General features: G+C 66.1%; 109 protein-coding genes, 2 tRNA genes and 1 pseudogene (1 of these 112 running past the window's edge). 58 read left to right on the top strand and 54 right to left on the bottom strand.

The window, feature by feature from the left end; genetic code table 11:
• A protein-coding gene (parE, locus tag R5H30_RS16245) for a DNA topoisomerase IV subunit B (protein WP_318329576.1) crosses the window boundary here: on the bottom strand, positions 1-1,273 show its 5' portion. It extends 686 nt beyond the left edge of the window; the window shows 1,273 of its 1,959 coding nt (coding positions 1-1,273); it begins with the start codon at positions 1,271-1,273; the stop codon falls past the left edge of the window.
• A 188-nt stretch (positions 1,274-1,461) separates the two neighbouring features.
• Here parE and R5H30_RS16240 point away from each other — a divergent pair, with 188 nt between their 5' ends.
• Complete coding sequence (locus R5H30_RS16240; protein WP_318329575.1) at positions 1,462-1,830, top strand: DUF4260 domain-containing protein; 369 nt, start codon at positions 1,462-1,464, stop codon at positions 1,828-1,830.
• Positions 1,831-1,932: 102 nt separating this feature from the next.
• Entirely contained in the window at positions 1,933-3,303 is a 1,371-nt protein-coding gene (locus R5H30_RS16235) for an MATE family efflux transporter (RefSeq protein ID WP_318329574.1), read from the top strand.
• Positions 3,304-3,342: 39 nt separating this feature from the next.
• On the opposite strand, the gene R5H30_RS16230 is transcribed toward R5H30_RS16235, so the two are convergent.
• From R5H30_RS16230 to R5H30_RS16205, 6 genes are all read right to left on the bottom strand, one after another.
• A complete protein-coding gene (locus R5H30_RS16230) occupies positions 3,343-4,182 on the bottom strand; it encodes an NAD-dependent epimerase/dehydratase family protein (protein ID WP_318329573.1) in 840 nt (279 codons plus the stop codon).
• Positions 4,183-4,248: 66 nt separating this feature from the next.
• Positions 4,249-5,439, bottom strand: a complete 1,191-nt coding sequence (locus tag R5H30_RS16225; RefSeq protein ID WP_318329572.1) for an NAD(P)/FAD-dependent oxidoreductase — start codon at positions 5,437-5,439, stop codon at positions 4,249-4,251.
• A 2-nt stretch (positions 5,440-5,441) separates the two neighbouring features.
• On the bottom strand, positions 5,442-7,139 hold the full coding sequence (locus tag R5H30_RS16220; RefSeq protein WP_318329571.1) for a hydantoinase B/oxoprolinase family protein: 1,698 nt from the start codon (positions 7,137-7,139) through the stop codon (positions 5,442-5,444).
• Complete coding sequence (locus R5H30_RS16215; protein ID WP_318329570.1) at positions 7,136-9,223, bottom strand: hydantoinase/oxoprolinase family protein; 2,088 nt, start codon at positions 9,221-9,223, stop codon at positions 7,136-7,138. Before R5H30_RS16215 ends, R5H30_RS16220 begins: the two co-directional genes overlap by 4 nt.
• A gap of 78 nt (positions 9,224-9,301) precedes the next feature.
• Positions 9,302-10,201, bottom strand: coding sequence for a LysR family transcriptional regulator (locus R5H30_RS16210; RefSeq protein WP_318329569.1), 900 nt, complete (start codon positions 10,199-10,201; stop codon positions 9,302-9,304).
• A gap of 7 nt (positions 10,202-10,208) precedes the next feature.
• Positions 10,209-11,225: a phosphotransferase family protein gene (locus R5H30_RS16205; RefSeq protein ID WP_318329568.1), complete on the bottom strand. Its 1,017-nt coding sequence runs from the start codon at positions 11,223-11,225 to the stop codon at positions 10,209-10,211.
• An 84-nt stretch (positions 11,226-11,309) separates the two neighbouring features.
• Here R5H30_RS16205 and R5H30_RS16200 point away from each other — a divergent pair, with 84 nt between their 5' ends.
• From R5H30_RS16200 to R5H30_RS16190, 3 genes are all read left to right on the top strand, one after another.
• Positions 11,310-12,545, top strand: a complete 1,236-nt coding sequence (locus R5H30_RS16200) for an acyl-CoA dehydrogenase family protein (RefSeq protein WP_318329567.1) — start codon at positions 11,310-11,312, stop codon at positions 12,543-12,545.
• A 121-nt stretch (positions 12,546-12,666) separates the two neighbouring features.
• Positions 12,667-13,209 (top strand): sigma-70 family RNA polymerase sigma factor, encoded by a 543-nt coding sequence (locus R5H30_RS16195; protein WP_318329787.1) that lies wholly within the window; start codon positions 12,667-12,669, stop codon positions 13,207-13,209.
• Entirely contained in the window at positions 13,206-13,880 is a 675-nt protein-coding gene (locus R5H30_RS16190; RefSeq protein WP_318329566.1) for an anti-sigma factor, read from the top strand. Before R5H30_RS16195 ends, R5H30_RS16190 begins: the two co-directional genes overlap by 4 nt.
• A 528-nt stretch (positions 13,881-14,408) precedes the next feature.
• On the opposite strand, the gene truA is transcribed toward R5H30_RS16190, so the two are convergent.
• Positions 14,409-15,185, bottom strand: coding sequence for a tRNA pseudouridine(38-40) synthase TruA (gene truA / locus R5H30_RS16185; protein WP_318329564.1), 777 nt, complete (start codon positions 15,183-15,185; stop codon positions 14,409-14,411).
• A 120-nt stretch (positions 15,186-15,305) separates the two neighbouring features.
• Here truA and R5H30_RS16180 point away from each other — a divergent pair, with 120 nt between their 5' ends.
• From R5H30_RS16180 to R5H30_RS16150, 7 genes are all read left to right on the top strand, one after another.
• Positions 15,306-16,718 (top strand): YcjX family GTP-binding protein, encoded by a 1,413-nt coding sequence (locus R5H30_RS16180; RefSeq protein ID WP_318329563.1) that lies wholly within the window; start codon positions 15,306-15,308, stop codon positions 16,716-16,718.
• The gene (locus tag R5H30_RS16175) at positions 16,715-17,170 is read left to right on the top strand and encodes a GNAT family N-acetyltransferase (protein ID WP_318329562.1); all 456 of its coding nucleotides are present in this window, start codon (positions 16,715-16,717) and stop codon (positions 17,168-17,170) included. Before R5H30_RS16180 ends, R5H30_RS16175 begins: the two co-directional genes overlap by 4 nt.
• Complete coding sequence (locus tag R5H30_RS16170; protein WP_318329561.1) at positions 17,163-18,161, top strand: YcjF family protein; 999 nt, start codon at positions 17,163-17,165, stop codon at positions 18,159-18,161. The genes R5H30_RS16175 and R5H30_RS16170 overlap by 8 nt, the downstream gene beginning before the upstream one ends.
• A gap of 11 nt (positions 18,162-18,172) precedes the next feature.
• Positions 18,173-19,789 carry an FAD-dependent oxidoreductase gene (locus R5H30_RS16165; RefSeq protein WP_318329560.1) on the top strand — a complete coding sequence of 539 codons (1,617 nt, stop codon included), beginning with the start codon at positions 18,173-18,175 and terminating at the stop codon, positions 19,787-19,789.
• Between the two features lie 189 nt (positions 19,790-19,978).
• Positions 19,979-22,894, top strand: coding sequence for an isoleucine--tRNA ligase (gene ileS, locus R5H30_RS16160; protein ID WP_318329559.1), 2,916 nt, complete (start codon positions 19,979-19,981; stop codon positions 22,892-22,894).
• 80 nt (positions 22,895-22,974) lie between these two features.
• Positions 22,975-23,430, top strand: a complete 456-nt coding sequence (locus R5H30_RS16155; RefSeq protein ID WP_318329558.1) for a methylated-DNA--[protein]-cysteine S-methyltransferase — start codon at positions 22,975-22,977, stop codon at positions 23,428-23,430.
• Between the two features lie 108 nt (positions 23,431-23,538).
• Positions 23,539-23,937 (top strand): hypothetical protein, encoded by a 399-nt coding sequence (locus R5H30_RS16150; protein ID WP_318329557.1) that lies wholly within the window; start codon positions 23,539-23,541, stop codon positions 23,935-23,937.
• Between the two features lie 9 nt (positions 23,938-23,946).
• On the opposite strand, the gene R5H30_RS16145 is transcribed toward R5H30_RS16150, so the two are convergent.
• From R5H30_RS16145 to fsa, 5 genes are all read right to left on the bottom strand, one after another.
• The gene (locus R5H30_RS16145) at positions 23,947-24,996 is read right to left on the bottom strand and encodes a YeeE/YedE family protein (protein WP_318329556.1); all 1,050 of its coding nucleotides are present in this window, start codon (positions 24,994-24,996) and stop codon (positions 23,947-23,949) included.
• A 195-nt stretch (positions 24,997-25,191) separates the two neighbouring features.
• Positions 25,192-25,887 carry a CDP-alcohol phosphatidyltransferase family protein gene (locus R5H30_RS16140; RefSeq protein WP_318329554.1) on the bottom strand — a complete coding sequence of 232 codons (696 nt, stop codon included), beginning with the start codon at positions 25,885-25,887 and terminating at the stop codon, positions 25,192-25,194.
• Between the two features lie 85 nt (positions 25,888-25,972).
• Positions 25,973-26,920, bottom strand: coding sequence for a tyrosine recombinase XerC (locus R5H30_RS16135; RefSeq protein ID WP_318329553.1), 948 nt, complete (start codon positions 26,918-26,920; stop codon positions 25,973-25,975).
• The gene (locus R5H30_RS16130; protein ID WP_318329552.1) at positions 26,917-27,624 is read right to left on the bottom strand and encodes a DUF484 family protein; all 708 of its coding nucleotides are present in this window, start codon (positions 27,622-27,624) and stop codon (positions 26,917-26,919) included. Before R5H30_RS16130 ends, R5H30_RS16135 begins: the two co-directional genes overlap by 4 nt.
• A 130-nt stretch (positions 27,625-27,754) precedes the next feature.
• A complete protein-coding gene (fsa, locus tag R5H30_RS16125; RefSeq protein WP_318329551.1) occupies positions 27,755-28,408 on the bottom strand; it encodes a fructose-6-phosphate aldolase in 654 nt (217 codons plus the stop codon).
• Between the two features lie 130 nt (positions 28,409-28,538).
• On the opposite strand from fsa, the gene R5H30_RS16120 reads away from it, so the two are divergent.
• The 5 genes from R5H30_RS16120 (at position 28,539) to R5H30_RS16100 (ending at position 34,820) form a co-directional block, all read left to right on the top strand.
• Positions 28,539-30,734, top strand: a complete 2,196-nt coding sequence (locus tag R5H30_RS16120) for a primosomal protein N' (protein ID WP_318329550.1) — start codon at positions 28,539-28,541, stop codon at positions 30,732-30,734.
• A gap of 146 nt (positions 30,735-30,880) precedes the next feature.
• A complete protein-coding gene (locus tag R5H30_RS16115; protein ID WP_318329785.1) occupies positions 30,881-32,113 on the top strand; it encodes an MFS transporter in 1,233 nt (410 codons plus the stop codon).
• A 3-nt stretch (positions 32,114-32,116) separates the two neighbouring features.
• On the top strand, positions 32,117-33,508 hold the full coding sequence (locus R5H30_RS16110) for an MATE family efflux transporter (RefSeq protein WP_318329549.1): 1,392 nt from the start codon (positions 32,117-32,119) through the stop codon (positions 33,506-33,508).
• On the top strand, positions 33,508-34,383 hold the full coding sequence (locus tag R5H30_RS16105) for a 50S ribosomal protein L11 methyltransferase (RefSeq protein ID WP_318329548.1): 876 nt from the start codon (positions 33,508-33,510) through the stop codon (positions 34,381-34,383). The genes R5H30_RS16110 and R5H30_RS16105 overlap by 1 nt, the downstream gene beginning before the upstream one ends.
• 104 nt (positions 34,384-34,487) lie before the next feature.
• Positions 34,488-34,820, top strand: a complete 333-nt coding sequence (locus R5H30_RS16100; protein ID WP_318329547.1) for a hypothetical protein — start codon at positions 34,488-34,490, stop codon at positions 34,818-34,820.
• A gap of 121 nt (positions 34,821-34,941) precedes the next feature.
• Here the strand turns inward: R5H30_RS16100 and R5H30_RS16095 are convergent, their stop codons facing one another.
• Positions 34,942-35,160 carry a DUF1127 domain-containing protein gene (locus R5H30_RS16095; protein ID WP_318329546.1) on the bottom strand — a complete coding sequence of 73 codons (219 nt, stop codon included), beginning with the start codon at positions 35,158-35,160 and terminating at the stop codon, positions 34,942-34,944.
• Positions 35,161-35,490: 330 nt separating this feature from the next.
• Between R5H30_RS16095 and ruvC the strand changes: the two genes are divergently transcribed.
• From ruvC to folD, 17 genes are all read left to right on the top strand, one after another.
• Positions 35,491-35,997, top strand: a complete 507-nt coding sequence (ruvC, locus tag R5H30_RS16090) for a crossover junction endodeoxyribonuclease RuvC (protein WP_318329545.1) — start codon at positions 35,491-35,493, stop codon at positions 35,995-35,997.
• Complete coding sequence (gene ruvA / locus R5H30_RS16085; RefSeq protein ID WP_318329544.1) at positions 35,994-36,656, top strand: Holliday junction branch migration protein RuvA; 663 nt, start codon at positions 35,994-35,996, stop codon at positions 36,654-36,656. Before ruvC ends, ruvA begins: the two co-directional genes overlap by 4 nt.
• 40 nt (positions 36,657-36,696) lie before the next feature.
• A complete protein-coding gene (gene ruvB / locus R5H30_RS16080) occupies positions 36,697-37,716 on the top strand; it encodes a Holliday junction branch migration DNA helicase RuvB (RefSeq protein WP_318329543.1) in 1,020 nt (339 codons plus the stop codon).
• A 23-nt stretch (positions 37,717-37,739) separates the two neighbouring features.
• Positions 37,740-38,366, top strand: a complete 627-nt coding sequence (locus tag R5H30_RS16075) for a hypothetical protein (protein WP_318329784.1) — start codon at positions 37,740-37,742, stop codon at positions 38,364-38,366.
• Positions 38,363-38,713, top strand: coding sequence for a nuclear transport factor 2 family protein (locus tag R5H30_RS16070; RefSeq protein WP_318329542.1), 351 nt, complete (start codon positions 38,363-38,365; stop codon positions 38,711-38,713). The genes R5H30_RS16075 and R5H30_RS16070 overlap by 4 nt, the downstream gene beginning before the upstream one ends.
• Before the next feature lie 3 nt (positions 38,714-38,716).
• The gene (gene ybgC, locus R5H30_RS16065; protein WP_318329541.1) at positions 38,717-39,112 is read left to right on the top strand and encodes a tol-pal system-associated acyl-CoA thioesterase; all 396 of its coding nucleotides are present in this window, start codon (positions 38,717-38,719) and stop codon (positions 39,110-39,112) included.
• Positions 39,113-39,231: 119 nt separating this feature from the next.
• Positions 39,232-39,927: a protein TolQ gene (gene tolQ, locus R5H30_RS16060; RefSeq protein ID WP_318329539.1), complete on the top strand. Its 696-nt coding sequence runs from the start codon at positions 39,232-39,234 to the stop codon at positions 39,925-39,927.
• A 1-nt stretch (position 39,928) separates the two neighbouring features.
• Positions 39,929-40,402 (top strand): protein TolR, encoded by a 474-nt coding sequence (tolR, locus tag R5H30_RS16055; protein ID WP_318329538.1) that lies wholly within the window; start codon positions 39,929-39,931, stop codon positions 40,400-40,402.
• A gap of 6 nt (positions 40,403-40,408) precedes the next feature.
• Positions 40,409-41,554: a cell envelope integrity protein TolA gene (tolA, locus tag R5H30_RS16050; protein WP_318329537.1), complete on the top strand. Its 1,146-nt coding sequence runs from the start codon at positions 40,409-40,411 to the stop codon at positions 41,552-41,554.
• Positions 41,551-42,879, top strand: coding sequence for a Tol-Pal system beta propeller repeat protein TolB (gene tolB, locus R5H30_RS16045; RefSeq protein WP_412105146.1), 1,329 nt, complete (start codon positions 41,551-41,553; stop codon positions 42,877-42,879). Before tolA ends, tolB begins: the two co-directional genes overlap by 4 nt.
• A 79-nt stretch (positions 42,880-42,958) precedes the next feature.
• Positions 42,959-43,486, top strand: coding sequence for a peptidoglycan-associated lipoprotein Pal (gene pal, locus R5H30_RS16040; protein ID WP_318329536.1), 528 nt, complete (start codon positions 42,959-42,961; stop codon positions 43,484-43,486).
• A gap of 4 nt (positions 43,487-43,490) precedes the next feature.
• Entirely contained in the window at positions 43,491-44,339 is an 849-nt protein-coding gene (gene ybgF / locus R5H30_RS16035; protein ID WP_318329535.1) for a tol-pal system protein YbgF, read from the top strand.
• Between the two features lie 3 nt (positions 44,340-44,342).
• A complete protein-coding gene (gene tilS, locus R5H30_RS16030; RefSeq protein WP_318329533.1) occupies positions 44,343-45,590 on the top strand; it encodes a tRNA lysidine(34) synthetase TilS in 1,248 nt (415 codons plus the stop codon).
• Positions 45,591-45,669: 79 nt separating this feature from the next.
• Complete coding sequence (gene ftsH, locus R5H30_RS16025) at positions 45,670-47,592, top strand: ATP-dependent zinc metalloprotease FtsH (protein WP_318329532.1); 1,923 nt, start codon at positions 45,670-45,672, stop codon at positions 47,590-47,592.
• A gap of 121 nt (positions 47,593-47,713) precedes the next feature.
• Entirely contained in the window at positions 47,714-48,310 is a 597-nt protein-coding gene (locus tag R5H30_RS16020; protein ID WP_318329531.1) for an MOSC domain-containing protein, read from the top strand.
• 146 nt (positions 48,311-48,456) lie between these two features.
• The gene (locus tag R5H30_RS16015) at positions 48,457-50,133 is read left to right on the top strand and encodes a formate--tetrahydrofolate ligase (protein WP_318329530.1); all 1,677 of its coding nucleotides are present in this window, start codon (positions 48,457-48,459) and stop codon (positions 50,131-50,133) included.
• A 98-nt stretch (positions 50,134-50,231) separates the two neighbouring features.
• Positions 50,232-51,125, top strand: a complete 894-nt coding sequence (folD, locus tag R5H30_RS16010; RefSeq protein ID WP_318329529.1) for a bifunctional methylenetetrahydrofolate dehydrogenase/methenyltetrahydrofolate cyclohydrolase FolD — start codon at positions 50,232-50,234, stop codon at positions 51,123-51,125.
• Positions 51,126-51,128: 3 nt separating this feature from the next.
• Here folD and R5H30_RS16005 read toward each other — a convergent pair whose 3' ends face one another.
• The 16 genes from R5H30_RS16005 to R5H30_RS15930 form a co-directional block, all read right to left on the bottom strand.
• Positions 51,129-51,548, bottom strand: a complete 420-nt coding sequence (locus R5H30_RS16005; RefSeq protein WP_318329528.1) for a PaaI family thioesterase — start codon at positions 51,546-51,548, stop codon at positions 51,129-51,131.
• Between the two features lie 11 nt (positions 51,549-51,559).
• The gene (pdeM, locus tag R5H30_RS16000) at positions 51,560-52,222 is read right to left on the bottom strand and encodes a ligase-associated DNA damage response endonuclease PdeM (protein WP_318329527.1); all 663 of its coding nucleotides are present in this window, start codon (positions 52,220-52,222) and stop codon (positions 51,560-51,562) included.
• A 57-nt stretch (positions 52,223-52,279) separates the two neighbouring features.
• Positions 52,280-54,733 (bottom strand): ligase-associated DNA damage response DEXH box helicase, encoded by a 2,454-nt coding sequence (locus R5H30_RS15995; RefSeq protein ID WP_318329526.1) that lies wholly within the window; start codon positions 54,731-54,733, stop codon positions 52,280-52,282.
• A gap of 96 nt (positions 54,734-54,829) precedes the next feature.
• Positions 54,830-56,137 carry a DUF8689 domain-containing protein gene (locus R5H30_RS15990; protein ID WP_318329524.1) on the bottom strand — a complete coding sequence of 436 codons (1,308 nt, stop codon included), beginning with the start codon at positions 56,135-56,137 and terminating at the stop codon, positions 54,830-54,832.
• 83 nt (positions 56,138-56,220) lie between these two features.
• On the bottom strand, positions 56,221-56,718 hold the full coding sequence (locus tag R5H30_RS15985) for a prepilin peptidase (protein WP_318329522.1): 498 nt from the start codon (positions 56,716-56,718) through the stop codon (positions 56,221-56,223).
• Positions 56,719-56,730: 12 nt separating this feature from the next.
• The gene (locus tag R5H30_RS15980; protein ID WP_318329521.1) at positions 56,731-57,594 is read right to left on the bottom strand and encodes a tetratricopeptide repeat protein; all 864 of its coding nucleotides are present in this window, start codon (positions 57,592-57,594) and stop codon (positions 56,731-56,733) included.
• 31 nt (positions 57,595-57,625) lie between these two features.
• Positions 57,626-58,210 (bottom strand): tetratricopeptide repeat protein, encoded by a 585-nt coding sequence (locus tag R5H30_RS15975; protein ID WP_318329520.1) that lies wholly within the window; start codon positions 58,208-58,210, stop codon positions 57,626-57,628.
• 4 nt (positions 58,211-58,214) lie between these two features.
• Entirely contained in the window at positions 58,215-59,192 is a 978-nt protein-coding gene (locus tag R5H30_RS15970; protein ID WP_318329519.1) for a type II secretion system F family protein, read from the bottom strand.
• 11 nt (positions 59,193-59,203) lie between these two features.
• The gene (locus tag R5H30_RS15965; RefSeq protein ID WP_318329517.1) at positions 59,204-60,166 is read right to left on the bottom strand and encodes a type II secretion system F family protein; all 963 of its coding nucleotides are present in this window, start codon (positions 60,164-60,166) and stop codon (positions 59,204-59,206) included.
• A gap of 12 nt (positions 60,167-60,178) precedes the next feature.
• Positions 60,179-61,621: a TadA family conjugal transfer-associated ATPase gene (locus tag R5H30_RS15960; protein ID WP_318329516.1), complete on the bottom strand. Its 1,443-nt coding sequence runs from the start codon at positions 61,619-61,621 to the stop codon at positions 60,179-60,181.
• Positions 61,622-61,640: 19 nt separating this feature from the next.
• Positions 61,641-62,876, bottom strand: a complete 1,236-nt coding sequence (locus tag R5H30_RS15955) for a CpaE/TadZ family protein (protein ID WP_318329515.1) — start codon at positions 62,874-62,876, stop codon at positions 61,641-61,643.
• Positions 62,877-63,092: 216 nt separating this feature from the next.
• Positions 63,093-63,773: an OmpA family protein gene (locus R5H30_RS15950; protein ID WP_318329514.1), complete on the bottom strand. Its 681-nt coding sequence runs from the start codon at positions 63,771-63,773 to the stop codon at positions 63,093-63,095.
• A gap of 4 nt (positions 63,774-63,777) precedes the next feature.
• Complete coding sequence (locus tag R5H30_RS15945) at positions 63,778-65,223, bottom strand: type II and III secretion system protein family protein (protein ID WP_318329513.1); 1,446 nt, start codon at positions 65,221-65,223, stop codon at positions 63,778-63,780.
• Positions 65,224-65,415: 192 nt separating this feature from the next.
• On the bottom strand, positions 65,416-66,264 hold the full coding sequence (cpaB, locus tag R5H30_RS15940) for a Flp pilus assembly protein CpaB (RefSeq protein WP_318329512.1): 849 nt from the start codon (positions 66,262-66,264) through the stop codon (positions 65,416-65,418).
• A gap of 224 nt (positions 66,265-66,488) precedes the next feature.
• Positions 66,489-66,680, bottom strand: coding sequence for a hypothetical protein (locus R5H30_RS15935; RefSeq protein WP_318329511.1), 192 nt, complete (start codon positions 66,678-66,680; stop codon positions 66,489-66,491).
• Positions 66,681-66,762: 82 nt separating this feature from the next.
• A complete protein-coding gene (locus R5H30_RS15930; RefSeq protein ID WP_318329510.1) occupies positions 66,763-66,963 on the bottom strand; it encodes a Flp family type IVb pilin in 201 nt (66 codons plus the stop codon).
• A gap of 364 nt (positions 66,964-67,327) precedes the next feature.
• On the opposite strand from R5H30_RS15930, the gene R5H30_RS15925 reads away from it, so the two are divergent.
• A complete protein-coding gene (locus R5H30_RS15925) occupies positions 67,328-68,176 on the top strand; it encodes a lytic transglycosylase domain-containing protein (RefSeq protein WP_318329509.1) in 849 nt (282 codons plus the stop codon).
• A gap of 57 nt (positions 68,177-68,233) precedes the next feature.
• On the opposite strand, the gene R5H30_RS15920 is transcribed toward R5H30_RS15925, so the two are convergent.
• The 7 genes from R5H30_RS15920 to tldD all read right to left on the bottom strand — a co-directional run bounded on the left by R5H30_RS15920 (position 68,234) and on the right by tldD (position 76,859).
• Positions 68,234-68,524, bottom strand: a complete 291-nt coding sequence (locus R5H30_RS15920) for a GNAT family N-acetyltransferase (RefSeq protein WP_318329508.1) — start codon at positions 68,522-68,524, stop codon at positions 68,234-68,236.
• Positions 68,517-69,140, bottom strand: a complete 624-nt coding sequence (locus tag R5H30_RS15915; protein ID WP_318329507.1) for a 3-oxoacid CoA-transferase subunit B — start codon at positions 69,138-69,140, stop codon at positions 68,517-68,519. The genes R5H30_RS15920 and R5H30_RS15915 overlap by 8 nt, the downstream gene beginning before the upstream one ends.
• 21 nt (positions 69,141-69,161) lie before the next feature.
• Positions 69,162-70,181 carry a PAS domain-containing protein gene (locus R5H30_RS15910; protein ID WP_318329506.1) on the bottom strand — a complete coding sequence of 340 codons (1,020 nt, stop codon included), beginning with the start codon at positions 70,179-70,181 and terminating at the stop codon, positions 69,162-69,164.
• Positions 70,182-70,187: 6 nt separating this feature from the next.
• Positions 70,188-70,886, bottom strand: a complete 699-nt coding sequence (locus R5H30_RS15905; protein WP_318329505.1) for a CoA transferase subunit A — start codon at positions 70,884-70,886, stop codon at positions 70,188-70,190.
• Between the two features lie 171 nt (positions 70,887-71,057).
• Positions 71,058-73,682: a type I DNA topoisomerase gene (topA, locus tag R5H30_RS15900; protein WP_318329504.1), complete on the bottom strand. Its 2,625-nt coding sequence runs from the start codon at positions 73,680-73,682 to the stop codon at positions 71,058-71,060.
• A 479-nt stretch (positions 73,683-74,161) separates the two neighbouring features.
• Positions 74,162-75,331 carry a DNA-processing protein DprA gene (gene dprA, locus R5H30_RS15895; RefSeq protein WP_318329502.1) on the bottom strand — a complete coding sequence of 390 codons (1,170 nt, stop codon included), beginning with the start codon at positions 75,329-75,331 and terminating at the stop codon, positions 74,162-74,164.
• A gap of 106 nt (positions 75,332-75,437) precedes the next feature.
• Complete coding sequence (gene tldD / locus R5H30_RS15890) at positions 75,438-76,859, bottom strand: metalloprotease TldD (RefSeq protein ID WP_318329501.1); 1,422 nt, start codon at positions 76,857-76,859, stop codon at positions 75,438-75,440.
• 176 nt (positions 76,860-77,035) lie between these two features.
• On the opposite strand from tldD, the gene coxB reads away from it, so the two are divergent.
• The 12 genes from coxB to R5H30_RS15830 all read left to right on the top strand — a co-directional run bounded on the left by coxB (position 77,036) and on the right by R5H30_RS15830 (position 87,606).
• Positions 77,036-77,917: a cytochrome c oxidase subunit II gene (gene coxB / locus R5H30_RS15885; RefSeq protein WP_318329500.1), complete on the top strand. Its 882-nt coding sequence runs from the start codon at positions 77,036-77,038 to the stop codon at positions 77,915-77,917.
• Positions 77,918-77,972: 55 nt separating this feature from the next.
• Positions 77,973-78,911: a heme o synthase gene (gene cyoE / locus R5H30_RS15880; RefSeq protein ID WP_318329499.1), complete on the top strand. Its 939-nt coding sequence runs from the start codon at positions 77,973-77,975 to the stop codon at positions 78,909-78,911.
• Positions 78,911-79,075 (top strand): cytochrome c oxidase system small membrane protein, encoded by a 165-nt coding sequence (locus R5H30_RS15875; RefSeq protein WP_318329498.1) that lies wholly within the window; start codon positions 78,911-78,913, stop codon positions 79,073-79,075. Before cyoE ends, R5H30_RS15875 begins: the two co-directional genes overlap by 1 nt.
• A complete protein-coding gene (locus tag R5H30_RS15870; protein WP_318329497.1) occupies positions 79,075-79,659 on the top strand; it encodes a cytochrome c oxidase assembly protein in 585 nt (194 codons plus the stop codon). Before R5H30_RS15875 ends, R5H30_RS15870 begins: the two co-directional genes overlap by 1 nt.
• A gap of 26 nt (positions 79,660-79,685) precedes the next feature.
• The gene (locus R5H30_RS15865; protein ID WP_318329496.1) at positions 79,686-80,492 is read left to right on the top strand and encodes a cytochrome c oxidase subunit 3; all 807 of its coding nucleotides are present in this window, start codon (positions 79,686-79,688) and stop codon (positions 80,490-80,492) included.
• An 87-nt stretch (positions 80,493-80,579) separates the two neighbouring features.
• On the top strand, positions 80,580-81,257 hold the full coding sequence (locus R5H30_RS15860; RefSeq protein WP_318329495.1) for an SURF1 family protein: 678 nt from the start codon (positions 80,580-80,582) through the stop codon (positions 81,255-81,257).
• 5 nt (positions 81,258-81,262) lie between these two features.
• Positions 81,263-82,651, top strand: a complete 1,389-nt coding sequence (thrC, locus tag R5H30_RS15855; RefSeq protein ID WP_318329494.1) for a threonine synthase — start codon at positions 81,263-81,265, stop codon at positions 82,649-82,651.
• Positions 82,648-83,910 (top strand): M16 family metallopeptidase, encoded by a 1,263-nt coding sequence (locus tag R5H30_RS15850; RefSeq protein WP_318329493.1) that lies wholly within the window; start codon positions 82,648-82,650, stop codon positions 83,908-83,910. The genes thrC and R5H30_RS15850 overlap by 4 nt, the downstream gene beginning before the upstream one ends.
• On the top strand, positions 83,910-84,494 hold the full coding sequence (locus tag R5H30_RS15845; RefSeq protein ID WP_318329491.1) for a GNAT family N-acetyltransferase: 585 nt from the start codon (positions 83,910-83,912) through the stop codon (positions 84,492-84,494). The genes R5H30_RS15850 and R5H30_RS15845 overlap by 1 nt, the downstream gene beginning before the upstream one ends.
• Positions 84,495-84,637: 143 nt before the next feature.
• Positions 84,638-85,453 (top strand): MBL fold metallo-hydrolase, encoded by an 816-nt coding sequence (locus R5H30_RS15840; protein ID WP_318329490.1) that lies wholly within the window; start codon positions 84,638-84,640, stop codon positions 85,451-85,453.
• Positions 85,454-85,490: 37 nt separating this feature from the next.
• Positions 85,491-86,912, top strand: a complete 1,422-nt coding sequence (locus R5H30_RS15835) for an FAD-binding oxidoreductase (RefSeq protein WP_318329488.1) — start codon at positions 85,491-85,493, stop codon at positions 86,910-86,912.
• 91 nt (positions 86,913-87,003) lie between these two features.
• Positions 87,004-87,606, top strand: a complete 603-nt coding sequence (locus R5H30_RS15830; protein WP_318329487.1) for an NYN domain-containing protein — start codon at positions 87,004-87,006, stop codon at positions 87,604-87,606.
• Positions 87,607-87,609: 3 nt separating this feature from the next.
• Here R5H30_RS15830 and R5H30_RS15825 read toward each other — a convergent pair whose 3' ends face one another.
• Positions 87,610-88,140 carry an adenine phosphoribosyltransferase gene (locus R5H30_RS15825; protein ID WP_318329486.1) on the bottom strand — a complete coding sequence of 177 codons (531 nt, stop codon included), beginning with the start codon at positions 88,138-88,140 and terminating at the stop codon, positions 87,610-87,612.
• A gap of 14 nt (positions 88,141-88,154) precedes the next feature.
• The gene (locus R5H30_RS15820) at positions 88,155-88,781 is read right to left on the bottom strand and encodes a LysE family translocator (RefSeq protein ID WP_318329485.1); all 627 of its coding nucleotides are present in this window, start codon (positions 88,779-88,781) and stop codon (positions 88,155-88,157) included.
• A 279-nt stretch (positions 88,782-89,060) separates the two neighbouring features.
• Here R5H30_RS15820 and R5H30_RS15815 point away from each other — a divergent pair, with 279 nt between their 5' ends.
• Both R5H30_RS15815 and R5H30_RS15810 read left to right on the top strand, forming a co-directional pair.
• Positions 89,061-89,822, top strand: coding sequence for a hypothetical protein (locus tag R5H30_RS15815; protein ID WP_318329484.1), 762 nt, complete (start codon positions 89,061-89,063; stop codon positions 89,820-89,822).
• 306 nt (positions 89,823-90,128) lie between these two features.
• Positions 90,129-90,827, top strand: coding sequence for a hypothetical protein (locus R5H30_RS15810; RefSeq protein ID WP_318329483.1), 699 nt, complete (start codon positions 90,129-90,131; stop codon positions 90,825-90,827).
• 55 nt (positions 90,828-90,882) lie between these two features.
• Here the strand turns inward: R5H30_RS15810 and R5H30_RS15805 are convergent, their stop codons facing one another.
• On the bottom strand, positions 90,883-91,758 hold the full coding sequence (locus R5H30_RS15805; protein ID WP_318329482.1) for an S-methyl-5'-thioadenosine phosphorylase: 876 nt from the start codon (positions 91,756-91,758) through the stop codon (positions 90,883-90,885).
• 244 nt (positions 91,759-92,002) lie between these two features.
• Between R5H30_RS15805 and R5H30_RS15800 the strand changes: the two genes are divergently transcribed.
• Complete coding sequence (locus tag R5H30_RS15800) at positions 92,003-93,631, top strand: SulP family inorganic anion transporter (RefSeq protein WP_318329481.1); 1,629 nt, start codon at positions 92,003-92,005, stop codon at positions 93,629-93,631.
• A gap of 24 nt (positions 93,632-93,655) precedes the next feature.
• Here R5H30_RS15800 and R5H30_RS15795 read toward each other — a convergent pair whose 3' ends face one another.
• The 6 genes from R5H30_RS15795 to R5H30_RS15770 all read right to left on the bottom strand — a co-directional run bounded on the left by R5H30_RS15795 (position 93,656) and on the right by R5H30_RS15770 (position 98,378).
• Positions 93,656-94,138, bottom strand: a complete 483-nt coding sequence (locus R5H30_RS15795; protein WP_318329480.1) for a DUF2244 domain-containing protein — start codon at positions 94,136-94,138, stop codon at positions 93,656-93,658.
• A 77-nt stretch (positions 94,139-94,215) separates the two neighbouring features.
• A complete protein-coding gene (locus R5H30_RS15790) occupies positions 94,216-94,578 on the bottom strand; it encodes an antibiotic biosynthesis monooxygenase family protein (protein ID WP_318329478.1) in 363 nt (120 codons plus the stop codon).
• Positions 94,579-94,608: 30 nt separating this feature from the next.
• The gene (locus R5H30_RS15785) at positions 94,609-94,953 is read right to left on the bottom strand and encodes a DUF6693 family protein (RefSeq protein ID WP_318329477.1); all 345 of its coding nucleotides are present in this window, start codon (positions 94,951-94,953) and stop codon (positions 94,609-94,611) included.
• 165 nt (positions 94,954-95,118) lie between these two features.
• The gene (ctaD, locus tag R5H30_RS15780; RefSeq protein ID WP_318329476.1) at positions 95,119-96,792 is read right to left on the bottom strand and encodes a cytochrome c oxidase subunit I; all 1,674 of its coding nucleotides are present in this window, start codon (positions 96,790-96,792) and stop codon (positions 95,119-95,121) included.
• A 206-nt stretch (positions 96,793-96,998) separates the two neighbouring features.
• Positions 96,999-97,670 (bottom strand): lipoyl(octanoyl) transferase LipB, encoded by a 672-nt coding sequence (lipB, locus tag R5H30_RS15775; RefSeq protein ID WP_318329475.1) that lies wholly within the window; start codon positions 97,668-97,670, stop codon positions 96,999-97,001.
• Positions 97,671-97,709: 39 nt separating this feature from the next.
• Positions 97,710-98,378 (bottom strand): DsbA family oxidoreductase, encoded by a 669-nt coding sequence (locus tag R5H30_RS15770; RefSeq protein ID WP_318329782.1) that lies wholly within the window; start codon positions 98,376-98,378, stop codon positions 97,710-97,712.
• A 173-nt stretch (positions 98,379-98,551) separates the two neighbouring features.
• Here R5H30_RS15770 and R5H30_RS15765 point away from each other — a divergent pair, with 173 nt between their 5' ends.
• From R5H30_RS15765 to R5H30_RS15755, 3 genes are all read left to right on the top strand, one after another.
• Positions 98,552-99,946: a peptidoglycan-binding domain-containing protein gene (locus R5H30_RS15765; protein ID WP_318329474.1), complete on the top strand. Its 1,395-nt coding sequence runs from the start codon at positions 98,552-98,554 to the stop codon at positions 99,944-99,946.
• Between the two features lie 233 nt (positions 99,947-100,179).
• Positions 100,180-100,266, top strand: a tRNA-Leu gene (locus tag R5H30_RS15760).
• A gap of 351 nt (positions 100,267-100,617) precedes the next feature.
• A complete protein-coding gene (locus R5H30_RS15755) occupies positions 100,618-101,319 on the top strand; it encodes a hypothetical protein (protein WP_318329473.1) in 702 nt (233 codons plus the stop codon).
• A 19-nt stretch (positions 101,320-101,338) separates the two neighbouring features.
• Here the strand turns inward: R5H30_RS15755 and R5H30_RS15750 are convergent, their stop codons facing one another.
• Positions 101,339-102,460, bottom strand: coding sequence for a THUMP domain-containing class I SAM-dependent RNA methyltransferase (locus tag R5H30_RS15750; protein WP_318329472.1), 1,122 nt, complete (start codon positions 102,458-102,460; stop codon positions 101,339-101,341).
• 113 nt (positions 102,461-102,573) lie between these two features.
• Here R5H30_RS15750 and R5H30_RS15745 point away from each other — a divergent pair, with 113 nt between their 5' ends.
• From R5H30_RS15745 to R5H30_RS15735, 3 genes are all read left to right on the top strand, one after another.
• The gene (locus tag R5H30_RS15745; protein WP_318329471.1) at positions 102,574-103,017 is read left to right on the top strand and encodes a globin family protein; all 444 of its coding nucleotides are present in this window, start codon (positions 102,574-102,576) and stop codon (positions 103,015-103,017) included.
• Between the two features lie 264 nt (positions 103,018-103,281).
• Positions 103,282-104,637: a phospholipase D-like domain-containing protein gene (locus R5H30_RS15740; protein ID WP_318329470.1), complete on the top strand. Its 1,356-nt coding sequence runs from the start codon at positions 103,282-103,284 to the stop codon at positions 104,635-104,637.
• Positions 104,634-105,407 carry an endonuclease/exonuclease/phosphatase family protein gene (locus R5H30_RS15735; protein ID WP_318329469.1) on the top strand — a complete coding sequence of 258 codons (774 nt, stop codon included), beginning with the start codon at positions 104,634-104,636 and terminating at the stop codon, positions 105,405-105,407. The genes R5H30_RS15740 and R5H30_RS15735 overlap by 4 nt, the downstream gene beginning before the upstream one ends.
• On the opposite strand, the gene R5H30_RS15730 is transcribed toward R5H30_RS15735, so the two are convergent.
• From R5H30_RS15730 to R5H30_RS15700, 7 genes are read right to left on the bottom strand one after another with little or no spacing between them, the layout of a single operon-like run.
• Positions 105,339-106,268, bottom strand: a complete 930-nt coding sequence (locus tag R5H30_RS15730; protein WP_318329467.1) for an AEC family transporter — start codon at positions 106,266-106,268, stop codon at positions 105,339-105,341. The two genes, R5H30_RS15735 and R5H30_RS15730, sit on opposite strands and share 69 nt — an antisense overlap.
• Positions 106,269-106,316: 48 nt before the next feature.
• Positions 106,317-107,117 carry an MBL fold metallo-hydrolase gene (locus R5H30_RS15725; protein WP_318329466.1) on the bottom strand — a complete coding sequence of 267 codons (801 nt, stop codon included), beginning with the start codon at positions 107,115-107,117 and terminating at the stop codon, positions 106,317-106,319.
• Positions 107,117-107,923 carry a TatD family hydrolase gene (locus R5H30_RS15720; RefSeq protein WP_318329465.1) on the bottom strand — a complete coding sequence of 269 codons (807 nt, stop codon included), beginning with the start codon at positions 107,921-107,923 and terminating at the stop codon, positions 107,117-107,119. The genes R5H30_RS15725 and R5H30_RS15720 overlap by 1 nt, the downstream gene beginning before the upstream one ends.
• 33 nt (positions 107,924-107,956) lie before the next feature.
• A complete protein-coding gene (locus R5H30_RS15715) occupies positions 107,957-109,063 on the bottom strand; it encodes a DNA polymerase III subunit delta' (RefSeq protein ID WP_318329781.1) in 1,107 nt (368 codons plus the stop codon).
• Between the two features lie 5 nt (positions 109,064-109,068).
• Positions 109,069-109,695: a dTMP kinase gene (tmk, locus tag R5H30_RS15710; protein ID WP_318329464.1), complete on the bottom strand. Its 627-nt coding sequence runs from the start codon at positions 109,693-109,695 to the stop codon at positions 109,069-109,071.
• The gene (locus R5H30_RS15705) at positions 109,692-110,849 is read right to left on the bottom strand and encodes a D-alanyl-D-alanine carboxypeptidase family protein (protein WP_318329463.1); all 1,158 of its coding nucleotides are present in this window, start codon (positions 110,847-110,849) and stop codon (positions 109,692-109,694) included. The genes tmk and R5H30_RS15705 overlap by 4 nt, the downstream gene beginning before the upstream one ends.
• 24 nt (positions 110,850-110,873) lie before the next feature.
• Positions 110,874-111,773: an SPOR domain-containing protein gene (locus tag R5H30_RS15700; protein ID WP_318329462.1), complete on the bottom strand. Its 900-nt coding sequence runs from the start codon at positions 111,771-111,773 to the stop codon at positions 110,874-110,876.
• A gap of 186 nt (positions 111,774-111,959) precedes the next feature.
• On the opposite strand from R5H30_RS15700, the gene R5H30_RS15695 reads away from it, so the two are divergent.
• Both R5H30_RS15695 and R5H30_RS15690 read left to right on the top strand, forming a co-directional pair.
• A tRNA-Ser gene (locus R5H30_RS15695) sits at positions 111,960-112,049 on the top strand.
• Between the two features lie 390 nt (positions 112,050-112,439).
• Positions 112,440-112,715, top strand: a pseudogene (locus tag R5H30_RS15690) (protein NO VEIN domain-containing protein); the annotation flags it as partial.
• Positions 112,716-112,754: the final 39 nt, after the last annotated feature.

Genomic DNA, 112,754 nt, shown 5'->3' with positions numbered 1-112,754 from the left:
AGTCGGTCAGCTTGCCGGGCAGGCGCAGCTTCTTGGTGGCCGACTTGCGCGCGGTCTCCTTTTCCTGCCTGCGGCGCATGCGCTCTTCGGCGCGCAGCACGAGAAAGTCGAGGATCGCGCCCGCCGACTTGGTATCGGAGGTGAGCCAGTGGTCGAAATGGTCGCGCACCGCGTTCTCGACCAGCCGGCTGGCCTCGTTGGTGGCGAGCCGGTCCTTGGTCTGGCCGACGAATTCCGGCTCGCGGATGAAACACGAGACCAGCGCGCAGCCGCCGGTCAACAAATCCTCGCGGGTGATGTCCTTGGCCTTGCGGTTGTTCGACAGCTCGCCGTAGGCGCGGATGCCCTTGAGGATCGCGGCCCAGAATCCGCTTTCATGGGTCCCGCCCTCGGGTGTCGGCACGGTGTTGCAGTAGGACTGGATGAACCCGTCGCGCGAGGGCGTCCAGTTGATCGCCCATTCGACCTTGCCCGGAACCCCGAACTTTTCGCGGAAATCCACGAGCCCGGCGAAGGGCTGCTCGGCGTAGGTCGTGGCCGCGCCCATCGTCTCCTTGAGGTAGTCGGCAAGACCGCCGGGGAAGTGGAAGGTCGCCTCCTGCGGGGTCTCGCCGTCTGAGATGGCGGATTTCCAGCGGATTTCGACGCCGGAGAAAAGGTAGGCCTTGGAACGCACCATCTTGAACAGCCGCGCGGGCTTGAAGCGGTGATGTCCGAAGATTTCCTCGTCGGCGTGAAAGGTCGTGGTTGTGCCGCGCCGGTTCGGGGCGGCCCCGATCTCCTGCACCGGTCCCAGCGGCTTGCCGCGAGAGAAGCGTTGCTCGACCAGTTTCCGGTCGCGCGCCACCTGCACGACCATCGAATCCGACAGCGCGTTGACCACCGAGGCGCCCACGCCGTGCAGACCGCCAGAGGTTTCGTAGGCCTTGCCCGAGAACTTGCCGCCGGCATGCAGGGTACAAAGAATGACCTCGAGCGCGGACTTGCCGGGGAACTTCGGGTGCGGATCGAAGGGCATGCCGCGCCCGTTATCGCGGATGGTGACGGCATGGTCCTCGTGCAGCTCGACCTCGATGCGCGAAGCATGGCCCGCAACAGCCTCGTCCATCGAGTTGTCGAGGATCTCGGCTACGAGGTGATGCAGCGCGCGCTCGTCCGTGCCGCCGATGTACATGCCGGGGCGCTTTCGGACCGGTTCGAGCCCTTCGAGCACCTCGATGGAAGAAGCGTCGTAGTCGCCGGGATCGCTGTGCGGGGTGAGAAGATCGTTCATGCCGCTGCTCGTTCTTGTTGGTTTGGCGCCGAGTATGTCAGAGCGGGGCAGACGGGGAAAGTCCACGCCGGGCGATTGACGGTGGATAACCCGGGCGACTTGCGCAACGATCGTCAGGTGCAGACTGCTTTGGCCGCGAGGCTTGAAGGCGTTTGCAGACTGTGGACGCGCGACGCGGAGGGTGGGACATGACGCAGACGGGCACGCGCGGACGGGTCACGGCGATCCTGCGCCTCGAAGGGCTGGTGGTCGCCGCGCTGGCGCTCTGGGCCTACACGCAGACCGGCGCGGGCTGGCTGCTGTTCGGACTGCTAGTGCTCGCGCCGGACCTCTTCATGCTGGGCTACCTGCGCGGCCCGCGTATGGGGGCGGTGCTTTACAACATCGGTCACACTTACGTCGTCCCCGTCAGCCTGACTGTCGCCGGTGTCCTCGTCGGGATCGACCTGGCGCCGGCATTGGGATTGATCTGGGTCTTCCACATCGGGGCCGACCGGGCGCTGGGTTACGGGCTGAAATACGACAGCGGGTTCAAGGACACTCACCTCGGCCGGTGACCGGACAGCGCGGCTCGCTTCGCCTTCGCTCGCTCTGGCGAACATGAGGGACCGGTTCATTCCACCTCTTCCCCAGGCGTTCGCGCCGGTCTAAGGGAGGGCATGAGCCAGTCGATGACATACCCGGGTCACGTCCGCGCGATCCTGACGCTGGGGCTGCCGCTGATCGGTGGCCACCTGGGGCAGATGGCGATCGGTGTGACCGACACGGTCATGCTTGGCTGGTACGGGGTCGAATCGCTCGCCGCCGTCACGCTCGGGTCGACCTATTTCTTCGTGCTCTTCATCTTCGGATCGGGCTTTGCATGGGCGGTGATGCCGCTGGTCGCCGCCTTCAACGCCGAGGGCGACGAGACCGGCCTGCGCCGCGCCACCCGAATGGGCATGTGGCTTTCGCTGGGTTTCGCGTTGCTGGTGCTACCACCGATGATCTGGTCCGAGCCGCTTTTGCGGATGATGGGGCAGGGCGATGGGCTGGCGGCGGACGCCGCGGCCTATCTCTCCATCGCCGGTTTCGGCATCGTGCCCGCGCTGCTGGTCATGGTGCTGAAGTCCTACCTCTCGGCGCTCGAGCGGACGCAGATGGTGCTCTGGATTACGCTGGTGGCCGCGGTCGTGAATGGCCTGGCGAACTACGCGTTCATCTTCGGAAACTGGGGCGCGCCCGAACTTGGGCTGCGCGGGGCAGCCATCGCGTCGGTCTCCACCCAGACCGTCTCGCTCGTCGGGCTCGTGATCTACGTCATGGCTGTTCTGCCCCAGCACAACCTTTTCCAGCGTCTCTGGCGCGCCGATCCGGGCATGCTGACCCGGGTCTTCCGGCTGGGCCTGCCCATCGGGCTGACCTCGCTGTCCGAGGTGGGGCTGTTCGCGGCCTCCGCGGTCATGATGGGCTGGCTGGGTACCGTGCCGCTCGCGGCGCACGGGATCGCCGTACAACTCGCTTCGATCACCTTCATGGTCCATCTCGGGCTCAGTAACGTGGCCACGATCCGTGCCGGCAATGCGCTGGGACGTGCCGACCCGGGCCACATGGCGCGCGGGGCGGTGGTCGTCACCACGCTGTCGGTGCTGATGGCGCTGGCGACCATCGGGCTGTTTCTTGGCTGGCCCGAGCCGCTGATCTCGCTGTTCATCCTCGACGGCGACCCGGATCGCGCCGCGATCCTGAGCATCGGCATCTGGCTGCTGGCGATGGCGGCGCTGTTCCAGCTTGTCGACGGGTTGCAGGCCGTGGCGCTGGGGCTTCTGCGCGGCGTGCAGGACACGCGCGTTCCGATGATCTATGCAGCGTTCAGCTATTGGGTGGTGGGAATCCCCGCCTCCTACCTTCTGGGCTTCACCTGGGGTCTGGAAGGGATCGGCGTCTGGCTCGGGCTTGTCTTCGGACTAGGCGCCGCGTCGATCCTGCTCAACGCGCGGTTCTGGTCCGTTGTCCTGCCCCGCTTCGGACGTGCGGTTCAGGCCGCCTGACGCCTGCGAAGCCGGTGCCGCAGGCGTCAGGCCTGGTGCTCAGGTTTTCTTGCGGTCGTCGACGATGGTCATCTGCGCAAGACCGGATTCGCCGAGATCGACAGCGGCGAAGGGGCCGCCATGGCACATCTCGCCGGGATCGGTCACGTCGGCCTTGGGCGCCTCGGCGAGGATCGTGTCGGCGAACTGTTCGGCATTGTCCTTGGGACGGTACCCGAGGAAAGCGGCCTTGGAATTGTCCACCGGTGCGCGGTCGTTGTTGGACACGCCGTAGACGATCGAGAACCCGACCGAGGGCGTGTCGACGGCCCGGGTCACCAACTGGATCAGGTCGTCGTAGGAGAGCCAGGATCCCAGTGCGCGGGCCGAGGTCACCTGCGCGCAGCTCAGGATGCGCAGATGCACGGACTCGAGCTGCCGCTTGTCCCAGTACATCGAGCCGAGATCCTCGGTGAAGCACTTTGCGAGACCGTAGAACGTGTCGGGCCGGTGGGCTGCGTCGATGCCGATGCAGTCACGCTTGGGGTGCATGCCCACCGCGTGGATCGACGAGGCATAAACCACCCGGCGCGCCCCGGTCCGGTAGGCCGCCTCCCAGACGTTGTAAGAACCGACGAAGTTCGGGCCGAGAAGTTCCTCGAACGGCTTCTCGTCGACGATGGCGCCGAAATGCACCACCATCTCGGCGCCCTCGATGACCGGAGCGATCTCGTCCATTTTCGCAAGATCGGCCCGGAAGTAGCTTTCGGTGTCATAAAGGCTGCCGATGTCCTCTGCGATATCGGTGCTGACCAGTTCCTCGCACATGGCGCTCAGCGGTTCGCGCAGGTACGAGCCGAGCCGGCCGGCGGCTCCGGTGAGAACGAGTTTCTTCAGCATGAGGAGGTCCTTTTCAGATATTTACGGCATGATGGCCCGGCGCGCGACCGGCGCAAGCCGAAGTGTTCAGATCACGGCCTTTTCGACGAACGGGCGTCCGGTGTTTAGGCGCTCGAAACCGAAATCGGCAAGATCGAGGCTGCGGTATTCGCCGTAGGCGATCCATTCGGCCAGCCCGCGTCCGATCGCCGGGGATTGCTGAAGCCCGTGTCCCGAAAAGCCGTTGACGAAGAGGAAGTTCGGGATTTCGGGGTGCGGCCCGACGATCGCGTTCTGGTCGAGCGTGTTGTAGGCATAATGCCCGACCCACATGTTCACGAGCTTGATCTTCTCGAACTGCGGAACCCGTGCCGCGATCACCGGCCAGAACTTCTCTTCCCAGAGCGCATGGTCGGCACCGAAATCGGTGTAGTCGACGGCGGGATCATGGTCGGTATGGCCCCCGGCCATGTAGTAACGTCCGTCGCTGCGCATGTGCACGCCAGAGGGGTCGATGGTCAGCGGCAGGTCGCGGTCGAGCGGCTCGGCGGCGTCGAAGATGTAGGTGTAGCGCTTGCGTGGCTCGACGGGCATCTCGATGCCCAGCATTCGCGACGTCAGAACCGCGCGCGGGCCAGCGGCGTTGACGACGACACCGGCGGCGACCGTCGCGCCCGATTTCAGCGTCACGCTTTCGACGCGCGCGCCATTGCGCGTCATCGCGACCACCTCGTCGTGCAGGTATTCGACGCCGTTCGCACGCCCCTTGTGGCGGAACCAGTCGAACATCGTGCCGCCGTCGAAATAACCTTCGTCGCGCAGGTTGTGATTGCCGCCAAGGATGCCATCGAGGTCGTAGAACGGGTAGGCCGCGGCGATCTCGTCGCGCGTCAGATGCCGCGTCCCGGCGCCGTGCGCGGCTTGGATTTCTTGCGCGTCCTTCAGCGCTGCCAGCGTTTCGGGCCGATCCGCGAGGTAGAGATAGCCGAAGGATTGCAGCGCGAGCCGCGGGGCTTCCGCATCGTCCATGAACGCGGAGAAGTTCCGGATGAACTCCGCGCCGAACTGCGAGATGCGGATGTTGAGCGGGTTGGTGAACTGCTGCCGGATGCAACTGTTGGTGTGGCTGGTCGAGGCGAACTCGTAGCTCGGGTCGCGCTCGACGACGAGGATGCGTCCGTGGAATCCCGGAGTGCGGGTCAGCCACCAGGACACTGCCGCCCCGTATATGCCGCCGCCTACGATGACGACGTCGTAACTTGCATGTTTCGGCGCCATGCTCAGGCCTCTCCCTTGTTCACGGCCTCGCGGATCTCGGCGATCTCGGCGTCGCCCAGTCCGTATTCGCTGCGGGCCGCGCCCTCGCTGATGTAGCCCCGCGCGAGGTCGCGCGCCACCTCTGCCCGGTCGCGGGCCTTCGGATCGCCGTAACCGCCGCCCCCGGGAAAGGCCATCTCGACCCGCGCCCCGTGCGGCACGAACTGCCGGCCCTTGCCGCGCATCCCAGCGCCGTCGCTGCGCGCGATGCGGGTCGGCGCTCCCGCGCCTCCGCCTGCACGCCCGCGCGCCGGATGAGACACCCGGTCGAACATGGCCGAAAGGTCGAATTCGTGGCCCTCGGTCGCGCCCACGTCCATGAACTGACCGAGCCCGCCGCGACGCTGGCCCGCGCCGCCGGAATCGGGCCGCAATTCCTTGCGCCAGATGATGACGGGTCCGGTGTGCTCGGTCGCCTCCACCGGCATGGTCATCACGCCCGAGGGAAAGGCCGTCGCACTCATGCCGTCGAGCCCGGGGCGCGCACCCGAGCCGCCGGAATTGAACGTCAGCACCTCGGCGCGTCGTGCCTGCGCCGGCGCCGTGGCATCCGTCCGCGGGCGCAGGGAAAGCTGGAAGTTGCAGAGGCAGCCCGCGCCTTCGGCCGGCACGGTGTCCGGCAAAAGCTTGTCGAGCGCGTCAAAGACCGTGTCCGGGATCATGTGACCGATCACGTGGCGCAGGGCCACGGGCGCTGGGTGCGGGGCGTTCACGATCGAGCCTTCGGGTGCCGTGATCCGGAACGGTTCCAGCGAGGCCGCGTTGTTGGGAATCTCGGGCGCGATGGCGCATTTGAGCGCGTAGCAGGCATAGGCCTTGGTATAGACCATCGGCACGTTGATGCCCTTGGGGTCGAGCCCCGAGGTACCCGCGAAATCGCAGGAGATGTGATCCGCGTGGATCTCCACCCGAACCTTCAGGTCCACCGGCTTCGAATAGCCGTCGATCCGCATCGCCCCGTCTGCACCACCGGGCTTCAGGGCCGCGATGCGCTCGAGTGTGGCCCGGCGCGAGTTGTCGAGAATGTATCCGGCAATGCCTTCCAGAGTGTCGAGGCCGAATTCCGACATCATGTCCGACAGGCGGCGCTGGCCGATCTCGTTGCAGGTCGCAAGCGCGTGGATATCTCCAATCAACTGGTCCGGTTCGCGCACGTTGCCGCGGATGATACTGACCAAGGTCCGGTCCACTGCACCGCGCTCGGCGAACTTCATGATCGGGATGTAAAGGCCTTCCTCGTAGATCGAATTCGCGTCCGCACCGAACCCACGCCCGCCGATATCGACGATGTGGGCGGTGCAGGCAAAAAAACCGACGAAGTTCGAATCGTGAAAGGCCGGAGTGACCACGGTGATGTCGTGCAGGTGCCCTGTGCCTTCCCACGGATCGTTGGTGATGTAGACATCACCCTCGAAGATGTTGTCGCGTCCGATCCGGCGGATGAAATGTCCCACAGCGTCGGCCATCGCGTTGACATGGCCCGGCGTACCGGTGACCGCCTGAGCCAGCATCCGGCCCGCGCCGTCGTAGACCCCGGCCGAGAGATCCCCGGCCTCTCGGACCGAGGTCGAGAAGGCCGTACGGACAAGCGCCTGGGCCTGTTCCTCGACCACCGAGATCAGGCGGTTCCACATCACCTGGTGTGCGACGTCCGAGGTCATGCCACGCTCTCCTTCTCGAAAAGGTCGACGGTTCCGTCTGGTTGCGCAAGCGCGATGCGGCTCGACGGTACGATGATGGTCGTCTCGGCCTCCGTGATGACGGCGGGTCCGCTGACGGATTGTCCCGGAGCAAGCGTTTCGCGGTCGATCACCGCGGCGGTGACGGTGCTCGCAAGCGCCGGGTCGAAGAGGTTGCGGCTTCCGGACGTCTGTGCCGGGCCCGCCGGCTTCGCACTGGTCAACGCCTCGGCGGTTGCCTGCGGCGTGGTGGCGTTGACCGCCCAGACAGTGATTTCCACATCCATCCCCTCGACGGTGCGACCGAAAAGCTTTTCATAGGCGGTCTCGAAAAGCTGCAGGTAGCGTCCGCCATCAGGTTGGCGTGCATCCTGCACGTCGAGAACCACGGGGATTTCCCAGCCTTGCCCGGTGTAGCGCATGTATAGCTTGAATTCGGATGCGATTTCGGCCGCCGCGTCGCAAGAGCGGACGAAGCGCACCGCCTCGGCCTCGAGGTCCTCGAACAACGCAAGCACCGCATCGGCATCGAATTGCGACAGGCGCATGTAAACGGACCGGTTGGCCTCGAAACTGAAGGGCGCGCGCAGGAACCCGATCGCCGAGCCGACGCCTGCGCCTTCGGGCACGAGACAGCGCGACACGCCGAGCTTTTCGCAAAGCCGGGCGGCGTGCAGGGGGGCCGCGCCGCCGAAGGCGATCATGGTGTATTCCGACAGGTCCTCGCCGTTCTCGACCGCGTGGACGCGTGCCGCGTTGGCCATGTTCTCGTCCACCACTTCGGCCAGCCCGAAGGCGGCCTCGCCGGCGTTCATGCCAAGCGTCTCGCCGATTTCCGCGGTCAGCGCCGCCTCGGACCGGTCCGGGTGCAGCCGGATCGAGCCTCCGGCAAAGCCATCCGGGTCGAGCCGGCCCAGCACGAGGTCGGCGTCGGTCACCGCCGGCCGCGCACCGCCACGCCCATAGCAGGCCGGCCCGGGCTCGGAGCCCGCGCTTTCCGGACCGACACGGATCTGGCGCAGCGCGTCCACGGATCCCAGCGACCCGCCGCCCGCCCCGATTTCGACCATGTCGATCACAGGGATCGAGATCGGCATGCCCGAGCCTTTCTTGAACCGGTAGCTGCGCGCGACCTCGAAGACGCGCGAGGTCTTGGGCGTGCGGTTCTTGATCAGGCAGATCTTGGCCGTGGTGCCGCCCATGTCGAAGCTGAGCACCTTGTCGAGCCCGTGCCGCGCGGCGATGTGGCTGGCAAAGACGGCGCCGCCCGCCGGGCCGGACTCGACCAGGCGCACGGGAAACTCGGCGGCACTTTCGAGACTGATGATCCCGCCGCCCGAATGCATCAGGAACACCGGGCAGTCGACCCCCGCATCGCGCAACCGATCTTCCAGCCGGCCAAGGTAGGACTTGATCAGCGGCTTGATGTAGGCATTCGCGACGGTGGTGTTGAAGCGCTCGTACTCGCGCATCTGCGGGCTCACTTCGCAAGAAAGCGAGACCATCGCATCCGGAAGACGCTTGGCCAGCACGTCGCGCACCATGCGTTCGTGCGTGTCGTTGAGATAGCTGTGCAGGAATCCGACCGCGACGCTCTGGTATCCGGCATTTGCAAGCGTATCAGCCAGATTTTCGACCTCCGCCCGGTCGAGCGGGATCAGCACACCGCCGTCCGCGCCGACGCGTTCTTCGAGGACATAGCGCCGCTGACGCGGCAGCAACGGTTCGGGCAGGCAGAGGTTCAGGTCGTACTGCTCGAACCGGCTTTCGGTGCGCATCTCGATCACGTCGCGGAAACCCTTGGTGGTCACCAGCGCTGTCTTCGCCCCGCGCCGTTCGATCAGCGCGTTGGTGGCCAGCGTCGTGCCGTGGATTATCTGCCCGATGTCCCCGGCCGCGATCCCGGCCTTTTCGCAGACCTGCGCGATGCCGTCGAGAATCGCGTCCTCCGGCGCGGCGTAGGTGGTCAGGACCTTGGCCGAGAACGGGTGCGCGCCGACCTCGAGAACCACGTCGGTGAACGTGCCACCGATGTCCACGCCGAGCCGGATGTCCGCCTTGCCCATATCGCCTCCGAATCCATTCCGCGCGACGCTATCGCGGCGCACAGGATCGCGTCCAATTCTTCGATTCTATGGATTGGATCAGGAATTTCGATCTTCAAGCGCGATGTCCCGGGCCAATTCCGCGGCGTCGGCCACGTAGCCGCTTGCGCGCCCGGCATCGAACCGCGCGGCAAAACCGAGCGGGTCCGGGGTCCACCCGTAGTCGAGTTCGCGCAGGCGTTCGGTTGCCAGTGCGTCCCAAACCATGGCACGCGGCAGACAGGCCAGCCCGTAGCCGTCGAGCGCCATCTGAAGGCAGGCCGCGAGGTTCGAGGAGGGCACGAGCCGCGGGCGCACGCCGGTTCCGGCGAAATGCGCGGAAATCTGATCGAAAGCCAGGGTGCCGCGGGAATGGGTGAGAATCGGATGCGCAAGAAGATCGGTCGCTGCCAGCCGGCGGCCCTGCCCGAGATCGGGCACCGCGCCGGCGACCCAGACGTAGGGATGCAGGCCAAGTTCGACCGTTCCGCTGATCTGCCGGCCGAAAGGTCCGTTCTGGAAGGTCATGTCCAGTGATCTGTCGAACAGCGCCTTCGACAGGTCTGCGGACAAATCGACCGTCAACTCCACGAGCAGGTTCGGAAAGCGCTCCCTGAGCGCGCCGAGATAGGTCGAAAGCCAGGTGTGTACGACAAGCTCCGTCACCCCGAGCCGCATGACCCCCTGCACGAGGCCCGCGTCCCCGACCGCGCCCAGCATCGCCTCGACCGAGCGAAGCACGTCGCGGGCATGGTCCAGCAGCGTCCGACCGCGCGAGGTCAGGCGGACCGACCCGGCATCGCGGTCCATCAGGGTCACGCCCAGCGTGGCCTCGAGCCCGGCAATGCGGGCCGAGATGTTGGGCTGCGTGGTGTTGAGCCGTTCCGCCGCGCGCCGGAAACTGCCGAGATCGGCCACCTGCACGAAGGCGTCGAGCTGTTTGAGGGTGACGCTGTTCATGCCGGGTTCACGCCGCGGCGAGCGCCCGGGCGTCGCGGGCCATGAGCTCGACCACCGCGCGGGTCTGGCTGACGTCGCGCGGGTTCGAGGCATTGCCGTCGAGCGCGCGCTTCAGCACGCCCTGCAGGATCGCCAGCAGGCGAAAATACGAGAAAACCACGTAGAACCGCCAGTTCTCCGGCGCCGCGATGCCGCGCCGCTCGCAGTAGCGCGCCACGTAATCCTCTTCCGAGGGCAGGCCGAGGTCCGCGCGGTCGACGCCGCCCAGTCCGCGAAAGCCGCCCTTGTGCGGCAGGCGCCAGTGCATGCACTGGTAGGCGAGATCGGCAAAAGGGTGGCCCAGGGTCGACAGTTCCCAGTCGAGCAGGGCCCGCACCTCTTCGCGGTCCGGCGCGAAGATCATGTTGTCGATCCGGTAGTCGCCATGCACGACCGAAATGGTGCCGTCGTCCTCAACCATGTGATCGTCGAGCCAGCCCATCAACCAGTCCACGTCGGCAAGCGGCTCGGTCTCGCTGTCGCGGTACTGGCCCGACCAGCGCGCGGTCTGGCGCGCGAAGTAATTGCCGGGCTTGCCGAAATCCGAAAGACCCGCCGCCGCCACATCAACCGAATGCAGGGCCGCGAGCACCCGGTTCATGTCGTCGTAAATCCGTGCGCGGACCGACGCATCAAGCTCCGGCAGGGCAGGGTCCCAGAAGATGCGGCCGTCGATCATGTCCATGACGTAGAACTGCGTGCCAAATGGACTCTCCGCCTCGCTCAGATGCAACACGCGCGGAACCGGCACATCGGTCTCCGCCAGCGCCCGCATGACCCGGAATTCGCGGTCGACGGCATGGGCGGATTTCAAAAGCTTGCCCGGCGGCTTGGCGCGCAGCACGAAGCGCCTGTCGCCGCTGGTCACCTTGTAGGTCGGGTTCGACTGGCCGTCCGAAAATTTCTCGATAGCGTCGAGCCGGTCGAAACCCTCGACATAAGCGCGCAGGTAGTCCTGAAGGTCGGTCTGGTCGTACTGGTGCATCGCGATCCCGGCGGCATGGACAGGTTGGGCGATCTAAGCAAGTCTGGCGCCGCGGGGAAAGACCCGGCGGGCAGGGAGGCGGACATGGAAATGAGTTTCGCGGTCAGACCACAGGTGCGTGAGATGCTGGAACGGGTCAAGGCGATGATCCGCGACGAGGTGATCCCGCTCGAGGCCGCATACCATGCCGAGATCGACACCGGCGATCGCTGGCAGTTCACCGCGCGCCAGACCGAAATTCTCGAAGGGCTCAAGGAAAAGGCGAGGGCCGCGGAGCTCTGGAACTTCTGGCTGACCGACAGCGCGCGGGGACTGGGGCTTTCCACGGTGGAATACGCGCATTTCGCCGAAGAAATGGGCCGCACGCCGCTCGGGGCCGAGGTCTTCAACTGTTCGGCGCCGGATACCGGCAACATGGAGGTGTTCGAACGCTACGGCTCGGACGCGATGAAGGACCGCTGGCTGACGCCGCTTCTGGCCGGAGAGATCCGCTCGGCCTACCTGATGACCGAGCCCGACGTCGCCTCGTCGGATCCGACGAATCTCGAGATGATCTGCAAGCGGGACGGCGACGCATATGTGCTGGATGGCGAGAAATGGTGGGCGAGCGGCGCCGGCGACCCGCGCTGCAAGGTCTATATCGTCATGGTGCGCACCGGCGGGGAGGACCTGCCCAGACACAAGCGCCACGCGATGATCGTGGTGCCCGCCGACACGCCTGGCATCGAGGTGCTGCGCCCGATGATGGTCTACGGACAGGACGACGCGCCGCACGGGCACATGCATATCCGTTTCACGAAAGTCCGGGTGCCGGTCGAGAACATGCTGCTGGGCGAGGGGCGTGGCTTCGAGATCGCGCAGGGCCGGCTGGGGCCGGGGCGCATCCACCATTGCATGCGCGCCATCGGGCAGGCCGAGGCGGCGCTGGAACTGCTGTGCCGACGCAGCCTCGACCGCGAGGCCTTTGGCAAACCCCTGGCGCAGCTTGGCGCGAATTACGACATCATCGCTGAGGCGCGCATGGAGATCGAAATGGCGCGTCTGCTCTGCCTCAAGGCGGCCTGGATGATGGACCAGGGCGACGCACGCGCCGCGGCGCCCTGGATCAGCCAGATCAAGGTCATCGCGCCACGCGTGGCGCTCAAGGTGATCGACGAGGCGGTGCAGATGCACGGCGGTCAGGGCATCTCTCAGGACACGCCGCTGGCGCGCGCCTGGACGCACCAGCGCACGCTGCGGCTGGCCGACGGACCTGATGCCGTGCACCGCCGGCAGGTCGCGCGCGCGGAACTTGCAAGGTACACCCAGCGCGCGGTCTGACGGGCCGTGGCGCCGCGGGCACGCGTTCGGCGCAACGGAAAGTGTTGTTTGACAAACGCATTTGTTCTGTCACGTACTGGCCCGAGTGACCTGGAAAGGTTTCGGAGGGCGACCGGGCTTGTTGGACCGAACGCAGATCGAGCAGCTGATTGCGCGGGTCGCGCTGCGTGACCGCAGGGCTTTCGACGATCTCTATGACGCCACCTCGTCGAAACTATTCGGCATTTGCCTGCGTGTCTTGAACAACCGGGCCGCGGCCGAGGACGCCATGCAGGATACCTATGTCAAAATTTGGAACAACGCCGATCGCTATGCCGCGAACGGCCTGTCCCCGATGACATGGCTGATCACTATTGCCCGCAACACCGCCATCGACCGCGTGCGCGCGCGCAAGGCAGGGCGCACGGACATGGATTCGGTGCCCGGCGAACTTGTGGCCTATGGACCTACGCCCGAGCAGTCGGCCGTGGCCGCCTCGGAGGCCCGCAAACTGACCGATTGCCTCGATGCGCTGCCGACGGACCGCGGCGCGGCCATCCGCGGCGCCTATCTCGACGGTGACAGTTACGCCGAACTTGCCGAACGCTTCCGGGTGCCGCTCAACACCATGCGCACCTGGCTGCGGCGCGGCCTGATCGCGCTGCGGGAGTGCATGTCGTCATGACCGACACACCCGATACCCCCGAGGATTTCGACGGTCTGGCTGCCGAATACGCGCTGGGTCTCACGCCGCCGAACGAACTGGCGGAGGTGCGCGACCGGACCTTCTATCAGCCCGACTTCGCCGACGCGGTCGCGGCCTGGCACGAGCGGCTCGCCGCGATGACCGACGACATCGGGCCGGTGAAACCGCCGCGGCGGGTCAAGAGGGCCATCGCCACGCGACTTTTCGGCGGCGGGCGCGTGCCCGTCTTCAGCCGCGCCGGTCTTTGGCAGGGTGTCAGCCTCGCCGCGCTCGCGCTCGCGGCCTTTCTTGGTTGGCAGACGCTCCAGCCGCCGGGATCGGTACCGCTGTTCGCCACGCAGATCGCTGGTGACGAGGTCACCGTGCTAGCCGTCTACGACCCCGTGCGCGACGGGCTCGCGCTGAACAGAATCGCGGGCGACGCGCGCCCGGGTCGTGTGCTCGAGGTCTGGGCCATCGCGCCCGACGCCGCGCCGGTCTCGCTTGGCCTTCTGCCCGAAGACGGCATGATCCACGTGCCGTTTCCCGACGATCTCAAACCGATTGCTTCGCAGCTGACCCTCGCCGTCAGTGACGAACCGCCCGGCGGATCGCCCACCGGGGCGCCGACGGGCGATGTGCTCGCCGCCGGCGAGGTCTCCGAACTCTGACGCGCGGCGCCCACCCGAAAAAAGTTTAGACGCGCTGAAACTCGGTCCTCCGATCAAACGTGATTGCGGGTGTACCGGACGGAGGACCCGCGGGTGCGACGCAGAGGCGGCAGGGCGCGCCGCCGCCGCGTCGTATATCCGGACGCACCGGCGCTGCTCGTGGTCATTCGCGACGGAGACGGTGCATGTGTCGGGTAACGAGTTTGGGAAATTCCGTGTATCGAGTATGGGCGGGCCGGGGGCAATGTATTCCCCGGCCCGCCGGTTTTTATCGGATCGCACTGTGGACAAGTGACCTGTCAAATCGGATCCGGTCAAACTCGGCATCGCGACACCTGCATCATTGCGAAAAACTGGCGCCTCACGGCAAAATGGTAAATGCCGCGGCCGCGTGGCGCAGCTTGGCTCGGTCACGGCGCGGTGAGCTTACACAGGCAAAAATTTCTTTACACTCTTGGACGTTGGGGATGAATTCCCATGCGCGACGTGAACCTATGAGCCGAATTCGCGCTGTCGCCCTCGAACGCCTTATCCCCAGGCTGCGAAGGGATCGTCCGCGTAGCTCACACCTGCGAGGTATAGGCCTTCGGGCGGGCAGACCGGGCCGCAGGCCGCACGGTCGCGCGCCGTGAGCGCGGTGCGCACGTCTTCCGGCGACCAGGCCCCGGCGCCGACGCGCTCCAGCGTCCCGACGAAGCTGCGCACCTGGTTGTGCAGGAAAGAGCGCGCCCGCACGTCGCATTCGATCTCGGTGCCGGCCCGGGTCTCGACGCGCGTGACGGTCAGGTGATCGAGAGTTTTGACCGGGCTTTGCGCCTGGCACATGGTCGAGCGGAAGGTCGTGAAGTCGTGCCGGCCCAGAAGATATTGCGCGCCTGCCTGCATGGCCGCGACGTCGAGGTCGTTCTTGACCTGCCAGACCAGTCCGGCCTGGTGCGTCGCCGGGGCGCGCCGCACGAGAATGCGGAAAAGGTAACGTCGCTCCTGCGCCGAGAACCGTGCGTGCCAGTCCGGCGCGACCTCGGCGCAGGCGGTGATCGCCACCGGGGCGGGCTTGAGATGATAGTTCAGGGCTTCAGACAGGCGGAACGGGTCCCAGGTCCTCTCCATGTCGCAATGCGCGACCTGTGCCAAAGCGTGCACCCCTGCATCGGTGCGCCCTGCAGCGGCGATCGTGTGGGCGCGCGGTTCGAGCTTGGTGAGGGCCGCCTCGATCGCCCCTTGCACCGACGGTTGCGCATCCTGCCGCTGCCAGCCCGAGAACGGGCCGCCGTGATATTCGATCTGCAGCGCGTACCGGGGCATGAGATGCCCCTAGCGCGCGGCGCGGCGCGGGTCAAACCGCGGGCCGGCGCGGGCCTCTGGCAAGCCGGCGAACCGGGGCCTATGTAGAGAGAACACGGGTTTCGCAAGGGCGCACTGGTCTTGGTCATTTCCACGATTGCCGATTCGATGCTGCGGCAGGTCGAGACGCTGCAGGATTCGGTGAACGAGACATTGTTCGAACCGGTGATCCGTCTCGGGGTGACCGGGCTGGCGCGCTCGGGCAAGACGGTGTTCATCACCTCGCTTGTCGCCAACTTGCTCGACCGCGGACGCATGCCGCAGCTCGTCGCCGCCGCCGAGGGCCGGATCGAGGCGGCCTACCTGCAGCCGCAGCCCGACGACACCCTGCCGCGTTTCGATTTCGAGAGCCATCTCGCGGATCTGACGGCACGTGCGCCACGCTGGCCAGACAGCACGCGCTCGATCTCGGAACTGCGCCTGTCGTTGCGGGTGCGGCGGGCCGGGTTGCTGGCCGGGCTCAAGGGCCCGAGGACCGTGCATATCGACATCGTCGACTATCCCGGCGAGTGGCTGCTCGACCTCGGATTGCTTGAGAAAACCTACGACGCCTGGTCCGCCGAGGTTCTGACCCGGCTGGCGGACCGGCCCGAGGCCGCGGCGTTCCGCGCGCTGGCGGGCGAGACCGATGCGGCTGCCAAACTCGACGAACCGCAGGCGCGGGCACTCGCCGACCGCTTCACGGACTACCTCACGGCGGCACGTACCGCCGGTTACTCCGACTGCACACCGGGTCGCTTCCTGCTGCCGGGCGATCTTGCCGGGTCGCCGGTTCTGACCTTTGCGCCGCTGCCCGAGGGCGCATCCCCGCGCGGCTCGCTCCGGCGCGAGATGGCACGGCGCTTCGAGGCCTACAAGCGGCAGGTGGTCAAACCCTTCTTCCGCGACCATTTCGCCCGCATCGACCGGCAGGTCGTGCTGGTGGACGCGCTGGGCGCGATCCACAAGGGACCGCGCGCCGTCGAGGACATGCGCGGCGCAATGACCGATATTCTCGGGGCGTTCCGGCCAGGTCGCAACGCTTTCCTAACCCAGATCTTCACGGGCAAGCGTGTCGAGAAGATCCTTTTTGCCGCAACCAAGGCGGATCATCTACACCACGCCCAGCATCCGCGGCTCACCGCCTTCATGGAGGCGCTGGTGCGCGGCGCGGTGGACCGCGCCCAGTTCGCCGGGGCCGAAACCGCGGCGATGTCGATCGCGGCGCTCCGGGCGACGACCGAGGAGACGCGCGAACACGACGGGCGCACGCTCGACGTGGTTCGCGGCACGCTGCTTGAGACCGGAAAACAGGCCGCCTTCTATCCGGGCGAGTTGCCGCAGGATCCCGGTCACCTGCTGTCGCCGGCCAAGGCGGGCGCGGAGAAGTGGCTCGACCAGGACTACCGGATCATGAGCTTCGCGCCCGCCCCGCTGACCTTGCGGCCGGGTGACGGGCCGCCGCACATCCGGCTCGATCGGGCGGCGCAGTTCCTGCTGGGGGACCGGCTGTGACGGGTCTCGTGATCGAACCGGCCCGGGTGCTCGATGCAGGAGCGGTCGGTGCGGTACTGTCGGCGGCGAACGATGCGCTCGACTGGCTGCCGCGTGTTCACAGCCGCGCCGAGGAAGTGCGGTTCGCCGGCGACATGATCGACGCGGGCTGGGTCGACGTGGCGCGCCAGGGCGAAGGCGTCGTCGGCTTTCTGGCGCGCGACGGTGGCGAGATCCACGGCCTCTACCTCGTGCCTGCCGCGCAATCGCGGGGCATCGGGACGGCGCTGCTGGCCTGCGCCAAGGCGCAAGAAGCGCGGCTCGGGCTCTGGAGCTATCGGCGCAACGGCGGTGCGCGCCGGTTCTATCGGCGCCGCGGGTTCGTCGAGACCGCGTGCAGCGACGGGGCGCTCAACGACACCGGGCTGCCCGACGTGCGGCTGGAATGGACCGCGGGAGGCTACGATGGCTAAGGGACCGATCCTGTTCGACATCGAGGCCGACGCGGCGCCGGAGGTGTCGGTGGCCGACGCGCCGCCCGTCCCCGAGGCCGAACTCCCGCCGCCGCGCGGCGCGGCGATGCAGATGGCGGCGAAACTTTCGGCGCGCCCGCGCTCGCGCCTCGTGCGCTGGTTCTGGGGGCTGGCCGCGGCGCTGGTCGGCACCGTGGTGTCGATCGCGGCTTGGGAGTTCGTCACCGGTCTGATCGCATCGACCCCGCTGCTGGGCTACGCCGTGGCGGCGCTGGTGATGGCCTTTCTCGTTGTGGTGCTGGCGCTGGCCCTGCGCGAGATCGCGGGCTTCGGACGCCTCGCGCGCATCGACGCGATCCGGCGCGAGGCCGACGCCGCGCTGGCCTCGGGCACGCTCGCCGATGCCCGTGCGGTCACCGAACGGCTCGAAGGTCTCTACGCGCGGCGCGAAGAGCTGCGATGGGGCCGCGAGCGTTTCGCGGCGCTGCAGGGCGATCAGCTCGATCCGGCGGCGCTGATGGAACTGGCCGAGGCCGAGCTTCTGGGCCCGCTCGACGCGATGGCCACGCGCGAGGTCGAGGCGGCAGCGCGCCAGGTGGCCGCGGTCACGGCGCTGGTGCCACTGGCCTTCGCCGATGTGGCCGCGGCACTCAACGCCAACCTGCGCATGATCCGGCGCATCGCCGAGATCTATGGCGGACGCTCGGGCACGCTGGGCAACTGGCGGCTGGCGCGGGCGGTGATGACGCATCTCGTCGCGACCGGGGCGGTCGCCGCCGGCGACGACATGCTGGAGCCGATCCTGGGCGGCACGATCCTCGCCCGGCTTTCGCGCCGCTTCGGCGAGGGTCTGGTGAACGGCGCGCTGACGGCCCGCGTCGGCGTTGCCGCGATGGAAGTCTGCCGGCCGGTGGCCTTTGCACATCGTCCGAGGCCGCGGGTGCGGGATATCGTCAAACGCAGCCTCACCGGGCTGTTCGACCGCGGGTAGGGAAACGTCCGATGGAACGATTTGCAGCCGATCTCGCCACGATGGTGCGCACGCCGCTGGAGCCCGAGCATGTCGCGGCACTGAGGCGGGCCGGCGAGATCCGGCGCTTCGAGGCTGGAGATTTCGTCCAGGAACCGGGCGAAGCCATCGAACTTTTCCACTACGTGATGTCGGGGGAGGTCGAGGCCGTCGATGTCCGCACCGGCCAACGCTACGGCATTGCCACGCTCGGTCCCGGCCAGTTCGGGGGCGAACTGGCGTTTCTCTCGGGCGGGTTGTCGCTGTCCGGCCTGCGCGCCTGTGAGCAAAGCGAGGTGCTTTGTGTGCCCCGGCAGACCGTGCTCAAGCTCATGTCCGACATCCCCGAGATGGGCGACATCATCGTGACGGTCTTCGCGGCGCGCCGCCGACGCGCGCTGGAGGATTCCGACGGTGCGCTGACCCTGATCGGGGCGGAGGTGAGCCGGGACATTCGCCACGTCGCCGGTTTCGCCGCGCGCAACCGGATCCCGTTCCGCGAGATTGCTCTGGACAGCGACGAGGCCAAGGCGCTTGCCGCCGAATGCGGGCTGGCGGAAGCCGAACCGGGCGTGATCTTCGGGCGGGAGCGCAAGATCGAGCCGCCGACGCCGCGCGGTGTGGCCGAGACGCTGGGCTTTGACCTGTCCACGCAAGGTGACACATTCCACGACGTTCTGATTGTCGGAGGTGGTCCTGCCGGCGTGGCCGCCGGCGTCTATGCCGGGGCCGAGGGGCTTTCGGCGCTGGTGCTGGAAGACCTCGCCATCGGCGGACAGGCGGGCACGTCGAGTCGGATCGAGAACTACATGGGCTTTCCCACCGGCATCTCCGGCGGCGATCTCGTAGGTCGCGGCGAGGTTCAGGCGATGAAGTTCGGCACCCGTTTCGCCGTGCCGCGTCGCGTCGAGGCCTTGCGGCAATGCGGCGACAAGTACTTTCACGCCAAGCTCGAGGACGGCGGCGAGATCAGCGCCAAGGCGCTGGTGGTGGCGACCGGGGTGCAATACCGGCGACTGCCGCTCGAGGGGCTCGAACGGTTCGAGGGGGCCGGGGTCTACTACGCCGCGACCGAGCTCGAACAGCGCTGGTGCCGCGATCAGGAAGTCGCCGTGATCGGGGGCGGCAACTCGGCCGGTCAGGCGGCGATGTTCCTCGCCCGGGGATGCGCCCATGTGCATGTCCTCGTGCGCGGCGCGGCGCTCGCCTCCTCGATGTCCGACTACCTCGTGCAGCGCTTGACGAGCCACCCGCATATCACGGTGCACACCCGCACCGAAGTCCTCGAATTGCACGGCGATGCGGTTCTGGAAGGCGTCACGATCTGTGACAAGGCCTCCGGGCAGGACTGGCGGCTCAAAACCTCGGCGCTTTTCGTCATGGCAGGTGCCGCGCCGAACACGGGATGGCTTTCGGGCCTTGTCGATCTCGACGACAAGGGGTTCGTGGTGACTGGCCAGCAGGCGGGCGGGCGCACCACCTATGAGACTTCCTGCCCGGGGGTCTTCGCGGTGGGCGACGTGCGCGCGGGATCGGTCAAGCGCGTGGCCTCGGCGGTGGGCGAGGGGTCGGTGGTGATGTCCGCGGTCTGGGACCACGTGCACGCCTGAGCCGCCCCCGTTTTGGCTTGTTCCCATGGGGTGCGGCGCCTATAAGCGCGGGCATGAAACGCCACGTTGCGCTCATCATTCGAATTATATCCCCGGCGCTCTGACACTTGAGACGCCGGGACAAGGTGTTCGAGCCTCTCGCACCGACCGAATCCGCGACATCGACAGACGACACGAAGGACGCAGACCATGTGCGCCGAGACGACCGACAAGCCTGAATACAAGGATACCCTCAACCTGCCCAAGACGGATTTTCCGATGCGGGCGGGCCTGCCCCAGCGCGAGCCGGAGTGGCTGGCGCGCTGGGAGCGCATCGGCATCTACGACCGCCTGCGCGAGAAGGCGGGGCGCAAGCCCTTCACGCTGCATGACGGGCCGCCGTACGCCAACGGGCACCTGCACATCGGACATGCGCTGAACAAGACGATCAAGGACATGATCGTGCGCTCGCACCAGATGATGGGATTCGATTCCCGCTACGTGCCGGGCTGGGACTGCCACGGCCTGCCGATCGAGTGGAAGATCGAAGAGCAGTACCGCGCGAAGGGTCAGGACAAGGACAAGGTCGACGTGGTCGATTTCCGTCAGGAATGCCGGAAGTTCGCCGAAGGCTGGGTCGACATCCAGCGCGAGGAGTTCAAGCGGCTTGGCATCACCGGCAACTGGGAAGACCCGTACCTCACGATGGATTTCCACGCCGAGCGCGTGATCGCCGAGGAATTCCAGACCTTCCTGATGAACGGCACGCTCTACCAGGGTTCCAAGCCGGTGATGTGGTCGCCGGTGGAAAAGACCGCGCTGGCCGAGGCCGAGGTCGAGTATCACGACCGCCAGACCGAGGCGATCTGGGTGAAGTTCCCGGTCGTCGCGGGCGATGCGCTTTACACAAAGACCCGGACCGACGTGGTGATCTGGACGACCACGCCCTGGACGATCCCGCAGAACCGCGCGATCTGCTTCGGGCCCGAGATCTCCTACGGGCTCTACGAGGTCACCGGACGGCCCGAGGAGTGCTGGGCCTCGATCGGCGACCGCTACATCGTGGCCGACGACCTCGCGGAAGGGATCTTTGCGGCCGGACGGCTCGACGCTGGCATGTATCGACGCCTGAGCGACGTGACGGTGGAAGACCTTACGAATCTGGTCTGCGCGCACCCGCTGCGCGGCATCGATGGCGCCGAGAGTGAATGGGGCTTCGACGTGCCGCTCTTGCCGGGCGATCACGTCACCGACGACGCGGGCACGGGCTTCGTGCACACCGCGCCGAGCCACGGTGACGACGACTACCAGATCGGACTGAAGAACGGTCTGCCGATGACCTTCAACATCCTTGACGACAGCTCCTTCCGCGCCGACCTGCCGTTCTTCGGCGGCGAACAGGTCGTGCGCCCGAACGGCAAGCCGGGCGGCGCGAACAAGGCCGTCATCGAGAAGCTGAAGGAACCCGGCGCGCTGCTGGCGCTGAAGCGCATCACCATCTCGGATGCGCACTCCTGGCGCTCGAAGGCCCCGGTGATCCGCCTCAACCGTCCGCAATGGTTCGCCGCCATCGACCGCGCCGTGGGCGACGGGCAGGACAGCTACGGCACCACGATCCGCGAGCGTGCGCTGCGCTCGATCGACGAGTTGGTGGCCTGGACGCCGCGCACGGGTCGCAACCGCCTGCATTCGATGATGGAGGTCCGTCCCGACTGGGTGCTGTCGCGCCAGCGCGCCTGGGGCGTGCCGCTGACCTGTTTCACCAAGGTCGGCGCGAAACCCGACGACGCCGACTTCCTGCTGCGCAACGAAGAGGTCAACGCACGCATCCTCGACGCCTTCGAAGCGGAAGGCGCCGATGCGTGGTACAAGCCCGGTGCCAAGGATCGGTTCCTCGGCAACACGGTCGATCCTGCGGAATACGAACAGGTGACCGACATCCTCGACGTCTGGTTCGACAGTGGTTCGACCCATGCCTTCGTGCTGCGCGATCGCGCGGACGGCACCGAGGACGGCATCGCCGACGTCTACATGGAAGGCACCGACCAGCACCGCGGATGGTTTCATTCCTCGCTGCTGCAGGCCTGCGGCACGATGGGCCGCGCGCCCTACCGCAACGTGGTGACCCACGGCTTCACGCTCGACGAGAAGGGCATGAAGATGTCGAAGTCGCTGGGCAACATCATCGCGCCGGAGAAGGTCGTGCAGCAGTACGGGGCCGACATCCTGCGGCTCTGGGTCGCGCAGACCGACTACACCGCCGACCAGCGCATCGGGCCGGAGATCCTGAAGGGGGTCGCCGACAGCTACCGTCGCCTGCGCAACACCTTGCGCTTCATGCTGGGCTCGCTGGGCGACTTCAGCGAGGCCGACCGGGTCGCGCCTGCCGACATGCCCGAGCTCGAACGCTGGGTGCTGCACCGGCTGGCCGAACTCGATGCCAAGGTTCGCGACGGGTACGCGCGCTTTGATTTCCAGGAAGTGTTCCAGGCGGTCTTCACCTTCGCCACGGTCGACCTGTCGGCGTTCTACTTCGACATCCGGAAGGATGCGCTCTACTGCGACGGCGATACGCTTCAGCGCCGCGCCGCACGGACCGTGCTCGACCTGCTGTTCCACCGGCTGACGACATGGCTGGCGCCGATCCTGGTGTTCACGATGGAGGACGTCTGGCTGACGCGCTACCCGGGCGAGGGCAGCTCGGTGCATCTGGTCGACATCCCCGAGACGCCGGCCAAATGGCGCGACGAGGCGCTGGCCAGACGCTGGGCGGGCATCCGTGCCGCGCGTCGCGTGGTCACGGCGGCGCTGGAAGTGGCGCGGACCGAGAAGGTGATCGGGGCGTCTCTCGAAGCCGCGCCGGTCGTGCATGTGTCCGACGATACTCTGCGGGCCGATCTCGCGGTGCTGCCCTTCGAGGACATCTGCATCACCTCGCAGATCACCGTCACCGACGCACCCGCCGAGACGGGCGCCTTCACCCTGCCGGAAGTGCCGGGCGTGGCGGTCGTCTTCGCAAAGGCTGACGGTCAGAAATGTGCCCGCTGCTGGAAGGTGTTGCCGGACGTCGGCACGCACGCGCATGACGGCGTCTGCGGACGCTGCGAAGGGGCGCTGAGCGCCTGAGACCGGGCGGCCTTAGGGCCGCCCGACAAAAGCGCAGGATCCGGGTTGCGGCGATGGCACGCCACGCGCACTCTGACGCCATGGCCCGCGCAAGTGTCGATACACCCTTCGGAACGCTTCGCCTCTTCGAGGCGGATGGCGCGATCGTGCGCGTGACCTGGGGAGCGGCATTCGAGGACGAGCCCACGCCCCTGCTGCACGAGGCGTCGCGCCAGCTGCGCGAATACGCCGACGGTGATCGCCAGGTTTTCGACCTGCCGCTGCGTGTCGATGCCTCGGAGTTCCAGCGCGATGTCTGCGCCGCCATCGCGGCGATCCGCTTTGGCGAGACCCGCACCTACGGCGATATCGCGAAGGATCTCGGCGTGACCGCGCAGGCCGTCGGTCAGGCCTGTGGGGCCAACCCGATCCCGGTCATCATCCCCTGCCACCGGGTCATGGGGGCAAAGGGGCTGACCGGCTTCTCGGGCGGGCAGGGGATCGAGACCAAGGTCGCGCTCCTGCGCCACGAGAAGGCGGCAGGGTTGCTTATCTGAGAGCCGGGGGCCGCAGGCGCATCCCGCGCGGTTCCGTGCTATACTTTCTCCCGACTTCTGCCGGCGGCCGTGTCGGCCGGCCGGCGCGGGGCTTGCGAAGGGGCGCGCATGAAACATCTTCCGGTCATCCTGTCCGCCATTTGGGCGGCGACGGCGCAGGCCGACACATCCTGCAGCTTGCGGCAGCTTCCGGGAGAAGATTCGACCACGCTTCTGTTGCGCGAACTGGTGCCGGAGAATCAGGCAATCATCCTGGTGTCCGGTCGGACGCTGACCTTCGACTGTCCGGCGCATCCCGCGGGACACTCAATGGAATGCTACGGCAAAACCGCGGCGCCCATGGCGGCCCCGACGCAGCTCAACGTGTCAGCCGGCAAACCTGGCGCCGGGGCAGTGGCGGTGGTGACGACGCGCAATCTCTTCTACGGCAGGAACCCGCACATCGGCACGCATCGACGGCACGTCTCGGTGCACGTGTTTCGCATCGAGGGGTGCGAGCGTGGCTGAGCGCCGGGCTCAGGCGGCGGCGTGCAGCGCCCGTTCGTTCCGCTCCAGCGCCAGGCCGGTCGCCTTGGCGCCGATGACGATCGCCGCAAGCACGATCAACGCGGCAAGCGAGAGCGTCGCGGTGCCCGACAGACCGGCGCCGACCGAGCAACCGCCGGCTAGAACGCCGCCGATGCCCATCAGGACCGCCCCGGCAAGGTAGCGCAGTGTCTGGCGCGGGGTCTCGAAGCTTTCGAGTTTAGCCTCGCCGCGCGCCAGGGCCGACAGGAAGGCGCCGCCGATCACCCCCGCGACAAGGCCGACGCCAAAGCCGGGCTGGATCGAGGTCGAGGCGATGGTCCAGAACAGCGTGTCGCTCCACGGCAGGGTGAAGGCGAGGCTTTGCACCGGCTGCGGTTCGAACGCGTCCATCAACAGCACCGACGTCATGGCCCAGCCAACCGCCGCAAGCAGTCCGATCAATCCGCCCAGGGCGAGGTCACGGCGGCGCGCGGTTGAGCGCATGGCGAGAAACAGGGCCGGCAGCGCCAGAGCCACGGCCCAGAGAAGCGCCCCGCCCGGCAGCTCGGACGGCGCCGCATACGGGGCGTTGACGGTAACGGACGTCAGCGCCGTGCGCAGCGGCGCCAGAACGCCCTTGAGTGTCGCATGGGCGACAATGGTGAAAACCAAGATCACGCCCAACGCGCGCAGGTTGCCGCCAGAGGCGAGAACCGTCAGGCGCGAAACGCAGCCGCGCGTCAGGACCATGCCGATGCCAAAGGCCAGCCCGCCCACGACGAGCCCAACAAGCGGCAGATCGGCCGCGTACCAGCGATGATCGCCAAGGTCCGCAAGCCCTGCCGCGACAAACAGCTGCAGCGCCAGCATCGCCGTTGCGAAGGCCGCAAGCCAGACACCGGTGGCCGAGCCGCGTTCGCCTGGCGCTCCGGCCACTGCGCGGCGCAGGCAGAACCGCGAAATCTGTGCAGCAATACCGAAGATCGCGCCCAGCGCGAGGCCCAAAAGCAGATGCAACGCGCGCACCTCGACGCCGAAATCAAATGTCTCGATAAGCATGACAGCTCCGACGGAAAAACCCGCCGCTCACTTGCGTCTTCGATCACCGAAAATCAATGGTCGGCGACGGTCAGCCCGTTCCGCTTTTCGGCCATTTTGCGGAATTGTGTTCCGGCGGCGTGACCCGTCGGCCCGCCGATATGGGATTCTGGCAGCCTTGCGGAGCCCTTGTTCCTATTTGCGACTGCGCGGACGTCACGCGCGCTTTTGCGGGATGAGTTGTTGCGCGATGCCGGCGAACAGCAGGTAGAGGCTGGTGACGACCAGCCCCCAATGCGCCCAGCTTTCGGGGTGGAAGTCGACCCAGGCGGCCCAGCCCGCGAAGAACGTCCAGGCAATCGCCATCGGCAGCGTGATGCCGCGCCAGCGTTCGGTGCGCACGGGGTGGACGAACTTCAGCGGTGTGAACATGGCGATGGCAAGCAGCGTCACGATCACGAGGCAGATCTCCCAAGACGGCTTGAGCGCGAAAAGGACCAGTACAAGCATGTTCCAGCAACCCGGAAATCCGGCGAAGGAATTGTCCTTGGTCTTCATCCGGTTGTCGGCGAAATACATCGCCGAGGCGAAGGTGATGATGATGATCATCACCCAGCCGCTCCAGCCGTCCATCAGCCCGGACTGGAACAGCGCGAAAGCGGGGATGAAGACGTAAGTCAGGTAATCGATGATCAGGTCGAGCAGCACGCCGTCGAAGTTCGGCGAGTTGACCTTGACGTCGTATTTGCGCGCCAGCGGCCCGTCGATGCCGTCGACGAAGAAGGCGACCACGAGCCAGAGGAACATCAGGTCCCATTCGGCAGCGACCGCGGCCAGCATCGCGAGCATCGCAAAGACTGCGCCGGTGGCCGTGAAGAGGTGGACGAGAAGCGCTTTGAACTTGAGGGTCATGCGGGCTCTTGTGGTTCAAGCTTGCCGGGGATGCAAAAGAAAATGCGCCGGGCGCGCGTGCTGCCGGGCAGGCGGACGGAACGGGTCACGCCTTTGGATGGGCGTTGCGATAGACCTCCATCAGGCGCGCGGTATCGACGGCGGTATAGGCCTGCGTCGTCGACAGCGAGGCGTGGCCGAGCAATTCCTGGATCGCGCGCAGGTCGCCGCCGGCGTCGAGCAGGTGGGTGGCGAAGCTGTGGCGCATCGCGTGCGGCGTCGCCGAAGCGGGCAGGCCGCAGGCCATGCGGGCCTCGGCCATGACCTTCTGGATCGTCCGCGGGTTGAGCGCCCCGCCCCGGACCGCGCGGAACAGCGGATCACCGGTCCGGGCAGGATGCGGACAGAGTTGCAGGTATTCGTCGACGGCCTGCCGGGCCACCGGCAGAACGGGCACGACCCGTTCCTTGCCGCCTTTGCCGTGGATGCGCAGGCTGCTGGCCAGCGGCGCATCTTCCGCCTTGAGGCCGAGGGCCTCCGAAATGCGCAGGCCGCAGCCCCAGAGCAGGGTCAGTACGGCCACGTCGCGTGCCGCGATCCACGAGATGTCGGATTGGCTTTCGACGCGCTCGATGATGTCCCGCGCGGCCGTTTCCGACAGCGGGCGCGGCAGCTTTTTCTGGAATTTCGGACCGCGTGTCGCCAGCACGGCAGTGGGTTCGAACCCCTCGCGCTCGGCCAGCCAGCGATAGAAGGCCTTGACCGCCGAAAGCTTGCGCGCCAGCGAGCGTGACCCGAGGCCCGCTCCACGCATCCGCGCCATCCAGGCGCGCATGTCGCTGACGGTGATCCGCGCCAGCGCGCCAAGCCCCTGCGGTTCCGCCTTGTGCGCGGTCATGAAGGCGAGAAACTCGACGACGTCGCCGCGGTAGGCCGTCACGGTGTTTTCCGCCGCGCCCTTCAAGGCGCTCTGCGCGGCCAGCCAGGCCTGCAGGGCATCATGCGCCGCCGGGCTGATCAGCCCGTCCTGCGCTGCTGCCACGCGCGGGCTCATGACAGCCAGCGCCGCATCAGGCGTTCGAACACTCCGGCTAGAAAGACCAGCAGGTCGGTGCCCTGCTGTGCGCCGAACATGTCGTGATCGCGCGCGCCAAGCACCAGCAGGCCGGGCAGGCGGCCCTCGCCGAAGTCGAGCCGCAGGCACGCCTCGGAGTGGATAAGCGGCGCGCGGCTGGCGTAGACGCGTTCGCAGGCCTTGTCGACACGGCGCAGGCTCACCGGGCGCACGGCGGCACGGCTGGCCTCCCCGAGGTAGTCGTCGATGAAACCGGGTCCGGCGATGCGCAGCACGTTGCCGAGCCGCCGGATCGTCGCGTCGTCCTCGTCGAGCTTCGATTCCAGCACGAGCCGGACGCAATCTACCCGCAAGATTTCGGCGATGTCGCCGTCGAGGGTCTGCAGGAAGGCCTGGAAATCCGGCGGGTCGAGAAGTTTCAGGATGGCGCGGTGGATCTGGTTGGTTCCGGCAAGGTTCTCGTAAGCCGCCGCGATGACGGAGCGATGTGTATCCTCGAGCCGGTCGAGCCGGCGCTCGAGACGTTCCATCGCGATGCCGCGCAGGTCGACGATGTTTTCGCCCATCGCCTTTTCATTGGCCGCAATCAACGCCCGCATCAGGTCGGCGTCATCGAGGATGACGGCTGGTTGGGTAATGATGGCCTCGCGAAGGGCGTCCTCGATCTTCGGGCTGCTGCTCATCCTGCACTCTCGTTATTGGGGCTGCGATAGCACGGGCGGCCCGAGAAATCCGCGATTTTCCACGGCTTGCCACCGGTCCGTGACGCGTGTGTTGCCGATGCGCGTCATGGGCTCCGAAGCAGGCGGGGAGTCAGACGATGCTCTGGCCGGTCTTTTTCCAGTCCGCGAGGAACGCCTCGAGCCCCTTGTCGGTCAGCGGGTGGCTGGCGAGCTTCTTGATGACCTCGGGGGGTGCGGTCATCACGTCGGCGCCGATCAGCGCGGCCTCCTGGACATGGTTCACCGACCGGATCGAGGCGGCGAGGATCTGGGTCTCGAACCCGTAGTTGTCGTAGATCGTGCGGATGTCCTGGATCAGGTCCATGCCGGTCAGGTGGATGTCGTCAAGGCGTCCGATGAAGGGGCTTATGAAGGTGGCGCCGGCCTTGGCGGCCAGCAGCGCCTGGTTGGCCGAGAAGCACAAGGTCACGTTGACCATACGGCCATCGCCGGACAGCACCTTGCAGGCCTTGAGGCCATCCCAGGTCAGCGGCACCTTGATGGTGATGTTGGGCGCGATCTCGGCCAGCTTGCGGCCTTCGTTGATCATGCCTTCTGCGTCGAGCGCCACCGTCTCGGCGCTCACCGGGCCGTCGACCATCTCGCAGATCTCCTTGGTGACCTCGCGGATGTCGCGGCCGGATTTCATGATCAGCGACGGGTTGGTGGTCACCCCGTCGACCATTCCGAGGTCGTTGAGTTCGCGGATGGCATCGATCTCGGCGGTGTCGACGAAGAATTTCATGGCGGGGGTCCTTCAGGTGTGAGGGCGATTTCGAACACGGACGGTCCGGTCGGTCTTGCGCTTGGATTTAGCGCATGATCTGCGATGCTGGAACCCTGAAAACCCCTCCCCACACTCAGGAGAAGTCCGCTTGGGCGCGCCGCAATTCTTTGACGAGGGCGATCTGGTCAGTGTCCTGACCACGCAGCCCCTGGACCGTGCGCTCGATTACAAGGCCCCCGAGGGCGGCTGTCAACTCGGCGCCTTCGTCGAGGTCCCGCTGGGGCCGCGAAAGGTGCTGGGTGTGGTCTGGGGGGCGGGTCGCGGGGATTTCGACATCGCCCGGGTCCGCTCGGTCATCCGGGTGCTGGATGCCGCGCCGATGCGCGAGGAGATGCGCGATTTCCTGCGCCGGGCTGCGGATTACACGCTGACGCCGATGCCCGCGATGCTACGTCTGGCGACCCGGGTGCCGGGGCTGGGCGATCCGCCGTCGATGCGCAAGATCTACCGGCGCGGTGCCGCCGAGCCCGACCGGATGACCGACGCACGCCGGCGCGTTCTGGCCGCGTTGAGCGATTACGGCGACCTCGCGTTCACACAAAGGGAGCTTGCCGAGACTGCAGGGGTCTCGGCCTCGGTCATCAAGGGGCTTGCGGCGCAGGGCGCGGTCACCGAAGAGGACAGCCCGCGCGATACGCCCTATCCGCGGCTCGATGCCGAGGCCGCGGGCAAGGCGTTGACCGGCGACCAGACGGCGGCGGCGGCCGCACTTTCCGAGGCGGTCCGATCCGGGCGCTACGGAACCACCCTGCTGCGCGGGGTGACCGGCTCGGGCAAGACCGAGGTCTACCTCGAGGCGGTTGCGGCCTGCCTGCGCGCGGGGCGGCAGGCGCTGGTTCTGCTGCCCGAGATCGCGCTGACGGCCGAATTCCTGACCCGGGTCGAAGCGCGTTTCGGCGCGCGGCCCGCCGAGTGGCATTCCGGGGCCACGATGACCGAGCGGCGGCGGATCTGGAAGATGGCCGGGCAGGGCGCCGCGCCGCTGGTGATCGGGGCGCGCTCGGCGCTGTTCCTGCCGTTCCGCGACCTTGGCCTGATCGTCGTCGACGAGGAACACGACACCTCCTACAAGCAGGAGGAGGGGGTGCTTTACAACGCGCGCGACATGGCGGTGCTGCGCGCCTCGATCTGCGGCGCACAGGTGGTGCTGGCCTCGGCGACACCGTCGCTGGAAAGCTGGGTCAACGCGCAGGCGGGCAAGTATCGCAGGCTGGAGCTGACCTCGCGCTACGGACCCGCCGTGCTGCCCGAAATGCGCCCGATCGACATGCGCGGCGCGGACCTGCCGTCGGACCGCTGGATCTCGGACACGCTGCGCGAGGCGGTGACCCGGCGTCTTGAGGCGGGCGAGCAGTCGATGCTGTTCATAAACCGCCGCGGCTACGCGCCGGTCACCCTGTGCCGCGCCTGCGGGCACCAGATCGGCTGCGACCAGTGCGACGCGCGCATGGTCGAGCATCGGTTCCAGAAGCGCCTGGTCTGCCACCAGTGCGGTGAGACCAGACCGATGCCCGTGGCCTGCCCGTCCTGCGGCGCCGAGGGGCGCCTTGCGGCGATCGGACCGGGGGTCGAGCGGCTGGGCGAAGAGGCGGCGGCCCTGTTTCCGGACGCGCGGATCGCGACGCTGAGTTCGGACATGTACGGCTCTGCCCGGGCGCTCAAGGCCGAGATCGAGGGCATCGCGGCGGGCGGGGCCGATATCGTCATCGGTACGCAGCTTGTCGCCAAGGGGCACAACTTTCCGCTGCTGACGCTGGTCGGCGTGATCGACGCCGACCTCGGCCTGCAGGGTTCTGACCTGCGCGCCGCCGAGCGCACCTTCCAGCTGATGCGCCAGGTGGCGGGGCGCGCAGGCCGCGCCGAGCGCCCAGGGTTGGCGCTGCTGCAGACCTACCAGCCCGAGCACCCGGTGATCCGCGCCATCGTCGGCGGCGCTGAGGAGGCGTTCTGGGACGCCGAGGCCAGGGAGCGCGAAGCGGCAGGCGTGCCGCCCTACGGACGGCTTGCCGGCATCATCCTCAGCGCGCCCGAGGCGGCGCTGGCCTTCGATGTCGGCAATCGTCTGGCGCGCGAGGACGCCGCGTTGCGGGCCATCGGTGCGCAGGTCTTCGGACCGGCGCCGGCGCCGATCGCACGGGTCCGCGGCCGCCACCGCGTGCGGCTGCTGGTCAAGGCGCGCAAGGAGGCGCCGCTGCAGGAGGCGATCGCGGCCTGGATCGCACCGTTGCGCGTCAAGGGCGACCTGCGGCTCGCCGTCGACATCGACCCGCAGTCCTTTCTGTGAGGGCGGGAACGAGGGGGCTGTCTGCCCCCTCGCGCTCCCCCGAGGATATTTGAGAACCAGAGAAATCGGGGCGTGGGGTCGGGCCGCGCCGCAAGTGTGCGTTTTTGCGGCTTACCAAGGGGCGCGAAAAGGCCTATGGGCAGGGCATGCCCCGGATCGTTCCCCTGTCCGACGCCAAGCATCTGCCGGTCTGGCGCCGGCCTGTGGCGCTGTTGTTCCTGATGGCGCTGGCAATGCCGATCGCCTTCAATACCTGGTCGGCGCTCCTGAACAACTTCGTCATCGAGGTGGCGGATTTCGACGGGTCGGACATCGGGCTGCTGCACACCGTGCGCGAGATCCCGGGATTTCTCGCCGTGGGCGTGATCGCGATCATAATCTTCGTGCGCGAACAGGTGCTGGCGCTGACCTCGCTGATCCTGCTGGGTGTTGCGACGGCGGTGACGGCGTGGTTTCCGACACTGGGCGGCATCCTCGTCATCACCCTGCTGAGTTCGATCGGTTTTCACTATTACGAGACGGTCAACCAGTCGCTGCAGCTGCAATGGCTGGGCAAGGCCGAAGCGCCCCGGGTGCTGGGCTGGCTGCTGGCAGCGGGATCGGGCGCGACGCTGGTGGCCTATCTCGCCATCATGGCGCTGTGGGAGACGCTCGAGCTGAGCTACAACGCGGTCTACCTTATTGGTGGCGGGGCGACGATTGCAATCGCGGTCTTCGCGATGCTGGCCTATCCGCAGTTCGAGGCGCCGAACCCGCAGATCAAGCGCATGGTCTTGCGCCGGCGCTACTGGCTTTACTACGCGCTGCAGTTCATGTCGGGCGCGCGGCGGCAGATCTTCGTGGTCTTCGCCGGGTTCATGATGGTCGAGCGGTTCGGCTACGATGTACACGAGATCACGGCGCTCTACCTGATCAACCTGATCATCAACATCCTCGTGGCCCCGCTGCTCGGGCGCGCGGTGGGGCACTTCGGCGAGCGCAACGCGCTGTGCGTCGAGTACGCGGGACTCGTGCTGGTGTTCCTCGCCTATGGCGGGGTCTATTTCCTCGGATGGGGCGTTCTCGTTGCGGCGACGCTTTATGTGCTCGATCACATGTTCTTTGGCCTCGCGCTGGCGCTGAAGACCTATTTCCAGAAGATCGCCGATCCCGGCGATATCGCGCCCACCGCGGCGGTGGCCTTCACCATCAACCATATCGCCGCCGTGTTCCTGCCGGTTCTGCTCGGCCTGCTATGGCTGGTGTCGCCCGCGGCGGTGTTTTTCTTGGCCGCCGCGATGGCGGCGGTGTCGCTGTGCCTTGCGCTGCTGATCCCGCGTCACCCGGAAAAGGGCAACGAGACGATCTTTTCGCCCAACCTGCCGGCGCCGGCGGAATAATCCGTGGCACAGGGCCGTTTCCTCGAAGGCTCGACGATGGGCCACGTGGTGCGGATGACGGCGACCGGCGCCTTCGGCATCACCTTCGTCTTCGTCGTCGACGCGGCGAACCTCGTCTGGCTTGCACAACTCGGCGACCCGCGGCTGGTCGCGGCCATCGGGTTCGCCTTCGCGATCCAGTTCTTCTCGGTCTCTTCCGGAGTGGGCTTGATGATCGCGGCCACCGCACTTGTCTCGCGCAGCATCGGACGCGGCGACCGGGAGGCCGCGCGGCGGCAGGCCGGGGCAGCGGTGATCATCGCGATGAGCGTGCAGGCGCTGGTCGCGGCGCTGATCGTGATCTTTCGCCATTCCCTGGTGGAGCTCGCAGGCGCGAGCGGCGAAACTGCGCGGCTGGCGGCACGGTACCTCGCGATGACGATCCCCTCGCTGGTCTTCATGTCCGTGGGCCTGGTGTGCTCGGGCGCGCTGCGCGCCGAGGGGCTCGGCGCCAAGGCGATGTACGTGACGTTGCTGTCGGGGTTGGTGCTGCTGGTGCTCGACCCGGTGATGATCCTCTGGCTCGGCCTCGGGCTCGACGGGGCCGCGATCAACCTCGTGCTGTTCCGGATCGCGCTGATGGGTCTCGCGCTCTATTTCGCCTGGTGGCAGGAAAACCTCGTGGCCCGGCCGACCGGCCGGGAGGTGGCGCGCTTTCTCGCCCCCTACATGGCCGTCGCTATGCCGGCGATCGCGACGCAACTGTCGACGCCCGCGGGCAACTACCTTCTGACCATGGTCGTGGCCCCCTTCGGCGACGACGCCGTCGCAGCCTGGGCGGTCGTCGGGCGCCTGACGGTCGTCGTCTTCGGCGGGATCTTCGCCCTGTCCGGGGCAATCGGGGGGATTTTCGGCCAGAATTTCGGCGCCGGCCGCTGCGATCGGTTGCGCAGCACCTACCGCGACGCGCTGATCTTCTGCCTGGTCTACACGCTGGTGGCCTGGGCGCTCCTGGCGCTGGCCACGCCCCCGGTCATCGCGCTCTTCGGCCTTTCGGGTCAGGGCGCGGAGGTGCTTTGGGCTTTCACCAAAGTCGGGGTCGGCGGCTATGTCTTCGTCGGAGCCCTGTTCGTGGCCAACGCGGCGTTCAACAACCTCGGCAAGCCGACCCGCTCCACGGTGGTGAACTGGACCAAGGATGCGCTGATCGCCTGGCCCGCGGCGGTTGTGCTGGCCGTCAGCTTCGGAGCGCCGGGCGTGATCTACGGCCAGGCGCTGGGCGGGGTCGTCGCCGGCAGCCTGGCCGCGCTCTGGGGCTGGCGCTACGTGGCGTCGCTCGATCCCGGCGACCCCGCCGCGGTTGACGTCGGACCGATCCGGCCCTACCCGAACCCGGACAGATACCGGAGACGCTGATGCCGACCTTCACCGCCCTGACCACCGTCGCAGACCAGAGCTCGGCTGAAGGCCTCGGCGCTGCAATGGAGTCCCTTGTGCCGGAGCCGACCGGTGTCGGCGTCTTCGAACTCGAGGACGGTTCGGGCCTTTGGGAAGTCGGCGGCTATTTCGTCGATCCCCCTGACGACAGTGCGCTGATGCTTTTGGCCGCGGCCTTCGATGCCAAGCCGTTCTCGGTTTCGGAACTGCCGGAAAAGGACTGGGTGGCACATGTCCGGCGCGAGCTGTCTCCGGTCGCGGCGGGGCGTTTTTTCGTCTACGGCAGCCATGATGCGGACAAGGTGCCCGACGGGGTCGAGCCATTGCTGATCGAGGCGGCGATGGCCTTCGGCACCGGTCACCACGGCACCACGCTGGGCTGTCTGCGCGCGCTCGACCGGCTTGCGCAGGCAGGTTTCGCCGGGCGCCGCGTTGCCGACATCGGCTGCGGAACAGCGGTCCTGGCGATGGCGGCGGCCCGGATCTGGCCGGACACGGTGCTGGCCTCGGACATCGACGCGGTGGCGGTCGAGGTGGCGGCGACGAATGTCGCGGCCAACGGTCTCGAGGGGCGGGTTGTCTGTGTCGAGGCCGAAGGCTTCGATGCGCCGGAACTTGCGCGTGCGGCCCCGTTCGATCTGGTCTTCGCAAATATCCTGAAGGCGCCGTTGATCGCGCTTGCGCCCGACATGGCCGCGAATCTGCAACCGGGCGGTTACGCGATTCTCTCGGGCATCCTGAACGACCAGGCCGACGAGGTGATTGCCGTTTATGCCGCGCATGGCATCAATCTCGAGCACCGCGAGCAGATTGTCGACTGGACCACGCTCACCTTGCGTAAGACCCCGGCCTGAACCTCGCAATTTCGCCGCAATTCAACGCTTTGCCACGTTTTCGCCACATTCTGAGAACACGTTAACTTTAGGTCGGGTGGGGGCTCGATCGAGGGGAGATTGCCGTGGCAGACTCTTACACCAGATTTCAGCGGCGTGTCGCGGAGCTTACGCGGAAACACCGGGCCCTGGCCGAGGGGTACACCCCGCTGATCGGTCCCGACGGGTTGATCGAGTTGCGTCCTACCAGGGCGCGCCACGGTGTGCCGGTGCGCGCGATCCTGCTGACCGCGCTGTGCTTTGTCGCGTTCAAGAGCTTCATGCTCGCGTCACTGGGGCCGCTGACCTATCAGGAGCGTGTCGAGGCGCTGCAGCAGGGAACGGTTGTCGAACGCGCCGGTGCCTGGATTATGCAGGTCGACCCCGCGACCGAGAAGCTCGGAAGCCTGATGCGCTGAGGCCGGTACGCGCCGCGCACCCTGAAAACGCAAGTTCTGAAAACAGGAAAGCCGCGCCATCCTGTCCGGAGGGTGCGGCTTTGACGGTTGATGGCGTCCGCCCGGGTGGGCGGCGGTGCCATCAACGGATGTAGGTGCTGGTCGCGACGCTGTCGATGTCGCCGCGGGTCAGGCCAATGTCGTCGAGTTCGCGGTCGCTGAGAGCGGAAAGGACGTTGCGGGTCACGCGAGCGTCGTTCCATGCAATCACGGATGCGATGATGTCGCCAACATAGCGGGCGGCGCGGTTCGCGGCGCTCGCGGTGGCGTAGTTCGTGGTGTTGGTGTCAAAGGTAGCCATTGGTCTCGTCCTTGGGGAATGTGACGGCGGTCATTCCCGTCGTCCTGTGACCCGCAGATATGTGGCGCCCGATTTTTCAGCAAGATGAAAACCTGCAAGGTTGATATGCGTTTTTCGCATGGGTCCGGATTTGCGATAAACGACGGAAATCAGGGGGAAAATCTACGTCGCGCAAGTCGTTTTTGGACCATGTGAAGACGCTTTCGTGCTGCGGTCTGCGCGGCGAATGTTGCGGCGCAGCAAATGACGTGACGGCACGAAGGGCTTGGTTGATGTTCGCGCTTCGTGCTAGTGGCTCGGAAAACGCAAGAGGATCGTGGGGCAGTACAGATGACGAGGGTGATCGGGATCGACCCGGGTCTGCGGACCCTGGGGTGGGGAATCATCGACGTCTCCGGCTCGCGGCTGGTTCATGTCGCCAATGGGCTGTGCGACTCCAAGGGGTCCAATCTTGCCACCCGGCTGCTGTCTCTCCACTCCCAGCTCAGTGACGTGATGCGCCGCTACGCGCCGGATCTGGCGGCGGTCGAGCAGACCTTCGTCAACCGCGACGGCGCGTCGAGCCTCAAGCTCGGCCAGGCCCGGGGGATCGCGCTTCTGGTGCCGGCCCAGGCCGGGGTGCCGGTCGGCGAATACGCACCCAACAAGATCAAGAAGACCGTGGTCGGCGTGGGTCACGCCGACAAGGTACAGATCGCGCACATGGTCCGGATGCAGTTGCCGGGTGTAGAGATCGCCGGACCCGACGCCGCCGATGCGCTCGCGGTGGCGATCTGTCATGCCCATCACGGCAGCGCCGGTGCGCTGGCCACCGCCATACAGCGGGCCCGCGCATGATCGGCAAGCTGACCGGGCGCATCGACTATCGCGCGGCGGATCACGTCCTCGTCGATACCGGCGGCGTCGGCTACGTCGTCTACTGTTCGGACCGCACGCTCGCCGCGCTGCCCGGGACCGGAGAGATCGTTGCGCTTTACACCGACCTCGTCGTGCGCGAGGACCTGATGCAGCTGTTCGGCTTCACCACGTTGGCCGAGAAGGAGTGGCATCGCCTGCTGACCACGGTGCAGGGCGTGGGGGCCAAGGCGTCGCTGGCCATCCTCGGCGCGCTCGGCCCCGACGGGCTGGCCCGCGCAATCGCGCTTGGCGACTGGAACTCGGTGAAAGCCGCGAAGGGCATCGGGCCCAAGATCGCGCAGCGCGTCGTGCTCGACCTCAAGGACAAGGCGCCGGGCATGATGGCCATGGGCGGAACCGTCGCGCAGGCAAGCGGCGACACGCCCGCAGAGGTCATCGAAGCCCCCGCCGCCGCCCCGGCTCCGGCACCAAGGGCCGAAACGACCGCGCAATCCGATGCGCTCTCGGCGCTCGGCAATCTCGGCTACGCGCCGTCGGACGCGGCGCGCGCCGTGGCGCAGGCTTCGCAGGATGCACCGGAGGCCGAAACCTCGGCGCTGATCCGGGCGGCGTTGAAACTCCTGGCCCCGAAGGGCTAGGCTAAGGGGAAATCCGAGGCCGCAGGCGGCCCGAGAGGCTATGACCGAAATCGATCCCACAGTCCGTCCCGACCCGATGCCGGAGGATGCCGACCGCGCGCTGCGGCCCCAGGCACTTGACGAGTTCGTCGGGCAGGCTGAGGCACGGGCCAATCTCAGGGTTTTCATCCAGTCCGCGCGCCAGCGTGGCGAAGCGATGGATCACACGCTGTTCCACGGGCCGCCCGGCCTGGGAAAGACCACGCTTGCGCAGATCATGGCGCGCGAACTGGGTGTGAACTTCCGCATGACCTCGGGTCCTGTGCTCGCCAAGGCCGGAGACCTCGCGGCGATCCTGACCAACCTCGAGGCGCGCGACGTTCTGTTCATCGACGAGATCCACCGCCTGAACCCGGCGGTCGAAGAGGTCCTTTACCCTGCGCTCGAGGACTTCGAGCTGGATCTCGTCATCGGCGAAGGGCCGGCGGCGCGCACCGTGCGCATCGAATTGCAGCCCTTCACCCTGGTCGGCGCCACCACGCGCATGGGGCTTCTCACGACACCGTTGCGCGACCGGTTCGGCATTCCCACCCGCCTCAACTTCTACACCGAGGACGAGCTTTTCATCATCGTCGAGCGCAACGCCCGCAAGCTCGGGGCCCCGGCGGGCGAAGGCGGTGCGCGCGAGATTGCGAAGCGCTCGCGCGGGACGCCGCGGATCGCCGGGCGGCTGCTGCGGCGCGTGGTGGATTTCGCCGTGGTCGAGGGTGACGGGCGCGTGACACGGGCGTTGGCCGACATGGCGCTGACACGGCTCGGCGTCGATCACCTCGGTCTCGACGGGGCCGACCGGCGCTACCTGCGCCTGATCGCCGAGAACTACGGCGGCGGCCCGGTGGGCATCGAAACGCTGGGCGCGGCGCTGTCGGAAAGCCGGGATTCGCTGGAGGAGGTGATCGAGCCGTTCCTTTTGCAGCAAGGGCTGATCCAGCGCACGCCGCGCGGCCGGATGCTGGCGCAGAAGGGCTGGGCGCACCTCGGGATCGCACCGCCGCGCGGCCAGACGGACCTCTTCGAATGACGAACGACACCGCATCCGGCCCGATGTTGACGGCCGATGAGATCGAGGCGCTGTTCACGCGCTCGGACGGCAGCTTTGCCTGCGCGCGCTGGGGGCGTCCGATCGCCCCGGTGATCTTCGGGGTCGAAGACACCACGCTCTCGGTCGTCAAGGGCGCGCTCGAGGCGGTGATGCTGCTGTCAGGGCACAAGATGGCGGAGACCGATCCCGAACTTGGCAGCAACTTCATGACGTTCTTCTTCCGCGAATGGTCGGAACTTCCGGAGGTTTCCGGCCTCGACCGGTTGATCCCGGACCTCGGCCCGCTGGTGGTGCGGCTGGAACAGGAAGACGCCAACCAGTACCGCATCTTTCGCTTCGACGAGGCGGGCGCGATCCGGGCCTGTTTCGTGTTCCTGCGCATGGACGAACATCTCTCGGCGGTGCCGGCCGAGACCCTGGCCTTGTCGCAGGTGGTACAGTCGGCGCTTCTCTGGTCGGACCTCGCATTCCAGGACCGCTCGCCGCTAGCAATCGCTGGCGAACGGGTGATCCTGCGCCCCGAAATTGCGGCCTTGTTGCGCGCGGCCTACGACCCGGTGCTGCCGGCCGCTGCGTCGGATCCCTCGCACGCGCTGCGGCTCATGGCGCGGATGGGGCCGCTGCAATGACACCTGACGCGCGGGCTTTCGCCGCAGACTGGGCCGCCGGCTGGAACAGCCACGACCTCGACCGCATCCTGTCGCACTACCGCGAGGATGTTGTCTTTACCTCCCGCAAGGCCGAGGCGCTGGTTGGACGGGGGCGGCTCGAGGGCAGGGACGCGCTGCGCGACTACTGGTCTCAGGCACTCGAAGCCCAGCCCGACCTCGCCTTCGAGGTTCTGGACGTCTTCGAGGGCTTCGATACGCTGGTCATCACCTACCGGAACCACAAAGGTCGCCTTGCCGCCGAGACGCTGCAGTTCGACAGCGACGGCCGGGTGCTCGCGGCCTCGGCCTGCCACCGGGAGGGCTGAGCGATGCACCGTCTGTCGATCCGGGTCTATTACGAAGACACCGACATGGGCGGCATCGTCTATTATGCCAATTACCTGCGGTTCATCGAGCGTGCGCGCAGCGAATGGGTGCGTGAGATCGGGATCGACCAGTTAGCCATGAAGGCCGAGGGCGTGGTGTTCGCTGTGCGTCGCGTTGAGGCCGACTACATCGCCCCCGCCGTCTTCGACGACCTGCTTGAGGTGCGCACCGAAGTCGCCAGCCTGACGCCCGCCCGAATGGTCATGCGGCAGGAGGTCGTCCGCGGGGAACAGTTGCTGTTTCGCGCCGACGTCACGGTGGTGTGTATCGGGGCGGCCGGACGGCCTGCGCGGCTTCCGGCAGAACTCCGCCTGTTACGCCCACCTGACCGGTTCTGAGACCACCGGGTCGCCTGCTGACAGCATAGTGATAGCTTTCCCTGTTGCTCTGCTGTAGATTCGCGCCCAATCAGGCCGCCAAAGAACGGCCACAGGCAGTATTGAGCAAAGAGCAGGTCATGGAAGCTGAAACGCTGGCAATGGCGCAGGAGATCGATTTCTCCTTCTGGGGGCTTTTCGCCCGCGCCACCTTCACCGTCAAACTCGTCGTGATCATGCTGATCGCGGCTTCGTTCTGGTCGTGGTCGATCATCGTGATGAAGCTGATCCTCTATCGCCGCGCCCGGGCCGAGGCCGAGGAGTTCGACCAGGCCTTCTGGTCCGGGGAGCCGCTCGACGAGCTTTTCGAGAAGATCGGGCCGGCGCCTTCGGGCGCTTCGGAAAAGATATTCGCCGCCGGCATGATGGAATGGCGGCGGTCGCACCGTGACGACGGCGGGCTGATCCCCGGGGCCACGGCCCGTATCGACCGCTCGATGGACGTGGCGATCAACAAGGAGGCGGAGTACCTGCGCAACGGGTTGACGGTTCTTGCCACGGTCGGCTCCTCGACGCCGTTCATAGGCCTGTTCGGCACGGTGATCGGGATCATGAATGCCTTCGTCGAGATTGCCGCGCAGCAGAACACCAACCTCGCCGTCGTCGCCCCGGGCATCGCCGAGGCGCTGATGGCCACAGGCCTCGGCCTGCTGGCGGCGATACCGGCGGTGATCTTCTACAACAAGCTGATGGCGGACTGCGACAAGATCCTCGCCGGCTACGAAGCCTTCGCGGACGAATTCGCAACCATCCTCAGCCGACAACTGGACAGCTGACATGGGCGCGGGGGTCGTACAGAAAGCCGGTGGAGCGCTAAAGCGCCGGCGCCGCACCAGCCGGGCGGTGCCGATGTCCGAGATCAACGTCACACCGTTCGTCGACGTGATGCTGGTGCTGCTGATCATCTTCATGGTCGCCGCCCCGCTTCTGACGGTCGGCGTGCCGGTCGAGCTTCCCAAGACCGCGGCGCAGGCCTTGCCCGTTGATCAGGAGGAACCGCTGACGGTGACGATCACCGCCAATGGCGGCGTGCAGATCCAGACCACCGAAACGGCCCGCGACGAGTTGGTCCCCAAGCTGCGCGCGATCGCGGCCGAGCGGACCAGCGACCGGCTGTTCCTGCGCGCCGACGGCGCGGTGCCCTATGCCACCGTTATGGAGGTCATGGGCGCGCTCAACGCCGGCGGGTTCTCCAACATCGGGCTGGTCACGGATATTGGCGGGCCGACCATGGATGGCAGGGACGGGTAGCGCGCGGTGCATGTCGGGCACTACATATCGGGCGCGGGACATCTGGCCCTGCTCGGTTGGGCGCTGTTCGGGAACGTTTTCGCGGCAGAGCCGTTGCCGTTCGAGATGACGGACGTTTCGATCATTTCCGGCGAGGAGTACGCGGCCCTCGTGGCCGGTCAGCGCGCGCCGGACTCCACAACCGATGTCGAGCAACCCAGCGCACCCGAGCAGACCGAGGACGCGCCGGAGGTCGACTCGGCCCCCGATCCCGAAACCGTGCTGCGCCCGCCGCAGCGGACCGATGCGCCCGAACCGGCAGAGACACCGCCCGAGCAACTGCCCGAACCGCCGCCGCAGGCCGATGTGTCCGAGGCCGCGCCCGAACTGCCCGAGCCCCCTTCCGACCTTTCGGTGCCGGTCCCGGACGTGGCCGAAAGCCCGACTCCGCGCGCGGCGGATCGTGTCGCCCCGGAACCTGTGGCGCAGCCCGAACCCGATGCGGCCCCGGATCCGGTAGAGCAGGAGGCGGTGACGCCCGATGCAGGCGGCGAAACCGAGACACGCGAGGCGCAGGAGGCGACCGCGCCGGAAGAGGCGGCGACCGAGATCGTCACCGAGGCCGAAAAGCCGGCGCGGGCGCCGGACCAGTCGCCGCGTCCGCCGGCGCGCCGTCCCGAACCTGCGCCGCAGGTCGCCGAGACCCCCGAGCCGGAACCGGAGCCTGCGGAAACGCCCCAGGAAACCGTCGAGGCGCCGGCGGAAGACACCACGGAGGACGCCGTTGCCGACGCGCTGGCCGAGGCGCTGTCGCAGCAGCCGTCAAGTGCGCCGTCCGCCCCCAGCGGGCCGCCGATGACGGCAGGCGAGAAAGAATCGCTGCGCGTCGCCGTATCGAACTGCTGGAATGTCGGCTCGTTGTCCTCGGACGCGCTGAAAACGACGGTGGTGGTGTCTGTGGCCATGAACCAGGATGCCACACCAATCACCGGCTCGATCCGGATGCTGTCGCAATCGGGCGGAACGGACGCATCGGCGCGACAGGCCTTCGAGGCGGCGCGCCGGGCCATCATCCGCTGCGGCGCCAAGGGTTTTGCCCTGCCACCCGAGAAATACGGGCACTGGCAGGAAATCGAGATGACATTCAATCCCGAAAGGATGCGTGTGAAATGATTTTCAGAGCGTTGTTGCTGGTCGCGGCGGGATGTCTCGCGGCATGGATGCCGGTGCAGGGTCAGGCCCAGCAGGGGCCGCTCCGGATCGAGATCACCGAAGGCGTGATCGAACCGCTGCCCTTCGCCATCCCGGTCTTCGAGGCCGAGACCGCCGAAGCCGGACAGATGGCGGCACAGGTGACGCAGGTCGTCTCGGCCGATCTCACCGGCACCGGGCTTTTCCGCGAGATCCCGGCGTCGGCCTTCATCAGTAACGTCTCGAGCTTCGCGGCCCCGGTGCAATACGCCGATTGGAAGGCGATCAACGCGCAGGCGCTGATCACCGGCGCGGTCTCGGTGCAAGGCAACACGATGAACGTGAAGTTCCGGCTCTACGACGTTTTCTCGGGGGCCGAGATGGGCGGCGGATTGCAATTCTCGGGCACCACCGACGGCTGGCGGCGCATGGCGCACAAGGTCGCCGACGCGGTCTACAGCCGGATCACCGGAGAGGGCGGCTACTTCGACAGCCGCGTGGTCTACGTCTCCGAAACCGGTCCCAAGGACAATCGCGCCAAGCGGCTCGCCGTGATGGATTATGACGGGGCGAACGTGCAGTTTCTGACCGACAGCAGTTCGCTTGTGCTGGCGCCGCGCTTCTCGCCTCAGGGCGACCGCATCCTCTTTACCAGCTACGAAAGCGGCTTCCCGCGCATCTACATCATGGACGTAGGCTCGGTGCAGCGCCGCCAGTTGCAGACGCCGGACGGCACGATGAGTTTCGCGCCGCGTTTCGCGCCCTCGGGTCAGACCATCCTCTATTCGCTGGAGCAGGGCGGGAACACCGACATCTTCACGATGGACGTCAATTCCGGCCAGTCTGTGCGTCTGACGACCGCGCCCTCGATCGAGACCGCCCCGGGGTATTCGCCGGACGGCAGCCAGATCGTCTTCGAAAGCGACCGTTCGGGCACACAGCAGCTCTACATCATGAGCGCAACGGGCGGCGAGGCGCAGCGCATCTCGTTCGGCGAGGGACGCTACGGCACGCCCGTCTGGTCGCCGCGCGGCGATCTCATTGCATTTACCAAGCAGAACAACGGGCGCTTCCACATCGGCGTGATGCGCACAGACGGCTCCGAGGAACGCCTGCTGACTGCGTCTTTTCTCGACGAGGGGCCGACCTGGGCGCCGAACGGGCGCGTGATCATGTTCTCGCGCGAAACCCAGGGTGCGGACGGGCGCTCGTCGCTCTATTCGGTGGACATCACCGGGCGCAACCTGCGCCCCGTGCGCACGCCCGAGGGCGGGTCCGACCCGTCCTGGTCGCCGCTGCAGAAGTGACCGAGACGATTCACAAGCCTGCAGGGCTGTGCTACATCCCTGCACAACAAGACAAACCCGTGAAGGACAGGGCAGACAGATGAAACTCACGCGCACGGCACTTCTTCTCATGGCAGGTCTCGCGCTCGCGGCCTGCAACAATCCCAACCGGTTCGGTGCCGACGGCGCGGCCGGCGGTGCGGCGGGCGGGGCCGGCGCGGGTGCGGGTTCGGCACTGCCGGGCAGTGCGGGCGATCCAGCGTCGCCGGCTTATTTCCAGCAGGCCGTGGGCGACCGGGTGCTGTTCCTTGTCGACCAGTCGTCGCTGACGCCCGAAGGCATCAACGTGCTCAACGGGCAGGCCACCTGGCTGCAGACCAACAGCGATTACACCGCCGTCATCGAAGGCCACGCCGACGAGCAGGGCACGCGGGAATACAACCTCGCGCTCGGGGCGCGGCGCGCCAATGCGGTCAAGGAATACCTGGTCAGCCGAGGTGTCGCCGAAAGCCGCCTGCGCACCGTCACCTACGGCAAGGAACGCCCGATCGAGATCTGCTCGAACGAGGCCTGCTATGCCAAGAACCGCCGCGCCGTGACCGTACTTGCCGCCGGCCTGACGAGCTGATCCGATGATCCGCCGCGCCGCCTTTCTCGTCGCCTGTCTTGCGTTGCTGCCGTTTTCGGCGCTGGCGCAGGATGAAACGCTTGCCGATATCCGGCAGGAGCTGAACGTCCTCTACGTCGAGGTCCAGAAACTCAAGCGCGAGCTGTCGACGACCGGCGCGCCGGGGGTCAGCACGGCGGGCAATTCGGTGATCGAACGCGTCTCGGCGATGGAATCCGAGTTGCAGCGCCTGACCTCGAAAGCCGAGGAACTGGAGTTTCGGATCAACTCGATCGTCGAGGACGGAACGAACCGGATCGGCGATCTCGAGTTCCGGCTGGTCGAACTGGAAGGCGGGGACGTCTCGTCGCTGGGCGAGACCACGACGCTGGGCGGCGAGGCCGCGCAATCGGGTGCGGCTGCTGGCAATGCTCCGGCCGCGACACCGCCGCCCGCCACGCAGCCGGCGGCCCCGGGCGGCGCGCAGCTGGCGGTGGGCGAAGAGACCGACTTCAAGGCTGCGCAGGAGTCGCTGGCGGCTGGAAACTACCAGCAGGCGGCGAACCAGTTTGCCGATTTCACCCAGACCTACCCCGGCGGACCGCTCGGCCCTGCCGCCGAGCTTGGCCGCGGCACCGCGCTCGAGAACCTCGGGGATTCGCGCGAAGCCGCGCGGGCCTACCTGGCGAGCTTCAGCGCCGATCCAACCGGGCAGACCGCGCCCGAGGCGCTGTTCCGGCTGGGGCGCGCCCTTGGCGCGCTGGGCCAGACCCAGGAAGCCTGCGTGACGCTGGGCGAGGTGGGTGTACGCTTCCCGAACGCGCCGGAAGCGCAGCAGGCGGCCAGCCAGCGTGGGACGCTGGGCTGCAGCTAGGACATGGCCGGCTCGCTGGCCAGCAGGGTCTCGCGCAGCCTCGGGTATGACGCGGCGCGGTCGCTTGGCGTCGCCGTGTCGGGCGGAAGCGACTCCCTGGGCCTGCTTTACCTTCTGAACGATCTGTCGCAGGACGGCACGCTGTGTCTCGAAGCGGTGACCGTGGACCACGGCCTACGCCCGGAGAGCGCGGACGAAGCCGCGACGGTGGCCCGGATCTGCGACCAACTGGGCCTGCCGCACGAGGTGCTGCGCTGGACGGGCTGGGACGGCGTAGGCAACCTGCAGGATCGCGCCCGAACCGCACGGTACGCGCTCATTGCCGATTGGGCGAAGGGCAGAGGTCTGGATCGTGTCGCGCTCGGTCACACGCTCGACGATCAGGCCGAGACGGTGCTGATGCGACTGGCGCGCGGGGCGGGCGTCGATGGACTCTCCGGCATGACCGCGCGCACCGAGCGCGAGGGCATCGCCTGGCTGCGGCCTCTGCTCGATATCCGGCGCGAAGAACTGCGCCGCGACCTGCATGCCCGTGGCGTCGCGTGGATCGACGATCCGAGCAACGCGGACATCCGCTTCGAGCGGGTGCGGACACGCAAGGCGCTCGACACCTTGGAGGATCTGGGCATCGGCCCAGAGGCTCTGGCGCAGGTCGCCACGCGGATGCAGTCGGCGCGAGATGCCCTCGACCGTCACACCGACGCTGCCGCGGAGCGGATTGCGCACAGTGACGCCGGGGCCGTGGTTTTTGACTATGCGGCCTTTGTCGCCCTTCCTGACGAGATCGCCCGACGCTTGCTGCTGCGCGCGCTGCGGTGGATCAGCCGAGCGCCCTACGCCCCGAGACACCGGCCCGTCGCTTTGATGCTCGATGCGCTGCGCCGAGGGTCCGCCGCAACGGCCGATGGCTGCCATGCCATGCGCTCGGGCAGCGCAATCTGGGTTTTCCGGGAATGCGCAGCGGTGGATGGCGAAACCCGTGACGCGGGCGCGGTCTGGGACGGTCGTTGGCGCCTCGCAGACCCTCCGGCGGAGGAGGGGCTGACGCTGCGCGCCCTCGGCCGCGACGGTCTGGCGCAGGTGCCGGACTGGCGCGAAACCGGGCGCCCGCATGCCGCCCTGTTAGCGACGCCGTCGCTTTGGCGCGGCGAAACCCTTGTTTCCGCACCGTTTGCAGGCTTGGGCCAGGCAGCCGATTTCGTGCGCGAAGGTGACCCCGCGGCCTTCACCTTCCGCGGATTATCGCATTGAACATGGCCTTATAACCCTTATCTTAGTGGCGTGGCGCCGCCTGGATGGCCGTGCGCCCGCTGGTTATGGGAGAACGCCGTTGGGCAACGCACGCAACATCGCTTTCTGGGTGGTCCTGTTCCTGCTCATCCTGGCCCTGTTCAACCTGTTCAGCGGACCCGGGAACACGCTCCAGAGCCGCGAGATCAGCTACTCGGAATTCGTCTCGGCCGTCGAATCGGGGGACGTCAGCAACGTCACCCTCGACGGCGAGCAGGTGCGCTTCCGCCGCGCCGACGGCAACGACTACATCGCGATCAAGCCCGAGGATGCCGAGATCACCACGCTTTTGATCGACAACGACATCCCGGTGCGCGCCGAACAGCAGGAGCAGTCGGGCTTCCAGACCTTTCTGATGTCGCTGCTGCCGTTCCTTCTGCTGATCGGTGTCTGGATCTACTTCATGAACCGGATGCAGGGCGGCGGCAAAGGCGGCGCGATGGGTTTTGGCAAGTCCAAGGCGAAGATGCTGACCGAAAAGCATGGCCGCGTGACCTTCGACGACGTGGCCGGCATCGACGAGGCCAAGGAAGAGCTCGAGGAGATCGTCGAGTTCCTGCGCAACCCGCAGAAATTCTCGCGCCTCGGCGGCAAGATCCCGAAAGGCGCGTTGCTCGAAGGCCCTCCGGGTACCGGTAAGACGCTTCTGGCGCGCGCCATTGCGGGCGAGGCCGGGGTGCCGTTCTTCACCATCTCGGGTTCGGACTTCGTCGAGATGTTCGTCGGCGTCGGTGCGTCGCGCGTGCGCGACATGTTCGAGCAGGCCAAGAAGAATGCGCCTTGCATCGTCTTCATCGACGAAATCGACGCAGTGGGCCGGCATCGTGGCGCAGGCTACGGCGGTGGCAACGACGAACGCGAACAGACGCTGAACCAGCTTCTCGTCGAGATGGACGGCTTCGAGGCCAACGAGGGTGTGATCATCATCGCGGCCACCAACCGCAAGGACGTGCTCGACCCGGCACTGCTGCGTCCCGGCCGCTTCGACCGGCAGGTGACGGTGGGCAACCCGGACATCAAGGGCCGCGAGAAGATCCTCGGCGTGCATGCGCGCAAGACCCCGCTGGGACCGGACGTCGACTTGCGCATCATCGCGCGCGGCACGCCGGGCTTTTCCGGCGCGGACCTCGCCAACCTCGTGAACGAGGCCGCATTGGGTGCTGCACGTGTGGGACGGCGGTTCGTGGCGATGGTCGATTTCGAGAACGCCAAGGACAAGATCATGATGGGCGCCGAGCGCCGTTCGATGGTCATGACCGCCGAGCAGAAGGAAATGACCGCCTATCACGAGGCCGGGCATGCGCTGGTCGGCATGACGCTGCCGAAATGCGATCCGGTCTACAAGGCGACGATCATCCCGCGCGGCGGCGCGCTCGGCATGGTGATGAGCCTGCCCGAGATGGACCGGCTCAACATGTTCAAGGACGAGTGCCACCAGCGTCTCGCGATGATGATGGCCGGCAAGGCCGCCGAGATCCACAAGTATGGACCCGACGCGGTGTCCAACGGACCGGCGGGGGATATCCAGCAGGCGTCCGCGCTTGCGCGGGCGATGGTGCTTCGCTGGGGCATGTCGGACAAGGTCGGCAACATCGACTATTCCGAGGCCGCCGAGGGCTACCAGGGCAATACAGCCGGTTTCTCGGTCTCCGCCAACACCAAGGAGCTGGTCGAACAGGAGGTCCAGAAATTCATTCAGGACGGCTTTGACTGGGCCACGAAGATCATCAAGGAGCGCGAGACCGAGTTCGAGCGCCTCGCGCAGGGCCTGCTCGAATACGAAACGTTGACCGGCGAAGAGATCGGCCGCGTGATGAAGGGCGAGCCGCCGGTCCCGCCGGCCGACGAGGATGGCAGTGCCCCGGTGGAACAGCCGCCGGCCAGCGTGACCGGCATCCCCAAGGCCAAGAGCAAGAAGTCCTCTTCGGGCGGGGGAAGCCTCGAACCCGAACCCTCGACCTGAGGCACGACGGCACCATCTGTGCCATGAGGTGGAAAATGCGAAAGACCCCGCAGGACGGGGTCTTTTCTTTTTCCGTAAGGCGCTGCACTTTCGCGCGGCAGAACCGAGCCGAGGACACGCCATGCCCGCGTTGAAACCGACCGATTTCACCGCGACAGTGACCTGGCTGGGTCGCGTTGCCGACAGCGAGACGACCCTGCGGGCAGAGCCGCTCGAACAGGCCTTTCTGGGCTTTGCAGGGATCGAGGGCGAATGCCACGGCGGTCTGACGCGCAGATCCTGTTCGCGTGTGACCAGCCAATATCCGCGCGGCACCAAGATCCGCAACGTTCGCCAGCTTTCCGTGCTCTCCGACGAGGAGATGGCGCTCATCGCGCAGGGCATGAAGCTGGACCGGCTCGACCCCGCGCAGGTCGGAGCCTCGATGGTGATCCGGGGCATTCCGGATTTCAGCCATGTCCCGCCATCCTCGCGGCTGCAGTTCTCGAGCGGCGCGACGATCACCATCGACATGGAAAACCGGCCCTGCGTGCTGCCCGGACGCGAGATCGACAAGGACGCGCCCGGACACGGCCCGGCGTTCAAGACTTCGGCCCGGGGATTGCGCGGCGTCACCGCCTGGATCGAGCGCGAGGGATCGGTTGCAGTCGGCGACACGGCGCGCCTGCACGTGCCGGACCAGCCCGCCTGGACGCAGATGCAAGGCCTCGCCGGCTAGATTCGGTTTCGCAAAAGAAATCCGCGAGCGCCGATCGCCGCAACAGGCGGCACAAATGTCGGAATTGCGCACCTTTCCCCGGTTCCCAAGGCTGTAAGGAGGTGCCAGACACATCGGCGCGGTCCGACAACTTCAGGGGAACGTTCATGGCCTTCAAGACTGACATCGAAATCGCGCGCGAAGCGAAGAAGCAACCGATCCAGGACATCGGCGCCAAGCTCGGCATCTCCAGCGAAGACCTTCTCCCCTATGGACATGACAAGGCGAAGATCAGCCAGTCTTTCATCGACTCGGTGCAGGATCGCAAGGACGGCAAGCTGATCCTCGTGACCGCGATCAACCCAACGCCGGCGGGCGAGGGCAAGACCACGACCACCGTGGGTCTCGGCGACGGGCTCAACAAGATCGGTCGCAAGGCCGCGATCTGCATCCGCGAAGCCTCTCTGGGCCCGAACTTCGGGATGAAGGGCGGGGCCGCGGGCGGCGGCTATGCGCAGGTCGTCCCGATGGAAGAGATGAACCTGCATTTCACCGGCGACTTCCACGCCATCACCTCTGCGCACAACCTGCTCTCCGCGATGATCGACAACCACATCTACTGGGGCAACGAACTCGACATCGACATCCGCCGCGTCACCTGGCGCCGGGTGCTCGACATGAACGACCGCGCCCTGCGCCAGATCACCGCCTCGCTTGGCGGGGTCGCGAACGGTTTCCCGCGCGAGGCGGGCTTTGACATCACCGTGGCTTCCGAGGTCATGGCGATCCTCTGCCTCGCGCGCGATCTCGAGGATCTGCAGCGCCGCCTGGGCGACATGATCGTGGCCTACCGCCGCGACCGCACGCCGGTCTACTGCCGCGACATCAAGGCAGACGGCGCGATGACCGTGCTGCTCAAGGACGCGATGCAGCCCAACCTGGTGCAGACGCTCGAGAACAACCCGGCCTTCGTGCACGGCGGCCCCTTCGCCAATATCGCGCATGGCTGCAACTCGGTCATCGCCACGACGACGGCCCTGAAACTCGCCGACTACGTGGTGACCGAAGCCGGGTTCGGCGCCGATCTCGGGGCCGAGAAGTTCATGAACATCAAGTGCCGCAAGGCCGGGCTGAAGCCCTCGGTGGTCGTCGTGGTGGCGACGGTCCGGGCGATGAAGATGAACGGCGGGGTGGCCAAGGCCGATCTCGGGACCGAGAACGTCGAGGCGGTGGGCAAGGGCTGCGCCAACCTCGGACGCCACATCGAGAACGTGAAGAGCTTTGGCGTTCCGGTGGTCGTGGCGATCAACCATTTCGTTTCGGATACCGACGCCGAGGTCGAGGCGGTCAAGGACTACGTAAAATCCCAAGGCGCCGAGGCGATCCTGTGCAAGCACTGGGCGGAAGGCTCGGAAGGGATCACCGACCTCGCGACCCGCGTGGCCGAGATCGCCGATGCAGGGATCTCGGAATTCGCGCCGATCTATCCCGACGACATGAGCCTTTTCGAGAAGGTCGAGACCATCGCCAAGCGCATCTACCGCGCCGATGAGGTCCTGATGGACCAGAAGTTGCGCACACAGCTCAAGGACTGGGAAGAGCAAGGCTATGGCACGCTGCCGGTCTGCATGGCCAAGACCCAGTACAGCTTTACCACCGACCCGACCCGGCGCGGGGCACCGAAGAACTTTTCGGTTCCGGTGCGCGAGGTGCGCCTGAGCGCCGGCGCGGGGTTCGTCGTGGTGATCTGCGGCGAGATCATGACCATGCCGGGCCTGCCCAAGGTGCCGTCGGCCGAGAACATCAAGCTCAACGCCGACGGCGACGTCGAGGGCCTTTTCTGACAAGGAGTGGCTTCGGGCGGGGCATCGAACCCCGCCCGAAGCCCGTGTCTCCCTGACGGGGAGACACGGCAACGAATCGCAAGCGGGGTAATTGACCAGTGACGGCGGACATCATCGACGGCAAGGCCTTCGCGGCGAAGGTGCGAGGGCAGGTGGGCGAGCACGTCGCCAAGCTGAAGGCGGAACACGGGATCACCCCGGGGCTCGCCGTGGTGCTGGTGGGTGAGGATCCCGCCAGCCAGGTTTACGTGCGCTCGAAAGGCAAGATGACGGTCGAGGTCGGCATGACATCGGTCGAGCGCAAGCTGCCCGCTGACACCTCCGAAGAGGCGCTGCTCGCCGTCGTCAACGAACTGAACCAAGCCCCCGAGATTCACGGCATCCTCGTGCAACTGCCGCTGCCCGAGCACATCGACGCGGAACTGGTGATCAACGCGATCGACCCTGCCAAGGACGTCGACGGCTTTCACATCTCAAATGTCGGCCTGCTGGGCACGGGTCAGAAAAGCATGGTGCCCTGCACGCCGCTCGGCTGCCTGATGATGCTGCGCGACTACCACGGCAGCCTGTCCGGGATGGACGCGGTGGTGCTGGGGCGCTCGAACATCGTGGGCAAGCCGATGGCGCAGCTGCTGCTCGGCGACAGCTGCACGGTGACCATCGCGCATTCGCGCACCAAGAATCTGCCCGAGGTCGTGCGCCGCGCCGACATCGTGGTGGCCGCCGTGGGACGGCCCTGCATGGTGCCGGGCGACTGGATCAAGCCGGGTGCAACGGTGATCGACGTCGGCATCAATCGCGTCGAGAAGCCGGAGGGCGGGACGCGGCTCGTGGGCGACGTGGACTTCGACAGCTGCGCCGAAGTGGCAGGTGCGATCACGCCGGTGCCGGGCGGGGTGGGGCCGATGACCATCGCCTGCCTGCTGGCGAACACCCTGACCGCCTGTTGCCGCGCCAACGGCCTGCCTGAGCCCGAAGGTCTGACGGCCTGAGCCTCAGGCGCCCAGCGGCACCATCGTCCCCTGCAGAAGAGCGATCAGCGTCTCGTGCCCGGCCTCGAGCGCGTGAACCTCGGCGCTGACAACGATCAGACGCCGTCCGGGCTTGATCACCCGCCCGGTCGCGCGCAGGACATCGCCCTTTGCCGGGGCGAGGAGGTTGATCTTCATTTCCGCCGTCAGCACGTCGCATCCGGTGGACAGCACCGAAAGCGCGGAATAGCCGGCGGCGCTGTCGCCGATGGCGAAGGTCAGCCCAGCATGGCCGAAGCCCTGTTGCTGCCGGCTGCCGGGCAGGATCGGCGCGGTGATCTCGACCTGCCCCTTTTCGATCCGCGACAGCTCGGCACCCAGGGTCGCCATCATCGACTGTGCCGCGAAGCTTTCCGCGATGTGATCGCGCACGCGTTGATCCATCCCTTCCTCCCTCAGCGCGGCATCGGCACGCAGACCGGCTGCGGGCCGGTCAGGATCGCCCGCGCCTCGGCCCGCATCAGTTCGCAAAGCGTCGCCGAGCGGCTGCGCAGCCCGCCCGTATAGGTACCAAAGGCCGGCAGGATCATCCGGGCGCCGTCGACCAGGAATGCAGGCCGCGAGATGCTGCGCCCGCGCGCCGAGACCGTGGCCTTGGGATGGAAATGCCCCGAGACCTCTGCCCGCGCGCTGGGATCGGCAATATGCCGGAAGGTCAAGCCACCCAACTGCCAGTCGCGCAGATGCGTGCCGCCGAGATCGACCGGACCGGGATCGTGGTTGCCTTCGATCCAGATCCAGCGCCGGCCAGCCTGCAATCGCGCGATCCAGAGCCGCTCCTCCTCCGGCAACATTTGCGCCACTTCGGTATCGTCGAAACTGTCTCCGAGACAGATCACCGTTCGCGCCTCGGTCTGGTCGAGATCGGCGGCAAGGCGCGTCAGCGTGTCCCGGGTTTCGTAGGGCGGCAGCGCCGCGCCGCCGCGGCGCGCGATACGCTCGGATTTGCCCAGGTGCAGGTCCGACACACACAGGAGCCTCTGCTCGGGCCACCAGAGGGCACCCGAACCCAGCGCCTTGAGAGTGGCGCCGAAAAATTCGACATCACATGCGTTCATGATTTGTTCATTGCGCAAACCGCCCGACGTTTCAAGCCCCGGCGTGGCGGCGATGCCCTACCAGCCAACCCGCCATTTCGGCTTGTCCGCGGGCGGCGGCGTGATCGTGGCGAGGCCCGAACTCTGCATGAGTTTTGCCGATTCCTCGGCCAGCAGCCGTTCGTCGGCCTGGCCCTTGATCGGCACCCGCCCCATCTCGAGCAGCATGGGGGCTGCCAGCGGGCTCACGCGCTTGAGGCGGACAAGATCGATGCGGTCGCCGATCCGCGCGATCATTTCCTCGATCCGGCCGAAATCCACGAGGCCCCGCGTCGCCTCCTCGCGGGTGATCTGCAGCATCAGGTGGTGCGGGTCGTAGCGCTGCAAGGTGTCATAGAGAATGTCCGACGAGAACGTTGCCTGGCGTCCGGTCTTGCGCGCGGCGGGCGTGTTGCGTTCGATCAGCCCGGCGATCGTGGCGCTGGCCCGGAAGGTGCGCTTCATCACCGCGTTGCCCGCAAGCCAGGTCTCGAGCCCGTCCTCGAGGGCCACGAGATCGAAAAGCGGTGCGGGATCCTCGATCGCGTCCAGCCCCCAGATCAGCGTGCCGTAGTCGGTGGCGAGAAAGCCCAGGGGATGCAGGCCGATCTCTTCCATCCGCTTGGTCAGCAACAGCCCCAGCGTCTGCTGCCCGTTGCGTCCGGCAAAGCCGTAGATCGCGGTCTGTCGCAGCCCGTCGTGCGGAAAGCTCTCGATCAATAGCCGCCCCGGCTCCGGCAGACGGCTGACCTCGCGCTGCAGGGCGAGCCATTGCGCTGTGTGATCCGGCAGCTCGGGCCAGGAAGGCTGCTGGAACATCTCCACGATCCGGGCGGAGAGCTGCGTCGAGGTGGCGAACTTCGTACCCATGAAGGTTGCGATCTTGGGTTTCTTCGCCGCGTCGCGCGTGACCTCCACGGTCATCTCGCGCAGGCCCTCGTAACGCACGATGCGCCCGCCGATCAGGAAGGTGTCCCCGGCGCTGAGAGAGGCCGCGAAGCCTTCCTCGATCTCGCCCAGCGGCGTGCCGCCGCGGTTGCCGCGCAGCCGGACCTTCAACGTGTCGGTATCCTGGATGGTGCCGATGTTCATCCGGATGCGCTGGGCCGCGCGCGGGTCGCGCAATTGCCACATCCCGTCCACGCGCCGCATCAATCGCTGCCAGCGATCATAGGCCCGCAGCGCGTAGCCCCCGGTCGCGCAGAACTCCAGGCAGGCATCGAAATCCTCGCGCGGAAGATCCGCATAGGCTCCGACGGTCCTGACTTCGGCGTAGAGCGCGTCGGCATCGAAGGGCCCGGCGGCGGCTGTGATCAGGATGTGCTGGCAGAGAACATCCCGTGGACCCGGGCCGCGGGGTTCGCCGTCTAGGGCGCCCGCGCGCACCGCGTCGAGCGCCGCGACGCATTCCACGACCTCGAAGCGGTTCGCCGGAACCAGCAGCGCCTTCGAGGGTGCGTTGTACCGATGGTTGGCCCGCCCGATCCTCTGCACAAGCCGCTTGACGTTCTTTGGCGCGCCGATCTGGATCACCAGGTCCACGTCGCCCCAGTCGATCCCCAGATCGAGGCTCCCGGTGCAGACCACCCCGCGCAACTCGCCGCGCACCATCGCCGCCTCTACGCGCGCGCGCTGTGCGCGGTCGAGCGAGCCGTGGTGGATCCCGATCGGCAGCGCCTCCTCGTTGGCAAGCCACAGGTTGTGAAAGAAGATCTCGGCCTGCGCCCGTGTGTTGTGAAAGATCAGCGTGGTCTTGTGGCGCCGGACCTGATCGAGCACGGCCGGAATCGCGTAGGCCGCGCCGCCGCCCGACCAAGGCGGGGCCTCGTCGGTCGTCAGCATCGCGATGTCGGGCGCCGGTCCCGGATCGGCCAGCAGGATCTCGCAGGGGTCGGGGTGGCGTGCCAGAAGGTGCGCGATCCCTTCGGGGTCTTCGACCGTGGCCGAGAGCCCGACACGTCTCATCCCGGGGCAAAGCCGCTGCAACCTGCCCAGCGCAAGCATCAGCTGATCGCCGCGCTTCGATTCGGCAAGCGCGTGGATTTCGTCGACCACGACGCGCCGCAACCCGGCGAACATCCGCGGCGCATCCTCGTAGGAGGTCAAGAGCGCGAGACTCTCGGGTGTGGTCAGCAGGATATGCGGCGGATCGGCGCGCTGGCGTTTCTTCTGCGTGGCCGAGGTATCTCCGGTCCGGTCTTCGATACGGATCGGCAGGCCCATCTCGGTCACCGGCGCGGTCAGGTTGCGCCGGATATCCGCGGCCAGTGCCTTCAGGGGCGAGACGTAGAGCGTGTGCAGCCCGTCGCGCGGATCCTGCGCAAGATCGGCCAGCGTCGGCAAAAAGCCCGCCAGCGTCTTGCCGCCGCCCGTCGGCGCGATCAGCAGCAGTGCCGGCGCGTCGGCGCGCTCCAGCATCGCCTGCTGATGTGGATGGATCGCCCATCCGCGCGCGGCGAACCAGGTCTCGATAATTGGCGGAAGCGCGGGCATGAGGCAAAGATAACGCGCTGCCCGTCGGGCGCCAGCGATCCGCGCCCTTCTCTGGTTCGAAAATATCCCGGTGGTCCGGGGGCAGCGCCCCCGGCCTTACTTCACGATTTTCTCGTCCTTGACGAACATGTTCGCCCAGGCCCGGTCGATGAGGTCCGGAGACATCTGGTAGGGAATGCCCTCGAAATCGCAGATCGACATCATCTGGTCGATCAGGAAGATCGGCTGGTAGTTCGCATAGACGTTGTCGATCGTCGGGTACTTTACCTTCAGCAGGTGCACCAGCGTCGCCTCGTCCAGCGGCATGCCGCGTTTGCGCGCCACCATGGCGAAGATCTTCAGGAAATTCTCCTGGTTCGGCCCGTCGATCTTGATCTTGAAGAAGATCCGGCGCAGCGCGGCCTGGTCGAAGATCTCGTTGGGATGGAAGTTGGTCGAGAAGATCACCAGCGTATCGAAGGGCACCTCGAACTTCTCGCCCGACTGCAGCGCGAGAATGTCGCGACCCTCTTCCAGCGGCACGATCCAGCGGTTGACCAGCGCCTGCGGCGGTTCGGCCTGGCGCCCGAGGTCGTCGACGATGAAGATACCGCCGGTAGATTTCAGCTGCAGCGGCGCCTGGTAGGTGCGCGCCGTGGGATTGTAGACAAGGTCGAGCATCGACAGCGACAGTTCGCCCCCGGTGATCACTGTCGGGCGTTCGCAGCGCACGTAGCGCGTGTCGTAGCGCACGTTGCGGCGAAGCGTCGTCGGATCGTCGACCTGTTCTTCGGCCGCGGAATGCACGATCGGGTCGTAGACCGTGATCACCTGTCCTGCGTACTCGATCGCGCGCGGCACGTAGACCTTGTCGCCGAAAGCGTCGCGGATGCCGTTCGAGATCGACGACTTGCCGTTGCCCGGCGGGCCGTACATCAGCACCGAACGCCCCGCGGAGACCGCGGGCCCGAGATGATCGAGCAACTCGCCGGGCAGAACCAGGTGACCCATGGCGTCGGTCAGCTGCTGGCGCGTGATCTGCAGGTTGCGCACCGACTGGCGCTTGACCTGCTCGGAATAGACCTCGAGCGGGACCGGCATCGCGCCGTAGTATTCGGATTGCGCCAGCGCGTCGAGCGCGCGCGCCTTGCCGGCATCGGTCAGCTGATAGCCCATCTCGTTGCCGTTGTTGGCGTTCAGCGTGCCGGTCGCTTCGATCAGGCGCTGGTCGCGGGCCATGTCGATCAGCTCCTGCGTGACCTGGATCGGCAGGCAGACCGCGCGGGCGAGATCGCTGACCATGCTGACGTTCTTGCGGAAGATCGTCTTGAGCACGATGTCCCGCATCATCGTCACGGGCAGCTTCATCTCCTCCAGCCGGCGCGGCGGCGGCGGCGCCATGACGGCGCTGGACTGCATGTTCATCTCGGGACCCTCGTACTGATTCCTCCGGCGCTTTGGCCGGTCCGCTCGACAATCCCCTGACTAGCGCAGGACTGTGGCGATATTCAGGCGCCGAAGACGCATCCCAGTCCGAGGTAGGTCGCGAGCGTCGTGCCGAGCGCGAGGCCCATTGGGAATTTCTTGGTTTCCGACCAGCTCTGCCAGTGCGGCGCCAGCGCCCGGAGGCGGCTATGCTTGGCGATGCGATGGGTGACGAAGGCCGCCAGCAGGATCGCCGCGAAAAGCGCCATCAGCAGGCGCAGGTCTCCAAGAGCGATGAACGGCGCCGCGGCGGCGGCAAACTTGGCGTCGCCCGCGCCCATGACGCCCGCCGCGTTCAGAACGACCCCAAGCACAAGGACGATGCCCAGTTGGGCAAGCCGCCAGAAGTAGACATCCCAATTGGGCAGGGCGAAGGGGCCCAGCAGGACGAAGACGGCGAAAAGCGCCACTACCGCCCGGTTGGTGATCGTCATCCGCGACAGGTCCGTGAAACAGACGTAAAGGCAGATCGGGAGCGCGAGTGGCAGGAACCACCACGCGGAGTAGGCCGTGATCGCCATGCGTTGTACGGATCAGCCGGCCGCGGCGCCGCCATCGAGCGCGCGCAGCGAGCGCACCGCCGCTTCGAAATGCTGGGGATGGGTGTCGATGGCATCGCGCAGCAGGCTCTTGCCGGTCTCGACATCGCCTTGCTTGATCGCCGACAGCGCCAGCGTGTGCAGCAACTGCGCCCGCTCGGTCTGATCCATCGGGATCACCGGCAGCACGTATTCGCGCTGGGCGCCCCGCGCGAGGATCAGGTTGTTCTTGGCGGTAAACAGCGTCGGATCCTGCCGGATCGCCTCGCCGAAGAGTCGTTCGGCGTCGGTGTAGTCGCCCCGCGTCAGCTTGGAATAGCCCCAGTTGTTCAGCACGCCCGCCGGCTTCGTGGTCAAACCCACGGCAGTTTCATAGAAGCTGTCGGACTTCGACCATTCCTCGTTGCTGTCGGCGAGCATCGCCTCGAGCCGGTAGCGGTTGAATGTCTCGTGCGTCGGCGGCACCGCGTCGAGCACGGCTTCGGCCTTCTGCCAGTCCCCGGCGCGGATCAGCGCGTCGGCATACTCGATGCTGTCATCGGGCGTGGCGCCCTTCATCTTGGTCACCTTGCCCCAGGCCGGGGCGGCTTCGGGGAAGCGTTTGGCGCGCACCAGCGAAGAGGCGAGCCCGCGCTGCAGGTCGATGCGGTCGGGCTGCTGCTTGCTGGAGCGGGCGAAATAGTCGACCGCCTCGTTCGGGTCGGCCACGGTCAGCATCACGTCACTGAGGTTGGATTCGTCGACGACGTTGACGTCCTGGAAGGCGCGTTCAACGGTCTCGTCGGCATCCTTGTCGGCGCATCCTGCAAGCGCGATGAGGCCCGCCGCCCAGGCGGACAGGAAAATGGGGTGGCGCATTTGTTGCGTCCTTTTGCTGCTCGTGCCGTGATTATGGCTCCGACCGGATCACGTAGTCACTGCTTCCGCGCCGGACGAGTTCATAATTGTCGTCAACTGTGTCTTCTGTATCAGGATTTTCCGTGATCTCGATGGCGCGGCGCAAATTGTCCCGGATCGCGTCGGTCTGGCCGTTGTCGAGGGCGTAGGCCTTGCGGAAGATCTGTTCGGCCTCGGCGGTCTCGCCCTTTTCCATCAGCACCACGCCGAGGTTGTTCCAGACTTCGGGTCGCTCGGCATCCTCCTTGGTCGCGCGGCGCAGCTGCGTCTCGGCCTGTCCGAGACGGCCGAGCCCGAGGTTGGCGGCACCCAGCCCCGAAAGGATCTCGGCGTCGAGATCGCCGCGGTCGAGGGCCGCGCGGTTGAAGGCGTCGATGGCAAGTTCGTACTCGCCGGCCGAGACCAGCCTGTGACCGACCTCGATCGCGGCGACGCTGTCGCCGCGCGGGTCGATGCCGGGGGCGTAGACTCCGTCCACGGTCGCGGAAAGGCCGCCTGTGTCCGTACAGGCGGCCAGTCCGATCGTCGTTGCCAGAAGCGCGCCGCGCAGGGCGGCAGGCGCGATTGGATGTTTCATAAGGTCAGGGGGTCACGTTCCCCAGCTGGGTGATATTGTGCACCGAGGGGCCGACCAGGATGATCAGCAACGGCGGCACGGTCAGCATCATTGTCGCAAGGGTCATCTTGGTTGGCAACTTGTTTGCGGCTTCCTCGGCGCGCATCACGCGCTTGTCACGCATCTCGCCGGCGTAGACCCGCAGTGCGTCGGCGATCGAGGTGCCGAAGCTGGTCGATTGCACGAGGACCGTGACGAAGGACGAAACATCCTGCACGCCGCAGCGCTCGCCCATGTCGTTGAGCACCGAGACCTTGTCCTTGCCCGCCTTCATCTCGTAGGCGACCATCTCGAACTCCTGCGCCAGCGCCGGGTAGGAGGCGTGCAGCTCGCGCGCCACGCGGACGATGGACTGGTCCAGCGACTGGCCGGCCTCGACGCAGACGAGCATCATGTCGAGCGCGTCCGGAAAGCCGTTGGTGATCTCTTCCTTGCGCATGCCGACGCGGCGCTGAACCCAGTAGGAGGGCAGGTAGTAGCCGATCGCACCGGGGATGATCGTGTAGATCATCGTCTTCTGGGTGCTCATGCCTTCGCCGCCGCCAAGCAGGTTGATATAGACGAGGCCGATGATCAGACCCAGGATGCCGAGCGCGAACTGCGCAAAATGGAACATCCGCACCGCGTCGCGGCTGCGGTAGCCGGCCTGGCGCAGTTCGAGCTGTTTCTTGCTCAGCGCCTCCGTGTCCTGCGGTTCGAGAAAGCTCGCAAAGCGCTGCAGCTGCTCGTTGCGCTCGCCCTGGCGCAGGCGCTGGCTGGGCTCGCTGGACGTCGGTTTCTGGATGGACCTCTTGAGCTTGTCCATCGGGTCCTCGGGCTGGACCAGCATCAGAGAAACGGTGACGATGACCATCATCACGCCGAGCACCCCGACCAGGATGATCGGGCCCATCGGCCCCAGCATCGCGGTGACGGTGTCGTTGAGCGAAGTGAGAAATTCCATGACCGTCGTCCTCAGACCTTGATGTTCGTCAGCATGCGCATGACGAAGAGGTTGGCCGCCAGAAACAGGCCGACGGCAAAGCAGGCGGGGATGAAGAGCGCATGGTCGCGCACCTCGTCGTAGTAGTTCGGATCGAGCACGTTGATGACGATCAGCGCCACGATCGGGAAGGCCGAGAGGAACTTGCCTGACCACTTGGCCTCGGCCGTGATCGCCTTGACGCGGCGGAACAGGCGGAAGCGGGCACGGATCACCTTGGCGAGGCCAGCGAGAATCTCGGCGAGGTTGCCGCCCGATTGCTGCTGGATCGACACCGCAACGGCCAGAAAGCGCAGGTCCTGCATGTCGAGACGCTCGGCCATTTCCTTGAGCGCATCGCCGACGTCTCGGCCGTAAGCGTTCTCGTCCGCGATGATGCCAAATTCGGAGGCCAGCGGGTCAGCGACCTCCTTGGCGACGATCTGGATCGCCGACGAGAACGGATGGCCGACCCGCAGCGAGCGAACCATCAGTTCGACGGCGTCGGGCAGCTGTTCCTCGATCATCGACAGCCGCTTGTTGGCCTTCATCGATACCCACATGTAGACGCCACCGAAGCCGATGCCGATCGACAACAGGATGCGTACCGGTGGTTGTGTCTCGGTACCCACGGTCAGACCCAGAAACGCGAAGATCGCCAGCCCGATCATCACCATGATCAGTTGCTGCGGCGAGAAGGCGATGGCCGCCTTCTGCGCCTTCTCTCCCAGCATCGAGTAGAGCGGGATCGACTTGGTCTTCATGTGCTGCTGCATTTCCTTGCGCAGCTTTTCCAGCACCTCTTCGCGCCCGGCTCCCTTTTCGAGCATGTCCAGCCGGCGGTTCACGCGGCTGTTGAGGCTGATCGACTTGCCGAAGGCGACAAGATAGATGCCTTCGACGAGAACGAGGACGCCCACGAAGATCAGGCCGTAGATGATCGGTTCCGCACTCATTTCGGATCGTCCTTATTGGGCCGCGATGGGCTCGTAGATGGAAGGTGGCAGGTCATAGCCCCACATGCGGAAGCGCTCGGCGTAGTTGCTGCGCACCCCGGTTGCGGTGAAATGACCGATGATCTTGTTCTCGGGCGTCAGGCCGACGCGCTGGTAGCGGAAGATCTCCTGCATCGAGATCACCTCGCCTTCCATGCCGGTGATCTCGGTGATCGAGGTCATCCGGCGCGAGCCGTCCTGGAGACGGCTGGCCTGCACGATAAGGTTGACCGCCGAGGCGATCTGGCTGCGCACGGCCTTGAGCGGCATCTCGATACCGGCCATGGCGATCATATTCTCGAGGCGCGAAATCCCGTCACGGGCCGAGTTGGCGTGGATCGTGGTCATCGAGCCGTCGTGGCCTGTGTTCATGGCCTGCAGCATGTCGATGACTTCCTCGCCGCGCGTCTCGCCGACGATGATCCGGTCCGGGCGCATCCGCAGCGCGTTCTTGAGACAGTCGCGCGGGCTGACCTCGCCCTTGCCCTCGACGTTCGGCGGTCGGCTTTCCATGCGCCCCACATGGGTCTGCTGGAGTTGAAGTTCCGCGGTGTCCTCGATCGTCAGGATGCGCTCTGAGTTGTCGATGAAGGACGAGAGCGCGTTGAGCGTCGTCGTCTTGCCCGAACCCGTACCGCCGGAGACGATCACGTTCAGCCGCGTTGCGACGGCGGCCTGAAGGTAGGCGGCCATTTCCTCGGAAAAGGCGCCGAAGGCTACAAGGTCGTCGATGCCGAGCTTGTCCTTCTTGAACTTCCGGATCGAGACCAGCGATCCGTCCACCGCAACCGGAGGCACCATGGCGTTGAAGCGCGACCCGTCCTTGAGCCGGGCGTCGACGTAGGGGTTCGATTCGTCGACGCGGCGTCCGACCGCGCTGACGATCTTGTCGATGATCCGCAGCAGGTGGCGCTCGTCCTTGAAGGTGATGTCGGTCAGTTCCAGCTTGCCCGCACGTTCGACGAAGATCTGCTGCGGTCCGTTCACCAGAATGTCGTTGACCGAATCGTCCTTGAGCAGGGTCTCGAGCGGGCCGAGACCGGTCACCTCGTCATAAAGCTCCGAGGTGAGGGTCTGGCGATCGTCGCGGTTGAGAACCACGGCACGCTCTTCGAGAAACTCGCCGGTGATGGCGTTGATCTCGGCGCGCAGGTCCTGTTCGGTCGCATGTTCGAGCGCGGCGAGGTTCAGGTTGTCCAGAAGGACGCGGTGCACGTCGAGCTTGATCTCGCCAAGACGCTCCTTGCGCTTGCGCTCCTTGTCCATCGGTGCGACCTGCGCGGCCGCAGCCGCTGGCGCGGGCTTGCGCGTCACCGACGCGGCGGCCTTGGCCGTGGGCAGTTCGGCGACCTTGCCGCTGTCGTTTGCTGGCGGGAGTTCGAGCTTGCCGGCGGGCTTTTTGTACTTGGAAAACATGGCACTGGGCTCCGGTGCGTCAGGCGGCCTTTACCTGGGCGCTGTTCAAATCGTTGATCGATGCGGCGAGCTTGGCGATTTCACGGCGCAGCGGGTTCTTCGGCGCCGAGGTCGCGAGCGGCAGGCCGTGATCGGCGCCCTGCGTGATGGCCTTGCCGCCGTCGGGAAGTTGCACGTCGATGGAGATCGACAGCGATTCGCTCATCCGCTTCACCCGGCTCTTGCCGCTCAGGTCGGTGAACTTGGGCGCGCGGTTGACCACGTAGCGCAGCTTTTCGACCGGCAGCTCCTCGGCCTGCAGCGCGCGCTTGAAGCGCAGCGTGTTCTGGGCCGAGCGCATGTCGAGCTCGATCATCGCGAAGTAGATGTGCGCGGCGTGAAGGACCGTCTCGGACCACTGAACCAGTGTCGACGGCATGTCGATGACGACGTAGTCGAAATGGCTGCGCGCCATGTCGAGGATCCGGCTCACGTCCTCGGCGCCGATGATGTCGAGCGGGAGCATTTCCGACGGCGCCGTGAGAACCTGCAACTTGTCGCCGAAAGTCAGCAGCGATTGGCCGAAGCTCTCTTCGTCGAGAGCCTCGGTGTCCGATAGCATCTCGTAGACCGCTTCGCGGCGCGGCAGGTCGAGAAAGGTCGACACCGAGCCGAATTGCAGATCGAGGTCCAAAAGGCAGACCGACGGCCCGTTCTCTTTGCCGGTGTTGGCGAGCTCCCAGGCGAGGTTGGTGGCCATCGTGGTCGACCCGGCACCGCCGGAGAGCCCGTGCACCACGATGATGGCCCCTTCCTTCTGGTTGCCGGTCTGCAGCAGTCCGGCGCCGGAGGTCACCTGCTTCGGAAGATCGGGCGCGCGAACGCGGTCGATCGCCTGGGCGAGCTCGTTCTCGGGCAGGGGGTAGGGCACGAACTCGTCCGCGCCTTGCCGCAACAAGCTGTGCAGCGCCGCCGGGGTCACGTCCTCGGCGATCAGAATGACCTTGATGTTGCGGCTTTTGGCCTGCCCGATGATCTCGCCCATCAGGACGAGGTTTTCCTCGTCGCTCTCGTCGATGGCGAGGCACACAAACTCCAGCGCCTGCGCCTCGGGCTGGCCGAAGAAGGCCAGCGCCTCGGCAAAACCGAGATCGCCCCAGCTTTCCCCCAGCGCCAGTTCCATGTCCTCGATCAGCAGGTCGAAGTTCTGCACGTCGCGACTGATCGTGCATGCCACGATCGGCGCCGTATCGGGGATTGGCATTGCGCTGCTCATTGCCTCGTCATCCTTTGCTCACGAAGGGCGAAGTCGAGCGGCTAGAAGGGGTAATAAAATCGCCCACGGCCAATTCGCAATCTCGCCCCGGCCTGCCTCGAAGGACAGGCACAAGTGTCCCATTGCGTTAGTGGTCGCTTGAAATGTGGGCGAGATTAGGGCCGAAACTGCCCAATTGTTGGGTTTGTCGACACAATGGCCGGCCCCGGCCCGTGATCAGTTCGGAGCCTGTGCCACGGTCTGATCGAGACCGGTCAGCGTTGTCTGGCTTCTCGCGCTGGCGACATAGTCGCGGTAGATGATCTGCGCGTACTTGCCGTCGAGCACGTTCCGGTGCGTCTTGACGAACCCGGTGACCTCGGTGACCGTGCGGCGGTTTCGGCGCTCGGCGCTCTGGGTCGCGATGACGGGCTGGGTTTCGCCGAAGGAGGCGACGGCCTCGAGCCGCGACCGGCTGATGCCATGCGTGGTGAGATAGGCAACCACCGCCTGGGCGCGCCGTAGCCCGAGGCTCTTGTTGTATCCCGGTGAGCCGACGAGGTCGGTATGTCCGTAGACGCGGAAGCGCACTTCCGGGAACTGCCGGATCCAGTGCGCCTGCTGACGGAGCACTGCCTGGGCGTTGGCGTCGAGCACGGCGCTGTTGAAGGCGAAGGTCACGGTGTTCGGGACTTCCTGCGCAAACCGGGTGCCCAACGCGTAAGTGTAGTCGCGTTCACCGGACTGGATCATCAGGTTGTTAACCGTCGCGTTGCCGAACTGGCCGCCGTCGGCAAGCGCCCCGGCCTCGCGGTGGAACTGGGTATAGACCGGATCCGCGCTCGTGCATGCGGTGAGCAGGGCCATCCCGCTGACGAGACCGGCAGCGTGGCGGAGATTTATTGTCTTCGTTTTCATTGTCTTACTCCATCACGTAGCCGTAAGAGCCACTGAAGTCCTGCCGGGCAACCTCGCCGGCCGGTCCCTTGGCGACCGGTGCGGTGTCGGAGGCCGTGCGGCCGAAGAGGAAGAGATCCTTCTCGGACGGCGGCTTGATCCGGTCGGTCGGCAGAGCGAGCACCTCGCCGCGCGTCGGAGTGACGAGATGCGCGGTGATGATGATGACCAGTTCGGTCTGGCTGCGCTGGTAGCTGGCGCTGCGAAACAGCGCGCCAAGCACAGGCACGTCGCCGATCCAGGGCAGCTGCGAGTTCTGGTCGATAAAGTCGTCCTGCAGCAGACCCGCGATCGCGAAGCTTTCGCCGTCCTGCATCTCGACCGTTGTCGAGGTCTCGCGCCGGGTAAAGGCGGCGATCTCGAAGCCGTTGTCGATCTGGATGCCGTTCGACGGGTCGATCGCCGACACCGCGGCCTCCAGTTCGAGGTTGATCAGGTCCTTGTCGACCACCCGCGGGATGAAGTTGAGCTCGATACCGAAGGGCTTGAACTCGATGGTAATCGTGTCGTTTTCCTGTGCCACCGGCACAGGGTATTCGCCGCCGGCGAGGAACTTGGCTTCCTGGCCGGAGAGGGCCACGAGGTTCGGTTCCGCCAGAGTGCGGACGACGCCCTTGCGTTCCAGCGCCTCGAGCAGGATGCCGACTTGCGTGGATCCGGCGTTGAAACCGAAGACGATGGCGCCCGCATTGGTGTTCGAGCCCGGAATGTTGCCGTTGAGGGCATTGGCTGCGGCGCCCGCCGTGTTCAGGGTGCCGGTACCGCCGCTGAGACCCAGGTCGCCGCCCAGCGTGTTGCCGTTGATCGACAGCGAGGAGCTGAGCGATTTCGACACCTGGCGCTGCATCTCGGCGAACCGCACCTTGAGCATGACCTGCTGCACGCCGCCGACACTCATCAGGTTGGATACACGATCCGGCGCGTAACGTTCTGCGAGATCGAGCGCGCGTTGCAGGTGCTGGCTGCTCGATACGGTGCCCGAAAGCACGATGCCGTCGTTGGCCGTGCGCACGTCGATCTGCTCGCCGGGCAGGATCTGCCGCAAGCGTTCCTTGAACTCGGTCACGTCGGGTGCCACGCGGACGTCGACGTTGGTGATCAGCTGACCGGTCGCGTCGAGCAGGGTCAGCGTGGTCAGGCCAGGCGATTTGCCCAGCACATAAATGGTGCGGTCCGACAACGACGAGATGTCGGCGATGCCGGGGTTCGCGATGCTGAGTTCCGAGAACGGCGTGTCGCTTTCGACGACGACCGCGCGGTTCATCGGAACGTTTAGGGTCCTGTTGGTGCCCTTGTTGACGACTCTGACGTTGTCCTGCGCGTATGCGGTCACCGGAACGGTCAGAGCCAGCGGACTCACGGTCAGTGTCAGCCCCAGAAGAGCCGCTTTAAAAACTCTGTCGATTTTCATGTGACCTGCCTTTTTGATCACGCCTCAAGGTCGGGTCTTCTTGCCCGAATGGCTGCACTCTGGGCGAGTTTCCATTTTTTTGCAAGAATCAACGGGTTCGCTTGCGCAGCTTATGTGGGCGTGAGGCAACACGCGAAAAACGGGAAGGGGCGCAGCGATGCCCGCGACGCCCCTTCAAACCCTTGAAAGCGTTCAGTTCGTGCAGGGAATCGGGATTTCCATCACTTCGGCGCCACGGCGCGTCCGGATGGTGCAGACCTTCTCTTCCTGGGCCTGCACGATCACCTCTTCCTCGACGATGCCGAGCAGCGTGCGCTGGTCGACCTCGATCGCTGAGGCGATGGTGTCGTCACCGGTTCCGACCAGCGACAGGGTCAGATTCCCGGTGGCCTGTGCCTGGGCGAGGGCCGCGACTTGCTCGGGCGAGACGGACACCGTGACGGTGCGCGCGATGGTGGCCTCACCCAGGGAAACCGCGCTCTGGTCGATGGCGATCAGCCGCACGGCCGCCTCGATCAGCTTGGTCACTTCCTTGCGTCCGTCGTTCGACCCGATCTGGCCGGTCCAGTAGACGTCGACCTTGTCGCCCGGCCGCAGGAAGCCCGAGACGCCGCTGGCGACGTCGACCTTGATGGTGAAGGCACGCATGCCGCGTTCAAGCCGCGAGGTAAGGCCGGCGTCTTGGCCGGGCTCGGTCACCTTGACGGCAAGCACGGCCTCGCTGGCCTCCATGTCGCGCACGATCAGGCGCGGTGCCGGGTTGTTCGGCGGAAACAGCGTGTCCATCTCGGTGAAGGCGCCCTCGGGAATTGCCGTCTCGGGCCAGTTCACCTCTCGGACATCCTCCCTGGTCAGCTCCTCGCCGTATTTGAGGGCCCGGTCGGCCACGAACACGGTGACGGTCGGCACGACCTGTTCGCGCGCTGCGCGTTCCCGCGCGAGTTCCGCCTGATAGGCGCCGATGTAGTTCTTGGCCATGTAGACCGCTCCGCCGGCAAGCGCGACGCCGAAGAGCAGGACCAGCCCGAAAATCATACGCATGACAATTACCTCTTTCCCCCGTGAGCCCCGGCGGTACCGCAGAGGCGTTCGATTGCCCGGTCGAAACTGACCGGTGAATGTGTCAATTTCGGGAACGCCCGGTGTTCACTGTTGGGCAGGCGGCGCCGGCTTCGACATTGCGGCGGAACGCCTGCCCGAAGGTTCCCGGAAAATGCGAACGCAGGGCGCGCGGCCCTGCGTTCGGATGTCCCGGATAGGGTGTGTCAGAATGTCCAGCCGGTCAGGAAGCTCGCGATCGACGTCGATGGGTCGACAACAGCGTCACTGATCTCGGAGACGACAAGCAATGCCAGGCCGACGACGGCGGCGGTCAGCACCACCCAGTCGACAGTTACCGCCCCGCTGTCTTCGTCTCTGAATTTTCTGAGCGCATGCAACATAACGTGTGCCTTCATTAACGGGGCCCGGTCGGGACCTGGAAGAGAAGAGGGCCACCATCTCCGCCGAGACAGCGGCCCCCGATCAGGCAGTCAGCGATCAGTCGGTGCCGCCGCCGCCGGTGTTCGGATCCTGCGCCGACAGGAAGGTGCCGGTCTTGGCGGTCAGGTCGGTCGCGCCGGTCTCGATCGAAGTGTAGGCAGCGATTGCCAGGCCAACGACAGCAGCCGTCAGAACCACCCAGTCGACCGTCACAGCACCGTCTTCGTCTTTGCGGAATTTGTTCAGAAAGTTGATCATCGTGTGTCCCTCCAAAGGATCATAAGATTTACCATTCACAACCTTGCCGCCCCTGGTGACCGTCTCTCTCGTTTGGTCCGGTCGACTTGGTATGACGCTATAAAGCTCTCCGATTGGGGCATGAATTTGACCGCAATTGTGACATTTGCATCGCAGAGCGGAAAATCTCTCGAAAAATGTTTAAGCAACTGATGTTTAATAAAAAATTGCTGAAAGTCGGTGCAGCCGACGCGGCCATTTACGATTGAAAGTACACGAATATGGCGAAATAGCCGGTTTCAGGTCCGCTTGTGGCTATGCCGGTGGGGCCTTTTCTGCGAATATGCTTGGCAAAACAGCACATAAAGAAACTCGAGCAGGTTTCATGCGCAATCTGATGACCATTTGCCTCCTTGCGGGGGCGCTCGCTGCTGTGCAGGCCAGCGCCGACGCGCCGCGCCCGTTTCCGGAATTCAGCGCCAAGCGCGTCACGGTCCCGAAAGCCGGGCAGAAACGCATCACGGTGCAGATCGATCCCGACGAGCAATTGCCCAGTGCGCCCTCGACACCGCTGCGGCCTTATCACGACGACGATCCCGACACCGTGGTCACCGCCGCGGCGGCCCCGGCCTTGCCGCCGGGGGCCGTCGGGCAATTTTCCTGGTTCTGGGACAAGGTCTCGCCCGCCGCGGAACAATCCGGACCCGGGCGGCTCGACATGGCGATGCGCACCCTTGCGGGCGCGGCCGGGCGCGTGCCGGCGCCGCGCCTTCAGCACATGCAGTCGATCGCGCGCGCCAACGGCGTCGACATCCTCAAGTCGACGATCGGCACCAGCGTCTCTCCGGCCCTCGTGCTTGCGGTGATCACCGTGGAAAGCGCGGGTCGCGTCAACGCCGTCAGCCACGCCGGTGCGCAGGGGCTGATGCAGCTGATGCCGGATACGGCGGCGCGCTTTGGCGTCAAGGACAGTCTCAAGAGCGCCGAAAACATCGCAGGCGGGGTCAAGTACCTCGACTGGTTGATGAAGGAGTTCGGCGGTGATCCGATCCTGGTGCTGGCGGGTTACAATGCCGGTGAAGGATCGGTGCGCAAGCACGCCGGCGTGCCGCCCTTTGCCGAGACGCGCGACTACGTTCCCAAGGTGCTCGCCGCTTTCCAGGTGGCGCGGGGTCTCTGCCTGACGCCGCCCGAGCTTATCACCGACGGCTGTGTCTTCGCGGCGCTGAACTGACCGCGAGGAGACGAAATTTTCGAAAATTCCGGCCCGTTTTCTTGCAAGTAAACGGGATCACGCGTCGAAAGCGTCGGCCCAGTCCGGATGCCGCCGGCGCTGGGCGTTCACGAAGGGGCAGAGCGGCACGATCAGGAAGCCGTCGCGTCGCGCATCCTCGACCAGCCGGGTCACCAGCGCCAGGCCGGCGCCACCGCCGCGCAGGGCGTCCGGGACGCCGGTGTGATCGGCAATCACGCGCTGCGGCGAGAGGATCGAGAAAGTCAGTTCGGCCTCGTGACCGTCCTGTTCGAACACGTAGCGGCCCTTGCTGCCCTCGACCTCGCGGCGGACGCGCGGATCAGACAATGGTGGCCTCGGTCGCGGCGCGAAGTTCGTCCTCGCTGACCCCGTCGGCGCATTCCACGATCCTGAGCCCACCCTCGACCACGTCGAGGACGCCAAGATTGGTGATGATCCGGTCGACCACGCCCTTGCCGGTCAGCGGCAGGGTACATTCGCGCAGCAGCTTGCTTTCCCCGGCCTTGTTCTGGTGATCCATCACCACCACGACACGGCCGACGCCCGCGACGAGATCCATCGCGCCGCCCATACCCTTGACCAGCTTGCCCGGGATCATCCAGTTCGCGAGATCCCCGTTTTCGGCCACTTCCATGGCCCCGAGGATCGCCGCCGCGATCTTGCCGCCGCGGATCATGCCGAAGCTCGTCGCGCTGTCGAAGTACGAGGTCCGGTTCAGCTCGGTGATCGTCTGCTTGCCGGCATTGATCAGGTCCGGATCTTCCTCGCCCTCGAAGGGGAACGGACCCATGCCCAGCATGCCGTTCTCGGACTGCAGTGTGATGTCCTTGTCGCCGACGTAGTTGGCCACCAGCGTCGGGATGCCGATGCCGAGATTGACGTACATCCCGTCCTCGAGTTCCTGCGCGGCACGTTCGGCCATCTGATTTCTGTCCCAGGGCATATGTCGTTTCCTTTCGCTGAGTCAGTGTCGCGTGGGTACAGTCAAGTTGACCGTGGTGCCACCCGGTCCGCTGTCTACGTCGAGATCGGCCTCGAGGTCGTTGACCAGGCCGAGCACGACCCTGCCGCCGACGCTTTCGGGGTCGGGCCATCGCGACGTGTCCGCCATTCCGATTCCGTTGTCTGCTATCCGGATCAGCACCTTGTCCCGATCAAGGTCATCCAGTCGAACGTCGAGCAACCCCTCGTCACGCCCGACAAAGGCGTGCTGCAAGGCATTGTTCATCACTTCCGACAGGATCAGGCCGATCTTCGCGGCAAGCTCCGCCTCGCAGCGCGCGTCGCTGATATCGAGGTTCACGCGGATGCCCGGCCGGCCGTCAAGATGCGCGGTGGTATTTGCCAGACGAGAGATATACGTCCCCAGCGCCACGGTTCCGGCGCCGCTGTCGCCCTCGTAGCCCGACATCTCCTCGTAGAGCAATTGCAGGCTCTCGACGCGTCGGGCGAGGGTGCGTACCGACTCGGGCCCGGTGTCCTTGTCGCGGGCTTGCAGGCGCACCATGCTGACGATCATCGCCAGGTGGTTCTTGACGCGGTGCTTGAGCTCGCGCATCGCGCGCAGGTTGACGTTGACCGAATTGCGGGCTTCGTGATCCGACAGGGCCTTCTGGATGCCCAGAAAGAACCGCAGCGAGCCATCAACATCGTAGATCGGTGTCAGCAGCAGGCGGTTGAGGAACGCCGTTCCGTCGGCGCGGACGTTCTCGATGTCCACGGTGGTCTCTTGCTCTTCGCGGATCGCCTTGCGGATCCGTTCCACGTCGTCCGGGTCGGTGCTCTTGCCCTGCAGGAAGCGGCAGTTGCGCCCGACAGCCGCCGATGCGGCATACCCGGTGACCCGCTCGAAGGCGGGGTTCACGTAGACGATCGGATTGTCCTGCAGCGACGGGTCTGTGAGGACCATCGAGATCGACGAGCCGGCCAGAATTCGGAACGCTTCGGTGTCCGGCAATCCTTCGATCTTGTTCTCGATATCCATCTTAGGTCAGGCGCGCTGGCGCACCGTGCGCTGTTCGATCCGCTTCTCATGCTCGCCCTGGATCAGGCGGTGCACGTAGATGCCCGGCAAATGAATCGTGTCCGGATCGAGCGCGCCACGCGGCACGATCTCTTCGACCTCGGCCACGCAGACCTTGCCGCACATCGCCGCGGGCGGGTTGAAGTTGCGCGCGGTCTTGCGGAAGACGAGGTTGCCGGTGTCGTCGGCCTTCCAGGCTTTGACGATCGACAGGTCCGCAAAGATCCCGCGTTCCAGAATGTAGGTCTCGCCGTCGAAATCCTTGTGCTCCTTGCCCTCGGCGATCACCGTGCCGACGCCGGTCTTGGTATAGAAGCCCGGGATACCCGCGCCGCCGGCGCGCATGCGCTCGGCAAGGGTTCCTTGCGGGTTGAACTCGAGCTCGAGCTCGCCCGAGAGGTACTGGCGCATGAACTCCGCGTTCTCGCCGACGTAGGACGACATCATCTTCTTGACCTGGCGGCTTTCGAGCAGCACGCCCAGCCCGAAACCGTCGACGCCGGCATTGTTGGAGGCGACGGTCAAATCCTTCGTTCCGGCTTCGCGGATGGCTGCGATCAGCAGCTCGGGAATGCCGCAAAGCCCGAAGCCGCCGGCAGCGATCAGCATGTTGTCGAAAAGCAATCCGTCGAGCGCTTCGGACGCGGAGCCGTAAACTTTCTTCATCTCGTTCCCTCACCCCGGGGCTGCACCGGGACTGTCTGCGTTCCGCCGGTGCCGCACTGCAGCGCCAGCCTTTCGACGGTGACTATACGCAAGCAAAAAGCGGAAGGCCAATAGCGCGGCAACGGAATCTTGGCGCGCATCGCGACCTGTCCGATCATGCCAACGCCGCCCTCAGGCGTCGCCATCGTCCTTCTGTGCGGCCGTCTTCCCGGCGGCGGGTTTTTTCGTCGCCGTCTTCTTGGTCGTCGCCTTCTTGGCGGCGGTCTTTTTTGCAGCCGGCTTCTTGGCCGCCTTCTTGCGCCCGCCGCCCTTCTTGGCCGCCTTCTCGTCGATCAACCCGGCTGCCTGTTCGAGCGTGACGCTTTCGGGCTCGGTGCCCTTGGGCAGCGTCGCGTTGATCTTCTCCCATTTCACATATGGCCCGTAACGTCCGTCATAAACGCCGATCACGCCGCCCTGTCCCGGATGCTCGCCGAGTTCGCGCAGGGGTTTCGCCGCAGCACCACGGTTGCCGCGGCTCGCGGCCTTCTTGGCCAGTTCCTCGACGGCGCGGTTCATGCCGATCGTGAAGACCTCCTCGACCTCCGGCAGGTTCGCGTAAAGCCGGTTGTGCTTCACGTAGGGCCCGTAGCGTCCGATGCCGGCCTCGATGATCTCACCGTCGTCGGGATGCGGTCCGATCTCGCGGGGTAGCGATAGCAGCATCAGTGCCTTTTCAAGGTCGAGATCCTCGGGCGGCCAGCCCTTGGGCAGGCTGGCCCGCGGCGGCTTGGGCTGCTCTTCGGTTGCGGCCCCGCGCTGCACGTAGGGACCGAACCGTCCCTTGAAGAGGCGGATCTCGTCATCGCCGTCGATGCCCAGCAGCTTGCCGTCCGGACCGATCCCCTCGTCGTCCTCCAGACCCGGCGGGCCAAAGGCGCGGGTATAGCGGCAATCGGGATAGTTCGAGCAGCCGATGAACGCCCCCCCGGAGCGCGCGGTGCGCATCGACAGCCGGCCCTCGCCGCAGTTTGGGCAGAGCCGTGGGTCGCTGCCGTCCTCCTTGGGCGGGAAGAGATGCGGTTCCAGCACCTCGTTGATCTTTTCCAGCACCTCGGTGATGCGCAGCTCCGCTGTCTCGGCGATCGCCGCCGAGAAATCGCGCCAGAAGCGCGCCAGCACGTCTTTGTAATCCGCGTCACCGGCCGACACGTTGTCGAGCTGATCCTCGAGATCGGCTGTGAAGTCGTAGCCCACGTACTTGCGGAAGTAGTTTTCGAGGAACGCCGTAACCAGCCGCCCCTTGTCCTCCGGGATCAGCCGGTTCTTGTCCTTGCGGACGTAGCCACGGTCCTGGATCGTGGTCACGATGCTGGCATAGGTCGAGGGCCGCCCGATGCCGAGCTCTTCCATGCGCTTGACCAGCGTGGCCTCGGTGTAGCGCGGCGGCGGCTGGGTGAAATGCTGCTCGGGCGTGACCGAGCGCTTGTCCATCCGGTCGCCCTCGTCAATCTGCGGCAGGCGCTTGTCGTCGTCGTCTACAACATCGTCGCGGCCTTCCTCGTAGACGCGCAGGAAGCCGTCGAACAGCACCACCTGTCCGGTGGCGCGCAATCCGACCTGTCCGTCCTTGCTGGTGATGTCGACCGTCGTGCGTTCGAGCCGCGCGGCCTCCATCTGACAGGCGAGCGTGCGTTTCCAGATCAGATCGTAGAGCTTGCGCTGATCGTCCTCGGTGACCCTCAGCCCGCCCGCGTCGAGCCGCATGTCGGTAGGCCGGATGCATTCGTGCGCTTCCTGCGCGTTCTTGGCCTTGTTCTTGTAGATGCGCGGCGAGGCGGGCAGATATTCCTTGCCGTAGCGCTCGGCGATCGCGTCGCGGGCCATGCTGACCGCTTCCGGGGCCATGTCGATGCCGTCGGTTCGCATGTAAGTAATGTACCCCGCCTCGTAGAGCCGCTGCGCCGTGCTCATGGTCTGGCGCGCGCCCATGCCGAACTTGCGGCTGGCCTCCTGCTGCAGGGTCGAGGTCATGAACGGCGCCGCCGGATTGCGGTTGGCGGGCTTCGCCTCGACCGAAGACACGGAAAGGTCGCGGCTGGTCACCGCCTGCACCGCCATCTCGGCCTGGGTCTCGTTGGCGATGTCGTAACGGTCGAGCTTCTTTCCGGCCAGCACCGTCAGCCGGGCCTCGAACTCCTGCCCGCGCGGCGTGGCGAGCAGCGCCTTCACCGACCAGTATTCGCGGGCACGGAACGCCTCGATCTCCATCTCGCGCTCGACGATGAGGCGCAGGGTCACCGACTGGACGCGGCCCGCGGATTTCGCGCCGGGCAGCTTTCGCCAGAGCACCGGGCTGAGGTTGAAACCCACAAGGTAGTCGAGCGCACGGCGCGCGAGATAGGCCTCGACCAGCGGCATGTCGACCTGCCGCGGGTTCTGCATGGCTTCGGTCACGGCATTCTTGGTGATCGCGTTGAAGACCACGCGGCTGACGGCGGTATCCTTCTTGATCGACCGGCGCTTGGTCAGGGCTTCCTGAAGGTGCCAGCTGATCGCCTCGCCCTCGCGGTCGGGGTCGGTGGCGAGGATCAGGGCGTTGTCCTGGGCCAGCGCGTCGGCGATGGCCTTGACGTGCTTCTTGCTGTCCGAGGCCACCTCCCAGAGCATGTCGAACCCGTTGTCGGTGTCGACCGACCCGTCCTTCGGCGGCAGGTCGCGAACGTGCCCGTAAGACGCGAGAACGGTGTAGTCATCCCCCAGATACTTGTTGATCGTCTTGGCCTTGGCAGGGGATTCGACAACGACAACTGGCATAAAGTCAGGGACCTCTGAGCATGGAACTGTTGCGTCTATGGCGATGCGTGATGTGGGGTGCAAGGAAAGAATTGCAACCGCAACAGCAGGCGGCGGTGGCCTGGGCCTGCATTCCGAACGGTGCCGGAACAGGCCCCGGACGCCTCAGTCGGTCCGTGCATTCTTCTCCGCAAGCAGTGCCTTGAGCGTCGCCTCGACCTCTTCAGGATCGTCAGACCGCGCGCATTGGATCCGCCAGTCCGACCTCAGAACCGCGATTTCTGTTTCTTCGGTCCGACAATACGTGAGGGTGGTTCCGTCGGGACGCGTTTCGGTGATTCGCCGTCGTATATGCCGTGTATTGCGATAATAGCTGCGGTCGTCGCTTTCTTCGCTGTCATCAAGCCTTATCAAGGTCCTGTTCCGATCTCTCCTGACACCCTCCAACCGGGGCATCCTGAGGATAGCGCCTGTGTCAAGAGTCGCGCGAGCGGTTCGCGTCAGACCGCGCGGGCCAAGAGGCCGCCGGGCTGTCGGGTGATCTGCCCGTCGAGTTCGAGATCGACAAGCGCCGGGGCGACGTCGGCGGCCGAGACCGAGAGATCGCGGATCAGCTGATCCTCGGCCACAGGCGAGGGACCGAGGCGTTCGAGAATCCGCAGATGCAAGGCGGCGGCGTCGCGCAACCGCGACCGCGATGCGGGCGGGCTGCGGTGTTCGACGATCGCGGTGTCGCTCTTTGATGCCGGGGGCGGTGCGGGTGCTGCGGAGATCGGCGCCAGTGCCGCCAGCACATCGTCTGCAGAGCGGACCAACGTGGCGCCGTCGCGGATCAGCATGTTGCAGCCGGCCGCGCGGGCGTCGAAGGGATGACCCGGCACCGCGAGCACGTCGCGCCCCTGGTCGAGCGCGTCGCGGGCGGTGATCAGGCTGCCCGACTTCGCGGCCGCTTCCACGACGACGACGGCCTGGCCGAGGGCCGCGATCACCCGGTTGCGTGTCGGAAAATGCCGCGCCGCCGGTTGCAGGCCGATCGGCTGTTCGGACAGGCGCAGCCCGGTTCGGGCAATGGCATCGGCCAGTTCCGCGTTTTCGGCCGGGTAGATCACGTCGACGCCCCCCGCCATCACGGCGATCGTGCCGGTGTCGAGTGCTGCGTGATGGGCCGCGGCATCGACCCCGCGCGCCAGTCCGGAGACGATCACGAACCCGGCGGCCCCGAGATCGCGGGCCAGCGCGCGGGCCGTGCGGGTTCCGAGCGAGGAAGCGTTGCGCGCCCCCACCAGCGAGACCATCGGCCGTAACAGAAGCTTGGGATCGCCCTTCACCCAGAGAAACGGCGGCGCATCGGAGATATCGCGCAGCCGGTCGGGGTAGGCGGGCGAACCCGACGCAATCAGTCGCGCGCCGGCGGCACGGGCGGCCTTCAGTTCGGCATGAACGACGCCTTCGGGGCAGATTTCGTAGTCACGAACGCCGGCGGCGCGCGCTACCTCGGGTAGCGCGGCCAGCGCGTTTTGCGCAGTGCCGTGTTCAGCCAGCAGCCTGTTGTAGGTGGCGATGCCGACCCGGCGGGATCGCAAGAGACGAAGGCGCGAGAAACTTTCATCTTCCGAGGTGGGTGGGAGTGGGGGGTGAGTGGAAGAAGGATTTTCGTCCTTTTCAGTCATCCCTGTCTCCGCCTCTTGCTGAGACAGGTATACGTGCGGGTAGTTAACAACCTATGAACGAATTTCCGCGGATGCCTCGCTAATTAAGGGGAGGAGCGCGCAGGCGTCAGGCCGCCGACCCGCCCACCGTCAGCCCGCCGATCATCACGGTCGGCAGTCCGACACCGACCGGCACCCACTGGCCCTGCTTGCCGCAATTTCCCATGCCCGGGTCGAGCGCCATGTCGTTGCCGATGGCGCGGATCTGTTGCAGCGCCGTCGCGCCGTCGCCGATCAGCGTGGCGCCCTTGACCGGCGCGCCGACCTTGCCGTTCCTGACCCTGTAAGCCTCGGTGCAGGAGAACACGAACTTGCCATTGGTGATGTCGACCTGCCCGCCACCGAAGCCCACGGCATAGATGCCGTCCTTCAGGTCGGCCACGATCTCTTCAGGCGCGGCCGCACCGCCAAGCATGTAGGTGTTGGTCATGCGCGGCATTGGCGGGTGCGCGAAACTCTGTCGGCGGCCATTGCCGGTCGGGCTCACGCCCATCAGCCGGGCGTTCTGGCGATCCTGCATGTAGCCGACGAGTATTCCGTCCTCGATCAGCACGTTGCGCGCCGAGGGGGTGCCTTCGTCGTCCACGGTCAGCGATCCGCGACGGTCCGGGATCGTCCCGTCGTCGAGCACGGTGACGCCTGGCGCTGCGATTCGCTGGCCCATCAGCCCGGCGAAGGCCGAAGTGCCCTTGCGGTTGAAGTCGCCCTCGAGCCCGTGCCCGATGGCTTCGTGCAGCAGGATGCCGGGCCAGCCGGGGCCGAGCACGACGTCCATGACGCCCGCCGGCGCCGGTTCCGCGTCGAGGTTCACGGTGGCGATGCGCAGCGCCTCGCGCGCCTTGGCTTGCCAGTATGCGGGGTCGATCAGACCGTCTAACCCGACGCGCCCGCCGCCACCGACCGAGCCCTGCTCGCGCCGGCCGTCCTGTTCGACGATCACCGACACGTTCATCCGCGTCATCGGCCGTACGTCGCGGACGCTGTGCCCGTCGGGGCGCAGGATCTCGATTTCCTGGAGGCTGGCGGCGACCGTCGCGGAGACCTGCACAACGCGCTTGTCGAGGCCGCGCGCGAAGGCGTCGATCTCGCGCAGGGTCTCGATCTTGACCGGAAAGCTCGCCCCGGCGATCGGGTCGGCGTCGGTGTATAGGTGCCGATTTGTCGCCGCGGGGGCGTCCGCTAACGTGCCGCCGCCGTCTCCCACGGCAAGGCGCGCGGTCTCGGACGCGCGCGCGAGGGCCGCTTCGGAGATGTCCGTCGAATGTGCGTAGCCCGCGACCTCGCCACGCACGGCGCGCAAGCCGAATCCCTCCGAGTTGTCGTAGCTAGCCGTCTTCAGGCGTCCGTCGTCGAAGGCCAGAGCCTCGGACCGGCGGCGTTCGAAGAACAACTCGCCATCATCGGCACCCTCCGTCGCCGCGCGCAGCATGCGCAGCGCCGCGTCGCGGTCGAGCGTGTCGCCGAATGGGTTGAACTGGGCGTCGCTCATGGGGAGGTTTCCTTGAAAAAATGCGCCACGAAGGCCGCTCAGCGTCCGTTTGACGCAAGCTGAAGCCTTTATCTTGCACGCAGAATATGATTGTAAGTGCGCAGATTACAACGGCCGTGGCGGCACAGCCATGCGCGCCGTTCCGTGAAACTGTGATCCCAGATCAGGACGACCACATGAAACGACTTCTTTATCTCTCGGGCCTTCCGGCCGGGTTCGGCGCCAGCCAGGCTTTCGCTCAGGACGGTCTGGAGATCGTGGGTCAGCCGACGCCGGGCGGTATCGGCTTCCAGGCCGCCGTGACGGAGCTGGCGACCGACCTGCAATGGCTCGACCACATGGTGCTGATCATCATCACGCTGATTTCGCTGTTCGTGGTGGCACTGATCCTCTGGGTGATCGTGCGCTACAACGCCAAGCGGAATCCCGAAGCCGCGAGCTTTACCCATAACACCCCGGTCGAGATCGCCTGGACGGTGATTCCGATCGTCATCCTAATCTTCATCGGTGCGTTCTCGTTGCCGACGCTGTTCAAGCAGCAGGAGATCCCGGAAGGCGACATCACCATCAAGGTGACCGGCTACCAGTGGTACTGGGGCTACGAGTACGTCGACGAGGGCCTCGAGTTCTCCAGCTACATGATCGGCGCACCGGCCACCGGCGGAAACAACGTCCTGACGCCGGAAGTGTCCGCGCAGTTGCAGGAAGCCGGCTATTCGGACGAGCAATTCCTGCTCGCCACCGACACCTCGGTCGTAGTGCCCGTGGGCAAGACCATCGTGATGCAGGTGACCGCCGCTGACGTAATCCATTCGTGGACGATCCCGGCGTTCGGCGTGAAGCAGGATGGCGTTCCGGGTCGCCTGGCAGAGCTGTGGTTCAAGCCCGAGCGCGAAGGCGTCTACTTCGGCCAGTGCTCCGAGCTGTGCGGTCTGAACCACGCCTACATGCCGATCACGGTCAAGGTGGTGTCGGAAGAGGCCTATGCCGAGTGGCTGGCCGGCGCCAAGGAGGAATACGCAGGTATTTCGCGAACTCTGACGGTCGCATCGAAGTGAGCACTTCGCGGAGCCGGGTGACCGGCTTCGCAGGATACAGCGAACAGGAACACGGATGTCCGACGTAGGCTATTCCGCACCGACGCAGACGCAGGACGCGCAGATGGGCGATTTCTTCGCCCTGCTCAAGCCGCGCGTGATGTCGCTTGTCGTTTTCACGGCGCTGGTGGGCCTGTTGGCCGCGCCTGTAACGGTGAACCCCGTCGTGGCCTTTGCCTCCATCCTTTTCGTCGCCGTCGGGGCCGGCGCCTCTGGCGCGCTCAATATGTGGTGGGATGCGGACATCGACGGCGTGATGCGCCGCACGGCGCGTCGCCCGATCCCTTCGGGCCGGGTAGAGCCAGGCGAGGCGCTGGGCCTCGGGCTGGGTCTTTCCTTCCTGTCGGTGATGATGCTCGGGCTTGCGGCCAACCTGCTGGCGGCCGCGCTGCTGGCCTTCACGATCTTCTTCTACGCCGTCGTCTACTCGATGTGGCTCAAGCGAGCGACGCCGCAGAACATCGTCATCGGCGGTGCCGCGGGCGCGTTCCCGCCAGTGATTGGCTGGGCCATCGCCACCGGCGGCGTCTCGGTCGAGGCGTGGCTGATGTTCGCGCTGATCTTCATGTGGACGCCGCCGCACTTCTGGGCGCTGGCCCTGTTCATGAAGTCCGACTACGACGATGCCGGCGTGCCGATGCTGACCGTGACCCACGGACGCCGAACCACGCGCACCCACATCCTTGTCTATACCGTCCTGCTGGCCGTGCTGGCACTCGCCACCGGGTTCACCGCGATCGGCGGACCGGCCTACCTTGCCACGGCGCTGGTGCTGAACGCGCTGTTCGTGAAAGGCGCCGTGGACATCTGGCGCCGGGACGAGGCGCAGGCCGAAGCTGACGGCTATGTGGTCGAGAAGAAGTTCTTCCGCCTGTCGCTGTGGTATCTCTTCGTGCATTTCAGCGTGATTCTCGTCGAGGCGGCGATGCGCGCCTTCGCGCTGGGAGCCTGGTGATGCCGATCCGCGCCGAGCACGAGATCCACGATCGCCGCCGGGGCCGGAACGTCGGTGTCGGCCTGCTGCTGGCGGGGTTCGTCGTGCTGGTCATGGCCCTGACGGTGGCAAAGGTGACCAGCGACGACTTCAAGGTTCCGAATGCCGGTGAGGTGACGAACTGATGGCGTTGCAGGGTCCGCAGAAAACCGTTGTCCAACTCGTCGGCGTGGTCGTGACCATGGGCGCCCTGGCCTGGGCCTCGGTCCCCTTCTACGACTGGTTCTGCCGGGTCACGGGTTTCGGTGGCGTGACGCAGATTTCGGACGTCGATTCGGAAGAAATCCTGGATCAGACGGTGACGGTGCGCTTCGACGCTTCGGTCAATCGCGACATGCCGTGGGAGTTCCGCCCCGTCGAGCGTACGATGGAGGTGCGCATTGGCGAGACGGGCCTCGCGTTCTATGAGGCGCACAACCCGACCGACCGGCCCGTGGCGGGGCAGGCGTCCTATAACGTTTATCCCTACGTTGCCGGCGGGTACTTCAACAAGATCGAGTGCTTCTGCTTTACCGAGCAGGTCCTCGAGCCCGGCGAAAGCGTGCAGATGCCGGTGTCGTTCTACGTCGATCCCGAAATCGTCGAAGACGAGGACGGGCAATATGTACACACGATCACGCTTTCCTATACATTCTACCAAATCGACCTGCCCGAAGGCTATGCCGCGCTGCAGGACGAAGCCGCGACAACGGGCACGAGCCTGAACTAGAACAACGCAACTGGGGAACCGACCGCATGGCCCATGCCAAGAACCACGACTATCACATCCTGCACCCCTCGATCTGGCCGTTCCTCGGGTCTATCGGCGGGTTCATCATGCTCACCGGTGCCGTTCTCTGGATGCACGGCATCACGCCCTTCGTCTTCCTGATCGGTTTCGTCCTCGTTCTCTACGTCATGTTCGCGTGGTGGTCCGAGGTGGTCAGCGAAAGCCATGTCGGCGATCACACCCCGGTGGTGCGGATCGGTCTGCGCTACGGGTTCATCCTGTTCATCATGTCCGAGGTAATGTTCTTCGCGGCATGGTTCTGGGCCTTCTTCAAACAGGCCATCTACCCGATGAACGACTACGTGGGCTCGGAATACGTGCCGGCAGAGTTCATCCCTGTCGACGCCTTCCACCTGCCGCTGATCAACACGCTCGTGCTGCTGCTGTCGGGCTGCGCCGTGACCTGGGCGCACCACGCGCTGGTGCACGAGAACAACCGCAAGGACCTGATCAACGGGCTCGCGATCTCGATCGTGCTCGGGATCCTCTTCACCGCGCTGCAGGCCTATGAATACGGCGAACTGCTGCTGCACTACGACTGGACCTTCGGCGGCGACGTCTTCTTCTCGACCTTCTTCATGGCGACGGGGTTCCACGGCGCGCACGTGATCATCGGGACGATCTTCCTGATCGTCTGCCTGATCCGGGCCATGCGCGGCGACTTCACGCCGGAAAAGCACGTCGGCTTCGAGGCGGCGGCCTGGTACTGGCACTTCGTCGACGTGGTCTGGCTGTTCCTGTTCTTCGCCGTCTACATGTGGGGCGGCGCCTGATCCCGACCGGCTGAACGCCCGGCCAGATATTCCCGAAGGCGCGCGGTGCTCCGCGCGCCTTTGTCGTGACCCGAAAGAGGTACCGTCATGCGCCGACTGGCGTTCCTGCTGATCTTCGGCCTCGGCGGCGCTGCCGTGCTCATCGGCTTGGGCACCTGGCAGATGCAGCGTCTGGGCTGGAAGCAGGACATGCTGGCCGACATCGACGCGCGCATCGCGGCGCAGCCTGTGGCGCTGCCCGACAAGCCCGATCCCGTCGCGGACCGCTTTCTTCCGGTACGTGCCGAGGGCGTTTTCGGCGCGCCGGGGTTGCGCGTTCTCGTGTCGGTCAAGCGGGTCGGCGCGGGGTATCGCCTCATCTTCCCCTTCGAGACTTCGTCGGGGCGGCGCATCCTTCTGGACCGCGGTTTCATCCCCAACGATGCGCAACCGGGACCGGTCCCCGAAGCGCCTGTCAGCGTGACCGGTAACCTGCACTGGCCGGACGAAAGCGACGGTTTCACCCCGGCGCCGGACCTCGAGGCCGGTATCTGGTTCGCCCGGGACGTGCCCGAGATGGCCGCGGCTCTCGAGACCGAACCGGTGCTGATCGTCGCCCGCGACGTAGTACCGGCCGACCACACGGTCACGCCGCTGCCGGTGGACGGCGCGGGTATCCCGAACGATCACTTGCAATACGCGATCACCTGGTTTTCTCTCGCCGCGATCTGGCTGGCGATGACGGCCTTCTTCCTGCGCCGCGGGCGCGCCAAGACGAAAAGCTGAGTGTCATGAAGTATATCTCCACGCGTGGAGCCGCCCCCGTCCTGAACTTTGAGGAGGCAATGCTGACCGGCCTCGCCCGCGACGGTGGCCTATACGTTCCCGAGGAAATCCCGGCCCTGCTGCCGGCCGAGATCGCGCAGCTCGAAGGTCTCGGCTACGAGGAGATCGCCTTTCGCGTCATGTACCCCTTCGTCGGCGGCACGTTTTCGGTCGACGAGTTCCGCGGCTGCATCGAGCGTGCCTACACAAGCTTTGGCCACGCCGCCCGCGCCCCGCTTGTGCAGCTCGACCAGGGCCACTTCCTGCTCGAACTCTTCCACGGCCCGACGCTCGCCTTCAAGGATTTCGCGATGCAGCTGATCGGGCAGATGTTCCAGACCGCGCTGGGCCGCGCGAACGAACGCGTGACCATCGTCGGCGCCACCTCCGGCGACACCGGGTCGGCGGCGATCGAGGCGTTTCGCGGCCTCGACAACGTCGATGTCTTCATCCTTTACCCGCATGGCCGCGTCTCCGAGGTGCAGCGCCGCCAGATGACGACGCCCTCCGAGAACAACGTTCACGCGCTCGCCATCGACGGTGATTTCGACGATTGCCAGGCCCGGCTCAAGGACATGTTCAACGATTTCGACTTCCGCGACGGCGTGCGCCTCGCGGGGGTGAATTCGATCAACTGGGGCCGGGTGCTGGCCCAGATCGTCTATTACTTCTCGTCCGCGGTCAGCCTCGGCGCGCCGCACCGGGGGGTCAGCTTCAGCGTGCCCACCGGCAATTTCGGCGACATCTTCGCAGGTTACATCGCCAAGCGAATGGGTTTGCCCATCGAGCGACTGGTGGTGGCCACGAACCAGAACGACATCCTCGACCGCTGCCTGAAGGGGCAGGGCTATCGCAAGGGCGAGACCCGCCCCTCGATCAGCCCTTCGATGGACATCCAGGTCAGTTCCAACTTCGAACGCGCGCTCTTTGATGCCTACGACCGCGACGGCAATGCCGTCTCGCAACTCATGGACGAACTCAAATCCGGTGGCTTCGACGTGAGCCAGGGCGCAATGCAGGTGCTGCAGTCGCATTTCAGCTCCGGCCGCGCCTCCGAAGAGGAAACCTCGGCCACCATCGGTGCGACCCTGCGCGCGAGTGCCGAACTGGTCTGTCCGCACACCGCCGTCGGCATCAAGGTCGCGGACGAACAGCGCGAAGCCGGCACGCCGATGATTACCCTCGCCACCGCCCATCCGGCCAAGTTTCCAGACGCCGTCGAGGCCGCGACCGGCATCCGCCCGCCCTTGCCTCCGCGCATGGCGGACCTGTATGACAAGCCCGAACGCGTGACCCGGCTGCCGAACGATCTCGGCGCGCTCACGCAGCACATCAGGGACAACATCCGCACGTGACACTGCAACAACATCGCCTGCCCAACGGCTTCCGCATCGTGACCGAACGCATGCCGAGCCTCGCCTCGGCCTCCGTCGGCGTCTGGGTCACCGCAGGCGCACGCCACGAGACGCCCGCACAGAACGGCATCGCCCATTTTCTCGAGCACATGGCCTTCAAGGGCACCGCGCGCCGCACCGCGCTGCAGATCGCCGAGGCGATCGAGGACGTCGGGGGCTACATCAACGCCTATACCAGCCGCGAAGTGACGGCCTACTATGCCCGGGTGCTCGAGACCGACGTGCCTCTGGCGCTCGACGTGATCGCCGACATCCTGCTGAACCCGACGCTGGAAAGTTCCGAGATCGAGATCGAGCGCGGCGTGATCCTGCAGGAGATCGGCCAGACTCTCGACACGCCCGACGACGTGATCTTCGACTGGCTTCAGGAAGAGGCCTACCCCGACCAGCCGATGGGACGCACCATCCTCGGCCCGGCCGAGCGCGTCACGGGCTTCGGCCGCGAAGACCTGTCGAACTTCATCGGTGAGCACTACGGACCGGGTCAGATGATCCTCGCCGCCGCCGGTGCGGTCGATCACGACCAGATCGTGAAACTGGCCGAGGAACTTTTCGGTCACATGCCGGAAAAGCCGCTGGCAGAGGTCGCCCGGGCCCGGTTCTCGGGCGGTGAACGGCGCCAGTCGAGAGCGCTCGAGCAGGCGCATTTCGCACTGGCCTTCGAAAGCCCCGGCTACCGCGACGACCAGATCTACACCGCCCAGATCTACGCTTCGGCGCTCGGCGGCGGCATGTCGAGCCGGCTGTTCCAGGAAATCCGCGAACACCGCGGGCTCTGCTACTCGATCTTCGCCCAGGCCGGGGCCTATGCCGACACCGGCATGACGACGATCTACGCCGGCACGAGCGCCGAGCAGTTGCCGGATCTCGCCGGCCTGACCATCGACGAGATGAAGCGCGCGGCCTCCGACATGTCCCCGGCCGAGATCGCGCGCGCCCGGGCGCAGATGAAGGCGGGCCTTCTGATGGGGCTCGAAAGTCCCTCGAACCGCGCCGAACGCCTGGCGCGGCTGGTGCAGATCTGGGACCGGGTGCCGCCGCTCGAGGAAACCGTCGCGCTGATCGATTCGGTGACCACGGGCGACGTGCGCGAGTTCGCCGAGCAGATGGCCGCGCGCGCGCCCATGGCGGCGGCGCTCTACGGACCCGTCGACGCCGCCCCGACGCTGCAGCAGATGCAGGAGCGCCGGGCCGCCTGATGCTGCGGTCCCTGCGCAAGCTCCGGATCGAGACAGAGCGCATGACGCTGCGCCCGCCGGTGCACTCGGATTATCGCGCCTGGTCGGCGCTCAGGGTTCAGAGCATCGAGTACCTGACCCCGTGGGAGCCGTCCTGGGCCGAGGATCACCTCACGCGCAAGGCCTTCACCAACCGCGTCTACTGGGCGCAGCGCTCCGTCGCCTCGGGCACCGCGCTGCCGCTCTTCCTGCTGCGCCGCAAGGACGACACGCTCATCGGCGCCATCACGCTCGACAACGTCCGCCGCGGACCCGCCCAGGCCGGAACCCTCGGCTACTGGACCGGCGAGCCCTTCGCGCGGCGCGGCTACATGCGCGAGGCGATCGATGCCGTGGTGCATCACGCCTTCACGCGGATGGATCTCAGCCGCATCGAGGCCGCCTGCCTCCCCGAGAACCAGGCCTCGCGCGGACTGCTCGAGAAGACCGGCTTCAAGTACGAGGGCGTCGCCCAGAGCTATCTGCAGATCGACGGGCGCTGGCGCACCCATGTGCTCTACGCCGCCCTGCGCGGCGACCGCCGCGGCAAGACCGTCGCAGGCTGATTGGCACCGGCGGGTCGGCGCCCCTTCTCTGGTTGAAAAGTATCCCGGGGTCCGGGGCAGAGCCCCGGTTCCGGCGACCGCAACCCGCACTGCCGCTGGACTTCGCGTCACCCGCGCTAGATGCTCGGACGTGGAGGCCCGCCATGCTCGCCCGACTGCTCCTTTTTCTCGTCCTCGCCGCGCAACCCGCGTTTGCGCAGACCCGGCAGCCCAGTCACTGCATCGCGCTGGCCGACGCCGCTTCCGGGCTCGAATATGTCCAGCCCGCCAGCCTCACTCAGGTCGCCCCGGAAACCGTGCGCATCCACTACATCGCCCATGCGAGTTTTCTCATCCGCAGCCACGGCGGGCTCGACATGGTCACCGATTACACGGGCTTTCTCGGAACCACGCGGCTGATCCCCGACGTCGTTACCATGAACCACGCCCATGACACGCACTGGACCGCGCATCCCGATCCGGCGATCCCCAACGTCCTGCCCGGCTGGGGCCCGTTCGGGCAGGGGATCGACCATCACCTCGACCTCGGCGAAGTGCTGGTGCGCAACGTTTCCACCGACATCCGCTCGCAGTTCGGTGGCGCCGAGCCGAACGGCAACTCGATCTTCATTTTCGAGATGGCGGGGCTCTGCATCGGCCACTTGGGTCATTTGCACCACGAACCCGACCCCGATCAATATGCCGCGATCGGCCGGCTCGACGTGGTGATGGCGCCGGTCGACGGGGGCATGACGCTCGACCTGCCGACGATGATCCGGGTGCTCAAGCGCCTCAAGTCCTCGGTCGTGATCCCGATGCACTGGTTCGGCGGCTACACGCTCGATGCCTTCCTTCTCGGCATGTCCGACGAGTTCGCCGTGGTGCGCACCGGCGCCCCGTCGCTCGACATCTCGCTCGACCGGCTGCCGTCGCGCCCGACGATCATGGTGCTGGACCCGGCCTGGCTCACCGACGACTAGGCTTGCATCCCGCAGCGCCGCGGCGGATCAAGATGGCATGATCCTCAACCCCGCCGATTCCGCCTTCGAGACCCTGTTGCGCGACCACCTGCCCGAGGACGTGCTGCGCCCGCTTGAACCGCGCTACCGCGAGGAGCCGCGGGGCCGCTATTCCGGACAGGACGGGCTGCTGGCCCTGCCGCGTGACGTCGGCGAAGTCGCGACCCTGGTGCGGCTTGCCGCGGAGCGCCGCGTGGCGGTGATCCCGTACGGCGGCGGCACCGGGCTGGTCGGCGGCCAGCTGCTGCCCGACGGTCCCGCGCCGCTGGTGCTGTCGCTCGAACGCATGACCCGCATCCGCGGCGTCTGGACGGAAGAGAACGCGATGATCTGCGAGGCCGGGGTGATCCTCGCGGACGCCCAGGCCGCGGCCGAGGATGCCAACCGGCTGTTCCCGCTCTCACTCGCCGCCGAAGGCTCGGCGCGGATCGGCGGCAACCTCGCCACCAATGCCGGCGGCACCGCCGTGCTGCGCTACGGCAACGCCCGCGAACTCTGCCTCGGGCTCGAGGCGGTGTTGCCGGACGGGCAGGTCTGGCACGGGCTCAGGCGGCTCAGGAAGGACAACACCGGCTACGATCTGCGCCACCTGCTGATCGGCGCGGAAGGCACACTGGGGATCATCACCGCCGCCGCGCTGAAACTCTTTCCGCGTCCCGGTGCGGTGGGCACGGCGATGCTGGTCGTGCCTTCGCCCGAGGCGGCGCTGTCGCTGCTGTCGCTGGCCCGCGACCGGCTCGGCGACATGGTCACCGGCTTCGAGCTGATCGCGGGGCAGGGGCTGCGCTTTCTCGCCGAGAAACTTCCCGCGGTCCGGCAGCCCTTCGACAGCCCGCCAGACTGGACGGTGCTGGCCGAGATCAGTCTGCCGCGCGATCTGGATCCGCAGACGGTGATGGAGGATCTGTTCGTGGCGGGTCACGAGGAAGGGCTCGTGCTCGACGGCGTCGTGGCCCAGAACAAGACGCAGGCGCAGGAGTTCTGGTCCGTCCGGGAACACATCCCCGAGGCCAACCGCGCCATCGGGGCGGTGTCCTCGCATGATCTGTCGGTCCCGCTCGGGGCCATCCCGGAGTTCATCGTGCGTGGCCGCGAGGCGATCGGACGGCTGGGAGATTTCCGGCTCAATTGCTTCGGTCACCTGGGCGACGGAAACCTGCACTACAACGTCTTTCCCCCCGAGGGACGCTCCAAGACCGAGTGCGCGGGGCAAAGCGCCGAGGTGATGCGCGCGCTGCATGATCTCGTGCACGAGATGGGCGGCTCGATCAGTGCCGAACACGGGATCGGACGGCTGAAGGTGGACGATCTCGAGCGCTACGGCGACCCGGCCAAGCTCTCGGCCATGCGTGCGATCAAGGCGGCGCTCGACCCGCAGGGGATCATGAATCCCGGCGCGGTATTGCGCACGGATGGCTAGAACTCGATCATAATAAAACTATCTAAGGGTGAAACCCGTTTTTCGTGTTCCCTGCCTTTTTTGAGCCACATCGGGCTGTCACGACACGGCCATGCCCGTCGTCCTGCTCGTACTCGCCGCCTCGCTTGCTGCCACCGCCATCGCCCGCGCGGTTCCACAATACTCGGACCTGCTGCTGCTGGCCGTGCCGTGCCTCGTCGCGTCCACGATCCTCGTTCTGCGCGGACGCGCCCGACGGGACTCGTCGCAGGACTTCGTTTCCGGCGCCATTCTCGACGGTTCGAACGTCATGCACTGGAAGGATGGGGTTCCCCGGATCGAACCGGTGCGCGAGGTCGCCCGTGCGCTCGAGCAGCGCGGCATCCTGCCCATCGTCGTTTTCGATGCGAACGCCGGGTACCTGCTGTCAGGGCGTTACAGGCATGACGACGATCTCGCGAAAGCGATCGGGATCGCGCCGGCGCAGGTTCTGGTCGTCGACAAGGGAACTCCGGCGGATCCCACGATCCTGCGCCTCGCGCGCCGGTATGGCGCCTTCGTGGTCACCCGCGACCGGTACCGCGACTGGGAGGCCGAGTTCCCCGAAATCCTGGAGCCCGGCCACTTGGTTCCGGGCGGTTACCGGTCGGGTCGCCTCTGGCTCAAACTGCCGAAGCTGGCGGAGGCCGAGACGGGAACCCGGCAGGCGGCCTGACCGTCAGGCCCCTTCGAAATCGCAGAGGGCATGCACGTCCATGCCCATCGCCTCGAGCTTTTGGCGTCCGCCGAGTTCCGGCAGGTCGATGATGAAGGCGCAGGAAACGATTTCGCCGCCCAGTCGCTCGATCAGCTTGATCCCCGCCTCCGCCGTACCACCCGTGGCCAGCAGATCGTCGACGACCAGGATCTTCTCGCCGGCCTGGATCGCATCGTCGTGAATCTCGACGATCGCCTCGCCGTATTCGAGTTTGTAGTCCTGGCTGATTGTTGTGCCCGGCAGTTTTCCCTTCTTGCGGATCGGCACGAAGCCCACCGACAGCTGGTGCGCGATGGCGCCACCAAGGATGAAGCCGCGCGCCTCGAGCCCGACGACCTTGTCGATGTCGATCCCGGCATAGGGATGCAGCATCTGGTCGATCGCCATGCGGAACCCTCGAGGGTCGGCGAACAGCGTCGTCACGTCGCGGAACATGATCCCCTCGTGCGGGAAATCGACGATGGTGCGGATGTAATCCTTGACGGTTTTCATGGGTGGCAAATCTCTCAGTTGGCGCGGCGCATCGTGGCGGTGAACAGCCCCATGCCGATCAGCGCCAGCCCGCCGCAGCGGGTCAGGGCCGCGATGACGCCGGGGCGCCCGAGCCTGCGGCGCAAACGGTCAGCCAGCAGCGCGTAGGCCAGCGCGTTGACGGCAGCCAGGGCGACGAAGGTGGCGATCAGGATGGCGAATTGCGGGGCCAGCGGCAGATCGGGGCGCAGGAACTGTGGTACGAACGCGATGAAGAAGGCGATGCTCTTGGGGTTGAGCGCGGTGACGGCGGCGGCATGACCAAAGACCCCGCGCGTGGTAACGTCACGCACCCGCACAGGTGCCGCATCCGACGCCGGGGAGGCGCGCAAGAGCCTGATCCCCAGCCAGACGAGGTAGGCCGCGCCGATCCATTTCAGGGCGGTGAAAAGCGTCGCAGAGGCCAGCACCAGCGCGCCAAGGCCCAGAAGTGACGCGGTCATGGCGATGAAATCTCCCATGGCGACGCCCGCAGCACAGGATACGGCCACGGTCTTTCCCCGCGACAGCGCGTAGCTGAGGACCAGCAGCACGGTCGGCCCCGGGATCAGCAGAAGGGCGGTGGAGGCGGCGACGAAGGTCAGCCAGGTCTCGAGCGGCATGGTGCGGATCCTCGTCCAGCGCGTGCCGCCCATTCCTTCCAAGTTCCGCGCGGCTTGGCAAGCGGGCTGTCTGTGAAGCCGTTCACAGACCGATTCCCGGTATCGTGGTACCTCTTTCGCATTATCTGCTCGCCCATTGATTCGGAGAAACCGAAATGAAACTCTTTGCTGCTGTCGCGATTGTTCTCGCAACCTCGTCTGCCGTGCATGCGCAGTCCTGCCCACCCACCCACTACCCGTGCGGTGAATCGAGCTGCTGCTCGAAGTAGGGAGGATGACATGCTCACGCTCAAGATCGCGGCCACTGCCGCAGCGTTCACTGTGTCCGGATGGATGGGGTTCACCTGGCTGACGGGCGTCACCGACCCCGACATCTACGCCTATCACGACGTCGATTTCGGCACAGGTTCGATGACTCTGAACCCAGGCAGTATCGTCGCCGTCTCGCCGCGCGGCAAGATCACGGCGATCTGCCGGCTGAAGGCCGACCAGGAAAATATTACGCCGGGTGATCTTTTTACCTACGTCTACTACAACATGCTGCGCGAGGACTTCCCCGAGTTCATCCGGGCGGTCGTCCTGACCCGCGATGCGATCGCCGGCGACACCGTCGAGATCGAGGCACAGAACGGCCAGACGCTGACCTTCAGCACGCCGCCGCGCTCGGGCAAGGCCTTCACCGGTCGCGAGGCGCAGATCCAGGATCTGACCAAAGCTCGTACCTTCGCCGAAGAGGATTGCGAGCGCCAGATGGCCTGGCACCTGAGCAAGGGCTACAAGGCCTGCACAGTTCTCAAGGCGTTGAACGCCGCCGTGCGCGACCCGGCCGGGAACCTGCGGATGAAGACCGTCGCCGTTGCCTTCGCCGAACACTCCAATTTCGTCATGGAGAGCAAGTTCGAAGAGGAGGGAATTCCCTACAACGACGCGGCGCGCAATGCCAATGGCAAGGCCTGTGACGGCACCACGCTGCCCTGGATCGCTCAGCTGCGCAACAAGCTGCAGGTCATCAACCGGGTGGAGATCGCCGCCTCGACGTAACCAGACCCGACGACCGCACCCTCCCGGCGGTCAAGGGTGCCCGGCCTCTGCATCTGGGGCCGGGCTTTTTCCGTCATGTGCAAGTGCAATCCGTCGCAATCGATCGCGTTATGTGAACCAGTTCACACGCCTGTTACAGGCTCAGATGGTATCATGTGAGAATTGAAATACTGCATTTGAAAGGAGATTTGTCATGAAGTATCTAACCGTTCTCACAGTTGTCGCGACGATCTCTGCCGCCACGGCGGCTTGGGCCGGTTGCCCGAGCGGGTATTACAGCTGCGGCACCGATCTGTGTTGTCCGCGATGACACACCGGTCTTTTGAAACCCCGCGCGTTGGTCGCCAATTCGATTACAAGTTCTGGACCATCGTGTCGCTGGTGCTGCTGGCTTTCGGATACAACGTCGCCAAGGAACTCGTCCTCGACGCGGATGATGCCGACATCAGTTACGACAGGCTTTTCGTATCGAGCACCAGGGTGATCGATCCTCACCCGGGTGACGTTTTCATCTACAACCACGCCGATTCGGCTTTCGTGCCGAGCAAGGTCTGCTCGCTGCAGATCTTCGGCGCGCCGCCGGCAGCTACTCAGGGCCTTCGGGCCTCGAACGTCTGGGGGAGCAGCGTCAACGCGACGCTGGCTTCCGTGGGCGGGTATGTCGGAGACAAGATCACCGGGCTCGCCACGGTCAAGAATGCCGAAAGGCACTGGACCTATTCCTGGACCCATCGCCCGCAGGTCAGGGCGCCCATGGAGGAAGACTGCTTCGAGGACGTCAAGACCGCGGCACTGAAGTCGGGTGTCACGCCCTTCGTCGTGGATGCGGTCTACCGCGTCGACAATGCCGGTGGCACGTCGTCCTGGGTCCGTTTCGCAAACCCGCTGATCCTCGACCCTTCCACTTGCGAGACCTGTCCCAAGCCGGTCAGTCTTCGCGACGTGGTGCGCGGCGACCGGATCACGCGCTTCAAGGCCAACTGGGGTTTGGTGCGAGTCGAGTGACTGTATGACTGTATGACCGGATGGCCGGGCGCGCTGGCGCGCGACCGGCCCCTTTTCAGCCCAGCACCCGCCCCGCAACCGCATCAAGTTTGGCCACAAACTCCGGGTCGCGCTTTTCGGGGGCGGTCAGGATCGCGAATTCGAGCGCCCGGTCGCAACCATGCGGGCAGGGGGCGCGCTCGACGCCGAGAAGACCTGGCAGCCGGCGTACCAGCGCCCGTCCCTTGTCGGCATTGCCTGTGAGCGTCGCGATGATCTGGTTTATGTCGACCTCGCCGTGGTCGGGATGCCAGCTGTCGTAATCGGTGATCATCGCCACGCTGGCATAGCAGAGCTCGGCCTCGCGGGCGAGCTTGGCCTCGGGCATGTTGGTCATGCCGATCACATCGCAGCGCCAGCTTTCGCGGTACATCCGCGATTCCGCCAGCGTGGAGAACTGCGGTCCTTCCATCGCAAGGTAAGTCCCGCCCTCGTGCACGGTGATGCCGGAGTCGCGGGCCGCGCGACCGCAGGCCTCCGACAGGCGCGGGCAGGTCGGATGCGCTACCGAAACGTGGCCGACGCAGCCGGGGCCAAAGAATGATTTCTCGCGCGCGAACGTCCGGTCGACGAACTGATCGACCAGCACGAAGTCGCCCGGCGCCATCTCTTCGCGGAATGACCCGCAGGCCGAGACCGAGATGACGTCGGTCACGCCGAGCCGCTTCAACGCGTCGATGTTGGCGCGGTAGGGCACCGAGGAGGGCGTATGGACATGTCCGCGCCCGTGACGCGGAAGGAAAGCCATCGGCACGCCGTCGAGAGTCCCGGTCAGGATTTCGTCGGAGGGTGACCCCCAGGGCGTTTCGACGGTCTTCCACGCCGCGCCCTCGAGCCCCTCGATCTCGTAGAGACCGGAGCCCCCGATCACGCCGATCATCGTCTGTGTCATTCTGGTCTCCCGTGTCTTGCGTCGCGCAGACTATCGCAGGCGGACGAAATGGGAAGGCGCGCAGGTCACTTCGCCGCGAGGTTCCACGCACCCGCTCCGGTGTGCCGATCGGGCCACCATCCCGCCGCGCGCAGGGCTCCCATGCGCCTCCGGGGGTTCCTCTCGGCGGCGGTTTGGGATAGGCAGCGCGCGACTTGCGGCCCGCGATCCGTTGTGGCCTCTCCAGAAAATCGGGAAAAGAGACATGGCGCGGACCACGTTCGGCAGCTTCGCGAAGAATATTGAACTCACAGACCTGCGCTGGATGCCGGGCGAGGCGATGACCGGCCAACGGCTGCGCATCGAGTTGCTGTCCGGTCTGACCGTGGCGCTCGCCCTCGTGCCCGAGGCCGTCGCCTTTGCCTTCGTGGCGGGCGTGCATCCGCTGGTCGGGCTTTACGCAGCCTTCCTTGTCGGGCTCATCACCGCGCTGATCGGTGGGCGTCCGGGCATGATCTCGGGCGCCACCGGTGCGCTTGCCGTCGTCATGGTCTCGCTGGTGGCCCAGCACGGGGTCGAATACCTCTTCGCCACGGTGGTGCTGATGGGGCTGCTTCAAGTCTTTGCCGGCGTGATGCAATGGGGCAAGTTCATCCGGCTTGTGCCGCACCCGGTGATGCTTGGTTTCGTCAACGGGCTCGCGATCGTGATCTTCCTGGCCCAGATGAGCCAGTTCAAAGTGCCGGGAACGCTGGAAAACACCGGTCACGGGCTTGGCGGTGGCGAATGGCTTTCGGGCGGTCCGCTCTACCTGATGCTCGGCCTCGTTGCGCTGACGATGGTCCTGATCTGGGCGGTTCCGAAGGTGACCAAGGCGATCCCGGCCCCGCTTGCGGGTATCGGCATCGTCGCCGCGCTGGTCATCGCATTCGGGCTCGATGTGCCGCGCGTCGGCGACATGGCCTCGATCCAGGGCGGGCTGCCGGCCTTTCACATTCCGATGGTGCCGCTGAACTGGGAAACGCTGCAGATCATCCTGCCTTACGCAGTGATCCTCGCGGCCATCGGCCTGATCGAAAGCCTGCTGACCCTGAACCTCGTGGGCGACATGACCAACCAGCGCGGCGGAGCCAGCCAGGAATGCATCGCGCAAGGCGTGGCCAACACCGTGACCGGCTTTTTCGGCGGCATGGGCGGCTGCGCCATGATCGGGCAGTCGATGATCAACGTCCGTTCCGGCGGGCGCACGCGCGTCGCCGGCATCGCCGCCGCGATCTTCTTGCTGCTCTTCATCCTCGTCGGCTCGTCGGTCATCGAATTGATTCCGCTGGCGGCACTTGTCGGCGTGATGTTCATGGTCGTGATCGGCACCTTCGCCTGGAATTCGCTGACCATCCTGCGCAAGGTGCCGCTGACGGATGCGTTCGTGATCCTGCTGGTGACCGTCGTGACGGTGCTTCAGGATCTCGCGGTGGCGGTGGTCGTGGGCGTGATCGTCAGCGCGCTGGCCTACGCCTGGAACAATGCCCGCCGCATCCACGCCAAGAGCTACCGCACGCCGGAAGGCGCCAAGGTCTACCAGGTGCAGGGACCGCTCTTTTTCGGCTCGTCCGAGGGCTTCGTCGAGCTTTTCGACATCGCCGAGGACCCTTCGGAGGTGATCGTCGATTTCGCCGACAGCCGCGTCGTCGACCAGTCCGCCTTGCAGGCCATCGAGGCGGTTGCGGGCAAGTACGAGGCGCGTGGCAAGCGGATCCAGCTGCGCCACCTCAGCCGCGATTGTCACCGGCTGCTGACCAAGGCGGGGCACCTGATGGTCGACAGCGACGACGACCCGGATTACGCGCTGGCGGTCAACTACCAGGTTCGGACCGGGATCCTCGGCGGGCACTGACCTGCCGAGGCGTCTAGCAACGGATCATCGCCGCCAGGCGCGCTGCAACTCGTCGTAAAGCGCCACCCGCTCGTCCTCGGACAGAAAAGCGCCGATCTCGACCTCCCGGCCCTTGCCGCGCAGGGTGACGTATTGCGGCACCGGGCCATCGGTCTCGTACTTGGTGATCGTGGTCCAGTGCCGGTTGCAGTCCCACTCGCGGGTCTGGCCGGTCGACTCCGTTCGCACCAACTGGGCGTCGTCGGCTCCCAGCGTCAGCACCTCGGTGATCCGCCGCGCGCGATGGTTCGACTGCAGCGCGTGGTAGATGCCCCAGACCGCCAGCAGCAGGAATGGCAGAAGCCCCCAGAGCAGCACCGACCCGAGCAGGGAGAAGGCCGGGATCAGGATCATCGCGAAGGTGGCAAGCACGAAGGCGGCCATTCCCTTCGCGGGCAGCGACTGGTGCGGCCAGAGCATCAGGGTCTGCGGAGTCTCGCCGGGCTGGCTGGTCCATTGGTAAGGCAACGCGCCACCTCCTGAGCGAAGGATATGCCGCAGGACCGCCTCGGCAAGAGGACTTGGCGCCGCAGCCGGTGGTGCGTTCAGGTCGGCGGCGGTGCCTCGCCATGCGCGGTACGGCTGTCGACCGGCGCCTCTTCGCGGTCGAACATGCCGTAGTCGCGGATCACCTGCGCGACCCGCAGCCGGTAGTCGGAAAACACGCCGCCGCGCCCGTCGGCCTGCGCCTTGCGGTGCGCGACAAGCCGGCGCCAGCGCGTCACCGCCGCCTCGTCCTCGAAAAAGGATACCGAGAGCAGCTTGTTGGGGTTCGTGAGGCTCTGGAAGCGCTCGACCGAGATGAAGCCCTCGACCTCTTCGACAAGCGGGCGCATCTCCGCCGCGATGTCGAGGTAGTACATCTTGCGACCCTCGGCCGGCAAGACTTCGAATATGACGGCGATCATGGCGGTCCTTTCATGTCCGGGGCCGATCGATCAGGCGGGGCCGGCGGCGTTGTAGACGATGCGGGTCCGGGACAGGACGACCCGCTGCACCCGGAAGATGTAGACGATGTAGGCCAGCCCCAGCGTCACGATCGACAGGATGAGCCAGAGGATGGCGTTGCCGATCATCTCGCCCAGGGAATAGATGCAATCGAGCCGGCCGACCTCGTGCCCGTTCTCGTCCAGAACCACCGTCCGGTTCAGCACCACCTTCGGCAAATAGTAGGGCAGCACGAAGGCCGCGAGGCCAAGCGTCACGATTACCAGCAGAAACCACAGGATTGCATAGCCTATGGCGTCCGCGATCCCGAACTCGCAACGGAACTTGTGTGTCATGAGGTGCCTTTCCGACGTTGAGGGCCATGCCGGCCCGGGTTCCGGCATCAGGCGTCAGCGCTCCGTCCGGGTCAAGACGGTGTTCGGTATCCGGCCAGAGCGAGGGCGGCAACGAAAAAGGCCCCGGGGATCCCGGGGCCTTCGTTTCGTTGACTGTGACGCGGCTCAATGTGCCGGGGTCTTGTCCCATTCCTCCTGCTTGGGCAGGATTTCGAACGTGTGTTCCGGAGGCGGGCTGGGCAGGGTCCACTCCAGCGTGTCGGCATACTCGTTCCAGGGGTTGTGCGCGGGCGACTTGGCCCCCGAGCGCAAGGCGTAGGCCATGATCCCGAAGAAGAACAGGAACGAGATGAACGACAGGTATGCGCCCATCGAGGACCACCAGTTCCAGAGCGCGAAGGCCTCCGGGTAGTCGATATAGCGACGCGGCATGCCCTGACGCCCGAGGAAGTGCTGCGGGAAGAAGGTCAGGTTCGCACCGATGAACATCATCCAGAAGTGCAGCTTGCCGGCCCATTCGGGATACATGCGCCCGGTCATCTTCGGGAAGTAGAAGTAGACGCCCGCGAAGATGGCGAAGACCGCGCCGAGGCTCATCACGTAGTGGAAGTGCGCCACGACGTAGTAGGTGTCGTGGTAGTATCGGTCGATCGGCGCCTGGCTAAGCACGATGCCGGTCACGCCGCCCACGGTGAAGAGGAACAGGAAGCCGAAGGCCCAGAGCATCGGCGTCTTGAATTCGACCGAACCGCCCCACATCGTCGCAATCCAGCTGAAGACCTTCACCCCCGTTGGCACCGCGATGACCATCGTGGCCAGCATGAAGTAGGCCTGCTGGTTCAGCGTCATGCCCACGGTGTACATGTGGTGGGCCCAGACCACGAAGCCGAGCGCGCCGATGGCGATCAGGGCCCAGACCATCGGCAGGTAGCCGAAGATCGGCTTGCGACTGAAGGTCGCGATGACGTGGCTGATGATGCCGAAGCCCGGCAGGATGATGATGTAGACCTCGGGGTGTCCGAAGAACCACAGGATGTGCTGGTAGAGGATCGGATCGCCGCCACCCGCGGGATCGAAGAAGGCGAACCCGAAGTTGCGGTCCATCAGCAGCATTGTGATCGCACCGGCCAGGACCGGCAGCGACAGCAGGATCAGCCAGGCGGTGACGAAGATCGACCACGAAAACAGCGGCACCTTGAAGAGGGTCATGCCGGGCGCGCGCATGTTCAGGAAGGTGGTGATCATGTTGATCGCGCCGAGGATCGACGAGGCGCCCGAGACGTGAACCGCGAAGATCGCGAAGTCCATCGAGTAGCCGCCCTCGTTGGTCGAAAGCGGCGGGTATAGCACCCAGCCCACGCCGGACCCGGCCTGGTCATTACCGCCCGGCGACAGCACCGAGCAGATTGCCAGCGTGGTGCCGGCGACATAGAGCCAGAAGCTCAGGTTGTTCATGCGCGGAAACGCCATGTCCGGCGCGCCGATCTGCAAGGGCATGAAATAGTTGCCGAATCCGCCGAAAAGCGCGGGGATCACGACGAAGAACATCATCAGGATGCCGTGGCCCGTGATCAGCACGTTCCAGAGGTGCCCGTTGGGCGTACAGGTGGCAGAAGCATCGGCGAAGAGCCGCGCGCCTTCCATGCACATGTGCTGAACGCCGGGGTTCATCAGCTCGAGGCGCATGTAGATCGTGAAGGCGACCGAGATGAAGCCGACGGCGGCCGAGACGATCAGGTAGAGAATCCCGATGTCCTTGTGATTGGTGGACATGAACCAGCGCGTGAAGAATCCGCGCTCGTCTTCGTGGTCATGGCCGTGGATGGCTGCGTCTGCCATGCGTTGCCTCCTGGTGATGTGGATGCCGCGCGCGGGCAAGGCGCTCGCGCGGCAGAGTCCCGGTGGTTTTAATTGGACTTGGCAGGCGGGGCAATGATCGTAATTGACGCAGCCCCCGATATTTCATGCCTTTTCGCGACGTAGCGTGCAATGCGCGAAAGAGCGTGCCGTGCATGCGCGACGCATGCCCCGACCGCGCCGCAGACCTAACCGGCGGCTTCGGTCGGAAGCGCGCCGAAGACAGTCCCGAAACTGCGCGCCAGTGCGACGTCGAGATCGCCCATCTCGACCGGCAGGCCAAGATCGACAAGGCTGGTCACGCCGTGTTCGGCGATGCCGCAGGGCACGATGCCGGTGAAATGCTCGAGGTCCGGGTCCAGGTTGATCGAGATGCCGTGATAGCTGACCCACCTTCGCAGCCGGATCCCTATGGCGGCGATCTTGTCCTCGCGGATCAGCCCGTCGGGACCCAAGGGCTTGTCGGGCCGGGTCACCCAGACGCCGACGCGGCCTTCGCGCACCTCGCCGGTGACGTTGAACTCCGCCAGCGTGGCGATGACCCAGGCTTCGAGCTGCTGAACAAAGCGCCGAACGTCGCGTCCGCGCCGTCCCACGTCCAGCATGACGTAAGCGACGCGCTGGCCCGGGCCGTGATAAGTGAATTGCCCGCCACGGCGTGTTTCGAACACCGGGAAACGCTCCGGATCGGTGAGGTCGACCGGTTTCGCGCTGGTCCCGGCGGTATAGAGCGGCGGATGTTCGACCAGCCAGATGCATTCGTCCGCTTCACCGGCAGCGATTGCCGCGGCGCGCGCTTCCATCCGGGCTTCCGCCGCGCGGTAGTCCGTCAGCCCCTGACTGGTGATCCATTCGACCATGTGGATGGAATAGCCCGTCGCTGGGGTCTGCGAAAGGGCTCAGGCCGCGCGGCGCTCGTCCAGGACGCGTCGGAGCAGGCCAGCGTAGGTTTCAGTGCCCTGCGCGCCGGTCACGAGGTAGCGACCCTCGAACACCATCGACGGCACGCCGCTGATCCCGCGCGAGGTCCAGAAGCCTTGCTTTTCCCGAACCCGCGCCGCGCGCTGATCCGAGGCAAGAATTTGGGCGGCCTCGACTTCATCCAGGCCGACCTCGCCCGCTACCGCAGCCAGCACCGTCGGGTCCGAAACATCGCGGCCTTGTGTAAAGTGCGCCTCGAAGAGCGCCAGCTTCAGCGCGTGCTGCAGACCCGCGTCCTCGGCCCAGTCCAGCAGTTGATGCGCAGCGAAAGTGTTCACGATGCGGCTGTCCTCGCTGAACCGGAAGGTGATCCCGAGATCCGCGCCCAGGGCTGTCAGACGGTTGCGATTCTCTCGGCTCTGCTCGGGCGTTGCGCCGTACTTTTCGGTGATGTGCTCGGTCAGGTTCTGCCCTTCGGGCGGCATCTGCGGGTTCAGTTCGAACGGGTGCCAGCGCACTTGTGCCGCGATGCCGGTCTCGGCGAGCGCTGCCTCCAATTGCCGGTAGCCGACGATGCACCACGGACACATCACATCCGATACGATATCGATTCGCAGGGCGCTCGCAGGTTCTGGTTGTGTCGACATCTTTGACTGCTCCGGTACCGGGAAAGAAGCCACATATCGGGTTGCGACACCGGGCATTCAAGGCAAATCAGGCGCATTTAAAGCGCCCTGAGTAATCTCGGTCACTTAGAGTGAATCACTCGGCGTGTTAGGCTCGTGCCTGTACTGCTCGCTATTTTCCGGAGATTGACGACATGATTTCGAGATATTTTATCGCCTCCGCGCTGGCGATTTCCGTCGGCATGGTTCCCGCCACGAAGGCACAGGCCGACGCCGGCGACGCACTTGCCGGCTTTGCCGTGGGCGCGATCGTCGGGGCTGCCGCCAACAACCACGCACGCAACCAGCGCGCCGCACAGCAGAATCAGCGCGTCTACGAGCAGCGCACGACGCGCAAGAAGACCTATCGCGCGGCCATCCCCGCGACCCAGCAGGGGCGCGAGATCCAGAGCTCGCTGAACTATTTCGGCTTCAACGCAGGCAGTGTCGATGGGCAGTTGGGCCGGCAGTCCAAGGCCGCCGTGGGCCGCTACCAGGCGTTCATGGGCTTCCCGGCGACCGGCGATCTGACGCCGTACCAGTTGAACATCCTGACGAGTTCCTATTACCGCGCCCAGTCCGGCGCCCCGGATGTCCAGCAGACCATCAACCGCAACGGCGTGCGTGGTGTTCTGAAGGCGACCTACGCGCAGCTGAACGGCCAACCGGCCCAGCCGCAAACTGCCGCACAGACAGCGCCGACCACAACCGTCGTGGTCAACCCGCAGCCCGCGCCGGTCGCGGCTCCGAAGGCGGCTGTCGCCGCCGCAGCGCCGTCCCAGGCACCGACCCCGGCTGCACCGGTGACCGAAGCCGCGGCGGACGCGCCGGCGCTGCCGAACTTCTTCGGGCAGGGCAGCCAGGCTTCGCTGGCCTCGCATTGCAACGCGGTCTCACTGGTGACCAACACCAACGGCGGCTTCACCACGCTTGCTTCGATGAACGATCCCGAGACCGCGCTGAACGAACAGTTCTGCCTCGCGCGCACCTACGCGATTGCCCGCAGCGAAGAGCTGATCGGCCAGGTGCAGGGTTTCACCCCGCAGCAGGTCGCCGCACAGTGCGAAGGATTCGGTCCTGCGGTGAGGGACTTCGTTGCGGCGCTCTCGGTCAAGCCGCGCGACGCGGTCGAACAGGACGTGTCCGACTTCGTTCTAGGCACAGGCATGTCCCCGGCGCAGCTTTCGGGCACCGCGCGGATCTGCCTCGGCGTCGGCTACCGGACCGACAACATGGACGTCGCACTCGGGTCCGCGCTGGTGCTCTACGCGCTGGGTGAAAAGGTCTACGGCGAGCTGATGGGCCACCACCTCGCGATGGGCTTCGGCGCCTCCAAGCGGACCGACGCGGCCGCGACCTGGTATCAGGCCGGTCTGCAGGCCGCCGATGGCGGGGCCGAGGCCGTGTTCGTGCCCGGTCAACCCGAACGCACCGAACTGATCCGCAAGGCCTCGATGCAGATGGCGGGGATGACCCCGGCGGGCGTCGAGACCGTGCAGTCGGCCTCGTCCCCGGCGGAGGGTCTGCCGAGCTTCTCGATCAGCAAGTAAAGGGATGCGGGCGGCGCGCGGCGCCGTCCCGTATACCCGCGACTGCCCCGTCGGTTAACGCACAGGCGGGGCTGTCATTCGCTTTCGCGCCACGGCCATCGCAAATTCCGGGCAAGCGTTTGATGCGGTGCGGCGAAGCTCCGAACCGGCTTTGGAACCGTGTGAAAATTCGCGGAAATGCCTCTTGAGTACTTCGCACGGTCGCTATAAAGACGGCGCACCAATCATGGCGTGCGGTCGTGGCGGAATTGGTAGACGCGCAGCGTTGAGGTCGCTGTGGGGTAACACCCGTGGAAGTTCGAGTCTTCTCGACCGCACCATTTCCCGACATTCCAAGTGAGCGCGAAAGCTGTCCCCAACCTTTGGACGTGTGTCCGCGCGAGTGAACCGCCCAATGTTAACCTTGTTGGCTCAGACAGACTGGATCCGAGATGGTGTGGCGACCGCCGCGCGTTTGGGATGACGTGCGCGGAGTCCATCCGCCAGACGGCATGGATAAGGCCCAGCTGAAGCGCACGCTGCAGTTCGCTCCGAAAGACCGTCATGTTGCGGAGCCGGAAACGCTCTGTCGCGCCGCGAGAAACCGTTAACCAATTTTCTGCCGCATTCAGTCCATCTTGCGGCCACTGCCATTCGGTTATCTGGCGACGTTTCAACGTATGGGTGTCGCCATGTTCCGAATCGCAATGATCCTCGCCTGCGCCATCGTAGCGGCACCGGCATCCGCTGGAACGCTTCGGCAGATCGACCTGACACTGCGCCTCGACCGGATGGCCTATGAGGACGGGACCGAGATTTCGCAGCCCGGCTCGCATTTCTTCGACGTTCTCGAATCGCAGAACGACGTCTGGGGCACTGCAAGCCCCTGGTCGGGTGTCGACGTCGGTGAACTCATCATCTTCAAGGCAACGATCCGCGGCAATGACGGCACCTTCCAGACCGGGGCCGCCGATCTTTGCGCATTCGGGTCGATCGATTGCTCCGGATTCAAGGTCAAGGATTTCGGCGGGTTGCTCGACATTGGCGGCAGCGGCAAGGACAGCCGGATATCGCTGGCGTCGAACCCGACGCTCGGTTCCTCGGTGCGCTATGCGTTCCCCGCGTCCGGCGGCGCGGCCGGCGATACGGTCACCCCGGGGCGCGGTGCGTCTTCGGCGGCGAAATCGACGGGTCCGGCGGGCAAGCCGACCACGCCGGGCGGTTCCGAACCGAAATTGCCGCAACCGACGCTGATCTTCACCGTCGTCGAGCCGGAGACTCAGCCCGGCGTTCCGGGCGGTCCCGCGGTCATTCCGCTGCCGGGAACCGGCGCGCTGATGATCGGAGCCTTGGGCCTCTTTGCCGGGATTAGGCACCGCCGCCGCAAGGGCTGATCCCGGTCGGCCGACAGACCTAACCCAACGCGGCCGTCCGGAACAGGAAAATCCTCAGGCCTCCATGCGAAACCGGTGCCGCCACCGGCTCGAACTCTAGACCGGTTGCCTTGGCGAGCCCCTTGTCGCTGGTCACCAGGCCGACGCGCCAGCCTGAGAACCGCTCGATCAAGGTGCGGCCAAGCGCGCCGTAAAGCGAGAAGAGCAGCTTGCGATCGCCGATCCGCGCGCCGTAGGGCGGGTTGACGATGACAAGCCCCGGCGCTCCGTCCGGGGGCCCGGCATCGCTGATCGCGCATCGGACAAAGCGGGTCCAGTCGCCGACCCCGGCTTGCGCGGCGTTGGCCTTGGCGTTCCGGATCGCCCCGTCATCGCGGTCCGAGCCGACAAACGCGTGCTCCGGGACGCGCGCAGCCGACTCTGCCTCAGCGCGCATCTCCTGCCAGGCCTGAGCATCGAAACCGGGAAGCCGTTCGAAGGCGAAACTCCGCCCCCGCCCCGGCGAGAGGCCAGCGGCGATCTCGGCGGCCTCGATCACGAAGGTTCCTGACCCGCACATGGGGTCGACGACGGGCATGCCGCCGTCGAAGCCGCAGTCTTTCAGGAAGGCTGCGGCCAGCGTTTCGCGCATCGGCGCCTTTCCCACCGCCGGCTTGTGTCCGCGCTTGTGCAGCGGCTCGCCGGAGGTGTCGACGCTGAAGGTGCAGAGGTCGTCTTCGATGCGAACCACCAGGCGCAGCGCCGCCTTGGCGGTGATCCGGGCCCCGATGCGGCTTTCCAGTGCTGCCGAAATGCGCTGGGCGGCAGCGCGATCGTGGTAGATGCGCGAACGCCGGCAGGTCACGTCGACGCGGATATCGCTGCCTTGCGGCAGCACCCTCTCCAAGTCGAACCGTCTGGCGCGCTTGTCGAGTTGCGCCAGATGCATCGCCCGGAATTCCCCGACCCGTGCCAGCACGCGGGTGGCGGTACGCAGGTGAAGGTTCGCGCGCCAGACATCCCGCCAGGTTCCGCGCAGCGTCACCCCGCCGGGGAAGGTCGACAGCGTCTCGAAGGACAGCGCGCGCGCCTCGGCCCGCGTGGTGTCTTCGAGGCCCGGCGCGGTGACCAGCAGGATTTCGAAAGGTTCGTCTTCGCTCATGGCGTCTGCTTAGCTCGTGGCACCGGTGCCGGCCAGTGCGAAGCGGCGGTGAGGGAATGTGAACTTTTGTCGTCTAGAAGGCGTCGACGTGATCAGATGGAAGGCGAGACGAGATGCAGACCAGTGACGTGGCGTTGATACAGCAGAGCTTCATGAAGGTGATGCCGATGAAGATGCATCTGGCCCAGCGCTTCTATGAAAAGCTGTTCGAAACCTGCCCGGGTGTCCGGTCGCTATTTCCCGCCGAGATGACGGGGCAGGGCGAGAAGTTGATGCTGACGCTCGCCACGCTGATCCGCGGGCTTACGACGCCCGAAAAGGTCATTCCGCTCGCCGAGGACCTCGCGCGGCGGCATCGCAGCTACGGCACCGAGGCGGCGCACTACGCCGTGGTTGGCGAAACCTTGATCGAGACCCTGCGCGAGGCGCTGGGCGACGAATTCACGCCCGAAGTGGAAGCGGCGTGGTGCCGGATCTACGAAACGCTCTCGCAGGTGATGATCGCGGCCGCCGAGGCGGCGCAGCCGGCCGTGCCGCGTGCGCGTGGGGCCGCCTGACCCGGAACACCGCGCAAACCACACCGTCCTGACGTCCCGCCGGTCGTGCCGGTCGCGCCTTGGGCATGCTTGCCCCGCCGAGTGCGATCCGGCCGAGGCTCGGCATAGGCTGCGGCCGGTCCGGGCGCACCTTCGCCGGTGACCCAGAGGTTTGGACTGGCCAGAATGGGGTTTCGCCATCCCCGCCCGCCGCTTATCTAAGGAGAACCGCAAGCCGGGGAGCCAGGCCAACCCCGGAAGCGGCCGGGCGGGAGCGGCAGGACCATGAGCATCACCTTCATCGCGTTGATCGCCACGGCCGGTGTGGCCGCGCTGGTCGCGGTGCTTCTGCTTCAGCAACGCCGTACCCCGCAATCCACGCTGGCATGGCTGATGGCGGTGATCCTGTTGCCGCATATCGCGGTGCCGCTTTTCCTGCTGCTTGGGTTTCGCAAGCGCGGGAGCGGATTCCGTCCGATCCGCTACACAAAGCCCTCCGAGACGTCGGCGGCTGCGGGACCGCTGGACGAGCTTTTCCGGCGCTTCGAGCTGCCCGGTGCCACGCGCGGCAACTCGGTCGAACTTCTCGTCGACGGGATCACCTGCTGGAAGCGCGTCGTGGAACTGGTCGAAAGCGCCGAGCACGAGATCGACGTGGTCTTCTACGTTGTCGCCGACGACGAGGTCGGCCAGCACTTCGTTGACCTTTTGACCGAACGCGCCGCCGCCGGGGTTCGGGTGCGTATGATGGTCGATTGGCTGGGTGGGTTCCGCGGCCCGACCGGCGCGCTGCGACGGCTCAAGCGCGCGGGCGGCGAAATCCGGTATTTCTCGCCGCTTCTGCACATGCCCGAGCGTGGCCACGTCAACCTGCGCAACCATCGCAAGCTTATCATGGTCGACGGCACGCGGGTCTTTGCGGGCGGGCGCAACATCGGGGCCTACTATATGGGACCGGAACGCCGGCAGGATCGCTGGATCGACCTGTCCTTCGTGTTGGAAGGGCCGGCGGTCCTGAGTTTTGCCGATGTCTTCAAGTCCGACTGGAGCATGGGGCGCAAGAACGACGAGCGCCCGAAGCTGGATGTTCATGTCGATCGCGTCGGTGATTCCGTCGTGCAGCTGGTGCCCTCGGGTCCCGACAGCCGCTTCGATCCGCTGCACGACGCGCTGGTGAACGCGATCCATTCGGCGCAGCGCCGGGTCTGGATCGCTACGCCGTACTTCATTCCGACAGAGCACCTTGAAAACGCACTTGCGACCGCCTCACGCAAGGGGAGGGACGTGCGCATCCTGATGCCGCGCAAATCCAACCAATGGTCCGCCGACATCGCGCGCGGGCCCTACATCCGCTCTTTGCAGTCGGCGGGCGCGCGTCTGCTATTCGTCGAGGACGGCATGATGCATGCCAAGATGGGCGTCATCGACGATACCGCCTGGGTCGGTTCGGCGAATTTCGACGTGCGCAGCATGCTGCTGAACTTCGAGTCGACGCTTGTGATCTACGATCCTCCGGGCGTCGAGGAGCTGGCGCGCTGGTTCCGGGAGATGCAGGCGCATTGCTCGGAAGGTGTCGCGCGTGTCGGCGTCATGCGGCGCGCGGTCGAGGGACTGTTCCGGCTCGGAGCGCCTGTTCTGTGAGCGCCGACGCCGACAGGTCCCTGCGCCTTGCAAGCTACAACGTGCGCAAGGCGGTGGGCACAGACTGGCGCCGTGATCCGAGGCGTATCGGGCAGGTCATCGCCTCGCTCGCCGCCGATATCGTCGTCCTGCAGGAAGCCGATAAGCGCCTCGGCGCGCGCCCCAGCGCGATCCCGCGCGAGGTGATCGAGGACGCGACCGGGCTCGTTCCGGTCGAGGTCGGGCAGGGGCCGCGCAGCCTCGGCTGGCACGGGATCGCCGTGCTCTTGCGTCCCGACATCACGGTGAACGACGTGACGCGCATCGACCTGCCGGGGATGGAACCGCGCGGCGCGGTGATCGCCGATCTCGTGCGCGGCGACCAGCACCTGCGACTGATCGGCGTACACCTGGGCCTGTTGCGCCGGGCGCGGCGGCGTCAGCTCAGCCACCTCACCGAGGTGCTGGGCAATATGGGGCGCGCGCCGACAGTGATCGCCGGGGATTTCAACGAATGGTCGCTCGAGGTCGGGTTGGGAAGGCTCGCGCGAGGCTTCGCGATCCATGCGCCCGGCCCCAGCTTTCACGCCGCCCAGCCGATCGCGGCACTTGACCGGATCGCGACGAACCCGCTGGTGCACGTGCTCGAGATGGGCGTGCATCGCGACCGGGTGTCGCGACGCGCCTCCGATCACCTGCCGATCTGGGCGCGGGTCGACACATCAGCCGAGGATGTGCAGCCAGAACCAAGCGGTAAGGATGGTGAGGCCGGTCGCGGCGAGAACGCTTGAGGCGGCAACCCGTTTGGCGCGGCCGTACATGCTGGCGAAGATGTAGGCATTGACCCCGGGCGCCATCGCTGCGGTTATCACGCCCGAGCGCATCGCGCCCTGCGGCAGTGACAGCGCGGCGCCGACGAGCCAGACCAGCGCCGGATGCACCAGAAGCGAGATCGCGCAGACCATCGCGATTGCCTTGGCATCGCCTTCGGGCCGGTAGCGGATCAGGACCCCGCCAAGCGCGAAAAGCGCGGTCGGAAGGGCAGCGCGGATCACGAGGTCCAGCGCGTCCTCGACCACAACCGGGATCGGCACACCAGTCAGGTTGACAATCAGCCCGAGAGCGATGGCAATCACCAGCGCGTTGCGGAACATGGCCGACGCCGCAGCCCTCGCGGTCGCAAGGGGCGATGCGCCCCGACTTCGGGCGATCTCCATCGCTATGATGCCGAGCGCATAGCCAAACGGCGAGTGGAAGGCGACGATCGCGTAATTGCCGGTCAGCGCGTCGATCCCGTAGGCGCGTTCGGTGATCGGCAGGCCGAGTAGGACCGAGTTCGAGAACAGGCTGCAGAAACCGATGACGACGCAGTCTTCCCAGTCGCGGCCAAAAAACAGGCGGGCCCCGAAGAAACCGAGGAAGAAACAGATGGCAGCACCGAGATAGAAACTCGCCAGAAGCCGCGGATCGAAGCCTGCGGCAAGGTCGAGACGGGCCATGGCGCTGAACAGCAGGCAGGGGATCGCGAAGCTTTGCGTGAACTTCATCAGCGCGTCGATCCCGACCTCTGTGAGAAGTCCGCGCCAGACGGCGATGTAGCCGAACCCGATCACGATGAAGACCGGCAGAATGACGTTGAGAAGGGTCTGCACGTGGCGGCTCGCGGCAATAGGCGCCGGCGTCCGGGCCGGGCGGATGTGTCAGGGGGCGGGGACGGTGACGGTGAGGCCGTCGTAGGCCGGTTCGATATGGTCCGGAGTTTCGGCCATGAGGGTGTCGTAGTCGAGGTCGATATGCATGTTTGTCAGGATCGCCCGGCGCGGGGCGACGCGCGCGATCCACTCGAGCGTGCGGGCAAGGTGCGCATGCGTCGGGTGCGGGTCGCGGCGCAGGGCGTCGACGATCCACCAGTCCAGATCCTCGAGCACCGGCCAGGCATCTTCGTAGATGTCGGCCACGTCCGGCAGGTAAGCGATATCGCCGATCCGAAAGCCGAGCGAGTCCATTCCGCCGTGGGCGACGCGAAATGGCCGGAAGGTGATCGCGCCGCCGGGACCGTCGATGCGCACGTCGTCGTCGATGGGGTAAATGTCGAGGATCGGCGGATAGCTCGACCCTTCGGGTTGGATGAATGCGTAGCCGAAGCGCTCCATCAGGGCGGCGCGGGTCGGTCCATCAGCCCAGACCGGCACCCGGGCGCGCATGTTGTGCACGATCATGCGCAGATCGTCGATGCCATGCACGTGGTCGGCGTGGCTGTGGGTATAGATCACCCCGTCAAGCCGCCCGATGCCGGCATCGAGAAGCTGCGCGCGCAGGTCCGGAGAGGTGTCGACAAGCACGCTCGTGACCGCGTCGCCGTCGATGCGCTGCACGAGGATCGAACAGCGCCGGCGGTGGTTCCTGGGGTTGGCCGGGTCGCAGTCGCCCCAGTTGCCTCCCAGCCGCGGAACGCCGCCCGAGGATCCGCAGCCGAGGATGGTCACGCGCAGGTCCGCCATCAGGCGGCGGCCTCGTAGGCAGCGACCTTGGCAAAGAGCCGTTCGAAGTTGTCCTGGGTCCGGGCGGCAAAGTCGGCATAGTCTAGACCGAAAGTCTCTGCCGCTCGGCGCGCGGTATGGGCGGTGTAGGCCGGCTCGTTCCGCTTGCCGCGTTTCGGCGGCGGCGCGAGGTAGGGGCTGTCGGTCTCGACCAGAATCCGGTCGAGCGGGGCGGCGGCGAAGATGTCGCGCAACTCCTGGCTTTTGGGAAAGGCCGTGATGCCCGACATCGACAGGTAGAAGCCGAGGTCAAGCGCGGCGCGGGCCAACTCGGCGGAGGACGAAAAGCAATGCATAACGCAGGAATAGGCGCCGTTGCGATGTTCCTCGGTCAGGATGCGCGCCATGTCGGCATCGGCGTCGCGGGCATGGATGATGAGCGGCAGCCCCGTCTCGCGCGCCGCCTCGATGTGCCTGCGCAGCGAGACCTGCTGCGCCTCCGCGCTATCGGCGGTGTAGTGATAGTCGAGTCCGGTTTCGCCGATGCCGACCATCTTGGGATGGCGTGTGAACGCGATCAGGCGGTCGGTTTCGATCAAGGGTTCCTCGGCCACGCGCATCGGGTGGACGCCTGCCGCGTAGAAAACCGGGTCATGTGCCTCGGCCAGTGCCCGGACCATGGGTTCGCGATCGGTTCGTGTGCAGATCGTGACCATGCGCGTGACCCCGGCTTCGGCTGCGCGCGCGATGATTTCCGCGATTTCGCCGTCGAAATCGGGAAAGTCGAGATGGCAATGGCTGTCTGTGATTTCGGGCGCGTCGGTCATGCCGGGGGTCTGGTGCTCGCGGGCGGGCCGCGGTCAGGCTGCGGCGGTTTTCTGAATCCTGAGCAGGGTATCTAGGACCAGCGCCGCAGGGTCAAGGTTCACCGAAAGGCCGTGCCGGACCCGTGCGCCGATCTCCTGCGAGAGGTTCGCCCATGCCCGGCCCTGAGCCTGGCCGGGGGCGAGGCGGGCAAGTATTTCCGCCTCGCCCGGCGTGGCCTCGACGACCGGTGGCGCGCCGGCCGCACCGGTGCGGGCCAGCCGCGCCAGCGCCAGGTCGATCAATGCGAAAAGCAGGTCGCGCCGGGCTTCGCCGCCGCGCGCCGCCGCCGCTTCGGCCAGCCGCAGCCCGCGCGGACGGTCCGGTCGGGGCAGGGCGGCAAGCAGGGCGATGACCTCGGCGTAGAGATCAAGGCCGCCCAGCAGGCTCAGCCGCAGCGCGTCGCCCACCGAGCCACCTGACAGTTCGGCCAGCGCCTCGGGGCTCGCCTCGGGATGCACGCCTGCCTGATCGAAGGCCCGGGCCATGTCCTGAGGCCCAAGCGGGTTCAGCCGCAACGTGCGGCAGCGCGAGCGGATCGTCGGCAGCAGCCGCGAGGGCTGGTGGCTGACCAGAAGCAGCGTCGCGCGTTCGGGGGGTTCTTCGAGCATTTTCAGCAGCGCGTTGGCGGCCTGCGTGTTCATCTCGTCGGCGGCATCGACGATGACGACGCGGCGTCCGCCATCTGCGGCCGACAGCTGGAAGAACTGGCCAAGCGCGCGGATGTCCTTGACCCGGATGTCGGCGCTTAGCCGGTCACCCTTGTCGTTAGCCGTCCGTGTCACGGCCTTGAGACCCGGTTCGGATCCGGCGGCGATACGACGCGCGACCGGGTGGTCGGGTGCGACGTGCAACGAGTTCGGCGCATCGGGCGCGCCGAAAAGACCGTTGTCGCCCGGCTCCGGCGTGGTCAGCAGAAAGCGCGCGATGGTCCAGGCCAGCGTCGCCTTGCCGACCCCGCGCGGTCCGCACAACAGCCAGGCATGGTGCAGCCGGCCCGTGCTCCGGGCATCGAGGAACTCGGATTGCGCCGTGTCTTGCCCGAAGATCTCGAGCGCGTCTCGCGGATGCGGTGCGCCGTCGATGCGGTCGGGTTGCGGCAACTCCTTCAAGAGAACCGCTCCGCCACGCGGACGGCGATATCGTCGGCCACGACGTCCATGGACCGATTGCCGTCGACCACGATGAAGCGTTCCGAAAATTCGCGCGAAAGGTCGAGAAATCCACGCCGCATGGCGGCCTGAAGCTCTTCGCCGAAACCCTCGAATCTTTCGTCCTCCGTCCGGCGCGACAAGGCCCTTTGCAATCCCGTCGCCGGGTCCATGTCGATGAGGACCGTCAGGTCGGGTTCGCGCCCGATCATCAGCGCGTGCAGGCTGTCGACCGTCGCCCGCAGGTCGCCGCGTGACAGCCCCTGATACATGCGCGTGCTGTCAGCGAAGCGGTCGCAAAGCACGACCTTGCCTTGGGCCAGCGCCGGTTCGATCGTACGCTCGAGATGGTCACGCCGGGCGGCGGTAAACAGCAGGATCTCGGTTTCCGCCGACCAGCGATCGGGCGCGCCGCGCAGCACCAGCGCGCGGATTTCCTCGGCCCCGGGCGAGCCGCCGGGTTCGCGGGTCTGCACCACGTCGAGACCCGCTCCGCGCAGATTTTCCGCGAGCCTTTCGATCTGGGTGGATTTGCCGGAACCGTCGATGCCTTCGAAGGTGATGAACTTGCCGTTCAGGCTCACATCGCGACCTCGGGACCCTGCCTGAGACGTTCGAACAGGATCAGCGCCGCGGTGCTCACGCGCGAGACGAATCCGCCGCGCGGCACATCGCGGTCCGCCACCAGTGGACGGCGGATTTCCGGCATGCCCTCGGGGGTGAAGACCAGCTCGGCGAGCTGGTCGCCTTCGGCCACCGGCGCTTCGATCGGGCCGGTATAGACCACCTCGGCCTCCACCGCGCCCTTCTGCAGAACCGGCATCAGGATGTCGAGATCGTCGGCGGGGACCAGCCCGACGCGCGGTTCCGAGCCAAGCCAGACCTCGGCCTCGGCGATGGTCTCACCCGCCTTTGCCAGCGGGCGCTGCGCGAACTGGCGGAAGGCCCAGTTGACGATCGCCTCGGATTCCTGCGCACGCTGCGACACGCTGTCGAGGCCCGACAGCACGAAGATCACGCGGCGGTCACCCTGTTTCGCCGATCCGACAAGACCGTAGCCGGCGTCGGAGGTGTGGCCGGTCTTGAGCCCGTCGGCGCCGATGTCGAGCTTGAGAAGCGGGTTGCGGTTCGAACTGTTGGTCGGCGCGCGCCCGTCGAACTCGAACTCGGTTTCCGCGAAAAGCGGGTAGAATTCGGGAAAATCCTCGATCAGACGGCGCGCCAGCAGGGCGAGGTCGCGCACCGACATCAGGTGTCCGGCCTGGGGCCAGCCGTTGGAGTTCATCAGCGTCGTATTCGTCATTCCCATCTGCTGTGCACGCTGCGTCATCATACGCGCGAAACCCGCTTCGGTCCCGTCCGGCGACAGCGCCTCGGCGATGACCGCGCAGGCATCGTTGCCCGACAGCACGATGATGCCGCGCAAAAGATCCTCGACGCGAACCCGGTCGGTCGTGTCGAGAAACATCGTCGATCCGCCGTAGGACATCGCATGCTGCGAGACCGGCAGGCGTTCGTCGAGCGACAGGCGTCCATCCCGCACGGCCTCGAAGGCCACGTAGAGTGTCATCAGCTTGGACATCGAGGCCGGCGGCAGCGGTGTGTCCGCGTTCTTCGACAGCAGCACCGTCCCGGTGGTCTGGTCGACGACATAGGCCGCGCGGGCCTGCGTCTCAAAGGCCATTGCGCCCACCGGCAGCAGTGTCAGAAGGAGGAAAAAAGCGAGGATAAGTCTCATCTGCTCATGTCTCCCGTACCGTGTTCAGTTCGCGACGGCATAGGCATCCGTGAAGCCCGCGCCCTTGATCCTGGCCAGCATCCGGTCACGTTCGGCCGTCGATCCCGCCGGACCGACCAGCACCCGCCAGAAGGTCTTGCCGCTGGCCGACTGCTTGCGCACCTCGGCCTCGAGGCCTGCACCGCGCATCTGGCGCGCCGCGCCCTCGGCATTCTCGGCGACGCTGAAAATGCCGATCTGGATGTAGGGCGTGCCGATCGCGGGTACCGCGGCGGCGGTCCGCTTGAGCGGCAAGTTCGACGTCGGCAGTTCGGCGGCGGCAGGGGCGGCAGCCGCCGCAGGCTCGGAGGCCTCGATGGCCGCGCTGGCAGTAGCCGCCACCGGGTCGAGCGGTGTTTCGGTCACCGCGTCCGGTTCCGGCACCGCGGCCGCGGCAGGTGCCGGGGCGGCGACGGTTTCGCGGCGCAGCGCCACGACGCTCAGTTGCACAGGCGCCCCGGCCAGCACGTCGAGCGAGGTCGCCGCGTCGGAAGAGATCTGCAGCACCGGTCCCGGCGTCTCGCGCTCGCGCCGGAACAGCGCGCCGACGACGGATTTGCCGTTCGCGGCGTTCCGGATCATCACCCGCTCGGGTTCCTTGACGTCTGGATGCGCGACCCAGACGCCGCCCAGCGAGGGCCGGCCGTCCCAAAGGCCCTCTTCAGTTACCGAGAACACCTCCGGTGCCTCGACGTCGCGCTCGAGCCCCGAGGCCGTGTCCGCCGCCGGCGCGGCCGTTTCGCCCTCGGGCTTGGCCTTGAACGTGTCCTTGAGACTGAACGATCCGGTGTCGTCGCACCCGGCCAGCAGGGTGAAGACCGTGGCGACTCCGCCCCACCGCCAACCTGCGCGGCGACGCTTCTTGAAGGTATATGCCCTGCTCATGCTTTCCGGCCCCTGCCTCTATTGCGACGGACGACCCCCTTGAAAGGGGTTCTTGGCGGGCAGTCTAACCGCGCTTATCCCGCGAGAAAAGACGGCCCGGGCCGGATCAGCGAAAAAGGCCCATGCGGCGGGTCCGGATGCAAGGCCTTTCAGAATCGCCTCCGGCCCCCTAGGAGTGGCGCATCCGGAGGAGTGGCAGAGTGGTCGATTGCACCGGTCTTGAAAACCGGCGTGCGTGAAAGCGTACCGTGGGTTCGAATCCCACCTCCTCCGCCATTTGCCCCATTGCGAACCAGTGACACCGCCCTGACGGGCACGGATTTTTCCGTTTTATCAAAGGGGTTTGCGGGAATCGACTGAACCTCATAGACGCGCTGCCAGGCCAAGGCTGGGCTCAGAATGGCCCTCAGTCTCAGTTTGGGCGAACCTAGCCCGTTCCGGTTCGGTCTTGTTTTCTCTATACCTTTCAATGCTCTGCCGCCGAAAACCGCCAAAACCTAAACGCGCGTTCCGAATGATATCGATGGCAACATAGACAGAGCGCGCAGTAGGCGCGTTGCTCGGGAAGCCAGCGTAAATTGGCGGATTGCTAGGGTAGGTTTGCATCCCATTCCCCCAACCGAAACCGCTGATGACAAATGATTTTCCCGCGTCTAGCCTGGCCGCATGTCGAACGGGCCTTGGACAGATGCAGAGAATGACCTGATCGTCGCGGATTTCTTCGCGATGCTGGCTGCGGACTTCGCTGGTCAGTCCTATAACAAGGCCGCGCACAATCGCGATCTTCAGGCCCAGATCGACCGCAACCGCAGTTCGATTGAGTTCAAACACCAGAACATTAGCGCGGTTCTCCGGGCACTCGGAGAGGACTGGATCCCCGGCTACAAGCCCGCGCAAAACTACCAGGGCACACTAGGCTCTGGACCCATTGATTTGGTTGCAGTCGGTGCATCGGGCTGATTCAAGCTCCTGAACATCAGG

The sequence above is a fragment of the Roseobacter sp. FCG-D35 genome (genome assembly GCF_033436665.1).
Taxonomy (GTDB): domain Bacteria; phylum Pseudomonadota; class Alphaproteobacteria; order Rhodobacterales; family Rhodobacteraceae; genus JAWQFO01.
The sequence above is the reverse complement of the archived record's forward strand: the minus strand, read 5'-3'. Positions and strand labels throughout refer to the sequence as shown.

Excerpts from the sequence above, each read along its gene's own strand:
- R5H30_RS15915 (WP_318329507.1), bottom strand. The coding sequence starts at position 69,140 with ATGCCCTGGGACAGAAATCAGATGGCCGAACGTGCCGCGCAGGAACTC.
- R5H30_RS15975 (WP_318329520.1), bottom strand. The coding sequence starts at position 58,210 with ATGAAACATCCAATCGCGCCTGCCGCCCTGCGCGGCGCGCTTCTGGCA.
- R5H30_RS15825 (WP_318329486.1), bottom strand. The coding sequence starts at position 88,140 with ATGAAAACCGTCAAGGATTACATCCGCACCATCGTCGATTTCCCGCAC.
- cpaB (WP_318329512.1), bottom strand. The coding sequence starts at position 66,264 with ATGCGTATGATTTTCGGGCTGGTCCTGCTCTTCGGCGTCGCGCTTGCC.
- ruvB (WP_318329543.1), top strand. The coding sequence starts at position 36,697 with ATGACCGAAATCGATCCCACAGTCCGTCCCGACCCGATGCCGGAGGAT.
- R5H30_RS16070 (WP_318329542.1), top strand. The coding sequence starts at position 38,363 with ATGACACCTGACGCGCGGGCTTTCGCCGCAGACTGGGCCGCCGGCTGG.
- R5H30_RS15875 (WP_318329498.1), top strand. The coding sequence starts at position 78,911 with ATGCCGATCCGCGCCGAGCACGAGATCCACGATCGCCGCCGGGGCCGG.
- R5H30_RS16145 (WP_318329556.1), bottom strand. The coding sequence starts at position 24,996 with ATGCTTATCGAGACATTTGATTTCGGCGTCGAGGTGCGCGCGTTGCAT.
- R5H30_RS16225 (WP_318329572.1), bottom strand. The coding sequence starts at position 5,439 with ATGGCGCCGAAACATGCAAGTTACGACGTCGTCATCGTAGGCGGCGGC.
- R5H30_RS15720 (WP_318329465.1), bottom strand. The coding sequence starts at position 107,923 with ATGACCGACGCGCCCGAAATCACAGACAGCCATTGCCATCTCGACTTT.
- ybgF (WP_318329535.1), top strand. The coding sequence starts at position 43,491 with ATGATCCGCCGCGCCGCCTTTCTCGTCGCCTGTCTTGCGTTGCTGCCG.
- ruvC (WP_318329545.1), top strand. The coding sequence starts at position 35,491 with ATGACGAGGGTGATCGGGATCGACCCGGGTCTGCGGACCCTGGGGTGG.
- R5H30_RS16005 (WP_318329528.1), bottom strand. The coding sequence starts at position 51,548 with ATGGATCAACGCGTGCGCGATCACATCGCGGAAAGCTTCGCGGCACAG.
- R5H30_RS15815 (WP_318329484.1), top strand. The coding sequence starts at position 89,061 with ATGCTCACGCTCAAGATCGCGGCCACTGCCGCAGCGTTCACTGTGTCC.
- ileS (WP_318329559.1), top strand. The coding sequence starts at position 19,979 with ATGTGCGCCGAGACGACCGACAAGCCTGAATACAAGGATACCCTCAAC.
- R5H30_RS15790 (WP_318329478.1), bottom strand. The coding sequence starts at position 94,578 with ATGATCGCCGTCATATTCGAAGTCTTGCCGGCCGAGGGTCGCAAGATG.
- topA (WP_318329504.1), bottom strand. The coding sequence starts at position 73,682 with ATGCCAGTTGTCGTTGTCGAATCCCCTGCCAAGGCCAAGACGATCAAC.
- tolB (WP_412105146.1), top strand. The coding sequence starts at position 41,551 with ATGATTTTCAGAGCGTTGTTGCTGGTCGCGGCGGGATGTCTCGCGGCA.
- R5H30_RS15860 (WP_318329495.1), top strand. The coding sequence starts at position 80,580 with ATGCGCCGACTGGCGTTCCTGCTGATCTTCGGCCTCGGCGGCGCTGCC.
- R5H30_RS16170 (WP_318329561.1), top strand. The coding sequence starts at position 17,163 with ATGGCTAAGGGACCGATCCTGTTCGACATCGAGGCCGACGCGGCGCCG.
- R5H30_RS15995 (WP_318329526.1), bottom strand. The coding sequence starts at position 54,733 with ATGCCCGCGCTTCCGCCAATTATCGAGACCTGGTTCGCCGCGCGCGGA.
- R5H30_RS15955 (WP_318329515.1), bottom strand. The coding sequence starts at position 62,876 with ATGAGCAGCGCAATGCCAATCCCCGATACGGCGCCGATCGTGGCATGC.
- tolR (WP_318329538.1), top strand. The coding sequence starts at position 39,929 with ATGGGCGCGGGGGTCGTACAGAAAGCCGGTGGAGCGCTAAAGCGCCGG.
- R5H30_RS15840 (WP_318329490.1), top strand. The coding sequence starts at position 84,638 with ATGCTCGCCCGACTGCTCCTTTTTCTCGTCCTCGCCGCGCAACCCGCG.
- R5H30_RS15820 (WP_318329485.1), bottom strand. The coding sequence starts at position 88,781 with ATGCCGCTCGAGACCTGGCTGACCTTCGTCGCCGCCTCCACCGCCCTT.
- R5H30_RS15905 (WP_318329505.1), bottom strand. The coding sequence starts at position 70,886 with ATGAAGAAAGTTTACGGCTCCGCGTCCGAAGCGCTCGACGGATTGCTT.
- R5H30_RS15745 (WP_318329471.1), top strand. The coding sequence starts at position 102,574 with ATGCAGACCAGTGACGTGGCGTTGATACAGCAGAGCTTCATGAAGGTG.
- R5H30_RS16155 (WP_318329558.1), top strand. The coding sequence starts at position 22,975 with ATGGCCCGCGCAAGTGTCGATACACCCTTCGGAACGCTTCGCCTCTTC.
- R5H30_RS16020 (WP_318329531.1), top strand. The coding sequence starts at position 47,714 with ATGCCCGCGTTGAAACCGACCGATTTCACCGCGACAGTGACCTGGCTG.
- R5H30_RS15810 (WP_318329483.1), top strand. The coding sequence starts at position 90,129 with ATGACACACCGGTCTTTTGAAACCCCGCGCGTTGGTCGCCAATTCGAT.
- R5H30_RS15960 (WP_318329516.1), bottom strand. The coding sequence starts at position 61,621 with ATGTTTTCCAAGTACAAAAAGCCCGCCGGCAAGCTCGAACTCCCGCCA.
- ctaD (WP_318329476.1), bottom strand. The coding sequence starts at position 96,792 with ATGGCAGACGCAGCCATCCACGGCCATGACCACGAAGACGAGCGCGGA.
- R5H30_RS15970 (WP_318329519.1), bottom strand. The coding sequence starts at position 59,192 with ATGGAATTTCTCACTTCGCTCAACGACACCGTCACCGCGATGCTGGGG.
- R5H30_RS15910 (WP_318329506.1), bottom strand. The coding sequence starts at position 70,181 with ATGGATATCGAGAACAAGATCGAAGGATTGCCGGACACCGAAGCGTTC.
- R5H30_RS15865 (WP_318329496.1), top strand. The coding sequence starts at position 79,686 with ATGGCCCATGCCAAGAACCACGACTATCACATCCTGCACCCCTCGATC.
- cyoE (WP_318329499.1), top strand. The coding sequence starts at position 77,973 with ATGTCCGACGTAGGCTATTCCGCACCGACGCAGACGCAGGACGCGCAG.
- truA (WP_318329564.1), bottom strand. The coding sequence starts at position 15,185 with ATGCCCCGGTACGCGCTGCAGATCGAATATCACGGCGGCCCGTTCTCG.
- tolQ (WP_318329539.1), top strand. The coding sequence starts at position 39,232 with ATGGAAGCTGAAACGCTGGCAATGGCGCAGGAGATCGATTTCTCCTTC.
- pdeM (WP_318329527.1), bottom strand. The coding sequence starts at position 52,222 with ATGAACGCATGTGATGTCGAATTTTTCGGCGCCACTCTCAAGGCGCTG.
- ruvA (WP_318329544.1), top strand. The coding sequence starts at position 35,994 with ATGATCGGCAAGCTGACCGGGCGCATCGACTATCGCGCGGCGGATCAC.
- R5H30_RS16115 (WP_318329785.1), top strand. The coding sequence starts at position 30,881 with ATGCCCCGGATCGTTCCCCTGTCCGACGCCAAGCATCTGCCGGTCTGG.
- R5H30_RS16205 (WP_318329568.1), bottom strand. The coding sequence starts at position 11,225 with ATGCACCAGTACGACCAGACCGACCTTCAGGACTACCTGCGCGCTTAT.
- R5H30_RS15980 (WP_318329521.1), bottom strand. The coding sequence starts at position 57,594 with ATGCGCCACCCCATTTTCCTGTCCGCCTGGGCGGCGGGCCTCATCGCG.
- dprA (WP_318329502.1), bottom strand. The coding sequence starts at position 75,331 with ATGACTGAAAAGGACGAAAATCCTTCTTCCACTCACCCCCCACTCCCA.
- R5H30_RS16095 (WP_318329546.1), bottom strand. The coding sequence starts at position 35,160 with ATGGCTACCTTTGACACCAACACCACGAACTACGCCACCGCGAGCGCC.
- tldD (WP_318329501.1), bottom strand. The coding sequence starts at position 76,859 with ATGAGCGACGCCCAGTTCAACCCATTCGGCGACACGCTCGACCGCGAC.
- R5H30_RS15945 (WP_318329513.1), bottom strand. The coding sequence starts at position 65,223 with ATGAAAATCGACAGAGTTTTTAAAGCGGCTCTTCTGGGGCTGACACTG.
- thrC (WP_318329494.1), top strand. The coding sequence starts at position 81,263 with ATGAAGTATATCTCCACGCGTGGAGCCGCCCCCGTCCTGAACTTTGAG.
- R5H30_RS16220 (WP_318329571.1), bottom strand. The coding sequence starts at position 7,139 with ATGACCTCGGACGTCGCACACCAGGTGATGTGGAACCGCCTGATCTCG.
- R5H30_RS16140 (WP_318329554.1), bottom strand. The coding sequence starts at position 25,887 with ATGACCCTCAAGTTCAAAGCGCTTCTCGTCCACCTCTTCACGGCCACC.
- R5H30_RS16210 (WP_318329569.1), bottom strand. The coding sequence starts at position 10,201 with ATGAACAGCGTCACCCTCAAACAGCTCGACGCCTTCGTGCAGGTGGCC.
- R5H30_RS15765 (WP_318329474.1), top strand. The coding sequence starts at position 98,552 with ATGATTTCGAGATATTTTATCGCCTCCGCGCTGGCGATTTCCGTCGGC.
- lipB (WP_318329475.1), bottom strand. The coding sequence starts at position 97,670 with ATGGTCGAATGGATCACCAGTCAGGGGCTGACGGACTACCGCGCGGCG.
- R5H30_RS15835 (WP_318329488.1), top strand. The coding sequence starts at position 85,491 with ATGATCCTCAACCCCGCCGATTCCGCCTTCGAGACCCTGTTGCGCGAC.
- R5H30_RS15965 (WP_318329517.1), bottom strand. The coding sequence starts at position 60,166 with ATGAGTGCGGAACCGATCATCTACGGCCTGATCTTCGTGGGCGTCCTC.
- R5H30_RS15830 (WP_318329487.1), top strand. The coding sequence starts at position 87,004 with ATGCCCGTCGTCCTGCTCGTACTCGCCGCCTCGCTTGCTGCCACCGCC.
- R5H30_RS16105 (WP_318329548.1), top strand. The coding sequence starts at position 33,508 with ATGCCGACCTTCACCGCCCTGACCACCGTCGCAGACCAGAGCTCGGCT.
- R5H30_RS15785 (WP_318329477.1), bottom strand. The coding sequence starts at position 94,953 with ATGACACACAAGTTCCGTTGCGAGTTCGGGATCGCGGACGCCATAGGC.
- coxB (WP_318329500.1), top strand. The coding sequence starts at position 77,036 with ATGAAACGACTTCTTTATCTCTCGGGCCTTCCGGCCGGGTTCGGCGCC.
- R5H30_RS16190 (WP_318329566.1), top strand. The coding sequence starts at position 13,206 with ATGACCGACACACCCGATACCCCCGAGGATTTCGACGGTCTGGCTGCC.
- R5H30_RS16015 (WP_318329530.1), top strand. The coding sequence starts at position 48,457 with ATGGCCTTCAAGACTGACATCGAAATCGCGCGCGAAGCGAAGAAGCAA.
- R5H30_RS16215 (WP_318329570.1), bottom strand. The coding sequence starts at position 9,223 with ATGGGCAAGGCGGACATCCGGCTCGGCGTGGACATCGGTGGCACGTTC.
- R5H30_RS15950 (WP_318329514.1), bottom strand. The coding sequence starts at position 63,773 with ATGAAAACGAAGACAATAAATCTCCGCCACGCTGCCGGTCTCGTCAGC.
- fsa (WP_318329551.1), bottom strand. The coding sequence starts at position 28,408 with ATGAAATTCTTCGTCGACACCGCCGAGATCGATGCCATCCGCGAACTC.
- R5H30_RS15990 (WP_318329524.1), bottom strand. The coding sequence starts at position 56,137 with ATGAACATGCAGTCCAGCGCCGTCATGGCGCCGCCGCCGCCGCGCCGG.
- tilS (WP_318329533.1), top strand. The coding sequence starts at position 44,343 with ATGGCCGGCTCGCTGGCCAGCAGGGTCTCGCGCAGCCTCGGGTATGAC.
- R5H30_RS16200 (WP_318329567.1), top strand. The coding sequence starts at position 11,310 with ATGGAAATGAGTTTCGCGGTCAGACCACAGGTGCGTGAGATGCTGGAA.
- R5H30_RS16075 (WP_318329784.1), top strand. The coding sequence starts at position 37,740 with ATGTTGACGGCCGATGAGATCGAGGCGCTGTTCACGCGCTCGGACGGC.
- ybgC (WP_318329541.1), top strand. The coding sequence starts at position 38,717 with ATGCACCGTCTGTCGATCCGGGTCTATTACGAAGACACCGACATGGGC.
- R5H30_RS15925 (WP_318329509.1), top strand. The coding sequence starts at position 67,328 with ATGCGCAATCTGATGACCATTTGCCTCCTTGCGGGGGCGCTCGCTGCT.
- R5H30_RS16165 (WP_318329560.1), top strand. The coding sequence starts at position 18,173 with ATGGAACGATTTGCAGCCGATCTCGCCACGATGGTGCGCACGCCGCTG.
- R5H30_RS15800 (WP_318329481.1), top strand. The coding sequence starts at position 92,003 with ATGGCGCGGACCACGTTCGGCAGCTTCGCGAAGAATATTGAACTCACA.
- R5H30_RS15930 (WP_318329510.1), bottom strand. The coding sequence starts at position 66,963 with ATGATCAACTTTCTGAACAAATTCCGCAAAGACGAAGACGGTGCTGTG.
- R5H30_RS15725 (WP_318329466.1), bottom strand. The coding sequence starts at position 107,117 with ATGGCGGACCTGCGCGTGACCATCCTCGGCTGCGGATCCTCGGGCGGC.
- R5H30_RS15700 (WP_318329462.1), bottom strand. The coding sequence starts at position 111,773 with ATGAGCAGGGCATATACCTTCAAGAAGCGTCGCCGCGCAGGTTGGCGG.
- R5H30_RS16235 (WP_318329574.1), top strand. The coding sequence starts at position 1,933 with ATGAGCCAGTCGATGACATACCCGGGTCACGTCCGCGCGATCCTGACG.
- R5H30_RS15805 (WP_318329482.1), bottom strand. The coding sequence starts at position 91,758 with ATGACACAGACGATGATCGGCGTGATCGGGGGCTCCGGTCTCTACGAG.
- R5H30_RS16240 (WP_318329575.1), top strand. The coding sequence starts at position 1,462 with ATGACGCAGACGGGCACGCGCGGACGGGTCACGGCGATCCTGCGCCTC.
- R5H30_RS15845 (WP_318329491.1), top strand. The coding sequence starts at position 83,910 with ATGCTGCGGTCCCTGCGCAAGCTCCGGATCGAGACAGAGCGCATGACG.
- R5H30_RS15770 (WP_318329782.1), bottom strand. The coding sequence starts at position 98,378 with ATGTCGACACAACCAGAACCTGCGAGCGCCCTGCGAATCGATATCGTA.
- R5H30_RS16130 (WP_318329552.1), bottom strand. The coding sequence starts at position 27,624 with ATGAGCAGCAGCCCGAAGATCGAGGACGCCCTTCGCGAGGCCATCATT.
- R5H30_RS15985 (WP_318329522.1), bottom strand. The coding sequence starts at position 56,718 with ATGGCGATCACGGCCTACTCCGCGTGGTGGTTCCTGCCACTCGCGCTC.
- R5H30_RS15870 (WP_318329497.1), top strand. The coding sequence starts at position 79,075 with ATGGCGTTGCAGGGTCCGCAGAAAACCGTTGTCCAACTCGTCGGCGTG.
- R5H30_RS15705 (WP_318329463.1), bottom strand. The coding sequence starts at position 110,849 with ATGAGACTTATCCTCGCTTTTTTCCTCCTTCTGACACTGCTGCCGGTG.
- R5H30_RS16150 (WP_318329557.1), top strand. The coding sequence starts at position 23,539 with ATGAAACATCTTCCGGTCATCCTGTCCGCCATTTGGGCGGCGACGGCG.
- R5H30_RS15935 (WP_318329511.1), bottom strand. The coding sequence starts at position 66,680 with ATGAAGGCACACGTTATGTTGCATGCGCTCAGAAAATTCAGAGACGAA.
- R5H30_RS16135 (WP_318329553.1), bottom strand. The coding sequence starts at position 26,920 with ATGAGCCCGCGCGTGGCAGCAGCGCAGGACGGGCTGATCAGCCCGGCG.
- pal (WP_318329536.1), top strand. The coding sequence starts at position 42,959 with ATGAAACTCACGCGCACGGCACTTCTTCTCATGGCAGGTCTCGCGCTC.
- R5H30_RS15750 (WP_318329472.1), bottom strand. The coding sequence starts at position 102,460 with ATGAGCGAAGACGAACCTTTCGAAATCCTGCTGGTCACCGCGCCGGGC.
- R5H30_RS15740 (WP_318329470.1), top strand. The coding sequence starts at position 103,282 with ATGAGCATCACCTTCATCGCGTTGATCGCCACGGCCGGTGTGGCCGCG.
- R5H30_RS15755 (WP_318329473.1), top strand. The coding sequence starts at position 100,618 with ATGTTCCGAATCGCAATGATCCTCGCCTGCGCCATCGTAGCGGCACCG.
- R5H30_RS16230 (WP_318329573.1), bottom strand. The coding sequence starts at position 4,182 with ATGCTGAAGAAACTCGTTCTCACCGGAGCCGCCGGCCGGCTCGGCTCG.